This is a genomic window from Prochlorococcus marinus XMU1419, assembly GCF_017695955.1.
GTDB classification, from domain to species: domain Bacteria; phylum Cyanobacteriota; class Cyanobacteriia; order PCC-6307; family Cyanobiaceae; genus Prochlorococcus_A; species Prochlorococcus_A marinus_AD.
In genome coordinates this window covers 284,429-395,503 of the sequence record NZ_JAAORO010000002.1, presented here as the reverse complement: position 1 = coordinate 395,503, position 111,075 = coordinate 284,429, and the positions used below count along the sequence as shown (strand labels likewise).

Annotated in this window: 141 protein-coding genes and 2 tRNA genes (1 of these 143 running past the window's edge); 67 read left to right on the top strand and 76 right to left on the bottom strand. The window is 30.4% G+C overall.

From position 1 onward, the window contains the following. Nucleotides 1-58 precede the first annotated feature (58 nt). The 4 genes from HA151_RS05855 to HA151_RS05840 all read left to right on the top strand — a co-directional run bounded on the left by HA151_RS05855 (nt 59) and on the right by HA151_RS05840 (nt 5,217). Nucleotides 59-499 carry a GNAT family N-acetyltransferase gene (locus HA151_RS05855; RefSeq protein ID WP_209106549.1) on the top strand — a complete coding sequence of 147 codons (441 nt, stop codon included), beginning with the start codon at nt 59-61 and terminating at the stop codon, nt 497-499. A gap of 178 nt (nt 500-677) precedes the next feature. After that, nucleotides 678-3,206 (top strand): ATP-dependent Clp protease ATP-binding subunit, encoded by a 2,529-nt coding sequence (locus tag HA151_RS05850; protein WP_209106548.1) that lies wholly within the window; start codon nt 678-680, stop codon nt 3,204-3,206. Between the two features lie 13 nt (nt 3,207-3,219). Then, nucleotides 3,220-4,311 (top strand): iron-containing alcohol dehydrogenase, encoded by a 1,092-nt coding sequence (locus tag HA151_RS05845; protein ID WP_209106547.1) that lies wholly within the window; start codon nt 3,220-3,222, stop codon nt 4,309-4,311. 6 nt (nt 4,312-4,317) lie between these two features. Then, the gene (locus tag HA151_RS05840; RefSeq protein ID WP_209106546.1) at nt 4,318-5,217 is read left to right on the top strand and encodes an alpha/beta fold hydrolase; all 900 of its coding nucleotides are present in this window, start codon (nt 4,318-4,320) and stop codon (nt 5,215-5,217) included. A 12-nt stretch (nt 5,218-5,229) separates the two neighbouring features. On the opposite strand, the gene HA151_RS05835 is transcribed toward HA151_RS05840, so the two are convergent. After that, the gene (locus tag HA151_RS05835) at nt 5,230-6,087 is read right to left on the bottom strand and encodes a phosphatidate cytidylyltransferase (protein WP_209106545.1); all 858 of its coding nucleotides are present in this window, start codon (nt 6,085-6,087) and stop codon (nt 5,230-5,232) included. 9 nt (nt 6,088-6,096) lie between these two features. Further along, nucleotides 6,097-7,494: an aminotransferase class I/II-fold pyridoxal phosphate-dependent enzyme gene (locus HA151_RS05830; RefSeq protein ID WP_209106544.1), complete on the bottom strand. Its 1,398-nt coding sequence runs from the start codon at nt 7,492-7,494 to the stop codon at nt 6,097-6,099. A gap of 65 nt (nt 7,495-7,559) precedes the next feature. Here HA151_RS05830 and HA151_RS05825 point away from each other — a divergent pair, with 65 nt between their 5' ends. Together HA151_RS05825 and HA151_RS05820 are read left to right on the top strand one after the other, a co-directional pair. Continuing rightward, nucleotides 7,560-9,218 (top strand): ABC1 kinase family protein, encoded by a 1,659-nt coding sequence (locus tag HA151_RS05825; protein ID WP_209106543.1) that lies wholly within the window; start codon nt 7,560-7,562, stop codon nt 9,216-9,218. 113 nt (nt 9,219-9,331) lie between these two features. Then, nucleotides 9,332-9,826 (top strand): helix-turn-helix domain-containing protein, encoded by a 495-nt coding sequence (locus HA151_RS05820; protein WP_209106541.1) that lies wholly within the window; start codon nt 9,332-9,334, stop codon nt 9,824-9,826. 14 nt (nt 9,827-9,840) lie between these two features. Here HA151_RS05820 and malQ read toward each other — a convergent pair whose 3' ends face one another. Continuing rightward, a complete protein-coding gene (gene malQ / locus HA151_RS05815; protein ID WP_209106539.1) occupies nt 9,841-11,361 on the bottom strand; it encodes a 4-alpha-glucanotransferase in 1,521 nt (506 codons plus the stop codon). A gap of 250 nt (nt 11,362-11,611) precedes the next feature. Here malQ and HA151_RS05810 point away from each other — a divergent pair, with 250 nt between their 5' ends. After that, complete coding sequence (locus tag HA151_RS05810; RefSeq protein ID WP_209106537.1) at nt 11,612-12,607, top strand: ribose-phosphate pyrophosphokinase; 996 nt, start codon at nt 11,612-11,614, stop codon at nt 12,605-12,607. Nucleotides 12,608-12,615: 8 nt separating this feature from the next. Here the strand turns inward: HA151_RS05810 and HA151_RS05805 are convergent, their stop codons facing one another. Continuing rightward, entirely contained in the window at nt 12,616-13,056 is a 441-nt protein-coding gene (locus tag HA151_RS05805) for a Villin headpiece domain-containing protein (RefSeq protein ID WP_209106535.1), read from the bottom strand. A gap of 63 nt (nt 13,057-13,119) precedes the next feature. Continuing rightward, nucleotides 13,120-13,662: a hypothetical protein gene (locus tag HA151_RS05800; RefSeq protein ID WP_209106533.1), complete on the bottom strand. Its 543-nt coding sequence runs from the start codon at nt 13,660-13,662 to the stop codon at nt 13,120-13,122. Between the two features lie 106 nt (nt 13,663-13,768). Between HA151_RS05800 and HA151_RS05795 the strand changes: the two genes are divergently transcribed. Together HA151_RS05795 and HA151_RS05790 are read left to right on the top strand one after the other, a co-directional pair. Continuing rightward, a complete protein-coding gene (locus HA151_RS05795; protein WP_209106531.1) occupies nt 13,769-14,887 on the top strand; it encodes a histidine kinase in 1,119 nt (372 codons plus the stop codon). Between the two features lie 42 nt (nt 14,888-14,929). Then, a tRNA-Glu gene (locus tag HA151_RS05790) sits at nt 14,930-15,002 on the top strand. A 17-nt stretch (nt 15,003-15,019) separates the two neighbouring features. Here the strand turns inward: HA151_RS05790 and HA151_RS05785 are convergent. Then, the gene (locus HA151_RS05785) at nt 15,020-15,556 is read right to left on the bottom strand and encodes an SRPBCC family protein (protein ID WP_209106529.1); all 537 of its coding nucleotides are present in this window, start codon (nt 15,554-15,556) and stop codon (nt 15,020-15,022) included. Nucleotides 15,557-15,737: 181 nt separating this feature from the next. On the opposite strand from HA151_RS05785, the gene HA151_RS05780 reads away from it, so the two are divergent. From HA151_RS05780 to HA151_RS05765, 4 genes are all read left to right on the top strand, one after another. After that, nucleotides 15,738-16,865 carry an FAD-binding oxidoreductase gene (locus HA151_RS05780; RefSeq protein WP_209106527.1) on the top strand — a complete coding sequence of 376 codons (1,128 nt, stop codon included), beginning with the start codon at nt 15,738-15,740 and terminating at the stop codon, nt 16,863-16,865. Between the two features lie 109 nt (nt 16,866-16,974). Then, nucleotides 16,975-18,498, top strand: a complete 1,524-nt coding sequence (gene zwf / locus HA151_RS05775; RefSeq protein WP_209106525.1) for a glucose-6-phosphate dehydrogenase — start codon at nt 16,975-16,977, stop codon at nt 18,496-18,498. A gap of 2 nt (nt 18,499-18,500) precedes the next feature. Beyond that, nucleotides 18,501-19,802, top strand: coding sequence for a glucose-6-phosphate dehydrogenase assembly protein OpcA (locus tag HA151_RS05770; protein WP_209106523.1), 1,302 nt, complete (start codon nt 18,501-18,503; stop codon nt 19,800-19,802). A gap of 3 nt (nt 19,803-19,805) precedes the next feature. Next, a complete protein-coding gene (locus tag HA151_RS05765; protein ID WP_209106521.1) occupies nt 19,806-21,185 on the top strand; it encodes a cobyrinate a,c-diamide synthase in 1,380 nt (459 codons plus the stop codon). A gap of 8 nt (nt 21,186-21,193) precedes the next feature. Here the strand turns inward: HA151_RS05765 and HA151_RS05760 are convergent, their stop codons facing one another. The 4 genes from HA151_RS05760 to HA151_RS09310 all read right to left on the bottom strand — a co-directional run bounded on the left by HA151_RS05760 (nt 21,194) and on the right by HA151_RS09310 (nt 23,943). After that, nucleotides 21,194-21,673 (bottom strand): divergent PAP2 family protein, encoded by a 480-nt coding sequence (locus HA151_RS05760; protein ID WP_209106520.1) that lies wholly within the window; start codon nt 21,671-21,673, stop codon nt 21,194-21,196. Between the two features lie 12 nt (nt 21,674-21,685). Beyond that, on the bottom strand, nt 21,686-22,588 hold the full coding sequence (crtE, locus tag HA151_RS05755) for a geranylgeranyl diphosphate synthase CrtE (RefSeq protein ID WP_209106518.1): 903 nt from the start codon (nt 22,586-22,588) through the stop codon (nt 21,686-21,688). Nucleotides 22,589-22,625: 37 nt separating this feature from the next. Continuing rightward, nucleotides 22,626-23,522 carry a bifunctional methylenetetrahydrofolate dehydrogenase/methenyltetrahydrofolate cyclohydrolase FolD gene (folD, locus tag HA151_RS05750; protein WP_209106517.1) on the bottom strand — a complete coding sequence of 299 codons (897 nt, stop codon included), beginning with the start codon at nt 23,520-23,522 and terminating at the stop codon, nt 22,626-22,628. A 127-nt stretch (nt 23,523-23,649) separates the two neighbouring features. Next, complete coding sequence (locus HA151_RS09310) at nt 23,650-23,943, bottom strand: hypothetical protein (RefSeq protein ID WP_245151617.1); 294 nt, start codon at nt 23,941-23,943, stop codon at nt 23,650-23,652. On the opposite strand from HA151_RS09310, the gene HA151_RS05745 reads away from it, so the two are divergent. Beyond that, a complete protein-coding gene (locus tag HA151_RS05745; RefSeq protein ID WP_245151616.1) occupies nt 23,831-25,069 on the top strand; it encodes an HDIG domain-containing metalloprotein in 1,239 nt (412 codons plus the stop codon). The genes HA151_RS09310 and HA151_RS05745 overlap by 113 nt on opposite strands. A 13-nt stretch (nt 25,070-25,082) precedes the next feature. Here the strand turns inward: HA151_RS05745 and HA151_RS05740 are convergent, their stop codons facing one another. Together HA151_RS05740 and HA151_RS05735 are read right to left on the bottom strand one after the other, a co-directional pair. Next, nucleotides 25,083-25,475: a hypothetical protein gene (locus HA151_RS05740; RefSeq protein WP_209106515.1), complete on the bottom strand. Its 393-nt coding sequence runs from the start codon at nt 25,473-25,475 to the stop codon at nt 25,083-25,085. A gap of 94 nt (nt 25,476-25,569) precedes the next feature. Continuing rightward, the gene (locus tag HA151_RS05735) at nt 25,570-27,198 is read right to left on the bottom strand and encodes a 2-isopropylmalate synthase (RefSeq protein ID WP_209106514.1); all 1,629 of its coding nucleotides are present in this window, start codon (nt 27,196-27,198) and stop codon (nt 25,570-25,572) included. Between the two features lie 225 nt (nt 27,199-27,423). On the opposite strand from HA151_RS05735, the gene HA151_RS05730 reads away from it, so the two are divergent. Next, entirely contained in the window at nt 27,424-29,007 is a 1,584-nt protein-coding gene (locus HA151_RS05730) for a glycoside hydrolase family 57 protein (protein WP_209106513.1), read from the top strand. A 5-nt stretch (nt 29,008-29,012) separates the two neighbouring features. On the opposite strand, the gene crtL is transcribed toward HA151_RS05730, so the two are convergent. Both crtL and gyrA read right to left on the bottom strand, forming a co-directional pair. Further along, complete coding sequence (crtL, locus tag HA151_RS05725) at nt 29,013-30,224, bottom strand: lycopene beta cyclase (protein WP_209106512.1); 1,212 nt, start codon at nt 30,222-30,224, stop codon at nt 29,013-29,015. A gap of 24 nt (nt 30,225-30,248) precedes the next feature. Beyond that, complete coding sequence (gene gyrA / locus HA151_RS05720; protein ID WP_209106511.1) at nt 30,249-32,846, bottom strand: DNA gyrase subunit A; 2,598 nt, start codon at nt 32,844-32,846, stop codon at nt 30,249-30,251. A gap of 180 nt (nt 32,847-33,026) precedes the next feature. Between gyrA and HA151_RS05715 the strand changes: the two genes are divergently transcribed. The 4 genes from HA151_RS05715 to rsmD all read left to right on the top strand — a co-directional run bounded on the left by HA151_RS05715 (nt 33,027) and on the right by rsmD (nt 35,988). Next, nucleotides 33,027-34,190 carry a GuaB3 family IMP dehydrogenase-related protein gene (locus HA151_RS05715; protein WP_209106510.1) on the top strand — a complete coding sequence of 388 codons (1,164 nt, stop codon included), beginning with the start codon at nt 33,027-33,029 and terminating at the stop codon, nt 34,188-34,190. 232 nt (nt 34,191-34,422) lie between these two features. After that, nucleotides 34,423-34,746 (top strand): thioredoxin, encoded by a 324-nt coding sequence (gene trxA, locus HA151_RS05710; RefSeq protein WP_011376622.1) that lies wholly within the window; start codon nt 34,423-34,425, stop codon nt 34,744-34,746. An 11-nt stretch (nt 34,747-34,757) separates the two neighbouring features. Next, a complete protein-coding gene (gene hisH / locus HA151_RS05705) occupies nt 34,758-35,375 on the top strand; it encodes an imidazole glycerol phosphate synthase subunit HisH (RefSeq protein ID WP_209106509.1) in 618 nt (205 codons plus the stop codon). A 13-nt stretch (nt 35,376-35,388) separates the two neighbouring features. Beyond that, nucleotides 35,389-35,988 (top strand): 16S rRNA (guanine(966)-N(2))-methyltransferase RsmD, encoded by a 600-nt coding sequence (gene rsmD, locus HA151_RS05700; RefSeq protein WP_209106508.1) that lies wholly within the window; start codon nt 35,389-35,391, stop codon nt 35,986-35,988. On the opposite strand, the gene petG is transcribed toward rsmD, so the two are convergent. After that, nucleotides 35,965-36,084, bottom strand: coding sequence for a cytochrome b6-f complex subunit V (gene petG, locus HA151_RS05695; RefSeq protein WP_011376619.1), 120 nt, complete (start codon nt 36,082-36,084; stop codon nt 35,965-35,967). The genes rsmD and petG overlap by 24 nt on opposite strands. A gap of 56 nt (nt 36,085-36,140) precedes the next feature. Between petG and HA151_RS05690 the strand changes: the two genes are divergently transcribed. The 10 genes from HA151_RS05690 to HA151_RS05645 all read left to right on the top strand — a co-directional run bounded on the left by HA151_RS05690 (nt 36,141) and on the right by HA151_RS05645 (nt 44,259). After that, complete coding sequence (locus HA151_RS05690) at nt 36,141-36,527, top strand: cytochrome c (protein ID WP_348535619.1); 387 nt, start codon at nt 36,141-36,143, stop codon at nt 36,525-36,527. Then, entirely contained in the window at nt 36,524-37,276 is a 753-nt protein-coding gene (locus HA151_RS05685) for an RNA methyltransferase (RefSeq protein WP_209106507.1), read from the top strand. Before HA151_RS05690 ends, HA151_RS05685 begins: the two co-directional genes overlap by 4 nt. Nucleotides 37,277-37,393: 117 nt before the next feature. Further along, entirely contained in the window at nt 37,394-38,482 is a 1,089-nt protein-coding gene (gene bchI, locus HA151_RS05680; RefSeq protein WP_209106506.1) for a magnesium chelatase ATPase subunit I, read from the top strand. A 5-nt stretch (nt 38,483-38,487) separates the two neighbouring features. Continuing rightward, a complete protein-coding gene (ruvC, locus tag HA151_RS05675; protein ID WP_209106504.1) occupies nt 38,488-38,961 on the top strand; it encodes a crossover junction endodeoxyribonuclease RuvC in 474 nt (157 codons plus the stop codon). Nucleotides 38,962-38,970: 9 nt separating this feature from the next. Then, a complete protein-coding gene (locus HA151_RS05670) occupies nt 38,971-39,528 on the top strand; it encodes a 5-formyltetrahydrofolate cyclo-ligase (protein WP_209106503.1) in 558 nt (185 codons plus the stop codon). A gap of 39 nt (nt 39,529-39,567) precedes the next feature. Next, nucleotides 39,568-39,987 (top strand): SufE family protein, encoded by a 420-nt coding sequence (locus tag HA151_RS05665; RefSeq protein WP_209106502.1) that lies wholly within the window; start codon nt 39,568-39,570, stop codon nt 39,985-39,987. Between the two features lie 44 nt (nt 39,988-40,031). Beyond that, nucleotides 40,032-41,333: a homoserine dehydrogenase gene (locus HA151_RS05660; protein ID WP_209106501.1), complete on the top strand. Its 1,302-nt coding sequence runs from the start codon at nt 40,032-40,034 to the stop codon at nt 41,331-41,333. A gap of 70 nt (nt 41,334-41,403) precedes the next feature. Next, complete coding sequence (locus HA151_RS05655) at nt 41,404-41,676, top strand: hypothetical protein (protein WP_209106500.1); 273 nt, start codon at nt 41,404-41,406, stop codon at nt 41,674-41,676. Continuing rightward, nucleotides 41,673-43,244, top strand: a complete 1,572-nt coding sequence (locus HA151_RS05650; protein ID WP_209106499.1) for an ABC transporter substrate-binding protein — start codon at nt 41,673-41,675, stop codon at nt 43,242-43,244. The genes HA151_RS05655 and HA151_RS05650 overlap by 4 nt, the downstream gene beginning before the upstream one ends. Continuing rightward, entirely contained in the window at nt 43,237-44,259 is a 1,023-nt protein-coding gene (locus tag HA151_RS05645) for an ABC transporter permease (protein ID WP_209106498.1), read from the top strand. The genes HA151_RS05650 and HA151_RS05645 overlap by 8 nt, the downstream gene beginning before the upstream one ends. Here HA151_RS05645 and HA151_RS05640 read toward each other — a convergent pair. Then, complete coding sequence (locus HA151_RS05640) at nt 44,256-45,806, bottom strand: alpha/beta fold hydrolase (protein WP_209106497.1); 1,551 nt, start codon at nt 45,804-45,806, stop codon at nt 44,256-44,258. The two genes, HA151_RS05645 and HA151_RS05640, sit on opposite strands and share 4 nt — an antisense overlap. Nucleotides 45,807-45,808: 2 nt before the next feature. On the opposite strand from HA151_RS05640, the gene HA151_RS05635 reads away from it, so the two are divergent. Beyond that, nucleotides 45,809-47,038 carry an MFS transporter gene (locus HA151_RS05635; RefSeq protein ID WP_209106496.1) on the top strand — a complete coding sequence of 410 codons (1,230 nt, stop codon included), beginning with the start codon at nt 45,809-45,811 and terminating at the stop codon, nt 47,036-47,038. Here HA151_RS05635 and HA151_RS05630 read toward each other — a convergent pair. Beyond that, nucleotides 47,035-47,406 carry a DUF2834 domain-containing protein gene (locus HA151_RS05630; protein WP_209106495.1) on the bottom strand — a complete coding sequence of 124 codons (372 nt, stop codon included), beginning with the start codon at nt 47,404-47,406 and terminating at the stop codon, nt 47,035-47,037. The genes HA151_RS05635 and HA151_RS05630 overlap by 4 nt on opposite strands. A gap of 41 nt (nt 47,407-47,447) precedes the next feature. Between HA151_RS05630 and HA151_RS05625 the strand changes: the two genes are divergently transcribed. Next, nucleotides 47,448-48,317 carry a carbohydrate kinase family protein gene (locus HA151_RS05625; protein ID WP_209106494.1) on the top strand — a complete coding sequence of 290 codons (870 nt, stop codon included), beginning with the start codon at nt 47,448-47,450 and terminating at the stop codon, nt 48,315-48,317. Nucleotides 48,318-48,516: 199 nt separating this feature from the next. Then, entirely contained in the window at nt 48,517-48,870 is a 354-nt protein-coding gene (locus HA151_RS05620) for a hypothetical protein (protein ID WP_209106493.1), read from the top strand. Nucleotides 48,871-48,880: 10 nt separating this feature from the next. Here the strand turns inward: HA151_RS05620 and HA151_RS05615 are convergent, their stop codons facing one another. From HA151_RS05615 to HA151_RS05595, 5 genes are all read right to left on the bottom strand, one after another. After that, the gene (locus HA151_RS05615; protein WP_209106492.1) at nt 48,881-49,399 is read right to left on the bottom strand and encodes a pentapeptide repeat-containing protein; all 519 of its coding nucleotides are present in this window, start codon (nt 49,397-49,399) and stop codon (nt 48,881-48,883) included. An 82-nt stretch (nt 49,400-49,481) separates the two neighbouring features. Then, the gene (locus HA151_RS05610; RefSeq protein ID WP_209106585.1) at nt 49,482-49,955 is read right to left on the bottom strand and encodes an HNH endonuclease; all 474 of its coding nucleotides are present in this window, start codon (nt 49,953-49,955) and stop codon (nt 49,482-49,484) included. A 185-nt stretch (nt 49,956-50,140) separates the two neighbouring features. Then, nucleotides 50,141-50,998 carry a transglutaminase family protein gene (locus HA151_RS05605; protein ID WP_209106491.1) on the bottom strand — a complete coding sequence of 286 codons (858 nt, stop codon included), beginning with the start codon at nt 50,996-50,998 and terminating at the stop codon, nt 50,141-50,143. 11 nt (nt 50,999-51,009) lie between these two features. Continuing rightward, nucleotides 51,010-51,951, bottom strand: a complete 942-nt coding sequence (locus tag HA151_RS05600) for an alpha-E domain-containing protein (protein ID WP_209106490.1) — start codon at nt 51,949-51,951, stop codon at nt 51,010-51,012. Nucleotide 51,952: 1 nt separating this feature from the next. Then, nucleotides 51,953-53,386, bottom strand: coding sequence for a circularly permuted type 2 ATP-grasp protein (locus HA151_RS05595; protein WP_209106489.1), 1,434 nt, complete (start codon nt 53,384-53,386; stop codon nt 51,953-51,955). Between the two features lie 137 nt (nt 53,387-53,523). Here HA151_RS05595 and HA151_RS05590 point away from each other — a divergent pair, with 137 nt between their 5' ends. Then, complete coding sequence (locus HA151_RS05590; protein WP_011818573.1) at nt 53,524-53,760, top strand: hypothetical protein; 237 nt, start codon at nt 53,524-53,526, stop codon at nt 53,758-53,760. Between the two features lie 43 nt (nt 53,761-53,803). Continuing rightward, the gene (locus HA151_RS05585; protein WP_209106488.1) at nt 53,804-54,025 is read left to right on the top strand and encodes a hypothetical protein; all 222 of its coding nucleotides are present in this window, start codon (nt 53,804-53,806) and stop codon (nt 54,023-54,025) included. Nucleotides 54,026-54,046: 21 nt separating this feature from the next. On the opposite strand, the gene HA151_RS05580 is transcribed toward HA151_RS05585, so the two are convergent. Further along, on the bottom strand, nt 54,047-54,322 hold the full coding sequence (locus HA151_RS05580; RefSeq protein WP_209106487.1) for a DNA gyrase: 276 nt from the start codon (nt 54,320-54,322) through the stop codon (nt 54,047-54,049). 560 nt (nt 54,323-54,882) lie between these two features. Here HA151_RS05580 and HA151_RS05575 point away from each other — a divergent pair. Beyond that, nucleotides 54,883-55,038: a hypothetical protein gene (locus HA151_RS05575; RefSeq protein WP_011863096.1), complete on the top strand. Its 156-nt coding sequence runs from the start codon at nt 54,883-54,885 to the stop codon at nt 55,036-55,038. 18 nt (nt 55,039-55,056) lie between these two features. On the opposite strand, the gene HA151_RS05570 is transcribed toward HA151_RS05575, so the two are convergent. The 3 genes from HA151_RS05570 to HA151_RS05560 form a co-directional block, all read right to left on the bottom strand. After that, nucleotides 55,057-56,130 (bottom strand): WD40 repeat domain-containing protein, encoded by a 1,074-nt coding sequence (locus tag HA151_RS05570; protein WP_209106486.1) that lies wholly within the window; start codon nt 56,128-56,130, stop codon nt 55,057-55,059. Then, nucleotides 56,118-57,467 (bottom strand): CobW family GTP-binding protein, encoded by a 1,350-nt coding sequence (locus HA151_RS05565; protein ID WP_075440281.1) that lies wholly within the window; start codon nt 57,465-57,467, stop codon nt 56,118-56,120. The genes HA151_RS05570 and HA151_RS05565 overlap by 13 nt, the downstream gene beginning before the upstream one ends. 84 nt (nt 57,468-57,551) lie before the next feature. Then, a complete protein-coding gene (locus tag HA151_RS05560) occupies nt 57,552-58,649 on the bottom strand; it encodes a metal ABC transporter substrate-binding protein (RefSeq protein ID WP_209106485.1) in 1,098 nt (365 codons plus the stop codon). Between the two features lie 128 nt (nt 58,650-58,777). On the opposite strand from HA151_RS05560, the gene HA151_RS05555 reads away from it, so the two are divergent. Beyond that, nucleotides 58,778-59,548 (top strand): ABC transporter ATP-binding protein, encoded by a 771-nt coding sequence (locus tag HA151_RS05555; RefSeq protein ID WP_209106484.1) that lies wholly within the window; start codon nt 58,778-58,780, stop codon nt 59,546-59,548. Between the two features lie 14 nt (nt 59,549-59,562). Here HA151_RS05555 and HA151_RS05550 read toward each other — a convergent pair whose 3' ends face one another. After that, entirely contained in the window at nt 59,563-59,997 is a 435-nt protein-coding gene (locus HA151_RS05550) for a Fur family transcriptional regulator (RefSeq protein WP_209106483.1), read from the bottom strand. Nucleotides 59,998-60,014: 17 nt separating this feature from the next. On the opposite strand from HA151_RS05550, the gene HA151_RS05545 reads away from it, so the two are divergent. Beyond that, on the top strand, nt 60,015-60,800 hold the full coding sequence (locus HA151_RS05545) for a metal ABC transporter permease (protein ID WP_209106482.1): 786 nt from the start codon (nt 60,015-60,017) through the stop codon (nt 60,798-60,800). On the opposite strand, the gene HA151_RS05540 is transcribed toward HA151_RS05545, so the two are convergent. Both HA151_RS05540 and HA151_RS05535 read right to left on the bottom strand, forming a co-directional pair. Then, nucleotides 60,801-60,947, bottom strand: coding sequence for a hypothetical protein (locus tag HA151_RS05540; RefSeq protein ID WP_011863089.1), 147 nt, complete (start codon nt 60,945-60,947; stop codon nt 60,801-60,803). Nucleotides 60,948-61,031: 84 nt separating this feature from the next. Beyond that, on the bottom strand, nt 61,032-61,280 hold the full coding sequence (locus tag HA151_RS05535; RefSeq protein ID WP_011376589.1) for a hypothetical protein: 249 nt from the start codon (nt 61,278-61,280) through the stop codon (nt 61,032-61,034). Between the two features lie 861 nt (nt 61,281-62,141). On the opposite strand from HA151_RS05535, the gene HA151_RS05530 reads away from it, so the two are divergent. Beyond that, on the top strand, nt 62,142-62,537 hold the full coding sequence (locus tag HA151_RS05530; RefSeq protein ID WP_209106481.1) for a DUF1499 domain-containing protein: 396 nt from the start codon (nt 62,142-62,144) through the stop codon (nt 62,535-62,537). A gap of 629 nt (nt 62,538-63,166) precedes the next feature. Here the strand turns inward: HA151_RS05530 and HA151_RS05525 are convergent. The 3 genes from HA151_RS05525 to HA151_RS05515 form a co-directional block, all read right to left on the bottom strand. Continuing rightward, a complete protein-coding gene (locus tag HA151_RS05525) occupies nt 63,167-63,574 on the bottom strand; it encodes an OsmC family protein (protein ID WP_209106480.1) in 408 nt (135 codons plus the stop codon). Nucleotides 63,575-63,702: 128 nt separating this feature from the next. Beyond that, entirely contained in the window at nt 63,703-63,945 is a 243-nt protein-coding gene (locus HA151_RS05520; RefSeq protein ID WP_209106479.1) for a hypothetical protein, read from the bottom strand. A 281-nt stretch (nt 63,946-64,226) separates the two neighbouring features. Continuing rightward, nucleotides 64,227-64,433, bottom strand: a complete 207-nt coding sequence (locus tag HA151_RS05515; protein ID WP_025888502.1) for a hypothetical protein — start codon at nt 64,431-64,433, stop codon at nt 64,227-64,229. A gap of 179 nt (nt 64,434-64,612) precedes the next feature. Between HA151_RS05515 and HA151_RS05510 the strand changes: the two genes are divergently transcribed. Together HA151_RS05510 and HA151_RS05505 are read left to right on the top strand one after the other, a co-directional pair. Next, nucleotides 64,613-64,987: a hypothetical protein gene (locus tag HA151_RS05510; protein WP_209106478.1), complete on the top strand. Its 375-nt coding sequence runs from the start codon at nt 64,613-64,615 to the stop codon at nt 64,985-64,987. Between the two features lie 97 nt (nt 64,988-65,084). After that, nucleotides 65,085-65,246 carry a hypothetical protein gene (locus tag HA151_RS05505; RefSeq protein WP_011818555.1) on the top strand — a complete coding sequence of 54 codons (162 nt, stop codon included), beginning with the start codon at nt 65,085-65,087 and terminating at the stop codon, nt 65,244-65,246. 18 nt (nt 65,247-65,264) lie between these two features. On the opposite strand, the gene HA151_RS05500 is transcribed toward HA151_RS05505, so the two are convergent. From HA151_RS05500 to HA151_RS05490, 3 genes are all read right to left on the bottom strand, one after another. Next, the gene (locus HA151_RS05500) at nt 65,265-65,579 is read right to left on the bottom strand and encodes a hypothetical protein (RefSeq protein ID WP_025923302.1); all 315 of its coding nucleotides are present in this window, start codon (nt 65,577-65,579) and stop codon (nt 65,265-65,267) included. Between the two features lie 130 nt (nt 65,580-65,709). Next, nucleotides 65,710-66,480 carry a PAP/fibrillin family protein gene (locus tag HA151_RS05495; RefSeq protein ID WP_209106477.1) on the bottom strand — a complete coding sequence of 257 codons (771 nt, stop codon included), beginning with the start codon at nt 66,478-66,480 and terminating at the stop codon, nt 65,710-65,712. 85 nt (nt 66,481-66,565) lie between these two features. After that, nucleotides 66,566-66,748: a Nif11 family protein gene (locus tag HA151_RS05490; protein WP_025888496.1), complete on the bottom strand. Its 183-nt coding sequence runs from the start codon at nt 66,746-66,748 to the stop codon at nt 66,566-66,568. A 239-nt stretch (nt 66,749-66,987) separates the two neighbouring features. Between HA151_RS05490 and HA151_RS05485 the strand changes: the two genes are divergently transcribed. From HA151_RS05485 to HA151_RS05470, 4 genes are all read left to right on the top strand, one after another. Then, on the top strand, nt 66,988-67,167 hold the full coding sequence (locus HA151_RS05485) for a hypothetical protein (protein WP_025888492.1): 180 nt from the start codon (nt 66,988-66,990) through the stop codon (nt 67,165-67,167). 85 nt (nt 67,168-67,252) lie between these two features. Beyond that, nucleotides 67,253-67,438 carry a hypothetical protein gene (locus tag HA151_RS05480; protein ID WP_245151601.1) on the top strand — a complete coding sequence of 62 codons (186 nt, stop codon included), beginning with the start codon at nt 67,253-67,255 and terminating at the stop codon, nt 67,436-67,438. Next, nucleotides 67,439-67,741, top strand: a complete 303-nt coding sequence (locus tag HA151_RS05475) for a hypothetical protein (RefSeq protein ID WP_209106475.1) — start codon at nt 67,439-67,441, stop codon at nt 67,739-67,741. A 306-nt stretch (nt 67,742-68,047) separates the two neighbouring features. Further along, on the top strand, nt 68,048-68,227 hold the full coding sequence (locus HA151_RS05470) for a hypothetical protein (protein ID WP_011818547.1): 180 nt from the start codon (nt 68,048-68,050) through the stop codon (nt 68,225-68,227). Between the two features lie 4 nt (nt 68,228-68,231). Here HA151_RS05470 and HA151_RS05465 read toward each other — a convergent pair whose 3' ends face one another. Both HA151_RS05465 and HA151_RS05460 read right to left on the bottom strand, forming a co-directional pair. Further along, nucleotides 68,232-68,411 carry a hypothetical protein gene (locus HA151_RS05465; protein WP_209106474.1) on the bottom strand — a complete coding sequence of 60 codons (180 nt, stop codon included), beginning with the start codon at nt 68,409-68,411 and terminating at the stop codon, nt 68,232-68,234. Nucleotides 68,412-68,547: 136 nt separating this feature from the next. Further along, complete coding sequence (locus HA151_RS05460) at nt 68,548-68,832, bottom strand: DUF1330 domain-containing protein (RefSeq protein WP_209106473.1); 285 nt, start codon at nt 68,830-68,832, stop codon at nt 68,548-68,550. Nucleotides 68,833-68,910: 78 nt separating this feature from the next. On the opposite strand from HA151_RS05460, the gene HA151_RS05455 reads away from it, so the two are divergent. Together HA151_RS05455 and HA151_RS05450 are read left to right on the top strand one after the other, a co-directional pair. Further along, complete coding sequence (locus tag HA151_RS05455) at nt 68,911-69,453, top strand: PAP/fibrillin family protein (RefSeq protein ID WP_209106472.1); 543 nt, start codon at nt 68,911-68,913, stop codon at nt 69,451-69,453. A gap of 674 nt (nt 69,454-70,127) precedes the next feature. Further along, nucleotides 70,128-70,532: an MAPEG family protein gene (locus tag HA151_RS05450; protein WP_209106471.1), complete on the top strand. Its 405-nt coding sequence runs from the start codon at nt 70,128-70,130 to the stop codon at nt 70,530-70,532. 5 nt (nt 70,533-70,537) lie between these two features. Here the strand turns inward: HA151_RS05450 and HA151_RS05445 are convergent, their stop codons facing one another. Genes HA151_RS05445 through HA151_RS05430 form a run of 4 tightly spaced genes read right to left on the bottom strand, consistent with a single transcriptional unit; the run spans nt 70,538 to nt 72,376 of the window. Continuing rightward, complete coding sequence (locus HA151_RS05445) at nt 70,538-71,404, bottom strand: restriction endonuclease (protein ID WP_209106470.1); 867 nt, start codon at nt 71,402-71,404, stop codon at nt 70,538-70,540. 20 nt (nt 71,405-71,424) lie between these two features. After that, on the bottom strand, nt 71,425-71,676 hold the full coding sequence (locus HA151_RS05440) for a hypothetical protein (RefSeq protein ID WP_011818540.1): 252 nt from the start codon (nt 71,674-71,676) through the stop codon (nt 71,425-71,427). 40 nt (nt 71,677-71,716) lie between these two features. Continuing rightward, a complete protein-coding gene (locus HA151_RS05435) occupies nt 71,717-71,914 on the bottom strand; it encodes a hypothetical protein (protein WP_209106469.1) in 198 nt (65 codons plus the stop codon). 42 nt (nt 71,915-71,956) lie between these two features. After that, entirely contained in the window at nt 71,957-72,376 is a 420-nt protein-coding gene (locus HA151_RS05430) for an acyl-CoA thioesterase (protein ID WP_209106468.1), read from the bottom strand. A 439-nt stretch (nt 72,377-72,815) separates the two neighbouring features. Here HA151_RS05430 and HA151_RS05425 point away from each other — a divergent pair, with 439 nt between their 5' ends. Both HA151_RS05425 and HA151_RS05420 read left to right on the top strand, forming a co-directional pair. Further along, nucleotides 72,816-73,052, top strand: a complete 237-nt coding sequence (locus HA151_RS05425) for a hypothetical protein (protein ID WP_209106467.1) — start codon at nt 72,816-72,818, stop codon at nt 73,050-73,052. Nucleotides 73,053-73,097: 45 nt separating this feature from the next. Continuing rightward, nucleotides 73,098-73,262 (top strand): translation initiation factor IF-2 N-terminal domain-containing protein, encoded by a 165-nt coding sequence (locus HA151_RS05420; RefSeq protein ID WP_209106466.1) that lies wholly within the window; start codon nt 73,098-73,100, stop codon nt 73,260-73,262. A gap of 20 nt (nt 73,263-73,282) precedes the next feature. Here the strand turns inward: HA151_RS05420 and HA151_RS05415 are convergent, their stop codons facing one another. Together HA151_RS05415 and dusB are read right to left on the bottom strand one after the other, a co-directional pair. After that, the gene (locus tag HA151_RS05415; protein WP_209106465.1) at nt 73,283-73,540 is read right to left on the bottom strand and encodes a DUF2470 domain-containing protein; all 258 of its coding nucleotides are present in this window, start codon (nt 73,538-73,540) and stop codon (nt 73,283-73,285) included. A gap of 18 nt (nt 73,541-73,558) precedes the next feature. After that, nucleotides 73,559-74,566: a tRNA dihydrouridine synthase DusB gene (gene dusB, locus HA151_RS05410; protein WP_209106464.1), complete on the bottom strand. Its 1,008-nt coding sequence runs from the start codon at nt 74,564-74,566 to the stop codon at nt 73,559-73,561. A gap of 172 nt (nt 74,567-74,738) precedes the next feature. On the opposite strand from dusB, the gene HA151_RS05405 reads away from it, so the two are divergent. Together HA151_RS05405 and HA151_RS09305 are read left to right on the top strand one after the other, a co-directional pair. Continuing rightward, nucleotides 74,739-75,131 (top strand): hypothetical protein, encoded by a 393-nt coding sequence (locus tag HA151_RS05405; RefSeq protein WP_002806046.1) that lies wholly within the window; start codon nt 74,739-74,741, stop codon nt 75,129-75,131. 47 nt (nt 75,132-75,178) lie between these two features. Further along, entirely contained in the window at nt 75,179-75,475 is a 297-nt protein-coding gene (locus tag HA151_RS09305) for a hypothetical protein (RefSeq protein WP_245151599.1), read from the top strand. A gap of 351 nt (nt 75,476-75,826) precedes the next feature. On the opposite strand, the gene HA151_RS05395 is transcribed toward HA151_RS09305, so the two are convergent. After that, on the bottom strand, nt 75,827-76,306 hold the full coding sequence (locus tag HA151_RS05395) for a glutathione peroxidase (protein WP_209106463.1): 480 nt from the start codon (nt 76,304-76,306) through the stop codon (nt 75,827-75,829). Nucleotides 76,307-76,451: 145 nt separating this feature from the next. Here HA151_RS05395 and HA151_RS05390 point away from each other — a divergent pair, with 145 nt between their 5' ends. The 3 genes from HA151_RS05390 (at nt 76,452) to HA151_RS05380 (ending at nt 78,175) form a co-directional block, all read left to right on the top strand. Beyond that, on the top strand, nt 76,452-76,694 hold the full coding sequence (locus HA151_RS05390; RefSeq protein ID WP_209106584.1) for a lectin subunit alpha: 243 nt from the start codon (nt 76,452-76,454) through the stop codon (nt 76,692-76,694). Between the two features lie 11 nt (nt 76,695-76,705). Continuing rightward, a complete protein-coding gene (purT, locus tag HA151_RS05385) occupies nt 76,706-77,881 on the top strand; it encodes a formate-dependent phosphoribosylglycinamide formyltransferase (protein ID WP_209106462.1) in 1,176 nt (391 codons plus the stop codon). A 93-nt stretch (nt 77,882-77,974) separates the two neighbouring features. Next, nucleotides 77,975-78,175, top strand: a complete 201-nt coding sequence (locus HA151_RS05380) for a hypothetical protein (protein WP_209106461.1) — start codon at nt 77,975-77,977, stop codon at nt 78,173-78,175. A 14-nt stretch (nt 78,176-78,189) separates the two neighbouring features. On the opposite strand, the gene HA151_RS05375 is transcribed toward HA151_RS05380, so the two are convergent. From HA151_RS05375 to HA151_RS05345, 7 genes are all read right to left on the bottom strand, one after another. Continuing rightward, nucleotides 78,190-78,351 (bottom strand): hypothetical protein, encoded by a 162-nt coding sequence (locus HA151_RS05375; protein ID WP_011863053.1) that lies wholly within the window; start codon nt 78,349-78,351, stop codon nt 78,190-78,192. A gap of 401 nt (nt 78,352-78,752) precedes the next feature. After that, complete coding sequence (gene pepN / locus HA151_RS05370; protein ID WP_209106460.1) at nt 78,753-81,359, bottom strand: aminopeptidase N; 2,607 nt, start codon at nt 81,357-81,359, stop codon at nt 78,753-78,755. Between the two features lie 50 nt (nt 81,360-81,409). Further along, the gene (locus tag HA151_RS05365; RefSeq protein ID WP_209106459.1) at nt 81,410-81,694 is read right to left on the bottom strand and encodes a hypothetical protein; all 285 of its coding nucleotides are present in this window, start codon (nt 81,692-81,694) and stop codon (nt 81,410-81,412) included. Nucleotides 81,695-81,843: 149 nt separating this feature from the next. After that, nucleotides 81,844-82,560 carry an MBL fold metallo-hydrolase gene (locus tag HA151_RS05360; protein ID WP_209106458.1) on the bottom strand — a complete coding sequence of 239 codons (717 nt, stop codon included), beginning with the start codon at nt 82,558-82,560 and terminating at the stop codon, nt 81,844-81,846. Nucleotides 82,561-82,627: 67 nt separating this feature from the next. Beyond that, a complete protein-coding gene (locus HA151_RS05355; RefSeq protein WP_209106457.1) occupies nt 82,628-82,930 on the bottom strand; it encodes a hypothetical protein in 303 nt (100 codons plus the stop codon). A gap of 45 nt (nt 82,931-82,975) precedes the next feature. Further along, nucleotides 82,976-83,161 (bottom strand): hypothetical protein, encoded by a 186-nt coding sequence (locus HA151_RS05350; RefSeq protein WP_209106456.1) that lies wholly within the window; start codon nt 83,159-83,161, stop codon nt 82,976-82,978. Nucleotides 83,162-83,268: 107 nt separating this feature from the next. Then, a complete protein-coding gene (locus tag HA151_RS05345; RefSeq protein WP_209106455.1) occupies nt 83,269-83,649 on the bottom strand; it encodes a DCC1-like thiol-disulfide oxidoreductase family protein in 381 nt (126 codons plus the stop codon). Between the two features lie 201 nt (nt 83,650-83,850). Here HA151_RS05345 and HA151_RS05340 point away from each other — a divergent pair, with 201 nt between their 5' ends. The 3 genes from HA151_RS05340 to HA151_RS05330 all read left to right on the top strand — a co-directional run bounded on the left by HA151_RS05340 (nt 83,851) and on the right by HA151_RS05330 (nt 84,802). Then, nucleotides 83,851-83,988 carry a hypothetical protein gene (locus HA151_RS05340; RefSeq protein WP_002806597.1) on the top strand — a complete coding sequence of 46 codons (138 nt, stop codon included), beginning with the start codon at nt 83,851-83,853 and terminating at the stop codon, nt 83,986-83,988. Nucleotides 83,989-84,095: 107 nt separating this feature from the next. Then, nucleotides 84,096-84,365: a hypothetical protein gene (locus tag HA151_RS05335; RefSeq protein ID WP_209106454.1), complete on the top strand. Its 270-nt coding sequence runs from the start codon at nt 84,096-84,098 to the stop codon at nt 84,363-84,365. A 239-nt stretch (nt 84,366-84,604) separates the two neighbouring features. Next, nucleotides 84,605-84,802, top strand: a complete 198-nt coding sequence (locus HA151_RS05330; RefSeq protein WP_209106453.1) for a hypothetical protein — start codon at nt 84,605-84,607, stop codon at nt 84,800-84,802. Here HA151_RS05330 and HA151_RS05325 read toward each other — a convergent pair. The 4 genes from HA151_RS05325 to HA151_RS05310 form a co-directional block, all read right to left on the bottom strand. Beyond that, complete coding sequence (locus HA151_RS05325) at nt 84,786-85,103, bottom strand: DUF3303 domain-containing protein (RefSeq protein ID WP_209106452.1); 318 nt, start codon at nt 85,101-85,103, stop codon at nt 84,786-84,788. The genes HA151_RS05330 and HA151_RS05325 overlap by 17 nt on opposite strands. 90 nt (nt 85,104-85,193) lie before the next feature. Beyond that, on the bottom strand, nt 85,194-85,358 hold the full coding sequence (locus HA151_RS05320) for a hypothetical protein (protein ID WP_209106591.1): 165 nt from the start codon (nt 85,356-85,358) through the stop codon (nt 85,194-85,196). A 104-nt stretch (nt 85,359-85,462) separates the two neighbouring features. Further along, nucleotides 85,463-85,786 carry a hypothetical protein gene (locus tag HA151_RS05315; protein WP_209106451.1) on the bottom strand — a complete coding sequence of 108 codons (324 nt, stop codon included), beginning with the start codon at nt 85,784-85,786 and terminating at the stop codon, nt 85,463-85,465. Between the two features lie 10 nt (nt 85,787-85,796). After that, complete coding sequence (locus HA151_RS05310) at nt 85,797-86,267, bottom strand: GNAT family N-acetyltransferase (RefSeq protein WP_209106450.1); 471 nt, start codon at nt 86,265-86,267, stop codon at nt 85,797-85,799. Nucleotides 86,268-86,287: 20 nt separating this feature from the next. On the opposite strand from HA151_RS05310, the gene HA151_RS05305 reads away from it, so the two are divergent. Beyond that, a complete protein-coding gene (locus HA151_RS05305; protein ID WP_209106449.1) occupies nt 86,288-86,968 on the top strand; it encodes a peptidase E in 681 nt (226 codons plus the stop codon). A gap of 22 nt (nt 86,969-86,990) precedes the next feature. Here HA151_RS05305 and HA151_RS05300 read toward each other — a convergent pair whose 3' ends face one another. Continuing rightward, a complete protein-coding gene (locus tag HA151_RS05300; protein ID WP_209106583.1) occupies nt 86,991-87,395 on the bottom strand; it encodes a hypothetical protein in 405 nt (134 codons plus the stop codon). 415 nt (nt 87,396-87,810) lie between these two features. Here HA151_RS05300 and HA151_RS05295 point away from each other — a divergent pair, with 415 nt between their 5' ends. Continuing rightward, a complete protein-coding gene (locus tag HA151_RS05295; protein ID WP_209106448.1) occupies nt 87,811-88,614 on the top strand; it encodes a hypothetical protein in 804 nt (267 codons plus the stop codon). Between the two features lie 20 nt (nt 88,615-88,634). Next, a complete protein-coding gene (locus HA151_RS05290; RefSeq protein WP_209106447.1) occupies nt 88,635-89,801 on the top strand; it encodes an NAD(P)-binding protein in 1,167 nt (388 codons plus the stop codon). Here HA151_RS05290 and HA151_RS05285 read toward each other — a convergent pair. Further along, on the bottom strand, nt 89,794-90,387 hold the full coding sequence (locus HA151_RS05285) for a uridine kinase family protein (RefSeq protein ID WP_209106446.1): 594 nt from the start codon (nt 90,385-90,387) through the stop codon (nt 89,794-89,796). The two genes, HA151_RS05290 and HA151_RS05285, sit on opposite strands and share 8 nt — an antisense overlap. A gap of 268 nt (nt 90,388-90,655) precedes the next feature. On the opposite strand from HA151_RS05285, the gene HA151_RS05280 reads away from it, so the two are divergent. Continuing rightward, a complete protein-coding gene (locus tag HA151_RS05280; protein WP_209106445.1) occupies nt 90,656-90,994 on the top strand; it encodes a helix-hairpin-helix domain-containing protein in 339 nt (112 codons plus the stop codon). 74 nt (nt 90,995-91,068) lie between these two features. On the opposite strand, the gene rpsU is transcribed toward HA151_RS05280, so the two are convergent. From rpsU to HA151_RS05245, 7 genes are all read right to left on the bottom strand, one after another. Then, complete coding sequence (gene rpsU / locus HA151_RS05275; protein ID WP_002806486.1) at nt 91,069-91,245, bottom strand: 30S ribosomal protein S21; 177 nt, start codon at nt 91,243-91,245, stop codon at nt 91,069-91,071. A gap of 58 nt (nt 91,246-91,303) precedes the next feature. Next, nucleotides 91,304-91,789 (bottom strand): nucleoside 2-deoxyribosyltransferase, encoded by a 486-nt coding sequence (locus HA151_RS05270; RefSeq protein WP_209106444.1) that lies wholly within the window; start codon nt 91,787-91,789, stop codon nt 91,304-91,306. After that, nucleotides 91,786-92,181: a phosphoribosyltransferase gene (locus tag HA151_RS05265; protein WP_209106443.1), complete on the bottom strand. Its 396-nt coding sequence runs from the start codon at nt 92,179-92,181 to the stop codon at nt 91,786-91,788. The genes HA151_RS05270 and HA151_RS05265 overlap by 4 nt, the downstream gene beginning before the upstream one ends. Before the next feature lies 1 nt (nt 92,182). Further along, nucleotides 92,183-92,368 carry a hypothetical protein gene (locus HA151_RS05260; RefSeq protein WP_209106442.1) on the bottom strand — a complete coding sequence of 62 codons (186 nt, stop codon included), beginning with the start codon at nt 92,366-92,368 and terminating at the stop codon, nt 92,183-92,185. A 75-nt stretch (nt 92,369-92,443) separates the two neighbouring features. Continuing rightward, a complete protein-coding gene (locus HA151_RS05255) occupies nt 92,444-92,947 on the bottom strand; it encodes a josephin (protein WP_209106441.1) in 504 nt (167 codons plus the stop codon). Between the two features lie 224 nt (nt 92,948-93,171). Then, nucleotides 93,172-93,396 carry a hypothetical protein gene (locus tag HA151_RS05250; protein WP_209106440.1) on the bottom strand — a complete coding sequence of 75 codons (225 nt, stop codon included), beginning with the start codon at nt 93,394-93,396 and terminating at the stop codon, nt 93,172-93,174. Nucleotides 93,397-93,432: 36 nt separating this feature from the next. After that, nucleotides 93,433-93,642, bottom strand: coding sequence for a hypothetical protein (locus HA151_RS05245; protein ID WP_245151597.1), 210 nt, complete (start codon nt 93,640-93,642; stop codon nt 93,433-93,435). Nucleotides 93,643-93,818: 176 nt separating this feature from the next. On the opposite strand from HA151_RS05245, the gene HA151_RS05240 reads away from it, so the two are divergent. After that, nucleotides 93,819-94,220, top strand: coding sequence for a hypothetical protein (locus tag HA151_RS05240; protein WP_209106438.1), 402 nt, complete (start codon nt 93,819-93,821; stop codon nt 94,218-94,220). Nucleotides 94,221-94,511: 291 nt separating this feature from the next. On the opposite strand, the gene HA151_RS05235 is transcribed toward HA151_RS05240, so the two are convergent. Further along, on the bottom strand, nt 94,512-94,859 hold the full coding sequence (locus tag HA151_RS05235; RefSeq protein ID WP_209106437.1) for an HNH endonuclease: 348 nt from the start codon (nt 94,857-94,859) through the stop codon (nt 94,512-94,514). 134 nt (nt 94,860-94,993) lie between these two features. Here HA151_RS05235 and HA151_RS05230 point away from each other — a divergent pair, with 134 nt between their 5' ends. Then, complete coding sequence (locus HA151_RS05230) at nt 94,994-95,806, top strand: sulfite exporter TauE/SafE family protein (protein WP_209106436.1); 813 nt, start codon at nt 94,994-94,996, stop codon at nt 95,804-95,806. A 467-nt stretch (nt 95,807-96,273) separates the two neighbouring features. Further along, nucleotides 96,274-96,501 carry a hypothetical protein gene (locus tag HA151_RS05225; RefSeq protein WP_209106435.1) on the top strand — a complete coding sequence of 76 codons (228 nt, stop codon included), beginning with the start codon at nt 96,274-96,276 and terminating at the stop codon, nt 96,499-96,501. A 269-nt stretch (nt 96,502-96,770) separates the two neighbouring features. On the opposite strand, the gene HA151_RS05220 is transcribed toward HA151_RS05225, so the two are convergent. The 9 genes from HA151_RS05220 to HA151_RS05180 form a co-directional block, all read right to left on the bottom strand. Further along, the gene (locus HA151_RS05220) at nt 96,771-97,565 is read right to left on the bottom strand and encodes an ABC transporter permease (protein WP_209106434.1); all 795 of its coding nucleotides are present in this window, start codon (nt 97,563-97,565) and stop codon (nt 96,771-96,773) included. Then, the gene (locus HA151_RS05215) at nt 97,562-98,356 is read right to left on the bottom strand and encodes an ABC transporter permease (protein ID WP_209106433.1); all 795 of its coding nucleotides are present in this window, start codon (nt 98,354-98,356) and stop codon (nt 97,562-97,564) included. Before HA151_RS05215 ends, HA151_RS05220 begins: the two co-directional genes overlap by 4 nt. After that, on the bottom strand, nt 98,346-99,341 hold the full coding sequence (locus HA151_RS05210) for an ABC transporter ATP-binding protein (protein WP_209106432.1): 996 nt from the start codon (nt 99,339-99,341) through the stop codon (nt 98,346-98,348). The genes HA151_RS05215 and HA151_RS05210 overlap by 11 nt, the downstream gene beginning before the upstream one ends. Nucleotides 99,342-99,406: 65 nt before the next feature. Beyond that, entirely contained in the window at nt 99,407-99,796 is a 390-nt protein-coding gene (gene petP, locus HA151_RS05205; RefSeq protein ID WP_209106431.1) for a cytochrome b6-f complex subunit PetP, read from the bottom strand. 587 nt (nt 99,797-100,383) lie between these two features. Further along, nucleotides 100,384-100,460 (bottom strand) — tRNA-Met (locus tag HA151_RS05200). 45 nt (nt 100,461-100,505) lie between these two features. Continuing rightward, on the bottom strand, nt 100,506-101,471 hold the full coding sequence (locus HA151_RS05195) for an asparaginase (RefSeq protein WP_209106430.1): 966 nt from the start codon (nt 101,469-101,471) through the stop codon (nt 100,506-100,508). Then, nucleotides 101,472-101,966: a CGLD27 family protein gene (locus tag HA151_RS05190; protein WP_209106429.1), complete on the bottom strand. Its 495-nt coding sequence runs from the start codon at nt 101,964-101,966 to the stop codon at nt 101,472-101,474. It lies immediately after the preceding gene. A gap of 8 nt (nt 101,967-101,974) precedes the next feature. Further along, entirely contained in the window at nt 101,975-102,319 is a 345-nt protein-coding gene (rsfS, locus tag HA151_RS05185; RefSeq protein WP_209106428.1) for a ribosome silencing factor, read from the bottom strand. After that, nucleotides 102,309-102,947 (bottom strand): DUF3318 domain-containing protein, encoded by a 639-nt coding sequence (locus HA151_RS05180; protein ID WP_209106427.1) that lies wholly within the window; start codon nt 102,945-102,947, stop codon nt 102,309-102,311. Before HA151_RS05180 ends, rsfS begins: the two co-directional genes overlap by 11 nt. A gap of 107 nt (nt 102,948-103,054) precedes the next feature. On the opposite strand from HA151_RS05180, the gene carB reads away from it, so the two are divergent. Further along, entirely contained in the window at nt 103,055-106,351 is a 3,297-nt protein-coding gene (gene carB, locus HA151_RS05175) for a carbamoyl-phosphate synthase large subunit (protein WP_209106426.1), read from the top strand. Between the two features lie 251 nt (nt 106,352-106,602). Here carB and HA151_RS05170 read toward each other — a convergent pair whose 3' ends face one another. After that, the gene (locus tag HA151_RS05170) at nt 106,603-108,249 is read right to left on the bottom strand and encodes an ABC transporter ATP-binding protein (protein ID WP_245151612.1); all 1,647 of its coding nucleotides are present in this window, start codon (nt 108,247-108,249) and stop codon (nt 106,603-106,605) included. A gap of 118 nt (nt 108,250-108,367) precedes the next feature. Between HA151_RS05170 and HA151_RS05165 the strand changes: the two genes are divergently transcribed. Genes HA151_RS05165 through folP form a run of 3 tightly spaced genes read left to right on the top strand, consistent with a single transcriptional unit; the run spans nt 108,368 to nt 110,151 of the window. Then, nucleotides 108,368-108,544 (top strand): RNA-binding S4 domain-containing protein, encoded by a 177-nt coding sequence (locus tag HA151_RS05165; RefSeq protein ID WP_209106424.1) that lies wholly within the window; start codon nt 108,368-108,370, stop codon nt 108,542-108,544. A gap of 52 nt (nt 108,545-108,596) precedes the next feature. After that, nucleotides 108,597-109,322 carry a triose-phosphate isomerase gene (gene tpiA / locus HA151_RS05160; protein ID WP_209106423.1) on the top strand — a complete coding sequence of 242 codons (726 nt, stop codon included), beginning with the start codon at nt 108,597-108,599 and terminating at the stop codon, nt 109,320-109,322. Further along, complete coding sequence (gene folP / locus HA151_RS05155; RefSeq protein ID WP_209106582.1) at nt 109,306-110,151, top strand: dihydropteroate synthase; 846 nt, start codon at nt 109,306-109,308, stop codon at nt 110,149-110,151. The genes tpiA and folP overlap by 17 nt, the downstream gene beginning before the upstream one ends. An 8-nt stretch (nt 110,152-110,159) precedes the next feature. Here the strand turns inward: folP and HA151_RS05150 are convergent, their stop codons facing one another. Continuing rightward, nucleotides 110,160-111,075, bottom strand: partial view of a magnesium chelatase subunit H gene (locus HA151_RS05150; RefSeq protein WP_209106422.1) — the 3' end only. The gene runs 3,095 nt beyond the window's last position; the window shows 916 of its 4,011 coding nt (coding positions 3,096-4,011); its start codon lies beyond the right edge, outside the window; the stop codon is at nt 110,160-110,162.

The following is a 111,075-nucleotide window of genomic DNA, read 5'->3' as shown; positions in this document are numbered from 1 at the left end:
GCCATTTTTTATAATGACTTAAAATTCAAACTTTTCGATATATTTAATTTATTATAAGATGATATCAATTAGACAAATAAGTGAGAAAGATATTGATTTATGTTATGAATTGGATTCAAATACTATTTCCTTATGGAGTAAAAAGCAATGGGCTAAAGAATTCAAAAAAGAAGGGATAAATGTCTTTGGATTATTAGTTTCAAATTTAATAATAGGATTATGCGTTTTTCATGTCGTTGTTGATGAAGCACAAATAAATTATTTCGTAGTAAATCAGAAATTCAGAAAAAAAGGGTATGGATCTTTACTTATGAATCACATAATTAAAAAGTGTGAAAAATTAAATATCAATAAATTACTTCTGGAAGTTTCGCAGAAAAATGTTATCGCTGAAAAATTTTATTTTCGCTTTAATTTTTTTACTGTGGGAGTTAGGAGAAATTATTATAAGGATGGATCTGATGCTCTTTTAAAAGAAAAAAAATTAATAAGAAAATAACAAAAAAATTAATTGTTCGGATTACCAGAATGCTTTGAATTACTATAATTTATTGCTATATCACTGAAAAAGTTAATTTCAAACATGATAAAAATTACTTTTGGGTATTCACAAAAGCTCATTCTGAACACAAAATTGACATATTACTGGTAGGTTATTAATAGGATTTAATCTTGCAATGTTTGAAAGGTTTACAGAAAAGGCAATAAAAGTCATTATGCTTGCCCAAGAGGAAGCTAGAAGACTTGGTCATAATTTTGTCGGAACAGAGCAAATTTTATTAGGTTTAATTGGTGAAGGAACAGGCGTAGCAGCAAAGGTCCTCAAATCGCTTGGGGTTAATTTAAAAGACTCAAGAATAGAAGTTGAAAAGATAATTGGAAGAGGTTCTGGTTTTGTTGCTGTAGAAATACCTTTTACTCCAAGGGCGAAAAGAGTTCTTGAACTCTCTCTGGAAGAAGCCCGTCAATTAGGACATAATTATATTGGAACAGAACATTTACTTTTAGGTCTAATAAGAGAAGGTGAGGGGGTAGCTGCAAGAGTCCTAGAGAATCTAAGTATTGATCTTACAAAAGTAAGAACTCAAGTTATAAGGATGCTTGGTGAAACTGCTGAAGTAGGTTCAGGAGCTAATTCAAGTAAAAGTAATTTAAAAACAGCTACCCTTGATGAATTTGGAACAAACTTAACAAAACTTGCAAGTGAATCAAAACTTGATCCTGTTGTCGGACGTCATTCAGAAATTGACCGTGTAGTTCAAATATTAGGGAGGAGAACTAAAAATAATCCTGTTCTTATTGGAGAACCTGGTGTAGGTAAAACAGCTATTGCAGAAGGCTTAGCTCAAAGAATACAGTTAGGAAATATACCCGACATACTCGAAGACAAAAGAGTTTTAACCCTTGATATAGGTCTTTTGGTCGCTGGTACAAAATATAGAGGTGAATTTGAGGAAAGATTAAAGAAAATCATGGAAGAAATTAAATCTGCAGGCAACGTAATCCTTGTTATTGACGAAGTCCATACTTTAATTGGCGCTGGCGCTGCTGAGGGGGCTATCGACGCTGCAAATATTTTGAAACCGGCACTAGCAAGAGGAGAACTTCAATGTATCGGTGCAACAACACTCGACGAATATAGAAAACATATTGAAAGAGATGCAGCATTAGAAAGAAGATTCCAACCTGTCATGGTTGGAGAACCATCTATTGAAGATACAATCGAAATCTTAAAAGGTCTTAGAGAGCGTTATGAACAACATCATCGTTTAAAAATTACTGATGATGCTTTAGAAGCCGCAGCACATTTAGGTGATAGATATATATCGGATAGATTTTTACCTGATAAGGCAATTGACCTAATAGATGAGGCTGGAAGTAGGGTTCGTTTAATAAATTCAAAACTCCCACCTGAAGCTAAACAGATTGACAAAGAACTTAGGCAAATTCAAAAACAAAAGGAAGAATCTGTTAGAGATCAAAATTTTGATCAAGCAGGCCAATTAAGAGAAAAAGAAATGGAATTGTCTGCAAAAATTAAGGAGGTACTCGAAAACAAAAAAGACTCCACAGCTGATGACGAATCTAATATTGACACTAACTCAGTTAAAAATGACTCGAAACCAATTCAAAACCCACTTGTTAGCGAAGAGGATGTAGCACATATTGTTGCATCGTGGACCGGTGTTCCAGTTCAAAAATTAACCGAAACGGAATCAGTGAAACTTCTTAATATGGAAGAAACGCTTCACCAAAGGTTGATTGGACAAGATGAAGCTGTTAAGGCTGTTTCTAGAGCTATCAGAAGAGCAAGAGTTGGTCTGAAAAATCCCAATAGGCCAATTGCAAGCTTTATTTTTTCTGGACCTACTGGTGTAGGAAAAACTGAATTAACTAAATCATTAGCTTCATATTTTTTCGGGAGTGAAGAAGCGATGATTAGATTAGATATGTCAGAATTTATGGAAAGACATACAGTCAGTAAACTTATCGGTTCCCCGCCAGGTTATGTTGGTTTTAATGAAGGAGGTCAGCTTACTGAAGCTGTGAGAAGAAGGCCATATACAGTTGTTCTATTTGATGAAGTCGAAAAGGCTCATCCTGATGTTTTTAATTTATTGTTGCAGCTTCTAGAAGATGGTAGATTAACTGATTCCAAAGGCAGGACAGTAGATTTTAAAAATACTCTGCTAATTATGACCTCTAATATTGGTTCTAAAGTTATTGAGAAAGGCGGCGGAGGTTTAGGATTTGAGTTTTCTGGCGACTCTGTTGAAGATAGTCAATACAATAGAATAAGATCTTTAGTTAATGAAGAACTAAAGCAATATTTCAGACCTGAATTCTTAAATAGATTAGATGAAATAATTGTATTCAGGCAACTAACTAAAAACGAAGTTAAAGAAATTGCTGAAATAATGTTGAAAGAAGTTTTTGCTCGATTAAAAGATAAAGGTATCAAATTAAGTGTAACTGATGCTTTTAAAGAAAGACTTGTTGAAGAAGGCTACAATCCTTCTTATGGAGCACGACCCTTGAGAAGAGCAGTTATGAGATTACTAGAGGATAGCTTGGCGGAAGAAGTTCTTTCAGGGAGAATAAAAGATGGAGATAAGGCTATAGTTGATATTGATGATAATAAAAAAGTTACAATTAACATCACTTCTGAAGAATCTCCTCAAGAGTTAGCGAGTGCTAACTTCTAATAATTAATTAAATATGCAGTTAATCTCTCCAGAAACTATATACAGGGGGGATAGCGCTTGGGAAAAAGCTTTACCTCAAATTTCTAAATTAACTAAAATTCCATTAATTTTAGGTAGAAGCAGTCATACCCTTAAACTGAGAAATAAAATTATTAGAGATCTAAAAAATAAAAACCTCAATCCTTGCTCTGCTAATTTATATTTTGATTGTTGTTATGAAGATATTTCAAGAATTAAGAACTTGATTTTAAACAATAATCATGATTCTGTTATCGCAGCTGGAGGTGGCAAAGTTCTTGATACTGGAAAATATATTGCTGATTGTCTTAATATCCCTTGTATTACAGTTCCTCTTAGTGCCTCTACTTGTGCAGGTTGGACTGCTTTATCTAATATTTATACAAAAAATGGTCAATTCATAAAGGATGTTGCATTGAGTTCTTGTCCAAAAATCTTAGTATATGATCATGAATTTATTCAAACAGCTCCATCAAGAACACTTGCGAGTGGCATAGCAGATGCTTTGGCAAAATGGTATGAATCTTCAATAACAAGTTCGACAATAGATGATGGTCTTGTTCAACAAGCTATTCAAATATCAAGAGTTTTAAGAGATCAACTATTAATTAATGGAGAAAAAGCTTTTAAGGGTGAATTCGTAAACAATCCTTCTTGGCGAAATACTGTAGACGCTTGTGGACTTACGGCAGGATTAGTAGGCGGTATTGGAGGAGAAAAGTGTAGGACTGCTGCTGCACATGCTATTCATAATGCAATTACTCAGATAATTACTCCAAACAAATTCTTACATGGTGAAATTGTTGGGGTTGGCTTACTATTACAATTAAGACTAGAAGAAATTAAAAATAATAATAAATTAGCTGATCAATCAACTAAACAATTGTTGTTACTTATGAAACAATTGAATTTGCCAACTACTATTGCACAACTTGGAATAAATGTTTTTGAAGATAATAATTTAGAGAAAATTGCTGATTTTACTTGTCGAGATAAATCTGAGATACACTTTTTGCCTTTTGAGATTCATAAACAGGACATAGTAGAGGTCATTGCAAATTTTGAACAACAAAAAATTAAAATTTAATCATTTTTGACTAAATCCCATTTCGAACAACTTAGTGATTTAAATGTTGATTTTTTTGAGAGTGCCAAAAATTCCCTATTAGACCCTTTAGGCCTCTATTTGGCAAACGATGTGCAATGGATCAAACTCAATGAGAACTGGAACTCTTTGAAATTCCCTGTGGTTATTGGAGGAAAAGGTCAACCTATACTTCTCCTCCATGGCTTTGACAGTAGTTTTTTGGAGTTTAGGAGAATATATCAATCATTAAAAAGAAATTTTCAAGTTATAATTCCTGATTTATTAGGATTTGGTTTTAGCCCTAGGTGTGCAACAAATTCATACAATCCTAATAAGATAATTTCATTTTTAATTGATCTCATTAAGACCTTACAAATAACAAAGAATCTAAAAATTATTGGTGCCTCTATGGGAGGCTCAACAGCTTTAAAACTTTCTTTTGAAATCCCTGATTCTGTTGATAAAATTGTCCTTTTATCTCCCGCAGGATTGTTTGGAGAACCTAAGAGTATACCTTTCCCTTTTAACCAAATAGGGGCCTCATTTTTAGGATTGCAGCAGGTCAGAAAAAGTCTCTGTAGACAAGCATTTGCTTTCCCAGATGAATGTGTTGGTGAAATGGAAGAGCAAATTGCTTCAATTCATTTAGGTTGTAAAGGATGGAGGAATTCACTTGCATCATTTGCAAAAAGTGGAGGGTTCGCTGGAACACACAAATATATTCAAAATATCCCAATCAAAGCAGTATGTGGAGAAAATGATCGCATTCTTGGAAAAAAAGAGATTAAAAATATAAAAAAAATTGATAAATTAAATTTTATAGGGTTGCAAAATTGTGGTCATCTACCTCATGTCGATTTACCATTATTATCTAGTAAAATTATTCAAGATTATTTTTTGGAATAAAAAATTTCATAATTAATTTAGATACTTGAGAATTATAAAAATGTAATACAAAACAGATGGAGTAAAAATGTAGCTATCAATTCTGTCAAGAACGCCTCCATGTCCTGGCAAGAAAGTTCCAGAGTCTTTTATTTTTGCATCTCTCTTCATCATTGATTCAATTAAATCTCCAACTAATGCCATAAGAGAAATGGAAATTCCGTATAAGATTCCAACTAATAATGGATTTTCCCAATTAAGTAAAAATGCGAAAAATATTGCTAATAAAATTGAACAGGATATTCCCCCAATTAAACCTTCTATGGTTTTGCTCGGAGATATTGGAGAAAGAGATGTTTTGCCAAATGACTTTCCAATAAAATAAGAACCAATATCACTAGCTACAATTAAAAAACAAGAAGTTAAAGTTAAATGCATACCGGTAGTATTTGATAAGTTTTCAAACGAAATAAAACTTTGATTAGAATTTATTATTACTGAATCTAATCCCCTTAACTTAATCCAATAACTAGGCAAAAAACCTAAATAGAATAAACCAAAAATAGAGGCAGCAATATCTGAAATTGTTCCAGGTTTTGGTTGTAAAAGTAACCAAGTGCATATTCCAACTGAACAGATAGGTAAAATTGAATTTGAAATTTCCCCTTCAATCAAGCCAATAGTCTCAAGATAAGTAGAAATGATAATAACGAAAGATGAAAATAATGTGGTTTTAGTAGCTGGTTTTATTCCTTTAAATTCAGCCATCCTAAAAAATTCTAATAATGCTAAATAAGTAAGTAAGGCTGTTGCCAACGTAAAAAACCATCCCCCTAACAAAACAACAATTAAACCAAATATTCCTATAAGTAACCCGCTTCTCAATCTCATATCAAATTTCTATGTTTTTATGACTCTTATATTAAAATTTAACAGATCTTTGTTGCATAAACTTTGATTATTTATCCAATTAAATCTATGGATATCAATTTTTTCTCCAGGAACTACTAGAGGTATCCCAGGAGGATAAGGGCAAATAATATCTCCAGATATTTTATTTAATGATTGCGAAAAAGGAATACTGAGAGTCTCACTTCTCCAAGCAACGCCAATTTCAATTTCAGGTGCTTCAACTAAATTAAAGGGTGGTTGTAGTACTTTAAGAGTGTCTGATTTTTTTGAATTTAATAGTAATTTATTCCACAACTTTACAAATAAATTAAGAAAATCTTTTTGATTCGCAAACCCTAAGCAAAAAGTTAGAGTCATCATTTCTGGCAATTCAGCAATAAGACCATTTTTATAAAAAAATTTATCAGCAGTAAAACCATCAATTCCAACCTTAGAGGTGTTCAATACTATTTTTAATGGGTCTTGAGTTTCTATGAGAGGAATATTCTTTTGGATTAATTTTTTGAAGATACTTTTTGCCTCTAAAATTCTTTTTTGATATTTTGATAAACTTTTTTTATTAAGCCAGTCTTTAATAGATTCTTCACAAGAAGAAAGTAATAAGGAACTTGGACTTGTAGTTTGCAATAAATTGATACTCTTGATTAATTTTTGCTCATTTACTAGATTCCCTTTGTACCAGAGTGCAGCCGTTTGAGTCAAACCATTTAAGGACTTATGTAATGAGTGAACGACTAAATCAGCATTTGATATTAAAGCGGATTTTGGTAGGTTAGGGCTTTCACAAAAAAGGAAATAAGAACCATGGGCTTCATCAACCAAAACAGGTAAATTTTTTTTATGACAAAGATCTATTAAAGGCCCTAAATCTCCCGCGTAACCATGATAAGAGGGACTTACAAGAATTACACCTACAATTTTTTTCTCATATAGATTTATTTTTTTAAAAACATTTTTCATCCAGTTTTTTGTGATTGGTTTGTAATGACCATTTTCTGATGAAAAATCTAGGTCAAAGAATATTGGTTGTATATTCTGCATCGCACAGATTTTTATAACACTTATATGGACATTTCTAGGCATCAGGATAGTTTCTCCTGGATTTGCCATAGCCATTACAGCTGATTGTATTAATCCAGAGGCTCCATTGACTCCAAAAAAACAACCTTTGGCCCCAAATCTCTCGGAAAATTCTCTTTGAGTTTTTGCAATTAATCCGCTTTGGGATAAAGGTGAGCCTATCTCCGGGAGTTCCGGTAAGTCCCAATAACCAGGTTGTTTTTTTAATAATTTCACTAATTTCTTGGGTAAAGCTGCCCCTCTGTTATGAGAGGGAAAGAAAAGTGACTTTAAAAACTTTTTAGTTAGAAATGAAGAAATGCTCATAAAGTATTATTTACATATATAGAATGATTTAGTTAAGGATCCTTCTTCAATATTTTTTAACTTTAATGACAAGGTCTTATTCTCAATACTCAGCAAAAGGTGACTTAATATGGTTGATTTTAAGACCATGGATTTTTATCCCAAGAGTTTTATATATCTTATTAACTTTTATTTTTCTTTTTTTAAGAATACTTTTTCAAGGTAACAGTAAAAATAAAAATGTACAAAAAAATCTCTCAAAATATCTTTTTGACGTAATAACAGATTTAGGACCTTGTTTTATAAAATTGGGTCAAGCACTTTCAACTAGACCGGATCTTGTTAGACAAGACTGGCTGACAGAACTTACTAATTTACAGGATAATCTCCCCGCATTTGATCACAAAATTGCGTTAAAAATTATAGAAGAGGAACTTGGATCGCCACCTAATGAATTATTTGATGATTTCCCTGAGAGACCTATTGCCTCAGCAAGCTTAGGTCAGGTTTACAAAACAAAAACAAAAAACAATACCTATGTAGCCGTAAAAGTACAAAGGCCAAATTTGTACTTTCTCATAAGAAGAGATGTTGTGATATTGAGGTTTTTAGCAACTTTTTTGTCACCATTTCTACCACTAAATATTGGTGTTGGAATTGGAGAGATAATTGATGAATTCGGCAAGGCGCTTTTTGATGAAATTGACTATGAAAAAGAAGGTGAAAATGCTTTAAAGTTTGCAAATTTATTCAAAAATAACCCATATGTTTTTATACCTAAATTGGAAAAACAGTTTTCATCAAAGAGAATTATCACGACCTCTTGGATTGATGGAGTCAAGTTAAAAGATAGTGCTCTATTGGAGGAAAATAACTTAATACCTTCCTCTTTTGTGAAAACTTGTGTTATCAGTGGTCTTCAGCAACTATTTGAATATGGATATTTTCATGCTGACCCACACCCTGGGAATATGTTTGCACTTAAAGGTGGAAATGCAAATTATGGAAATTTAGCCTATGTAGATTTTGGAATGATGGATACAATTACAAATTCAGATAGACTCACACTCATTAAGGCTATTGTTCACATAATAAATGAAGAATATTATCTTCTCGCAAAAGATTTTCAAAAATTAGGTTTTTTAACTAAAGAACAAGATCTTCAAAAACTTGTTGAACCATTAAAAGAAGTTTTAGGTGGATCTTTTGGCGCTGAAGTCGGAAATTTTAATCTTAAAAATGTAACTGATAAATTCTCAAAACTAATGTATTCATATCCATTTAGAGTGCCTAGTAGGTTTGCATTAATAATAAGAGCAGTTGTTAGTCAAGAGGGTTTAGCACTAAGACTAGATCCTGAATTTAAAATTTTAAAAATCGCATATCCTTATATAGCTAAAAAATTACTTACAGATAATTCTGAGGAGATTTTAGAAATTCTTTTGGAAGTCGTTTTTGATAAAAAAGGTAGAATTCAAATAGAAAAAGTAGAAAGTTTATTAAATATCTTATTTAAAGATTCTGAAAATATTAATTCAGACCTTATACCGGTTGCGAATGCCGGATTAAAGCTAATTGTCAGTAATAAAGGATCTGAAGTTCGGAAGAATCTTCTTTTAAGCCTTATAAAAGATGATAAATTAGAATTAACTGATGCAAAAAAACTTTTAAGTTTAATTAGAGATACATTTAGTCCTTTGAATATTGCAAAAAGTGCAGTTCAAAATATTATTTCTCCAGCTTAGTTTTTATTTTTACTTCTAATAATTTTACTTATAAATCTAAAATGATTAAAATTTATATAGTAATTACTTTTGAAATTGAGTAATCAAATAATTAATGAAATTGGAGTTATGGAATGAATATTTTTAAAATTCTTTTTTCATTTAAAAAAAAATCAGTAATTAATAATGAAGTAAATCATGCATTAGTTGACCAGTATGGAGAAATCGCAAGATTAGTAAAAGAAACTAGAATTCAAAAAAATATATCAATTCAAGAACTGTCATGTATTTCAAAAATTCCTGAACAGACGATAATTTCTATTGAAAATAATTATAAAAATACTAGACCAAAGTATCCATTTATAAGATCAATATTATTTAAATTAGAGGATTGCTTAGGATTAAAAAAAAATACATTAGAAAAATTAGCAACTAGAGAAGTAGAAACTTCTAAGAAAGAAAATAATAATTTTATTATCAACAAATTCGATCTAATAAATACTTGGCAGGGAACCCTTTTGTATTTTTTTATATTAATTCTTACTGTGTTTATATTGAAGAGATATTTTATTTTGAACGTAAATGTAATAGAGATTCAAAATATTGAAAACAAAATCATTGAAAAATAAAATTTAAAAAGTCCCTATTTTGTAGTTCTCCCAGAACTATTTCCTAGATCACTAAATTTCCTAAGATTGTCTTCTATTTCTCCTAAGGGCCGATTTAACTTCCATTTCCAGTTGTTTTTTGTAGTGCCAGGTATATTTAATCTACTTGAATCATCTAAAGATAATATATCTTGTATTGGTGCGATAAAGAGATTAGCATTTGTATTCATGCCTATTTCTATTAAACTCCATGAAGGATCTTCTGAGAATTTATACTCATCTTTTATTCGTTTTTTGGAGTTTTTCTCTAGACATTCCCACCATGAAATGGAAGTTGCGTTGTCATGAGTACCTGTATAAATAACCCAATTTTCTCCTTCAATATTCTTGGGTAAATATGGGTTATCTTCGTTCCCATCAAAAGCGAATTGTAATATTTTCATGCCAGGTAGTTCAAAATATTTTCTTAATTTTTCAACATCAGGTGTTATTACTCCAAGATCCTCAGCAATAATTGGTAGACAGTCAGTACCTAAATCATTTTTAAGTTTATTTAATAATGTTCTCCCTGGAGAATTTATCCATTTGCCATTAATTGCTGTTTTAGAATTGCCATTAACTCTCCAGTAACCTGCCAGACCCCTGAAATGATCTAATCTCAACAAGTCAACAAGTTCAAATTGCCTTTTAAATCTTTTTCTCCACCAATCGAAATTAGACCTTTTGTGTTTTGACCAAAAGTAAGTTGGGGTTCCCCATAATTGTCCTGTCGATGAAAAATAATCAGGTGGCACTCCGCTTTGAAAGATCAAATCTCCATTTTTAAAAATTGAGAATAAGGATTTATTACTCCATACGTCGACACTGTCCCTGGAAACATAAAAGGGCAAATCTCCAATCAACTTAACATTATATAATTTTGCAAAGTTTTTAATTTCTTTCCATTGTGAATCTAAATGCCACTGTATTAACTTTTTGATAAGTATTTTTTCACTTTTTCCCTTAATCCATGATTTTATAAAATTCTTATTTTTTATTTTAAATTCTTTAGGCCATTGCCACCAAGGTAACATATTAAATTCTTCTCTTATAACAACAAATGTTGCATAATCTTCAACCCAAGAATTTCTACTAATCCATTTATGAAAATTGAGTTTTCTTTCTACTGATTGGGAGCTCCAACCTTGTAAAAGTAGGTAGCCTAATTTTTTTGTTAAATTATCCGCATTATTAAAATTAAAATGATTATCTTTCTGACTTGAGAATCCTAATTCTTCTTTATTAGAAATGAAGATAAAACCATTATCAATTAAATAATCTATGTCAAGAAACCATGGGTTTAGTGCAAAACTAGATGGTGAACTATATGGGGACCCTGTAGAATCAGTTGGAGTAAGAGGTAAAAATTGCCAGTATTCGATTCCATGCTTATGAAGCTTTTTAATCCACTCCTTTGCACCTCTTCCAAAAGTTCCACATACTTTTCCTCCGGGGATACATGATGGATGCATGAGTATTCCTAATGATTTTTTTGTAAGTACTGTTTGAATAGGCATTTTTAATTATATTTTGATTCTTTAAAATTAATATCAATTATCTAAATTAAACCTTAAACAAATTTTTATTAAATGACAAATCTCCATTCTGAGTAATTTTCTAATAAACAAGAGGTGAATTCTAATTTTTAATAAACTTTTTTTGCAATTTTGCTAGAAAGATGTGACTTTTGAAAACATCTAGACATTATCTTTTGCGAAATTCACATAAACGACTACGATAAGTATATAGTTTTATAGTGCTAATTTCGTGACTAGTTTTATCACGGCAGTGCAGAATAAAGAACCAAATTTTAATCTTACTAATAGTAGATTAAGGTTAGTAAGTGGAACAACAAATCCTAAATTAGCAGAAGAAATTGCATCATATTTGGGTATTGAGAATGTACCTTTAATATCTAAAAGATTTGCTGATGGAGAACTTTATGTTCAGATTCAGCAATCTATTAGGGGTTGCGATGTATTTCTAATACAACCTACATGCGCTCCTGTTAACGATAGCTTAATGGAACTTATGATTATGGTTGATGCTTGCAAGAGGGCATCTGCCAGACAAATAACAGCGGTAATACCTTATTTTGGATATGCAAGGGCAGATCGAAAGACATCTGGAAGAGAGTCTATAACAGCAAAACTCACTGCTAATTTACTTGAAAAATCAGGAGTAGATAGAGTTCTTGCAATGGATTTACATTCAGCTCAAATACAGGGTTATTTTGATATTCCATGTGATCATATTTATGGTTCACCTGTATTAATAGATTATTTAGAGACTTTAAATTTAGAGGAGGTTGTGGTTGTATCTCCTGATGTAGGCGGAGTGGCAAGAGCAAGAGCATTTGCAAAATTAATGAATGATGCGCCTTTGGCTATTATTGATAAAAGGAGGTCAGCTCATAATATTGCCGAAAGTCTAACAGTTATTGGAGAAGTTAAAGGTAAAACCGCTATTCTTATAGACGATATGATAGACACTGGCGGTACAATTTGTTCTGGAGCTAATCTATTAAAAAAAGAGGGAGCTAATAGAATATTCGCATGTGCTTCACATGCAGTATTTTCACCTCCTTCTTATGAAAGACTAAGTACTAAGGATTTGTTCGAACAAGTTATTGTGACTAACAGCATTCCAGTTCTTGTTAAAGAGGAATTTCCACAGTTAAAAGTCCTTTCAGTAGCAAATATGTTAGGTGAAGCAATTTGGAGAATACATGAAGAAAGTTCTGTTAGTTCAATGTTCAGGTAATCAAAAAATTATTTTTTGTTTTCCTTTACAAGTTTCTTCAACCTTTTTTCATAATCATTTTTGATATTTTTTGGAATGCTTTCGGGACAAATATTTAGAGCACTTCCAACAATCTGAAATGTACCAGCATTATATAACTTCTTTTCGTCAAGTTTCTTGCTTCCTAATTGTTTAATAGCCCCGCCATGCTTGCCAATTATTACATTTGCAAAAGTTGCACTTGCAATACCAAGGCCTTTATTAAAATCTACTTCAGCTTTTGAAGCTATACAAAGGTATGAGGCCCCCATCTGCCTGTATAAGAAGATGTCTTTATCAGAAGCAGCAATTAAATTTTTTTCTGCTTTAATTTGTTGAGTTATTGTATCATTTTCAAAAAATATAAAAGGTATAAAAAGACCAATACCTAAAAGTTTGAGAAATCTTTTTGAAAAAAAATTGATATCCATTAACTAATATTCATTTAGTACAAGATAACATTTTTATTTTTAACTTAAGTAGATAGTAAGAACTTACTTAATAATTTTTATTTCGTGATGATTCTCAACTATTTTTAACTTATTTTTGTTCCATGAATATATAACCCTGAATCTATAGTTATCTGAATCTACTAGTCTTGTATGTTCAAGAATATACCAATTTGCATAAGAGGATTCAAAAATCATTTCGTGTTCATCAACTTGCTTAATGTTTGAAATTCCCTCCTCATTACTTAAGTAAAAATTTTCTCTTATAAGTTGGTGTCCTCTTAAGAATGCATGCATTTCTCCACGTTCTTTATATTGGGGATTCGCCTCAAAAAAATTATATTTTTTTTCTGGATACCAGGTGAATTTATAGTGAGACTCCCATTCGGATTCATTCTCAAGAGCTTGTATATTTATATTCATGCATAGGTTATAAGTTTTTTGCTCTTCATCAAGAAAATATGTTCTATTAGATTTCCACAAACCAATATTTCTAGAAAACCATCTTTTTAAATTACTATTTAAGCTAATATCTGGGGAGTTGTTATTCCCAGAATTTAGAATTTTCTTTTGATTAATAGCAACCATATATAAATTTGTCCTATGTATTTCATAGCTTATCTGTAGAATAAATATAAATATCTTAATGTGTTTATAAGGATTAACAGCTTTTCAACACTTCAGGGGAAATCATTTGAATGATAAAAAAGAGCTAAAATTAATACTGATAGCAGCTAGAAATCAGCTTTCCAGCAATGATATTAAGTCTCTTATTGCGTATTTAGAATCTGATGATTGTGAATTTGAGATATCTCTTCAGATCTCTGAACCTACAGAACAGCCAGAATTACTCGAATTACATAGATTAGTTGCTATCCCTGCTCTTATAAAAGTCTCCCCAGCTCCAAAGCAAATATTTGCTGGAAGTAATATTTTCTCTCAGTTGCAGAAATGGTTGCCAAGGTGGAAACAAGAGGGCTTAACGAAAAATCTAGGTATTAATTTGCAGCCATCCAAAATTGATTCAATAAGAACTCAAAAAGAATTTCTTTTGGAAGACGAACTTCTTGTTTTAAGACAAGAAAATGAGACATTAACAAAAAGAATAGAATCTCAGGAAAGATTATTGAGAATGGTGGCGCATGAATTAAGGACTCCATTGACCGCAGCTACATTAGCAGTACAAAGTCAAAAACTTGGACAAATAGATATTGCAAAATTACAAGAGGTAATTAAAAGACGTCTCGAAGAGATTGAACTCTTATCTCAGGACCTTTTGGAGGTCGGAACAACAAAATGGGAAGCTTTATTTAATCCTCAGAAAATTGATTTAGGTAATATTAGTGCTGAGGTAATACTAGAATTAGAAAAATTCTGGAGATTAAGAAATATTGAAATAGATACTGATATCCCATCTGATCTCCCAAGTGTATTCGCAGATCAACGAAGAATGAGGCAAGTATTTTTAAATTTAATTGAAAATGCTGTTAAATTTTCTGAAGATTCTGGGTCTATTAAAATTACAATGATTCATAAGACAAACCAGTGGGTAGAAATAACAATTTGTGACAAAGGTGCAGGGATTCCATTGAGTGAGCAAAAAAGAATTTTTCTGGATAGAGTTAGACTCCCACAGACTTCTGAAGGGACTTCAGGCTTTGGTATAGGATTATCTGTTTGTAGGAGAATAGTACAAGTTCATGGGGGGAGAATATGGGTTGTATCTGAAGTTGGTGTCGGTTCGTGCTTTCATTTTACTGTTCCTGTGTGGCAAGGACAAGACAAAGAGCAACAATACTTGACGAAAGGCTAGCCTTACTCTTAATTTTTAAATAAGCTGTTATGCTTATTTCCTGGCCCCATCGTCTAGAGGCCTAGGACACCTCCCTTTCACGGAGGCGACAGGGGTTCGAATCCCCTTGGGGCTATTATTTTAAAATTTCAATTAATTGAAGGATAATTTTGCTTGCTTATCTACGGCAAGCAAATTTTCTGAAAGATCTTTTTTTAATCTTTTCTCTATCATTCCTATAGGCATCCACTGACATCCTTGAACAGTGAGATCGTAAATTAATGAATTTTTGGAAGTATTTTTAATATTTTGAATTTTCCAACTACCTTCAAATTTTCTGAAATCTCCTTTAATCAAATTGAATTTTAAAAGGCCAAGCTCCTTATCTTCAAATAAATCAATAGTTACTTCAGCTGAAAATTTCATACCAAGAAAATCCTGGGCACCAACTTGCTTAAGGTGAACATTGTTGTCCTTACGATATATTTTTTTGCTTGAAAGTAAATTTGGTATGTAAAGATTTAGTCGATCATAATCTGTTAAAACATTCCACAAAGAATCAAAGCTCGCAGAAGTTGTAAGTTGAGCTGCAAGTCTTCTTGTTCCGCCAGAAAGCTTTTCCATTGTTTGCTCAATTGTCCTGTAGTCATTGCTTTTAGAATGATCTACTGATTCTTGAGGATTATTCATAAATGAATTTTTTAATAAGATAAAAAATTATTTTTGTGTAACTATACCGATAAAAACAATAAATACTGAAAAATAAAAATAATTTTATTAAATTATTCCGATCTCAAAACGTAACCATTTTTGTGAAATCACTACAAATTAAACTACAAATTGATAATCTTTTATAAAAGAAATCTTAAAAATGTATTCACAAGCAAAAGTAATCGCAGGCGGATTAGCACATATACCAGTAGTAATAGCTGTTTTTTATTTTATACTCACAACTTTTAATAAGAGAGCTTTAAAATTTGTTGAAGAATCTAAAACAAAAAAACCTGAGGCAAAAGCTGTGGAACCTAATAAAGTGACTGTTTCAAAAACAGAAGCTCCAAAAACAGAAGCTACAAAAGCAGAAGCTCCGAAAGTAGTTAAGAAAAAACATGCAGATGTCCCCGTAAATATTTATAGGCCCAAAACGCCATATGAAGGAACTGTGATTGAAAACTATAGTCTTCTTAAAGAAGGAGCAATTGGTAGGGTTAATCATATAACTTTCGATCTTAAAGATAGTGATCCATTTTTAAATTACGTTGAAGGTCAAAGTATTGGTATCATGCCTGCTGGTGAAGATGCTAATGGAAAACCTCATAAGTTAAGACTTTACTCAATTGCTAGTACAAGACATGGCGATAACTTTAATGGAAATACAGTTTCTCTTTGTGTAAGACAGCTTCAGTATGAAAAAGATGGTGAAACCATTAATGGTGTCTGTTCTACATACTTATGCGATATTAAGCCTGGAGATAAAGTAAAAATAACTGGGCCTGTAGGTAAAGAAATGCTTCTCCCTGACGAAGAGGACTCAAACATTGTTATGTTGGCCACAGGAACTGGAATAGCACCAATGAGGGCTTATTTAAGAAGAATGTTTGAACCAACTGAAAAAGAAAAAAATAAATGGAATTTCAAGGGCAAAGCTTGGTTATTTATGGGTGCTCCAAAATCAGCTAATTTGTTATACGAAGAAGATCTTCAAAGATACCTTACTGATAATCCAGATAACTTTAAATATACAAAAGCTATTAGTCGTGAGCAGCAAAATACAAAAGGTGGAAGAATGTACATTCAAGACAGAGTTCTAGAGTCAGCCAACGAACTTTTCAATATGATTGAAGATGAAAAGACACATATATATCTTTGTGGATTAAAAGGTATGGAGCCTGGAATAGATGAGGCAATGACTAAAGCCGCAGAAGAAAAAGGTTTGAATTGGTCAGAATTAAGACCTCAACTAAAAAAAGCAGGAAGATGGCACGTAGAAACCTACTAAATCTTTTTAGTTAGATTTAAGTTGCATGTATTAAATACTTTTTGGTTTAGACACAATATGTAGCTAATATTAGAAAAAAAGAGGATTTTAAAAAAAGAATACGAAAAATATGCCTTCAACTTTAAGTAATCCTCTAAGATTAGGTTTACGGCAAGAAAGAGTCATATCTCCACAATGCTTAGTAATATTTGGTGCTAGTGGAGATCTTACTCATAGAAAATTAATACCAGCATTATTTGAACTCTATTTGCAAAGAAGAATTCCTAGTGAATTTGCAATAGTTGGTTGTGCGAGAAGACCTTGGACTGATTATGAGTTTAGGGACAAGATGAAAGTAAAGCTATCCAATCAAATATCTGGTAAAGAAAGGGAGTGGGAACAATTTTCTAATTATCTTTTCTACGAACCTGTTGACTTACAACAAAGTGATCATGTCGTAAGGCTTTCTAAAAGATTAAATGAAATTGATAAAAAACAAGCTACTCATGGTAATAGAACATTTTATTTATCAGTATCTCCGAATTTCTATGCAAGTGGATGTAAAGCTCTTAAAGAAGCTGGCCTTTTAGATGACCCTAAGAAAAGTCGTTTAGTGATTGAAAAACCTTTTGGGAGAGATTATTCAAGTGCAAAAAAATTGAATAAGATAGTTCAAAGTTGTGCTGAAGAAAGTCAGATTTATAGGATTGATCATTATTTAGGTAAAGAGACAGTTCAAAATATTCTTGTTTTGAGGTTTGCTAACACTATTTTTGAACCAATCTGGAATAGAAATTATATATCAAGTGTTCAAATTACTTCATCAGAAACAGTGGGTATTGAAGATAGAGCAGGTTATTACGAAAGCTCAGGTGCTTTAAGGGATATGCTTCAAAACCATATGACCCAAATGCTTGCTGTTACTGCTATGGAACCTCCTGGGAAGTTTGAGCCAGAAGCAATAAGAAATGAAAAAGCTAAGGTTCTTCAAGCTTCAAAACTTGCTGACGAAAATGAACCGTGGAATTGTTGCATAAGAGGTCAATATGGAGAGGGAGGGAATATTTCAAATCGACTCAAAGGATATAGGCATGAAGATGGTGTTAATTCCAATAGCACAACAGAAACTTATATCGCGACTAAAGTTTTTGTTGATAACTGGCGTTGGCAAGGTGTTCCATTTTATTTGAGAACAGGGAAAAGACTACCTAAAAGACTTGGAGAAATAGTCTTGACTTTTAAAGACGTTCCTGTCCATTTATTTGAATCAACAATAATAAATCCTGCCCCAAATCAACTTATTCTTAGAATTCAGCCAAATGAAGGGGCGACTTTCAAGTTTGAGGTAAAATCTCCTGGTTCTGGAATGAAATCAAGACCTGTTGAAATGGAATTTTCTTATGATGAATCATTTGGAGAACCATCAGATGAAGGCTATGTAAGATTATTAGCGGATGCAATGCTTTCTGACCCAACTTTATTTACTCGAAGCGATGAAGTAGAGGCAGCCTGGAAACTTTACACGCCATTAATAGAATTGATGGATAATTCTCCTTGGAAGTTGCCTATTTATAATTATGAATCTATGACGTGGGGACCTCCTGAATCTGATCAATTACTCTCAAAAGATAATATTTTCTGGCGTAGACCTTAAAAATGAAACCTCAACTTACACTCCAAACCCCGTTAGAGCTGCCTTATGAGGAGATTTCTAATTACCTTAATAAATTATGGGTTTCAGAAGATAATAATAATACTGGAGCTAATACTTTTACACTAATGGTCTGGCAGCCTGCCTGGCTAGAACAATGTTTGGTTCAAAAAGGATTAGTAAATGGACCAATTACTGGAAATTTAAGTCCTGAGATAATTGAAGTTGCTAAAAAGTTCATATTAGATCAGGGACTCCCAATCACTACATCCCTTAATAGTGAAGAATTGTTGAATTTATTGAAGGAAAATTTATCTAATAAAGACTTTGAAGACTTTAGAGGACAATTTTTTGAATCATCAATAAGTACATTGAATCCAAGAAGATTAATAACTCTAGCGCCAACGTTAAATAAAAATTCAGATATCAAAACTTTTGTATCCGCTTACTGTCCATTAAGTGATACTCCAGCTATGCAGCCTATCTGTGGGGATTTAGTCGTTATTAGGGGAGACTCAGCCTCAATATCCAATAAAGGATTAAAAATAATTGATGAATTATCTATTGATGAATTGCCTTCATGGTTGTGGTGGAATGGAAGCTTGGATGAATCAACTGAAATCTTCGAATATTTTACTAATTATGGTCTAAGGTTAATAATTGACACTGCTCTTGGATCGCCATACAGATGTTTAAAAGTTTTAGATCAATTAAATAATTCAGAAAAAGCTATTAATGATTTGAATTGGGTTAGGTTGAAAAATTGGAGAGAATCATTGGCAATGATTTTTGATCCGCCTTCGAGGAGACCAATCTTAGATCATATTACTGATGTTGATATTGATATCGCAGGGGATCATATGATTCAAGCTTTGTTTTTGATCTCATGGATTAGCGATAAACTTGGTTGGTCTTTTCTAAGAGTTGAAAGGGATACAGAGTCAACAAAAATAGAGTTTAAAAGAATTAATGGCGAAATAATTTCTGCGTCAATTAATCCCTTATCTTTGGGGAATCCAAGTATTCATTCAGGACAAGTTATTGGATTGAGGTTGATTTCAAGAATTAGTGAGGTTCAAAAAAATAACACTTGTGTAATACTTGGCTGTGAATCAGTGGAATGTATGAGACTTGAAGCAGGGGGAATGGCTAATATGGAATTAATTGAGCAAGTTGTTCCAAATTCTTTTTCTTCATCAGAGTATGACGTTAGTAAATTATTGGGTAGTAGTAGAGGTAATACAAGCCCTCTTTTTGAAAATTCTATTAAAATAGCACTTCAAATATTTAATGGTTTTAAAAACTAATAAATGCCTTGTGTAATATCTTCTCCTTCAACTGATAGTGGGAAAACTACATTATCCCTTTTGATATCTTGTTGGGCGTTCTCAAAAGGTATAAAAATACAAACTTTCAAGGTTGGCCCAGATTATCTTGACCAACAACAACTTAGCTCCATTGGCCAACCTATTTGTAGGAATTTAGATATTTTTTTAAATGGTGAGGAATGGGTTCAAGAAAGTTTTTTTAAACATTCTTTGAAATATGAATTCTCATTAATTGAAGGAGCAATGGGTCTATTTGATGGTTTAGGAGCAACAACCTATTCCAGCACAGCAAATATATCTAAACTTCTCAATGCTCCAGTAATTTTTATTGTTAATGCTAGAGGTCAAGTAGCTTCTCTTTTAGCGACTGTTCGAGGTTTTAAAGATTTTGATAGTGAATTGTCAATAGCTGGGATTATATTTAATAACGTTAATTCAGATAGACATAAAAAATTAATTGAAGAAGTTTTTAAAAATGAAGATATCGAAATTCTTGGTTTTTTACCCTCTGATTCAAGAATAACTTTAAACAAATCTAATTTAGGTTTGATTTCCCCATTGGATAATGGGAAACAAATTGATGTTGAATATTTTGCAAATTACGCCGAAAGAAATCTTGATTTATTTTCTCTTATTAAATTCCTGAAATCTCCTCAAAAGAAAATGTTTAATTCTGCCAGTTTTGAAGATTTTATAATTGAAAAAAGTAAACCTATTGCAATTGCAGAAGATCAAATCTTTCATTTTCAATACCCTGAAACTAAGGAGTTTTTGAGTGACGTAGGTATCCCATTGATTTCATGGAGTATTTATGATGATGAAGAAATACCTAACGAGGCTTCTTCTTTAATTATTCCTGGGGGGTTCCCTGAAAAATATGCTGAGCATATAAGTAACTCTAAAAAAAGCTTAAATTCGTTAAGGAAATTCCGCGAAAATGGATTTATATATGCTGAGTGCGGAGGGATGATGATTTTAGGAGACTTTATAAAAGATGAAAGTGGTAATAATCATAAAATGAGTGGTATCCTGCCTTTTAGATCAAAAAAAAGTAAGCTTACAGTAGGTTATAGATACATTGAAGGTCTAAAAGACACTCCGATAATTAGACAAAATCAATTAATTAGAGGACATGAATTTCATTATTGGGAAATTGAAAATAATTTATCTGAACTTGATTTAAGAAAAGCTGAGCATCAGAAAAAAATTTCTTCCCCATGGAAAATTAAATCTTGGGAAACTGAATATAAAAATGAAGGTTTTTTTGATCAAAAATTGCATGCAAGTTGGATTCACTTACATTTGCCAAGTTCTCCAAAAGTCGCAAAAAACTTTATAGATGCAACCCAAATTAGTTTCTAAAAGGATTCTTAATTTATTATCAAATCAAATATTTTTAGAGGTGAACCTAAAAAAAACATACCAGGCAAAGTAATTAATGGTCCTAAAAAACTTCCCACTATGACTTCAATTTTTGTATGGCCCAAGGTTTCTTTTAAAAGTAATTCAGATTTAGGATCTAGTTTTTTTGATAGTTTATTGATTTCTGCAGCTTGAACCCCAGCTGATTTTCGAACACCACTAGCGTCATACATAACTATTAGTGCTACAGCAACTGATAATGCAAATATTGAACTATCAAATCCCAATTCATAACCTATACCAGATGTAGCACCAGTTATTAATGCGGAATGACTTGAAGGCATACCACCAGTCTCAAACATAATCCCAAATCTTATCTCTCCATTTGATAAAAAATTGAATATGATTTTAAAAAATTGAGCAAGTAAACATGATAATAAACTCCAGAAAAGAACTGAATTGTTAAAAAAGGCAAAAAACTCAGACATAAATTAAACTATTTATCTGTCTCTATTTGTAATAAAGTCGGCTAGAGATAAAAGATATTTTGCATCTGGACCCCAGGGTTTAATTGCTTTTTTTGCTTTTTCAACCAAATCAAATGCTCTTTTCTTTGACTCCTCCATCCCAAGTAATTTAGGGTAAGTAGTTTTGTCAGCTAAAAGATCTTTGCCGGCAGTTTTACCAAGCTTTTCACTGCTGGAAGTTAAATCAAGAATATCATCTATTATTTGGAATGCTAAACCAATTCCCTCTGCATATGTTGTTAGGGCTTGTAATAGTTTTTCGTTTGCACCTGCGATCATCGCGCCTGTTCTTACGCAAGCCTTTAATAAAGCCCCAGTCTTATGAAGATGAATATATTCGAGAGTTTTAAGGTCGACTTCTTTACCTTCGCATTCTAAATCAACAACTTGTCCCCCAACCAGGCCTGGTGCACCAGCAACTAGGGATAATTCGCCAACTACATTTAATAATCTTTTTGGATCAACCCCAGGGCTTCTTAAAGAGACCATTTCAAAGGCCCTTGTTAATAAAGCATCACCTGCAAGAATAGCTATTGCATCTCCATATACTTTATGATTTGTCGGCCTACCTCTCCTCAAGTCATCATTATCCATAGCGGGCAGATCATCATGAATCAAGGACATTGTATGGATCATTTCTATCGCTACTGCAGTAGGAACAGCAAGAGAGGGATCTCCTCCAGCCAGTGAGCAAGATGCTAAACATAAAATTGGACGTATTCTTTTCCCTCCAGCTAAAAGGGAATATCTCATTGATTCTCTTAAAGTTTCTGGATTCTCAGGGCCCAATGAAAAATCAAGTGCCTCTTCTACAACTTTTTTTGTGTTTTTAAGATACTTTTCAAAATCAGAAATATTATTTATAACTTCAGTCATTTTTTATCTTTAGTAAAAATTTTTTTCATCGTAGAGTTTATGGCAAAAGGTCATTAAGATTTGATGATAAACCAAATTGTTTTTGCCAGCTAAAAATAGTATTTACAAGTAACATTGTTACTGTCATTGGTCCAACACCTCCTGGTACAGGTGTGTAAGCAAATACTTTAGAAATGACATCTTCTAATAATACATCGCCACATAATCTGGTTTGATTTTTATCGGAACTTTTTAATCTATGTATTCCAACATCAATAATTACTGCTCCTTCTTTCACAAAACTCGAATCTACAAGATTGGGTTTTCCTGCAGCCGCAATTAGGATATCGGCTTCTCTACAGACTTTATTCAAATTCAAAGTTTTTGAATGAGTCATTGTTACAGTGCCATTTAAATTTAATAACATAAGTGATAGTGGTTTCCCAACAAGCAAACTTCTCCCAATAACAACAATTTTCTTGCCTTCAATTGTAATATTTTGGGATCTTAATAAATTAATAATTCCTGCAGGTGTGCATGATCTCATCGCAGGCTCATTTTTCACTAATTTGCCTATGTTTATCTCATTTAATCCATCTACATCTTTGCTCGGATTAATATGGCTGATAAGTTTCTGCTCATCAAACTTTTTAGGGATGGGAAGTTGTAGCAACATGCCATCAATATCATTATCAGAATTAAGTTTGGTTATTAATTGTTCAACTTCTTTTTGCTCTACACTATCTCTTAGATGAAAGATAAAGCTCTTTATTCCAATCCTTGAACATGCTTTTTCCTTGTTATTAACGTAAACCCCACTTGCAGGATCATCACCTATTCTTATTACAGCTAAACCGGGAGCTCTTTTCGCAAATTTTTTATTACTAGAGATATAGTCATTTAATCTTTCTTCAATTTCAAGGGATAATTTTTTGCCGTCTAATTTTAATGACATTTAGAAAAACATCTCCTTTTTACACCTAGCATGCCTATAATTTTAAATTATTCAAATAGATTTATTTATATTCTGTGCAAAACATCACAACTACCTTAAAGAAATTATTTTATCTGTGGAGGCGAAGTCAAGTTCCATTGAAACAACCAACTAAGATTTCAAGAATAGATAATCTCATAATTTTTTTATTATGCATTTTAATTTCAATAATTTCTTCATATAAACTACTTCTTTTCTCGCCTTTAAATTTCGCAGATATTTTTTCTTGGTTTTTAACCTTTACTGAAATACTTATTAGTTCCGGAATTTTGATATTAGTTTCAAAAAAAGAGAACCCCACAATTTCTTCAAGACAGATCATCTTGATCATTACTCTTCTTTTAGCAGTACAAGTAACGAAATTTACCTTAGCTTCAACCATAAGTCCATTGTCTATGATAATTCCACCGGCGTTAATAATATCTCAAGGAATGGGAAGTATAACAGCTTTAGCTTGGGTATCAATAGCAAGCCTTAGTTGGCCAGACCCAGCAGTTGCTATAAATAATAATCTATTTTTTATTTTATTAGTATGTGCCTCAGTAGTATCTCTACTTGGAGGGAGAATAAGAAGTAGAGCTCAGTTACTTCAACTATCAATTTTTGTTCCTATCGGGTCGTTCTTGAGTCAATGGATATTGATAGGAAAAGATAAGATATCACTTATTAATAAGCAAAATTTTGTTTTTGCAAACGGGGATATATTTTCTGATTCCTTGTTATTGGCAATAGTAATGCTTTTTACTATTTTATTTATTCCTATTTTTGAATCGATATTTGGATTATTAACTAAAGCAAGATTACTTGAATTAGCAGATAAAGAGAAACCTCTAATCAGAAGATTGTCTCTTGAAGCTCCTGGTACGTTTGAGCATACTTTACTGATATGTGGTTTGGCAGAGGAAGCAACAAGAATGATTGGTGGTGACATTGATCTTATTAAAACTGGAGCTTTATATCATGATGTTGGTAAATTACATGCTCCTAATTGGTTTATTGAAAATCAGGATGGTTCAAAGAATCCACATGACGAAATAGATGATCCTGCTAAAAGTGCAGAAGTATTACAGGCCCATGTTGATGAAGGATTAAAGTTTGCAAGAAAAAATCGACTACCTATACCAATAGCCAATTTTATTCCAGAACATCAAGGCACTCTAAAAATGGGATATTTTTTTCATAAAGCTCAAGAAAAAAATCTTAAGATCAACGAAGAGGACTTTAGATACAAAGGGCCTATTCCTCAGTCAAAAGAGACAGCTATTTTAATGCTTGCTGATGGATGTGAAGCAGCACTAAGAGCTATGAATATTAATGCATCTGATAATGAAGCTTTTGAAACAATATCTAAAATTATTTACTCACGAAAAAAAGATGGCCAACTAGAGGATAGTAATTTATCGCAGGGAGAAATTTTTTTAATAAAAAGGGCGTTCTTGAATGTTTGGAAAAGAATTAGACATAGAAGAATTCAGTACCCAACAACAAAGAATAATACTTTTTCTTAATTGACTTTATTTTCTATAGTCTTATACTTCTTCGATGTTTTGGATTACACCAATATACAAGAGCTAAAGTGCTTAATAATGTTGTTAAAAGTGTAAATCCACCAATTCCAAAAATGTCTTGAAGAGTTATAAGCCTTACTATTGCATAAGGACCCATTCCTGAAATTACCATTGATAGAGATACTAAAGTTAAGGTTACTCCCCATTTCCTCTCTGCTAAAAGAGCTGCTGAAGAAACTATTCCAACTATCGCAGCAGGCCAGCCAAGGCTTATGGCAAGAGTAATGTTTGCTACTTTTAGTGGAGGTCCAAAACTTATTATTACTGCGATTATTGGAAGAGCGATTATATTGCTGATTAACCCAACCCATGAAAGTGCCCAATATCCAAGTAACCTTTCTCTCATTATTTACTGCTTTAACTATTAGATAAATCTACAGTATTACGGGGCTTATTTTAAGATCATTTAATAATCCTATGAAATAATTAAATTTAAATGATTAAATTGAAATTTCTTTCTCAGAACTTTCTAAATTATCAAACTGTGGGTGGATTGAACTTTTTTTCTCAGAAAATACAAGCCTATTTAAGGCATTAACGTAAGCATTAGCAGCCGCAACAACAACATCCGTGTCAGCAGAATGACCAGAATATATCTTATTATCCCTTCTTATTCTTATTGTTACTTCACCTAGTGCATCAATACCTTCTGTCACTGATTTTACTGAAAACTCTATTAACTCATTAGGGACCTTTGCTAGTGCATTAAGAGCCTCACACACTGCATCAACAGGTCCAGTACCAAGTGCCACGGCTGTATCCTCCGTGTTATCTTCTGTGTTTAGAAGAGTTATGGTGGCTGTAGGTTTAGATTCATTACCGCAACTTACTTGTACCAGACTTAATTGAAATTTAGCTTCTGGAAGCTGAACTTGTTCACTTACAATTGCTTCTAAATCTCTATCAGTAATTTCTCTTTTCCTGTCAGCTAAATCCTTAAAACGAGCAAAAGCATCATTTAAGTCTTCCCTACTCAAGTCATATCCCATTTCTTCTAATCTTGCTCTTACTGCACTTCTTCCACTAAGTTTTCCCAAAGATATTTTGTTATCACTCAAACCGACGGTTTTGGCATCGATAATTTCGTAAGTGAGTCTATTTTTTAATACTCCATCCTGATGAATTCCTGACTCATGGGCAAATGCGTTGGCTCCTACAATTGCTTTATTAGGTTGTACAGTCATTCCAGTTAAGTTGGAAACAAGCCTTGAGGTTTTTGTTATCTCTTCAGTTCTTATAGCCGTAAGAGGAGTTGGTGAATCGTGGTTTCTTTTGAAAAAACTATTAAAAAAACTTTTCCTAACATGCAATGCCATCACTAATTCTTCTAAAGAAGCATTTCCAGCTCTTTCTCCAATTCCATTAATAGTACATTCTAATTGTCTTGCTCCATTTTTTACTGCCTCAAGAAAATTGGCAACTGCTAAACCTAAATCATTATGACCATGAACCGAGATTACTGCTTCATCAATATTTGGAACATTTTTATTTATATCTGCAATTAGTTTGCCAAATTCACTAGGAGTTGTAAATCCAACAGTATCGGGGATATTTATTGTTGTCGCTCCTGCAGAAATTGCTAGTTGAATCACTTCGTATAAAAAATCAGGATCACTCCTCGAGGCATCTTCACAAGAAAACTCAATATCATCTACCAATGATTTTGCATAATTAACCATTGCTGGAACTATTTGAAGAACATCTTTTCTAGATTTTTTAAGTTTATGTTTAAGATGGATATCACTTGTAGCAATAAAAGTATGAATTCTTTTCTTGGGAGCTGGACTTACTGCTTCGTAACATGCTTTTATATCTCCTTTTGATGCTCTAGCTAAACCGCATATTGTTGGCCCATGTTCTTTCCCTACGGCATTGGCAATTTTATTAACAGCTTTAAAATCTCCTGGACTTGCGAAAGGGAATCCAGCCTCAATGACATCAACCCCTAATCTTGCTAATTGATGAGCTATAGCAAGTTTTTCTTCAAGATTTAAACTCGCACCAGGAGATTGCTCTCCATCTCGAAGAGTTGTATCAAATATCAAAATTCTTCCAGGATCTTTTGACATAAGATGAAATAATATAGCCTTATATTAAGCTAATTAAAAAAAATTGACTAGATATAGTTCAAAAAGATTTTGCTGCAAATTCATAACTTAAACAATATTGGTTAAAATTCTGAATAAAAAAATGAAATACTTTAATTATTAAAGTATTCTTTTAGGATAAAAGCTTCCTTTTATAAAAGGTTAAGTTTGATTTTTATAGAATTTTAGGCATAAATTATAAAAAGTATGAATGGGCGATATCCGCAAAAAAATGTTTTAGGTCAGTTAGCGATAGTTTTACATGCTCATCTACCTTATGTCAGAAAAAATGAAAAAAACTCCTTAGAAGAGGATTGGTTATTTCAGGCGATACTGGAATGTTATATACCACTACTTCAATCAATAGAATCTTCCAAAAATGAAAATTCTGAAAATACAAAACTTACTATTAGTTTGTCTCCAACATTATTATCGCTTCTAAATAATAAACAAATTCAAGAAACTTTCCCAAGCTGGATTAAAACAAGGAATGATTTCCTAAACGAACTGCCACTAGAAGAAAAAAATGCCTCTGCATTTTTAACGAAAAATCTTAATGATAAATACCTCTATTGGCAAAATTGTTCTGGAAATTTAATTGAGAAGTTTAGGGTATTTAATAACTCTGGAAATTTGGATATTCTCACTTGTGCTGCTACTCATGGATATTTGCCAATTCTAAGGGAGAATCCTGAAACTATTAAAGGACAAATTAATACAGCCATTAGGAGCCATGAAAATTTTTTTGAAACCAAGCCTTTAGGTATTTGGTTACCTGAATGTGCATATTATGAGGGTTTAGATGAAATACTATTTAATTCTGGAATTAGATATACAATCTTAGACGGACACGGGATTCTAAACTCATCGCCAAGGCCTAGGTATGGTGTATATGCTCCAATATGCTCGAAAAAAGGAGTGGCATTTTTCGGGAGAGATAGTGAGTCAACCTTACCCGTTTGGTCTGCTAAGGATGGATTCCCGGGCGACAAAGTATACAGGGAATTTCATAAAGATTTGGGGTGGGAATTACCTATCTCCAAGCTCCAAAAGAAGGGTATTTCAACAAAAAGACCTTTGGGTTTAAAGTTTCATAAGATTACAGATGAAAACATTTCTTTAGGAAAAAAAGAGTTTTACCTTGAAAATGAAGCCAAAAATAAGGCAGTAGAACATGCTGATGCCTATCTTCAAGCGAGATCCAAACAACTAGAAAAATTGACTTTATCATCTTCCTTTAAGCCTTTATTGGTAGCTCCATTTGATGCAGAGTTATTTGGTCATTGGTGGTATGAGGGACCTTTTTTTATTGAAAATATACTAAAGAACTCTAGTAAATATTCAATTAAGCTTACTAATTTAAAAGAATTCTTAATGCAAAAACCAAATCTTCAGATTTGTGATCCATCGCCATCAAGCTGGGGGCAAGGTGGTTACCATAATTACTGGATTAATGATGCAAATGCATGGATCGTTCCAGAAATTACAAAGGCAGGATCAACATTTGTAGATTTGTGCTTGGTAAATTTTAATAATGATTTATCTCTAAGGCTCTTCAAGCAAGCTGCAAGAGAACTACTTCTTTCTGAGTCTTCTGATTGGAGTTTTATCCTAAGAGCTGGAACCACAACTGAGCTCGCAAAAGAGAGAATAGAAAGACACTTATTTAGGTTCTGGAAATTGGTTGAAATGATTAAAAATCATTCTAATGTAGATCTAAGATTTCTTGAAGATATTGAGGAAGAGGATAAAGTCTTCCCAAATATAGATATTGATGATTGGCGGAAATAAAAATACTAATTTAACTTGAGCATTCCAAGTTTTACTTTTAGAGGTGAATTTATAAACATCTTACTCATCACGTAAATTAGTTTTGGAAGTGGAAGTGTATTAGTAAGAAAACCTACCCATTCATTGGTTGATAATCTAAAGAAATTTGAGAAAAAGCTTCTTAACCTACTTTCGTCAAAACTCATCAATCTTCTCAGACCGTATTGGTAAAGTTTATGCCTTTGTGTTAGTTCGTAAGGCCATAGGATTTCCCACCCTTTTGAAGCTAAATCTAGTGAACTTAGATGAGGTTCTTTTAAAAAGATTGCTAATTTTTTTGCAAGTAATGGAGCTCTTCTTAATAAAGATCCAACCATGTATCCTGATGCAGGATGAACCATACTTGCAGCCCCTCCGAAACCAAGTACAAATTGTTTTTTAAATGGGAGGGGTAAATTCATAGGGAAAAGGCAATTCTCTTCATGAAAAATTTCACTTACTTCAATACCCTTACTATTCAGTCTTTTATAAAGTCTTTTTTTAAGATTTTCTTGGGATAATGCAGGATAACTAGCTAATGAAGTTTCTTCAACAAAAAAAGTGTCGTTACCAAGATCCATCGCATAAAGAAAGGAAGGAGATGATGACTTTTCTTCATTATTTAAATGATTTGGACGAAAATCCATTAGAACGAATTGTTCTTTATTAACAGGTGGTGATGTAAATTTACCTACAATTCCGTAAGCAGCTTGTTGAGCTATTTCATTTTGAAATGGTCTTTGTACAAAATTACTTTTATGACCACTTGCGTCAATAACTAATCTCGCCTTTATTTTGAGACCTGAAAAACAAATTACCTCAGATAGTTTATTTTTTTCTTTAATATCTTTTGCTGTTTCATTCAACCATTCAATACCTTTACATTTTTTTAAAAGCTCATTTTGAAAGGCCTCTTGATTTATTAAACCATAGTCGTAGTTGTGTTTTGTTGGAGTATCCCCTTTTTTATTTTCCCCATCTCCAAAAAAACTAACTGTTTCACACCATCGGTGAGATAATAAGGACTCTAACCCTAATTCTTCTAATTCAGATGCCCAAATACCATATGTATTCTCCCATTTTTCATTTGGAGATTTTGTTGATATACCCTTAATATTTAGATTTTGCTTGGCTAATTCTGCAGCTAAACATAATGCTGCAGGACCTGAACCTAAAATTAAAATATCAATTATTTCCATATTATTTGGCTAACCATAAGGTTTTTAATTTTGTTCAACTGAGCTATGTTGGTCTTTTTCCTCTATTTGTTCATGAGGTACCAATACAACTTCAGATAAACGGTCACCGTCATCTAATCTTTGCAATTTCACTCCTGTAGCTGCTCTAGATTGCTGAGAGATTTTATCTGCGTTTGTTCTTACTATTACGCCTTTTTCGGTCACAAGTAGTAATTCTTCTCCCTCGCCAAGGACCTTCAAACAAACTAGCTGATCATCTTTAATTCTAAATTTTATTGCTCTCAAACCCATGCCTGCTCTTTTTTGTAATCTAAACTGAGCTACAGGTACTCTCTTCCCTAGTCCAAATGCACTGGCTATTAATACCCATGGACCATCTGAAGAGTTTTCCTCATTATTATCATCAAGATCCTCTGTGAGATCCTCTATTTTAGCCAATTGATCAACCAAATTAGATGTTAAAACATCCATAGAAACTAAATTGTCGCCTTCTCTCAAGTTCATTGATTTAACCCCTCTTGCTGTTCTACCAAGTGGTCTTAATTCATTGATATCTAGTCTGAAATGAATCGCCATTCCTGATTTAGATCCAATCATTACACTATCACCTTCTTTTGATAATCTGACCCAAGTTAGGGCATCTCCATCCTCAAGATTAATTGCTATTAGTCCATTTGAGCGAATTTTTGAGAAAGCGGAAAGTGCAGTTCTTTTTATAAAGCCAGCTTTAGTTAGCATTAATAAATAACGATCGTCAACAAAAGAATCCACAGCAACTAGCGAAGTTATTTTTTCTTCTCTTGGAATTGGGAGAAGTTGAACTGATGGAGTTCCTTTTGCTGTTCTGCTACTCATAGGAACTCTATATGCTGGGAGAGCATAAGCTACTCCTCTATCACTGAAAAGCAAAAGAGTATCATGATCGTTACAGCTTATAAATAATTTCACATCATCATCTTCTTTAGTTTTTGTGCCAGCTTTACCCCTTGAACCACGACTAGTAGATTCAAAATCGTTTACAGGCATTCTTTTTAAATAACCTGCTTCAGTTAATAGAACTACAGATCTGTCATTTGCTATGAGATCAATATCATCTAATCCGCCGCCTAAATCAAGTATTTCTGTTTTCCTAGGAGAAGAAAATCTTTCATCGATTTTATTAATTTCTTCAAGAATAATTTCAAAAATTCTTTCTTTACTATTCAATATCTGCTGATATTCGTTAATTTTTCGGGTTAATTCATTATGTTCTCCTTTGATTTTATCTGCTTCAAGGGCAGTTAATCTTCTTAATTGCATTTGTAGAATTGCATCAGCCTGTGTGGAAGATAACTCATGATCAGTTTGTAATTTTTCTCTAGCTGAAACTGTATCTTTTGCTGATCTTATTAGATTAATAATCTCATCCATAGAACCCAACGCTAATAAAAGACCTTGTACTATGTGATCCCTTTCTTCAGCCTTTTTTAATAAAAATCCTGTTCTTCGCCTAATTGTCTCCACTCTGAAGTCTAGAAATACATCTAACATTTTCCTGAGTGATAGTGTTGTGGGCTCTCCTTTTACTAAAGCAAGGATATTTGCACTAAAGTTATTTTGCAGAGGTGTTAACTTAAATAAATTATTTAAAACTACTTGTGGGTAGGCATCCCTTTTTAGTTCAATAACAATCCTCATTCCGTCTCTATCACTTTCATCTCTAATATCAGAAATTCCTTCTAATTTTTTTTCATTAACCAAGTCAGCAATTCTTTCTATCAATGCAGCCTTATTTGTTTGAAATGGGAGCTCTGTAATTATTACTGCATCTTTTTCTGCTCTACCACTGGATTTAATTTGCTCAATATTTGCTACACCTCTCATTGTTATTGAACCCCTCCCTGTCTTGAAAGTTTCTCTAATACCATCTCTGCCTAAGATTTGACCACCTGTGGGAAAATCAGGACCCTTAATTATTTCAAAAAGTTCTCTATCTTCAATCGAAGGGTTATTGATGATTGATTTAAGACCATTTATTAATTCCCCTAAGTTATGAGGTGGAATATTAGTTGCCATTCCTACTGCTATTCCAGATGATCCATTAAGTAGTAGTTGAGGAATCCTAGCAGGTAAAACTGTTGGTTCTTGCTGAGAACCGTCAAAATTATCGGCGAAATCTACAGTTTCAGATTCAATATCCTCTAATAAACTTTCATCTGTAAGAGACTGTAAACGAGATTCTGTATATCTCATTGCTGCTGGGGGATCGTTATCAACAGAACCAAAGTTCCCATGACCATCTATTAGTGGCATCCTCATAGAGAAATCCTGAGCCATCCTAACCAAAGCATCATAAACAGCAGTATCGCCATGAGGGTGGTATTTACCTAGTACTTCTCCGACAACTCTTGCACATTTTCTGTATGGCCTACCGCTAGTTAAACCAAGTTCATACATTGCATAAAGAATTCTTCTATGAACAGGTTTTAATCCATCTCTTGCATCTGGAAGAGCACGACCGACTATAACGCTCATTGCATACTCAAGATATGATCGAGACATCTCGTTTCTTAGGTCAGTCTGAATAATTCGGTCGTTATCTTCGCTTAATCCTGAGTCATCAGAATCTAAAATATCAGACATATAAAAATCCTTTCTTTAATAATAATCGCTGATTGTCATAATGAATAAAAAAAAATATTTATTTAACTCCCAAATACTCACATTTACACACAAATCAAAATAAAACCTTTTGTTTTTGAATAAACCTTGGCTTATTACCCCTTTAGTTGTTAATTTATTCAGAATAGAAAGAAAAATTCCGTGAATATTGAACTTGGTTTAAATAAAAAAGTCAGAAGGGCTTATGGCATTGATGAAATAGCTTTAGTCCCTGGTAAAAGAACACTTGATTACGATTTGACTGATCCTTCTTGGTCAATAGGTGATATCAAAAGAGAAGTTCCGATTCTAGCTAGTGCCATGGATAGTGTTGTCGATGTCAATACGGCTGTAGAACTCACAAAATTAGGTTCCATAGGGGTTATTAATATGGAGGGTATACAAACAAGATATGAAAATCCTGATGAAATATTGAACCAAATAGCATCAGTCGGGAAGAATGATTTCGTTCCTTTAATGCAAAAGATATATAGTGAACCCGTCAAGGAGGGATTGATTTTACAAAGAATAAATGAGGTCAAGGAAGGAGGAGGTATCGCTGCTTTTAGTGGGACTCCTCAAGCAGCTATTAAATTTAAAGAAACACTTAATAATTCCAAAATAGATTTATTTTTTCTTCAAGGAACAGTTGTTTCAACTGAACATCTTGGTATGGAAGGTAAGGAAACCCTAAATATTAAAGATCTCTGCCAGTCTATGAATGTCCCAGTTGTAGCTGGAAATTGTGTTACTTACGAAGTTGCAAAACTTCTCATGGATGCTGGAGTTGCAGGACTAATGGTTGGGATAGGACCTGGAGCGGCATGTACATCAAGAGGAGTATTGGGAATTGGAATCCCTCAAGCAACAGCAATCGCTGATTGTAGTGCGGCAAGAAATGATTACTTTAAAGAAAGTGGTCGTTACATTCCTATTATTGGTGATGGAGGGATTGTGACGGGTGGAGATATTTGTAAATGTTTAGCATGTGGAGCAGATGCTGTAATGATTGGATCCCCAATAGCTAAATCCTCAAACGCTCCAGGTAAAGGATTTCACTGGGGTATGGCTACTCCAAGTCCAGTATTGCCTAGGGGCACAAGAATTGAAGTTGGTTCAACAGGATCCTTAGAAAGAATAATTAAAGGCCCTGCCTTACTTGATGATGGGACACATAACTTATTAGGAGCCATTAGAACTTCAATGAGTACTCTTGGGGCAAAAAATATTAAAGAAATGCAAGAAGTTGAAATAGTTATTGCACCATCCCTTCTTACAGAGGGTAAGGTTTATCAAAAAGCTCAGCAGCTTGGCATGGGTAAATAGCGTTTTTGAGAGCAAAATTATTAAATCCTATAGAATTAAGCATTAAATTAAACAAATTTCACATAAGGAGTTATTATTGAATGATGGGGGCAACCCCATACTCCTCACACACTAAATCGCCCGATTATTCGGGCTTTTTTAGATGTTTTGTTACTTATATTATTTTATCTGTAATGAAATCATCACTTAAAAGAATTGCCTGCTAAATTTTTCTAAAAGGAATACTTAAATTATGTCATCAGCTCCAGCCGTAACTGATTCTTCATTTGACAAGGATGTACTGCAAAGTGATCTACCAGTATTGGTTGATTTTTGGGCACCTTGGTGCGGTCCGTGTAGAATGGTTGCACCAGTTGTAGAAGAAATCTCAAAAGACTTTGAAGGGAAAATTAAAGTTTTTAAATTAAATACAGATGAAAACCCAAATGTTGCAAGTCAATATGGTATCAGGAGTATTCCAACTTTAATGATCTTTAAAGGAGGTCAAAAAGTTGATACTGTGGTTGGAGCTGTACCAAAAGCAACACTTTCTAGCACTTTAACTAAGCATTTATAAATTTAAAAGCTTTGCATAAAATTGGACTAATAGACTATGGAATGGGTAATATTCATTCCGTAACAAAATCTCTAGAAAGTCTTGGAGAAGAAATTATATTAATCAATAACTTTAATGATTCAAAGCTTTGTAAGGCGATAATACTTCCCGGGGTTGGAGCATTTGATCCAGCGATGAATAATCTCATAAATACTGATTTGATAACTGATTTGAAAAATTGGATTAAAAGTGGTAAATCCTTTTTTGGGATTTGTTTAGGTCTTCAACTCCTTTTTGAATCTAGTGATGAAGGAAAAGTTCAAGGGCTGGGAATTTTAAAAGGAAAAATACAAAAAATACCTAATATTGTTAACCAAAGAATCCCACACATGGGTTGGTGCCAGCTTTTACCTACAAAAAAAAATACTTTATTTGGTATTGAAGAATTAAATAATTGGGTCTATTTTGTACATTCCTATCATGCAATCCCAGATGACTTAAATATTATTGCAGCTCAGGTTGATTATGGCTCTGAAAAATTAACTGCGATGATTGAGAATGATAATTTATTGGCCTGTCAATTTCATCCAGAAAAATCTGGAAAAACCGGAGAAAAACTTTTGAGAAGATGGCTGAGTAATATTCAATAACAGATGCTTAGGGATGAAGACTAACTTAAGATTAATAGGTGGTAAAAAACTCCAAAGTCCAAATAATTCTTACACCAGACCTACAACTTTGAGAGTGAGAGAGGCCATATTTAATATATTGAACAAAAGAGTTGAAAATAGTAACTGGTTAGATTTATTTAGTGGAACAGGAGCAATATCTTGTGAAGCATATAATCACGGGGCAAGCAAAATAGTTGCAATTGAAAAAAACAAAATTAACTCAAAAATTTGCTTAGAAAATTTACTCTCGTTGGAGAATATAGTGAATAGGAGAAATGATATCGAAGTTATTTGTAAAGACGTTTTGAAATGGACAAAACCTAATTATGAGAGAAACTTATCATCTAGAAATATGGATTTAAACAAATTAAAATTTGATTTTGTTTATCTTGATCCTCCATACGATGTGGATTTCCATGAATTGGTTTTAAATCAATTATTTAATTGTAATCTTTTAAAAAAAGATTCAACAATTATTTGTGAACATTCTCCAAACCTATTTATTAAAAAAAGTAATTTGTGGGAAACTATAGATGTAAGAAATTATGGGCAGTCAAGATTAACATTTTTAATCAATGTCCAGCATCCCTGAACCTCTTCTGTATTGATTCCATGCACTTACGAATAATCCAAGTAGAGTTATTGGAACTAAACCTAAAACAATTCCACATAGAAGAGGCTCGATCATTTTTTTTGCCTTTTTTGAATTTCTTACTCACAATTGTTACATAGAGACTATTTTTTGTGTCAACATCTTCATCAACTGCAGCAGAAAGAGACTTAAAGAGAGAATTCTTAAAAATTGTTTATGTTGTATTTGGAGTTTTATTGATTTGTTTTTCAATATTTTTTGTAAAACATAATGAAAATAACAAATATATTATTGAAACTCTTGGGCTTAATGGCTCTGCTGAGAAAGGAGATGCCCTTTTTAAGATAAATTGTGTTGGATGTCATGGAATTACAGCAAGAGGATTAGTGGGACCAGACTTACACTCAATAACTCAACGTTTGAATGATAAAGAGATAATAAAACAAGTTACTGGAGGCCTGACTCCTCCCATGCCAAGTTTTGAAATTGATCCTGTAAACATGTCCAATTTATTAAAATATCTTCATAGCCTTGAATGATTTTGGGTAAAAATTTTTCTAATTTAAAGGTAATTTTAGTTGAACCAAATGGCCCTCTAAATGTTGGAAGCGTTGCTAGATTATGCAGTAATTTTGAAGTAGATGAATTAAGAATTGTTTCTCCTAAATGCGACATATTTTCTTTAGAAGCAAAAAAAATGGCTCTTAAAGGTCAAAAAATTCTTAAACATTGTAAGATTTTTGATGATCTTCAAAAAGCAATTTTTGATTGTGATTTGGTTCTTGCATCTTGTGGAAGGGTTGATGTAAATAAAGATTCATTTTTTGTATCTTCTGAAGAAATATTTGATTGGATTTTATCTTTTAAAAAGATAAATAATTTAGCAATCATATTTGGCAGAGAAGATAGAGGTTTAACTAACAGTGAATTGCTTCTTGCGAATAAAACATTTAATATTCCAACTTCTCAGAATAATCCATCATTAAATCTTTCTCACGCTGTTTCAATAGTTTTGTATGAATTAAATAAATCCTCAAAAAAAAATTTTAATAAGGATTCAGAAGTTTTTAATCTCGCCTCATCAAAACAAATTCATGATTTATTTATAGAGACAGAGGAAATGCTTTTGCGAGTAGGATATCTCTTAAAACATACTTCCAAGGCAAAAATAAGCAAATTCAAGAAATACATTTTAAGGGCAAATACATCAATGCATGAAATAAATGTTTTGAGAGGAATAGTCCATCAAATAAACTGGTTTTTGAACAATTCAAAAAAAAGTAAGTAAGTATAAATTTGATTAGTTATTATGATCTTCTTGTTTTAATTTGATAGGAATATTTACTAATAACATTTTCTGAAGTAACATCTATTGATTATTTGAATATTTAAGAAAACTAAAACTGTGCCGTCAACAAAGAAAAGAAGAGTTTTTCCTTTTACAGCAGTAATTGGTCAAGAAGAAATGAAATTGGCTCTATTGTTAAATGTTATTGATCCAAGAATTGGAGGAGTGATGATAATGGGTGATAGAGGGACTGGAAAGTCTACTACAATCAGAGCCTTAGCTGATTTGTTGCCTGCAATCGATGTTGTTAAAGACGATCCATATAATAGTTCACTAGTTGATCCTGATTTGCAAAGTAAAGAAGTTTTGGAAAAAATTACTCAAGGAGAAAATCTAGAGAGTATTCAAAAACAAGTACCTATGGTTGACTTACCTTTAGGGGCTACTGAAGACAGGCTTTGTGGAACTATTGACATAGAGAAGGCTTTGAGCGAAGGTGTTAAGGCATTTGAACCAGGTCTATTAGCAAAAGCCAATAGGGGTTTACTATATGTTGATGAAGTGAATTTACTCGATGATCATTTAGTTGATGTACTTTTAGATTCGGCCGCTTCAGGATGGAATACAGTTGAAAGGGAGGGTATCTCAGTTCGACATCCTGCAAGATTTGTTCTTATTGGTTCAGGAAATCCAGAAGAAGGTGAATTAAGGCCTCAACTATTAGACAGGTTTGGAATGAGTGTTGAAGTTAAAACAGTAAGAGATGCTGAATTAAGAGTTCAAGTAGTTGATCAAAGAACTTCTTTTGATGATAATCCTGATGAGTTTTCATTGAGTGTTGAGAAACAACAGGATGAACTTCAACAAAAAGTTATTAAAGCACAAGAAATATTAAATTCTGTTCAAATGGACGATGACTTGAGATTGAATATTTCTGCAATCTGCGGAGAACTAGATGTCGATGGTTTACGTGGAGATATTGTTACAAATAGGTCTGCAAGGGCAATTGCAGCATTTGAAGGCAGAACTGAAGTGCAAGAAGATGACATAGCAAGGGTTATTTCTTGTTCTTTAAGACATAGACTAAGAAAAGATCCTTTAGAACAAGTTGATTCAGGTGAAAGAGTTATTCAAGCTTTTTGTAAAGTATTTGATTTAGATGAAAAAGAAAATCTTTCAAAATTTCAATTGTCTGCTGAAGCTTAATAACAGTGAGAATAATTGGGATTGACCCTGGATTAGCTAGAGTTGGTTATGGAATAATTGAGATAGAAAATGAAAGAAAGATATTATTAGATTGCGGCGTTATTGAGACAGGTAAAGATAAAAAAGAAGAAGATAGGCTTTATGAAATATTCCAAGATCTTAATGAATTAATAAATCATTGGAACCCCACTGCAGCGGCAGTGGAAAAATTTTTCTTTTACAGGTCCAGCACTACAATTAGTGTGGTGCAGGCCAGAGGCGTAATTATGATGGTATTGGCCTCTAAAAAAATTCATGTTAGTGAGTATTCACCTGCTCAAATAAAATTAACAATTGCTGGGTCTGGAAAGGCATCTAAGAAAGATATTCTTGATGCTGTTATGTATAACCTAGATCTTAACAAACCTCCAAAACCTGATGATTCAGCAGATGCATTGGCTATTGCACTTACAAAATTAAATGAGGATGGCTTTAACTGAAAATTTAATATGACGATCTTTGAAAATAAGAAATTGGAGAGGGATAAGTTTAGAAAACTAAGAGATGGAATTTCTCATAATCAAAGAGAAAATGTAGAAAAGAATGTAAGATTATATATTGATTCATATGTTAAGGGATATAAAAATATTGGTTATATTGCCATATATTGGCCTCTAAAAAATGAAGTTGATATAAGAAGTCTCAAGAAAAAATTTAATTTAGCTTTGCCTAGATGTAAAGATAAAAAAGAGTTGTTATTTCATCCATGGGACAAAAAACCTCTTATCAAAGATTCTGAGGGGATACTAAGTCCAAACAACTCCTCCCCATTAAGTCATTTCCAGATAAGCATGATATTTGTACCTTGTCTTTCCGTTGATAAAAATTTAACAAGATTAGGTTATGGAGGAGGTTATTTTGATAAATTAAGGAGAGATAATGATTGGAGAAATGTACCATGCATTGGAGTATTAACTTCTAATTGTGTAAGTACGATTCCATTAACTAAAGCTGAGTGGGATATCCCCTTATCGGGTTTTATCACAGAAAAAGAAATATTTGTATAATAGAAAACTAATTAAGTGATTAATTTATAGTTTTAAAAAATGGACTATCAGGAAAAATACAATAATTTATCAAAATTAGTAGAAAAGTTGAAGAAATCAGAAGATCCAAAAAGAAAATATGAATACATTTTGTGGTTAGGCAAAAAATTGAAAGAACCAGATAGTGAAATCCTTGTTGAAGAAAATAAAGTTAAGGGATGCGTTTCAGATGTTTTTGTTAAGGCAAATATTAAAGCCGGCAAATTATTTTGGGAAGGATATTCTGATGCTCTCATAACCAAGGGTTTGTTGGCTTTTCTAATAAGTGGATTAAATGAGTTAACACCAAATGAAGTTGTTGAAATAGATAAGAAATTTATAGAAGATACTGGTTTGAAAGCAAGCTTAACCCCTTCACGATCGAATGGTTTCTTAAACATTTTATTGAAAATGCAGTCTCAAGCAAATGAATTTTTGTAGGCCTAATAATATAAAATTAAATTCAAAGTTAAAAGAAATAAAAAATGAGAAAATGCAAAATTGGGATTGTAGGTTTTGGAACTGTAGGTTCAGGGATTTATAAAATATTAAGTTCTAAGGTTGATTCACATCCAATTCTAGAAGAAATAGAAATTGCAAAAATAGCAGTTAAAGATCTTAATAAAAAAAGGGATATTGAGCTAGATAATAATTTATTAACTGATGATCCATTTAAATTAATTAATGACCCTTCTATAGATGTAATTGTTGAAGTAATGGGTGGGGTTGATTTAGCGAAAGATATTATTCTGCAATCATTAAAATTAGGTAAATCTGTTATTACAGCAAATAAAGCAGTCATTGCAAGATATGGAGAAGAAATATATAAAACTGCATCTAAAGAAGGAGTTTATATATTGTCAGAGGCGGCAGTTTGCGGGGGGATTCCTATAATTGAACCCTTAAAAAGATCATTAAAAAGTAACAGCATAAAAAAAATGGTTGGGATAATAAATGGCACTACAAATTTTATACTTTCAAAGATGACAAATGAAAAAGCTGATTACAAGCAGACCTTAAAATTGGCCCAAAGTCTTGGGTATGCAGAATTTGATCCAACTGCAGATGTTGAGGGCCATGATGCTGCTGATAAGATTTCAATTCTTAGTGAACTTGCATTTGGAGGGAAAGTCAAAAGAGAGGAGATCCATACTGAGGGTATTAGTAAAATTAATTTAAAGGATATTGAATATGCTAATAAATTAGGGTTTGAAATAAAACTTTTAGCGCTCTCCGAAAGGGGACAAATTAATAGTAATGATTCACTCGCTTTGAATATTTGGGTAGGACCTTCTTTGATTCCAAAATCTCATCCATTGGCAACAGTTAAGGGAGTTAATAATGCATTATTGATAGACGCTGATCCTCTTGGAGAGATTATGTTATATGGTCCAGGTGCAGGGAGTGGCCCAACTGCTGCATCAGTAGTATCAGATATATTAAATCTGCATGCCGCCTCAGTAAAAAATAATGATTCAATGGATCCACTATTATCTTTTTATTTCTGGAGAAACTGTCATATAATCGAATCTTCACAAATAAGTAAAAAAAATTACCTTAGAATTATTTGTCTTGATAGTCCTGGTGTCATAGGAAAAATTGGAGATATTTTTGGAAAGAATAATGTATCAATCGAATCAATTGTTCAACTTGATGCAAGTGAGGACAAAGCTGAAATTGTCGTTATTACTCATGAGGTGAATAATGGAGATTTTGAGAGATCGAAAGATGAAATAAATTCGCTTAATGAAGTCAAAATTATTGCAAGTCAATTAAGTTGTATTTAAAAAAATAGTTTGCAAATTTCTTTATAGCTTGGTAAACCGAAGAAAGTAAGTGTTTGGTTCTAGCACCTTAATGATTCATTCAAAACTATTAGAAAATAATGATGAAAATAATAATTTAATTTGTTCTGAAAAACTTTATAAAGGTGCTTGTGTAAAAATCAAAAATAGTAATAAGACTTTTCAAGTAATTGGTATAAACATTGGTAAAGAAATTTGTTGGGTGAGAGAGTGGCCTTTTGCCTGTAATTATAAAAAAACATTTCCTTTAGAAATAAGTCAAATAACCTTACAAATTTTTTGCTCAAATAATTCTTCAGAAAAATTAAGTAATTATGAAATATGAAAAAAAAATTTATTTTATCAATATTTATTATTTTAATTTCTTTTTTACAGAATTCTTGCGGCTCAAAAAGAATATCTAAAAAAATCATAGTAGCAAGTTCTGGAAAAATTGAATCTTTAGATCCAGCTAGAGCAAATACTCTTAAAGCAATTCAATTAATCAGTTCTCTAGGAGACACGTTATATGAATTAAATTCTGATGGAGAATTAATCCCTGAATTGGCCTCGGGAGCGCCAATTGTTTCAAAGGATAGACTTCAAATAACTATCAATTTGAGAAAGAATGTTTTTTTTCAAGATGGAACTGCATTTAACTCAAATGCTTTAAAGTTTACCTTTGATAGATTCAAAAGAATTGGAACGATGAATTATATTTTAGGAAATAAGATTAAATCAATAGAAACACCAAGTGAATATTCAGTCATAATAAATTTGAATAAACCGTCAAGTTCTTTAAATGGTTTACTCACATCAGTCAATTTAACTCCGATATCTCCTACATTCTACAAACAATATTCAAATAAGTTTCTAAATGACAAATTCGTTGGTACTGGCAAGTATGTGCTGACCAGTTTTTCTAATGAAGTTCAATCAATTGATCCATATTTAAATTATTGGGGTGAAAAGCCTTTAAATAATGGCATTAATTTTGTGGGATATTCAAATTCATCTTCTCTTTTTGGGGCTTTAAAAAGTAAACAAATTGATGTGCTTTTATCAAATTCAATTGATGATAGCCAGAGAAAAAGTTTAAATAATTTAAGCAAAAATAAACAGTTTAACGAAGGTAAAAGCCCTTTCACTGAATTAAGTTTTATAAGTCTTAAAACTAGCTCTTATCCCTTAAGTAATCTTAATTTAAGACTTGCTTTGGCAAAAAGTCTTAATAGAGAATTGATTAGTGAGAAAGTAAGTTATGGGTTAAGGAAGCCATCTAGATCAATTATTCCTCCGATATTAAAAAAAGATAATCAAGAACTTTGGCCTAAATATGATTATTTAGAAGCGAGAAGGTTATTGCAAGAAGAAAAATATTGCAATGGAAATGTTCTAAAAATACCCCTTACTTATAGATCTAATGTACCAGCAGACAAGCTTATTGCTCTGACATGGCAAGAAGAAATTAAAAGTTCTTTGAAAGATTGTATTGATATTGAACTCAATGGGGTTGAATCTACAACAGTTTATAAGAATCTAAGTTTAGGAATTTATACGGCAGTTCTTCTCGATTGGACTGGGGCTTATTCAGATCCAGAGGCATATCTCACCCCTCTTTTAAGTTGTGATGAAATAGTTAATGGCATATGTAAAAAAGGAGAATCAGTTTATAGCGGTAGTTTTTGGGGATCTAATAAAGTGGAGAGTTTATTTCTTGAGAGTGAAAGAATAAGTGGAATTAAAAGATTAGAAAAACTTGTTGAAATTGAAAAAATAGCAGCAAGTTCAATACCTTATATTCCTATTTGGATGTCCTCTCAAAAAGCTTGGTCGCAAAATAAAATATCAAAACCTATTTTTAATGGTGCAGGAATAATTTCATTGAGTGATCTTGAGTTTATTAATGAGTAGAAATTTCAATAAACTACTAAATTATTCCTTATTAAAAATTTCATTAATACCGATAATGTTATGGATAATTTCTTCATTAGTTTTTATTTTATTAAGAGTTGCTCCCGGCGATCCTGTCGATGCCATACTTGGATCTGGTGCAGATGAGGTTTCTAGGGAATTTTTAAGAAATAAATTGGGGCTAAATGAACCTTTATTAAATCAATATTTTTCATATATTAAAAATATATTGCACTTAGATTTTGGCCAATCTCTTAGTACTCAAGAGCCAGTCCTAAATATTATTGTTAAGTCTTTGCCTGCAAGTCTTGAACTTGGATTCTTTTCAATATTATTTTCCATACTAATAGGATTCCCATTGGGATTAATTAGCTTAAGAAATAGAGGTAAAAAGACTGATTATATTGCGAGAATATTAGGAATTACTACATATGCGATCCCTCCTTTTTGGGGTGCAATGTTAGCTCAATTATTATTTTCTGTATTCTTTAATATTTCCCCAATTGGAGGTAGATTTCCAATATTTCAGCAACAACCGCAAATTACAGGTTTTCTAGTTTTAGATAGTATTCTTTCAAATAATATTATTGCTTTGAAAGATAGTCTTTATCATCTCTTACTTCCTTCGATTACCCTGGGCTTTTTATTAAGTGGCATATTCAGCCGCTCATTAAGAGTAAATCTGGATAAAACATTAAAAAGTGATTATGTAAATGCTGCTACATGTAGAGGAATATCAAGGAAAAAAATATTTTTAAACCATGCATTGCCTAATGCTCTATTGCCAATTGTCACTATTTCCGGCTTGACTATGGCCTCATTAGCAGGAGGAGCTTTATTGTTTGAGGTAACTTTTTCATGGCCAGGCATAGCTTTAAGATTACATGAAGCTATTTCTCAAAGAGATTATACCTTGGTTCAAGGAATTGTAATTTTTACCTCTATGCTCATAGTCTCTTTAAATCTCTTTGTGGATATTTTAATCGCATATTTAGATCCACGAGTAGAGTATTAATTTTCGGAAATTTCTTTTATAGTTTCAAGATCTAAAAGATGGAAATCAAGTCCCAAATCTCTTTGGTTTTTAACTAGTGGAGGTATCTTTTTGTCTTTAATATTTTTTAAAAATTCAACTATAAATTTCGTTGATAAATCTTGTACTAATATAGGCTCTGAACCAATAAAAGATTCACTTATTTTGAAAACGTCATTATTTTCTTCATCGCTTTTATTAATTCTTATTGGAGAGAAATGACTTGCCCCTTTAATAATTAGAAATCTATTAGATGGATTATTTAAAGCAGAAAAAACTCTAAATTGTTCATTCATTAATGGTGTAATAAGGTCATATGTACCACCTATTAGAAGAGTTGGTGTTTTAATGCCTGTACTAAATTCTCTTGGCCATACTAAACTGCCAAATGAATTAAAACCTATAATCGCACTGGCCTTATTAGTGTTATTTTTTTTAGGGAATGGTATTTCGCTCAGCTGACATTGAAGTAATTTAGATAAATTTGTTACCGCAAAGTCTTTTAATGCCGAATCACATTTTTCCTCTAGTTGATCAGTAGGCTTATTGCCTTCATATAAAAGTGCTATAAAAGCACCAAGTGAATGCCCCATTAAAATATAAGAATCATTAGGTAAACCAAATTCTCCTTTTTTATGAGATTTTAATACAGCATCTAAATCTTTAATTCTATATAAGAAAAAGTCTGCACTTCCTGGGATTGTTTCCTTACCTTCGAGTATATTTATAAATGAATCTAAATTACTCCCTCTATGATCTATGAATAATATTGGCCAACCTCTTTTAGCCAATTCGTTGCCGATCCATTCGAAATTATTAATTTCGCCTCCAAGTCCTGGCATAAAAATTATCAGTTCTTTATCAGGATTTGTTTTATTGCTTTTCCATATTTTAATTTCTAAAGGTTTCACTCGATGAGGAGCATAAATTTTTTTATCAATTTTTATTAGATCTTGAGTTGATATTTTTTCAGTATTTTTGAAGAAATTTTGGTTGGTTCTTTCAAGTTTATTTAATTTGGATAAAAGTTCTTGTTGTATTGATAATTCATTTTTCCAAGATGAAATTATTAAAATTAAATTATCAATATCAAGTGAAATTTCCTCTGAAGGTAATGCCTTTATGATTTCTAAAGTTGAGATTTCGTTTTTTTGATCTAATAAATTTTCTATAGTGTTATAAATTTCTGTTCCATTATTGTCATTTGGAATTTTAATGCTTTTGCTTAATTCTGTAAGAATTTTACGCCCTATCCAACTTCTTAATATTTCTCTATTTAGTCCTTCTTCCTTGAAAACTGGAAATTCTAAAAATTTTGATAATTCAAAAACTCTTATTAATCCATTTTTTTTTAACCAATCTATTAATTCTGTTGAATCATCTTTGTATTTCTCTAATTTTGATAATTGTTCTATAGTGAGGGGGATTACCATCTCTTCAAATTTAATATTTATCTTTTCAGCAGCTTTTAAACCATTATTTAAAAATAAACCGCAACAACTAAAAAAAATTATAAAAATGAATTTCACTTGTGATTAGTCCAAATAGTTTAAAAATTAGCAAAAATTGGTGGATTCAATTTCCATATCATTTGAGGTTAATAACCAAGATAAGATTTTACGCTGCCTTTGGAGCAGGTGGTGTTATTTATTTAACATCACTTATTTTTAATAACATAGGATTATCGGCAACAGATATTGGCCTGGGGTTTACCATTTCAGCAATAATTGGTACCGTAACAAGACTAGTTACAGGGAATTATCTTAATAAAACCGGTAAAATTCAATTTCCAATAGTTACTTCTTCAATACTAAGTATTGCCGCTAGTTTATGCCTCATTTTTTCAAAAGATACTTTTTTGTACATAATTGGACAAACATTTGTTGGGGCTGCTGCAGGAATATATTGGCCTGCTGCCGAGTTTGGGGTGCCCTATTTTTGCTATCCTATCGAAACACGAAAAGCATATGCTCTTGTTAGAAGTTCAGAGGCTTTAGGAATATTTCTAGGGGTATTCTTAGGGGGTTATATGACGAATTTTTTATATTCCAAATCAATTTTTATTAATGATATATTTTGCATGTTAGCCATCACATATTTAATATCTAGAAATAGTTCTTCTATTAAAAAAAACTTAGAAAATTTCCAAAAAAAATTAGTAGATCCAACTAATCAGGGACAATTGAAATGGAATAAAAATTCAAAAATAATAATTTTATCTATTTTATTAATAACTACCTCTTTAGCTTTAATTCAAGTAACTTTGCCTCTGGACCTTGTTAAAGGTGGAGTTTATCGTAATGCATTAAGCAAAGAAATTATTAGTCTTATAATCTCTATTCAGTTGATTTTATTATTGTTTTTACAATGGCCTATCGGTTCTTGGATATCTAAGAAAGGTAGATTATTTGGCTTGAAATTTAGTTTAATAAATTTCTCTTTCGCTTCATTTTTATTATTTATTTCTAGTTATTTAAATATCCCAGCATTTTATTTAATTTCTTTTTCATTGATATTAGTAAGTTTGGGGACTGCTTCATTTCTTCCAACATCAACAGATGTCGTTTTCAGAATAGCACCTTCAAACAAAAAAGGTTTTGCACTTGCTTTACTATCTCAATGTTTCGCTATGGGTTATTTTTTTGGACCACTTATTTCAGGACGCATATTAGATCTATTTGGTTATGCTTCAATAATCTGGCTTTCCATTTCTTTTTGTTGTTTTTTTGTATTTGCAATTCTATTTAATAGATTATTTTAATTAATCTTTTCTAATTCAATAATTCTTCTCTCTCTTAGAAATAAGAAAAAAGGTGTAGAGAATGCGAATGCTATAAGAAAAGTTCCAATGTATACAACCCACATATTCTTCATTTTTAGTTTTTTTGATTCATTTACTATCCATATGAAAATAGCGCTAGCTCCTATTAATAAGTCTCTAGAGATTGACTGAGCTGCAGGGTTTGCATTCGCTAAAGAAATGAAGTTATTTATATTAAAGCTGTTTCCATATTCCCTTACAAAGTCGAAATTTGCCATCATTGGCAGTACAGCACCCAGAATTGATAGAAAAAGGTAAAGATAAGATAGTATCTGTTTATTATCTTTTAAAATGTTAAATGAATTCACTTGTCAAAATTATTTCTTTTAATAATAGTATTTAAAAGCTTATGGTTGTTGAAAAGAATAATAAAGTTGAAGACTATAAATTTAAAAAAGGAAATTTAAATTTTGCTGTTGTTGGTCATGTTGAGTGGATAAATTTCTTGAAGGTCGATCAATTACCAAAACCCGGAGTCATTTCGCATTCTGAAAAGTCCCTTGAATATCCTGCTGGTGGTGGCTCTATTATCGCGAAAATACTTTCTGATTTAACTTTAAACCAAATTCATTTTTTTACGTCATTAGGTAATGATGATTATGGAGATAAGTGTTTCAAGATTCTCTCAAATATGGGAATTAAGTTGCATGTAGCTTGGCGTGATAAACCAACTAGAAGAGGATTTAGTTTAATTGACTCTCAAGGTGAAAGAGCAATAACAGTTATAGGAGAAAGGTTAGCTCCAACTCATAAAGACAAGTTGGAATGGAATATTTTAAAAAAAATGGACGGAATTTTTATTACTGCATCTGATTCAGAGATTTTTAAAATGGCTAGAGCAGCTTCAATACTTTGCACAACACCAAGGGTAGGATTAAATATAATTAATAAATCAAATGTTCTTTTAGATGGATTAATAGGCAGCAATCTTGATCCCGGAGAAGCTTTTTCTTTTTCTAAATTATTATTAAAGCCCAAATATACTATTAAAACCGAGGGAGAGAAGGGAGGCATACTATTCCCAGGAGGAAGATATAAGGCCCTTAAAAACAAAAAATTAAAGGTTGATTCTTATGGATGTGGCGATTCTTTTGCTGCTGGGATTCTTTATGGAATGGCATCTAAATGGGATATAGATAAAAGTTTAAATCTTGCTAAAGTAATGGGAAGAGAAGCCAGTGAATTTTTCGGTCCATATGAAAATAGTGCTGAAAAATAATTGATTTAAGACTTATGAGCAATTTAGATAATAAAAATCTGCTTGTAGAAAACAGCATTGTTTTCTTTTTATTTACTGTTTTTTTAGTTTTTAATTCTTTAAAAACTTTATCTAAAATTTTTACCTATGGATTTTTAAAAAAAGAAATATTAACTACTAAAAGTAACTTGGGCGTAGATATAAAAATAAAAATAAAGTAATGAATATATTTTTAGTTTTTATAATTTTCGGAGTTATTTTTTTGGGCTACAAAAAAATTAATTCTAAAAAAATAAAGAACATTAAATTAAACAAATTTAAAAATAAACTGCAGAGTACACAATCAAATATTGAAAGAATTTTTTTAAGAGAGGAAGAAAAAATTTTTTCAAACCCAAATATAAACATCTTTATTGGAATAAAGGATACAGAAGATAATATAAAAAGAAAATTAAATATTCATAGAGCAAGACTTTCGAAATTTAAGGAATCCAAATTAAATGGTGAAATGATATTTCAAGATGATCAAAAAAAAATTTATAAGTTTATTAACGGTAAAAGACTTTACTTATGATTCTAACTTTCTAACTACACTCTAGACTATCTCTTGTTGAGACACCCGTTGTTGGATTTATCCCATCAGCAATTTTACAAAGATTTCTTTGGTCTTCACTGTCAAGAATTGCAAAAGTAAAATCTGCACCTTCTATTTGAGCTCCTGCAAAACTGCTGCCTGATGCGATCATATTTACTAAAACAGCATTTCTAAGGTCTGTTTTTTGGAAATTAACTCGATCTGATAGTGTATCTGTAAGATTAATTCCATTTAAATTAGACCCTTTTAAATCGGAAAGGGTTAATGTAGTCCCATGTAGATCAACGTCACTAAAATCTGCGTCTCTTGCCACTGCTCCTGCTATGGAGGACAAATGAAGATCCTCTCCATGAAAATCATATCCCGTAATATCGGATCTTACATAACTTGGAACTTCATCTCCCTCTCCTTTTACAGCAACATTTGCCCCAGCAAAAACTGGTGAGGATAAAACAATTAAAGAAAAAGTTATAGATAAAAAATATTTTAAAAAACTAAAAAATTTCATACCAAAAATTTGAATATTTTTATTTTATAACAATTAGATAATTATTTAAATTGATGTATGAATTTGGAACCGCTTTTTAAGATTATTTAACACTATAAATTTTGAATTTAGGTTCTAAATTGGTTATACAATCATGAAGTTTTTTATTATTTTTGCTATTGGTGACTTTGAATTCTGATTCAACTGTACCGCCTTTATCTCTAATTGCTTGATTTAAAACAATAGAACCGTTTTCGTCAGATACTGATCTATGAAAAGTTCCTCTTGGTATTCTTAATATATATCCACAAGATTCTAATCTAACTTTGTAAAAAGGATAATCCCATCCAAAATTAACGAGAAAGAATGTTCTTCCGCCAGATATGGCTAGTAGATTATCTTCTTGATTATGATGTATATAAAATTGCCAATTATTAAATTCGTCATCATTTGGCGGACTGACTGCAGGACCGCTGTGTATAACAAGATCTCTGTAATTTGATTCATTAATACTAATATCAAAAAATCTTACATCTTTTGTATCACGAAATTTTTCATAACTTATCAACTCAAACATTTTTGATTTGTTTGGTTTGATAATTGGAATTTCTAAGCTAGATTTCAATTTTTCTTTAAAGATTAAACAAATGAAAACAGATATATATATCCAATAACGTATCAATTAACACTAAAAAGGAAACATTTTTCTTTTAATTATTTTTGTTTTTAAATATGAGGAATATTTAATATATATTTGGAGGTTTATTTGATTTCAATAGGTTTAATTTCCCAGGATAAGGTATTTTCTAAATTATTTTTTCCTATAAAGTTGCCTGTAATTACGGATGTTAAATTAGATTTGGAAGATGATACTAATGTTAAATATCTTTCGTCTATCAATCCTTTTCCACTTGGATCAAAACCTCTCCAACCAGCACCTGGAATATATAACTCGGCCCAAGCATGTAAATCTAACTCAGAGGGCAAAGGGTCTTCAAAATGATAACCACTCACAAACCTGCTAGGGATACCAATAGACCTACAAGCTTCAACCATTAGCATTGCTAAATCTCGGCATGATCCTATACGTTCTCTAAGTGTTCTGCTAGCCGGCCACGCTGGGCCTGTATGTCTTTTGGTATATTTAACCCGATCCTGAATTATCTCTATTAACTGGTAAGTAAATGATAATGCGTTATTAATGCTCCCTGCTAAAGCTTCTTGGGCAAGTTCTACAGCAGAGGGGTCGTGTTGTCCATTAGGCATCCATCCCTCTAATGCTCCCTGCAAATCTCTGTTAATAATGCTTCTACAAAAAGGTAATGTTAAATCTCTATTTTTAACTCCATCAATAATGTTTGGATGTTTAATAGTTTCAACTTCGCTGATTGATTCAATAATTAAATTATCTGTTAATCCATTGAATCTGATTCTATTAATCTCTTCTCCGCTGGCAGCAAGTAATGGATAAATAATTTCTGGTTTTGGGGTTATTTTTAATTCAAAATTCTTTACCTTTTGGAATCCATTTGACCTTGGCTTTATACATAATCTATGCTCGCCTAATTGAACAGGTTCTTCGTATTTATATTCAAGTTTGTGAATGTATTTAATTCTCATTAATAAATTTATTAATTAATAAAATACTTTTCTTGAATGAGATCATTTAATTTATTTAAATCCATTTGCAATGAATCGATTGCCTCATGTAGACCATCATTTATTATATCTTCAATTCTGATATAACTCCACTTTGCTTTTAGCAAACCTCTCATGCATTCTAATTCTGAAGGATTTTCAGTAGATGGAGAGGTATCTATTGTTTTAAGCGTATTGCTTATCCCATCAAGACAGTATCTCACTGATCTAGGGAAAATTGGATCAAGTAAAAGAAATCTCGCAACTGAATTAGGCTTTATAGAATTTTGCACTGCTTTCCTAAACATTTGATAAGCTCCAGCTGAACGTAAAAGTGCAATCCATTGCAGCTCATCAAGAACTCCTCCAAGTTCATCCAAGCTTGGCAGGAGTAAATAATATTTAACATCTAAAATTCTTGATGTTTTGTCAGCTCTTTCGATTAATCTTCCAAGAATGCTAAATCTCCAGGCAAGATCTTTGCTTAGAGTCGCATCTGTTATTCCATAAAAAAGCTGACATTCTCTCCTTATTTCACTTAATTGTTCTTGTCTTGGTTTATTCCATATTGACTCTCCTTCTTGCATATTCCAATATAAAATATTAATCTGTTCCCACATTTCTGTGGTCATGACATCTCTGATTTGTCTTGCATTTTCTCTCGCCATTTGAATGCATGAAATTATGCTATTTGGATTTAAACGATCTCTTATTAAAAAATTAATAACGTCATCAGGTTTTTTCTCTGGGAATCTTTTATCAAAAGATTCTCTGTCACTAGAAGCATCGATTAACGGTAGCCAAGGTTCTGCACTTCCTGGTGGACAATCTAATGACATTGCTTCGCTTACTTCCACGAAACGAGATATGTTTTCCGCACGTTCTAAATAACGATTGATCCAATAAAGAGATTCTGCCACACGACTTAAAAGCATTTTATTTACCTACAACCCATGTATCTTTGCATCCTCCTCCTTGAGAAGAATTAACTACTAATGAACCTTTTTTTAATGCTACTCTCGTAAGCCCGCCTGGGCTAACCCATGAATCTTTTCCTCTTAAGATATAAGGCCTTAAATCAACATGACATGGATATAGTTCTCCATCACATAATGAAGGCACAGTAGATAATTCTAATGTTGGTTGTGCTATGAAATTTCTAGGATTATTTTTAATTTTATTAGCGAATTCTTCAATCTCACTTGTTGTTGAGTGAGGGCCAATTAACATTCCATAACCCCCAGCTTCTGCGACAGACTTAACAACAAGTTTTGACAAATTTTCTAGAACATATTCTCTATCCTTTTCATAATGACAAATATACGTTTCTACATTTTTAATAATTATTTCTTCATCAAGATAATATTTAATCATTTTTGGAACAAAAGAATAAATCATTTTGTCATCTGCTATTCCAGTACCAGGTGCATTTGCTAAAGCAACATGACCTGCTTTAAAAACATCAAGTAATCCGCTAACACCAAGGCAGGAATCTTTTCTGAAATTAATAGGATCTAAGAAATCATCATCAATTCGTCTATAAATGACATCTACTCTTTTTAATCCAGAGGTAGTTTTTAAATATACGTAATCATCATTGCAAACCAAGTCATGTCCTTGAACTAGTTGGATGCCCATTTCTTGAGCTAAATAACTATGTTCAAAATAAGCACTATTAAAAATTCCTGGAGTTAGTAGAACTATCTTGGGAGTGTCGGTCCAAACAGCAAGCTCTTGAAGCGTTTTTAAAAGATATGATGGATACTCATCAATTGGTTTTACTATTCTTCCTGAGAAAAGATTAGGAAAAATATTTTTCATAACTAATCTATTTTCTAAAAAATAAGCAACCCCAGAAGGGCACCTTAAATTATCCTCTAAAACATGCCAATCTCCTTTTCTATCCCTTATTAAATCAAGTCCTGAAATTTGACACCATTTATTTAGTGGCGGTTTGAAACCTATCATCTGTGGTCTCCAACCTTCTGAACTTTCTATTAATTCTCTTGGAATTATTCCATCATTAATTATTTTTTGAGAATTATAAATATCATCTAGGAATAAATCAATTGCCTCAAGCCTTTGTTTTAGGCCTTTTTCTAACGTTACCCAATCATCTTTACTGATTATTCTAGGAAGTGGATCAAAAGGTAATATTCTCTCAGTACCTTTTAAACCAGTATCGTTCAATCTAAAAGTTGCACCATGTCTTAGTAATAATTTTTTTGCGGCAGAGTGATTCCTGTTTAATTCTTCAAGTCCCATATTATCTAAAGATGAAAGAAGGGGAATCAATATTTCTCTAGCAGAGTTAACATTATCTTTAAAGTATTCATCAAAACTATTTTTAGGTTGATAACTTGAAAACATATATTTTATCGTTTAGTAACTTCTACTTTAGCTTTATATCTTTATTCGTATTTATGGATACCAAAAATAATATCTCTTGACTTTATCTATATCATTATTTTGATCATTGAAGTATATTTCTTAAAAATCTAAAAGGCATGAGTTCTAGCAATTGGCAATTTGTTTTTTTTAGATATTTCGCAAGCTTTCTTTTTATCCTCTCTCACAGTTTGCTGGTTCTTGATCATCTACCAGTAGGGGCAGCACTTCACGGACTTGGAGAAGTTTTTATTGCACCTTGGGCTTTTAGGGAAAGAGCATGGGATCTTGTTGTTATTGCAGTTTTATTTTTCTTCTTCGATATCTGGGGACTTATAAACACTCCTTGGAATTAACTGATATTATTTATTTACTAATTCTGGGATAATCATAATAAAAATGAACTCTTATTTTCATCAAATTTATAAAATAATTTTTCTTTTATTACTTTCGAATATTTCCAATTTATATGCACATAATTTATTTAATGGTGGTTGCAAAGAACATTGTGGGCAAAAAGTTAAAGTAACAAATAATAAAAACATATTAAAAAATATTGATGACCAAATAAATATTGATAGTAAAAATTCTTGTTTAAATAAATCACTATGTAGAGGTTGATCCCTTAGATTTTAAAATGTTTTATGAAATTGTTGCTTTGATAATTATCATAGAAGTACTATTTGCTTGATAATTTTTGTTAGGAGGATTGATTTGATTTTTAATTAAAAAAATAAAAGTATATATTAATGGTAGAAGTAATGATAACGCAGCAACTAAAGCAATTATCTGGTTCAATCTAATAAATGGTTTTTTTACGAGATCCTCTCCACACAATCCACAAATCAAAGTACCTTGTGAGGATTGTTTTTGAAATTGATATTTTGGATTGCAATATGGGCAATAATATTGAACCATTTTTAAATTTTATTGTTTTAACTATTATCTATAAAACTAGAAGAAAGTCATCTTATTAAAAAAAGAGGGCTTATTTAAACCCTCTTTTATCTCTTACTTATATTTTTTTTCTGAAGTTAACAACGCACCTAAATCATGGATCCTTGTTGCTAACTTCTATTAAGCTAATGCTCACCAAAATTAACTAATTGTCTTTAACTGGGGCAAAAACTCTAGAATTAAGCTTGTTTCTTAAAGGGCACCTAAACGATGCAGAAGAAGGAAGCTTAGACATTAATAAAAAATAATTGGAGCAGTTAATTAAATTAGTTCGGTTTATTCCGAAATTTCAGGCAGGCTATCGATCATTTTGAAAGACCTCCTAGAACTCAACAATATAAAATTAGGAAAATATTTCTCTAAAGACAATCCGTTTTTATACGCATTGCTTTTTAATTAAAAATGTCCGAGAGTAGTAATCAATCGTGCTAATTTTTTTGAGATATTTTTAGTAAGTTTTGCTTATTTCTTTTGATATTTAATTCGTCTATCTTAATTTTAAATAATTGAGGAAATCTTTTATGAATCATTCGAAAGAAGTTAGTAAAACTGATAAATCAAATCCCATAGACGAATATTTTCAATGTCTCTCATATTGCGATATTCACCCAAAAGGGATAGATAATGACTGTGAGGTCATTTGTATGGAAAGACATTTAAAAGCTAACTATTGGTAATAAATAAATTTCTACTTTTTACTTAAATCCCTTTGAAAAAAGGTTGGTACGAACTTTAAATTTCCATACATTTACAACACCTTTTGCATTGACTGCTGCAAGTGCACAATCATCAGGTCTCCATGATATTGCCCCTACCAAATCTCCGGCGAATGCTGCCCCAACTGGGTCTCCATTGCCGTCATTTTTTAGGAAACTTGCGACAACAGAACCATCCCTAGATCCTGAGGCTACTAGCATACCTTTATTTGAAAAGGCTAAGCTCGAAATAGGTTCTGTATGGTGACATAGCTCTCCTGGCATAGTCCCTTCTGGACCATTGCCTATAAAGCTCCATACTGTAATTCTTTCACTGCCGCTAGTCGCTAATAATTTTCCGCTGTCATCAAAAGAAAGGTGACTTGGTTTTCCAGGGTATCCAGTCATTTCAGCATCCATTCCTGTTGATCTTCTCCAAAAATGAACTGAATTGTCTTGACTCCCACAGGCGACTATATCTCCATCAGGGCTTAATTCCATTGATACCAATGATCCTTGCCACTCCAGTTTTTGATTCGTTTTATTATTAACAATGTCAAAGAATGTCACTCTGCCGTAGCATGCAGTTGCGAGCTCATTTTTATTTGACCATGTTATTGCACTTACTGTGCTTGGATGGTCTTCTGAGATCCATTTCTCTTCTCCAATTTCATTAAAAACATATACTTTTTTTGAGGAAGCTATCGCTAGAAATAAACCGTCATTAGACCACTTGAGGTGTTCTACCCAACCCTTACCAAGATTAAGTGTTTTAATTGCTTTACCTTCGTGGCAATTACAAATTTGAACATTTCCATCCTGACCTGATGTTGCAAAAATCTCACCCTCTGGATGAATGGCCATTGCTAATAGACCACCGGAGTGTGTATTTTCTTTTTTCCAAATAATTTTTCCAGTATCTCCTTCAAATGCAAAAATACCACCTGCCACGTCGCCAACAATAAATTGTTTCCCTTTAAGAGCCCAACCACATGCTATGGCATAATCGCTAACTTCAGCAGTCCATCCTTCATGGAACATGCCTCTTGGGCTAAATGGTTCTATATCAGGCATTTATCAAAGCCTTCTTGCATCTCTTTCTCATTTAAATTTCTACCGATAAAAACAAGTTGATTCCTACGAGGTTCGTTACCCCATTCTTTATCAGGTTGTGCAGTAAATAACATGTGAACTCCCTGGAAAACTATTCTCCTTGGGTTACCTGAGTAACTTATGAAACCTTTAGTTCTGAATATATCCACTCCTTTTTCTGATAGAAGTCTTCCCATCCAAGTATTTAGTTTTTCTGGGTCAACATCTCCAAAACGCTCTATAGCAATTGAGCCTACTTCATCATCATGTTCGTGCTCTGCTTGCCAGAATCTTTCAGTATTAAATGGAATCTCTTTATTTTCGTCACTTTTAATGACTTTCATATTGAATTCTTCAGCAGTGTGCTGTGTAAACAAACCTATTTTTGTTGGTTTTTCTATGTTCAGGATGAAGGATTTATTTCCTTTATCCTCCAATTTGAGATTTATATGTTCTCCATATGGGATGGTATTTCCAGGATCTAAACTATTAGCTTTTTCTGCATAAAGTCTCACGGAGGATTCAGCACCATCTTTAAGTTCCTCTTCACTCTCTCCTTGGTTAGCGAGGGCTACTAAGGACATTTCTGGATCGGGTCCTTCTTCTAGCATTAATTCATATTTACCTGCATCAAGATCGTAAACACCTGTCCATTCAAAAGGATATTCTGGTTCAAGGAATGTTGGCCTGCGTTTAAGGATCTGATCAAGATCAAATGCACTTAGATTTAAGACTGTTTCAATTGGTACTTTGGCATTTTCGGCTCTAATAATTCGGGTCATTCTGTTCATATCTCTCAATCTCGATTCAAGAGTATCGAGTGCATCATCAGAGACTAAATCAGTTTTATTAAGGACAAGAACATCTGCAAATGCTACTTGTTCTGAACTTTCATCACTCCTGCCTAGCTGTTGATCAATGTGGGCAGCATCAACTAAAGTCACAATTCCATCAAGAGTGAATTCAGAACTAATCTCTTCATCCATGAAAAATGTCTGAGCAACTGGGCCTGGATCTGCTAATCCTGTCGTTTCTACTAAAACATAGTCAAACTTATCTCTTCTTTTCATAAGGTTGCCAAGGACTCTTATTAAATCGCCGCGAACAGTACAACAAATGCACCCGTTTGACATCTCAAACACTTCTTCATCGGCATTAATTACGAGCCCTTGATCTATACCCACTTCACCGTATTCATTTTCAATTACTGCTATTCTTTTCCCGTGCTCTTCACTCAATATTCTATTAAGCAAAGTAGTCTTCCCTGATCCTAAGAATCCAGTAAGTATGGTTACAGGAACCTTTTCCTTAATACTCATTTCTCTCTGTTTTTAAAATGTAATACTAACCATCAATATAATAATCAAAAAATCGAAATGAAAACCATTTTTATCTATAAAATTTTATTGATTAAGTGATCCCCAGTTACTTGCTAAATCAAAACCTGTTGTCTCATCACATGAGCCACCAAGCTCATTGACGATAGTGCACGTGTTATGAACTGCCACATTGATAGTGTTTCCTTCCATCATCAGTCCATCGACAAAAATTTGATTAGAAGAGAGTGGGATAGAACTTTGCTTGCTTAAATTATTGACTAATTTTGAAGCAGGCTCTTGCTCCTTAAATATGACTTTGACATTTTCTTCCTTTAACTCATTTAAAACTTTTGATATGTTCTGAGGCCTCAGGCTAGATGAATGACCAAAGAAATCTAATAAGCTTATCGTTTCAAAACCAAATGCATTGCCATAGTAATCCATAGCTTTGTGTTTTGAGACAATTACACGATTTGAAGAAGGGATAGTAGATACTTGTTTAACAATCCATTTATCAAGATCTTCTAGTGTTTTGTCAAAAGTTTTGAATCTATTAGAGATAGCTTTGCGTAGTTTTCTTTCAGGCACATTTTTTTTAAGACTTTTTGATACGACTTCACCCATCTTGATGATGTTATGAGGATCATGCCAGACATGTGGATCCACGCCTCCGTGATCATGATGGTCGTGGTCATCATGGTCATCATGTTTCTTTGCTGAGTGTCCATGATCGTCGAGGTCATCATGGTCGTCTTGTTTCTTTTCTGAGTGTCCATGATCGTCGTGGTTATCATGGTCACTATGATCGTCAATATCAATTGCGCTTACGCCTAAAACAACAGTGCTATCTCTCTTCACCCAATTCCTCATTGCGGGTGTCATTTCTGTCCCTAAAGTAAAAACTTTATCTGCCTTTTTTAATAATCTTGCCTGTTTTGGAGAAATTTTTAAATCATGAACATCTTGTTTTCTATCTACTAGACATATAACTTCATCGGAAGGGAGTGCTATAGATTTAACGATATCGCAGGTAAGAGGCTCAACTGCTACATAGTTTTTACTTTCAGCAAAGGCACCGTTTGTATTTATTGAGAATAATGCCGCACTAGCGATAAGTGAATTTCGGATAGATACTTTTTTATGAGATATATAGCTTGAAAAAATTCTCTTAAAAATTGACATAAAAAAATGAATGTTATTTTAAAATGATAATCATTTTCATTTTTATATGCAAGTTTAGGTATAAAATGTTTTTAAAGTAAATTATTTTCCATAATTAAAATATTATGGGGTTGTAAGTTCAAGCATTAATGTCACTACTAGTAGCTGAAAATTTATCTTATTCGTATGCAAAAAATGTAAGCCCGGCTATAAGTAAAGTTTCCATAAAAGTTGAACCAGGTACATTAACTGCTCTAGTAGGACCAAACGGAGCTGGCAAATCTACTCTTTTAAGAATATTGCAGGGACAATGTATTCCTGATAATGGCCAGATAACAATTGACGGGGAGAAGTTAATTAGACAAAGATCTCAGGTGGCACTCATGCCACAAAGAAGCTCTATGAATTGGAAATTTCCAATAACTGTAGAAAAACTAGTTTCATTAGGACAAATAAAATACTCAAAATCAAAAAGTAGTAGTCCTTTTCAAATAAAAGCTCTTCTTGCCAACCCTAATGCATGGATAAATAAATGCTGTGAATTGGAGGCCACATTGCAAAGAGTCGGCATTGCAAATATTGCTAAAAGAAGGCTTGATTCTTTATCTGGTGGACAACAACAAAGAGCTCTATTAGCCAAAACATTAATGTCTCCAGCAAAAATTTTCCTTCTTGATGAACCTTGTGCAGCCTTAGATCCACCTGCAAAGGAGGATTTTCTAAAAATTGTTCGTCAACTTGCTGATGCTGGTCTTTCTTTAATGGTGAGCAGTCATGATTGGGGTACCTCGTTAAATAGTTATGATCAAGTTATTGTTTTGGATAAAGCTGTATTGGCCTGTGGAAGCCCTGATTCCATAAAAGATAAATTAGAGGATATAAATATCAGCTCTATTGAGGATAATAATTGTTGTGATTAAAAAAATATTTAGTTTTAACTTTGTGCTTGATAGCAGTTCTGGCAAAGTCCGAAATACTCCAGGGTATGAAACAACAATTGAAATTTCTTTGGATTTGTTTTGGGTGTATGAATATCTTTTACAGGGCACCCTTCCATTTTTGAGGTCTCACCACATTGAACACATGTCAAATGATGAATGTCTCTATCTACGGGAGTGTAAAGAACCTCTCCTGTTGGGAGATGTCTAGAACGTATTAAACCATGCTTTATAAGAACTTGAAGATTCCTGTATACAGTTGTCAGTCCCATAACTTTTCCGCTTTCAATCAATTGTCTATGCAACTCTTGACCGCTCAGTTCATCTTCACATTTATTAAGTTCTTCAAGAAGTTGTTCTTGTCTTTTGGTAATGTCAGGCTTAGTTACCATTGTTTCCGAAATCTTTTTTTGTCCCGTATTTTTGATCATACCGAATCAATAGATTAATGTCTTTTATTAGTAGCAGTTGGTGGCTTGTTCCTTTAATAATAACTATTTTTTCAGGAATTCTATGTCCAGCTATGGGAACTGTATTAATAACCCATAGGAGATTACTTCAAGTAAATTTAATCTCACATTGTGTTTTGCCTGGACTTGCTTTAGCCTTAGCGCTTGGAATTCATCCTTCAATTGGTGGGGTTATCAGTGGTCTTTTAGGTTCTGTAATTGCGGAAAGTTTAACTAATAAAAAGAGTGAAAACTATGAAGCAATAATGAACACAATATTAGCCGGAATGCTTGGGTTTGGAGTCCTTATAATACCTTTACTTGGAATAAGGATCGATTTGGAGGCAGTATTATTTGGCGATTTATTGACAGCAAATTTTGGAGATTTACTTAGAACAATAATTGCTTTTTTAGTATTTATACTTTTAATGACTTTTGGATATGAAAAGGTTGTTTATGTGGGAATGGATCCAGAAGGAGCATCCGCGAGTGGTATAAACGTTTCTTTATTAAATCTTGCTTTGAGTTTTACAACAGCATTAGTAATTGTTAGTTCAATGTCAGCAGTGGGAGTAATTCTTGTTATTGCTCTTCTTTCTACCCCAACTCTGTTAGGGCTAAATAAAGCTCATAGTTTAAGAATTGCAATGATGAGGTCTTCATTTTTTGGATTATGTATCTCACTTCTGGGCTTTATTCTCTCTATAGTTTTTAATCTTTCGCCTGGTCCTGCAATTAGTGTTATTTGTGTTGCATCTCTTTTGATTCCTAAACTTCGCAAATAATTAAATCTTAAATGTCCAATCAGAGTTCAATGCTTGAGCTTCTGGATTGTTTTTTAAAGCTACTTCCATAGCCTCTTTTTTGTTATTTGCTATAACAACTTCATCAAATTCCTTTCCATTTTTTTTGAGACTTACTTTGAAACGCATAAAAATTATTCTAATTATTCAAAAGTTAACCACTAGGCAACTAGATTTAAATACTTTTAAAAGTTAATTGATGAAATAGAAACTTTAGTTATTTTGAAGTTTTTCTACTACAGATTCTTTCTCAATCTTTGCTACATCCTGTAATCCATTAGCATCAAACCAAGGAGCGTTTTCCCAATTAAATCCTTCCCCAAAAGTATTATCCGGAGCAGCTACGTACCAGTGACATGATGAATCGGGAACATCTACAGCACATTTTGACCAGTCAGCTTCCCATTGTGGAACTTGTACCCACATCACAGATGCTAATAAAAAAGAAAAAATAAAATTCATAATTATCGGTTAGCAAAATTTTGAAAGATTTTTTTCACATTCTTTCTTTCTTTTCTTCCAATAATTCTCAAGTATTTGATATTTATGCTTATTTTTGAATTGACTTAAATGAATATTATTCTGATCAAGAACTGAAGTATTTTTGATTTTCATGACTCAAGCTGTCTGTGTAGAACATATTTAAGACATTTTGTAGATTTTTTGAAGTGAATTTATACTTAATTTCTGTCTTACTTTTGTGTAGGTAAGTATTTTTCGGGATTATTTTCAATATAAGTAAGCGAATATTTAACAACACCCACTATTACTGAAAAAAGAGCAATTGCTAAAATAATAAAAATGATTTTTTTGTAAATGCTTTTCATAAATTTTTTATGTTTTTGTTTTGATTATTCTTTTCACAAATGCCCAATTTTTCTGAAAGATTTAAATAATTAGTAATTTATACTGTAGCCTTTTAAATTACCTACGGAGTAGATTAAACACATCAGAAACTCCTCACACACTTTTTTCTGATAACTTTAAAAGTACTCGACCTCCATGTTTGAGTACTTTTTGTATTTTTGCCATGTGACAGTTAAGATAGAGGCCTACAAAGCATTACATAATTTGAATTTGGGTGTGATATTAAAGTTGTGTGTAGGAGGAATTAATTTATTTCAGTGGAAACAAGGAAACACTTGATATAAATTAATTTTTAAAAGATCTCTCTTCGAGGGATCTTTTTTTTTGTGAATTATTAGAAATACATAATAAATTCTGAATATAAAAACACATATGCTTTCTTCCAAAATAATTAGGTCCTCATTACAAATTAATAATTAAATTCGTTAGATTATAAGTCATTAAATTCATCTGTTAATGCAAATACTTTTTATAGCAATTTTAATTTGTTCAAGCTTTTTATTCCCTTCTTCATCATTTGCCTCTCATATAGAACTAAAACCTTGTGTAGAGATTGCTCATTGTGTAAGAGAAGAATGGGAGGTAAACAATATTGAGAAACCTTTTGAAGAGATTAAAACATTTATCAAAAACACTCCAAGAACTGAGATTGTAGAAATCGATGGCGATTATCTTCATGCTGAGGCAACCAGTAAATGGATGAAGTATGTAGACGACTTAGAAGTATCCTTTCTACCTGAATCAAACATCTTATCAATAAGATCAGAATCAAGAGTTGGAGAAAGTGATTTGGGAGTGAATCAAAAAAGAGTTGATTTACTAAAATCGAAAATGTTTGAAGATAAAAAGTAAAAAAAAATAATTTATTTTTATTGTTTTTTGTATAACTTTTCCATTTTAAAAAAAAATTAGCAGATAAAAAAGTGATAATTGTCATCATGCCTTGATAATGGCAAATTTATTAGATTTTCTCTAAAAAGATGATCATAAATTTTATATATTTATTGTTATCTAGTTTTGTTTTTTTCTGGTTTTATATAAACATTAAAAAAAATGGACTTAAATGGATAATCAAAGGTCTTTTTCAAATTGGAATATTGGTATTATTCATTGGAGGGTTTTTCAAAATATTTCTCACCTTACCCCCTAATTTATTAATAAAAATATTTTTTCTTATTATTTATACATGGTTCACTGTTGGAATAAATGTCAATTTCATGATCCCTTTGATTAGTTTAATTGATCAAAAAATAGTGAAAAAATAAAACTAAAATATGCCTTAATTGTCAGTACAAAAATAAATATATTTCCTTAATCTACAATATTAAAATTTATAAGATTTATTTTTTTCCTTTTGAAAGTCTTTTTCTTGTATACCTAGTCTTTAAGGCCAAGTCAGTCATAATGTATATTCCAAATAAAAGAATGACTATTCCAATAAAGTATTTCATTATTTTTTATGTAATTACTATGTTTGAGATTTATTTATTATGCCAACTAATTTTAATATCTATTTCTTGAGATAAATTTCTTGTAACTGGACATTCTTTGGAAGCTTTTTTCAAAAAATTTATAGTTTCATTAGAGGTGCTCTCTGGGATAAAAATATCTATTATTAGTTCTTTTATCTTCCTCTCGCTATTTTGTGTCATTACTTTTTCAATATTCAAATATATATCTTTCAAATCAAATCCTTTCGATTTAGCTTTGATTGCCATAATGGTTAGCAGGCAAGTACCTAGAGAGGTCGCTAATAAATCAGTTGGGGAAAAACTTTCACCTTTACCGCAGTGATCTAAAGGTGCATCAGTTCTAATAAGACTTCCAGATTGTAGATGAATAGCCTCACAGTTTAAATTTCCTAAATAAGAACATTTAACTTTAGTCATATTAAAAAATTAAATTAGGAAAATATTATTAATAAAAAATTATGGAACATAACAAGATTATTGATGAGAAATTTTTTTATTTGCATATTAGTGGAGTATTAAAGAAATTCATCATGCAAGTTTTGAAATCAGTTTTTATATCCATATTCCCCTAAGCAATACTCAATTAATTCAATTGATTTATTTAGAGTTCTTTTATTTTTATTTTCTAGATCGAAGCATTCATTTAGAACACGTATAGATTCATTTAAGAATGATTCTTCTTTATTTTTTAAATCTTTAACTTGACTTATATAAATTAATTTTTTAATCCCAATAAGGGAAAATATGATTATTGATATTGTAAAAATTGCTATTTTAAATTTATTCATACAATTAGTTATTACAAATATTTTAATTTACTTAATATCTAAAAACTTTACATAGCTTATAGAACTAAGTAATTACATATGTAGCTGCTGTTATTGCTATGGCAGTAATTGAAATGAAGATGTATGGAACAACCTTTAAAGGTATATATAGATTATTTTTAGACATAACTAGAACTTTTATACAAATAATTACATTCCCTTTAAACTTTATAAGTCTTCAAATATACAAATTAATTTTCTTTGTATAAATTCAATCCTTTTAAAGATTAACAAATTTATATTCATTGAATTTTCATTAAATAAAGTATCTCTAAATCTTGTCTTGAGTCCGATATTTTTCTTTTTAAAAAGATTAATTCTTCTTGGCTCATTTTTGATTCTTTTATCATCAATTCTGCTTGTTCAATAGCATGTTCTATATTTCTAATTTTAATATCTCTTATTGAGGGATCATCTTTACATGCTTTTTTAGTATTTGCATCTAACATATGTACGAAAATATCACCTTGAATATAATCTAATTTAAAACTTCATTATGCTACAACCGCAAATTTAATTAAAATAAATTATTATATAATTAAGAACTTTAACCTTAGCTAACCCTCTCTTCAATTGATCGAGTGGGTTTTTTTTATGGTGTAATATACTCCTAGCATTTACTATTAATTTGGAAGATTCAAAACTTAATCCTGAGGAAAATAATTCAATCGAATCGTCCCCCAATTTGAATGAAGACAATAAAGATCTTAATGAGGGGAATAAAAAAGAAGAAAATGTTAGGGCATTTACAGAATTTCTAGAGAAAGCAAGTAATCAAGATTCTTTAGAAGAAAAAGTAAAACTTGATTCTGAGCAACAAAAACTAAAAATTGACAAATCACTTTTTAAAAGATTTCTTAATAATGGATTTGATGGCATTTCAACTAATCCAAACTATAAAATGTTGGCATTATTAATAGTCCTTTTAATTAATCTCTCTCTATTTTTTGTAATTGGCAATATGGGTAAAGCGTTTTTAAGAAATGCAGGAATTATGGGTTAAAAATTATTTATTTCTTTTTGGATATTCATCTTTACAATTTTGATTCTTCAAATGAAACTGTGATATTTTCTTGTCAAATTAATATTTAAAAAAAAATTTGGATAATAAAGAGCCAGAAAATCCAGTCGTTTATCTTTCTAATTTAGTCAAAAAATTAGATGTAAAAAACAGAAATGGTTTAGTAGCCTTAGCAATAGTAAACCTTTTAGTGATTCTTTTATTTAAATTTTATTTGAAAGGATCAGGATTATTATCTTGAATTTAACTACTGGTAGTATTATTCAGCATTCTCAAATTGTTTTGCTAATCTAAATGCCTTCTTAATTATTAGAAAGCCACCATATGCTCCCGCCAGTAAAGGTAATACTATTAAAGGGTTAGGGGAATAATTTGAATAATTTTTCACACCCTCAACATATTCATAACCTGAACATTTAAGAAAGATAAAGCTAAAAAATGTGATACTCCAACCAATGATTGATAAAAAGCCACCTTTTTTATCTCCTTCGTAGAATCTGTCTAGACCTAAGCCCCAACCTCCTATTAGGAATATTCCTCTAACAACTGAATTTTTTTCTTGATTTCTAAGCATAATAAAAAATGTTCATTATGAACATAACCTATTTGTATTTAAGATGTGAGATTTTTTTATTAATTAATCTTTAAAATAAATTTTTTAATGGTTTTTTCTATAAACTACAAAATTATTATTCAGTGTTTAATTAATCATTTGCGATTGTATTTGAATTCAACAAGGAAATTGAAGGCCTTATATAAATAAAAATAGACCCATACATATCCTGCATAATTCTCATTTCATCGTCTAAATATACAATTTTAACCTGGCAATTTGGCGATTCTTTATTCCAGGGTAACTTATTCCATACCTCTTTAACTGGATACCATCTATCCATAAGTAATTCACTAAATAATGGAATCTTATTAAGTCCATCAACTTTGGAAACTTTTGTCTGTTGTAAGTTCATATTAAGTAAGTTATTTCTTAAAACTAAATCACTTGCTAGGGTTATTACTCTTCCACCAAAAGTAGGCAATAGTTTGAACCAACCTAATATAGGAATAGTTGTGAGCCCAAATATTGTAGTGTCAAAAGTAGATATAAATTCTTTTTTTTCAAAATCAATATTTTGAGCAATTCTCCCAATAGTTGATATGCCAAAGGATCCTACTTGCAATTGATGTAATTTAAAAAAAAGATTACTTTTAAATTCATCATTTAATGCCTTTTCAATAGCAAGGAAGAAAGGAGAACTTCGAAATAATTCAACATTAGAAAAAATTAATTCCCACTCTCCAGACAATAATTTTTCTGATATTTCAAAACTAATGTCTTTAAGAGCATCAATCAATTCATCCATTTCATTAGCTTTTTCCTCATACATAGGAGAAATTAATTTATTTAATCTTTGCCCTCTATCTGTAACAGCAGCTATTTTATATATATTTGACTTTATCTCTCCAATTTCTTTCATAACTCCAATACAAGAAATACTAATTTATCTTAGGAATTTAATTTGATGTTGATGGCAATTTTAATAATGCTGGTAATAAAATCAATTAATATTCTCCCCACCTTTTACCAATATCAAAACCCCATTCAGTGGTTAATTTAATTACTTCATCATGATTCTTGCATTTTGAAAGGGATAATTTTTTACTAGGATTATTTTTTATTAACTCAGCAATTTGATTAAGTTGCTCTATTTTTTTTAGAAAATTACTTAGATCTTTATCTGACATTTATCTAGGAAGTAAATTTTTGATCATAAGTAAATATGTAATAAAGAACCCAGGCAACACCAATAATAAGAATTGCAATCATTATATTTACTGACCAAACTACTTCTATCATGTAATTTTTTTTTATATATTTTTAATATATCCAAAATTTAAACTAAATTAACCGTTAATAATTTAAATCTAGAACAATACACTACTACTAATAGGTATATAGAATAGTCATAAATAGTTTGAAAATCATGGGAGAAGCTAAGAGAAGGGAAGAGTTAGGCTTACCACCTAGAGAAAAGAAAAAGGAAAAACAAACATCGAAAAATCAACTAAACAAAATTTTAAATAAATATCCTTATTTACCTTTCATTTTAGGTTTTTCATTACTAGCAATATTAATTATCGATTTAGTTAACTACTACAAATAGATATATAAAAAGGGGATACTTTTAGCAGAAGAGAAGATTATCTTCGCAATTGCGAAATTATTTTTCCATAATAAAAATAAAACTCATGAAACCGATTAACACCTCATGCGCCTTGATTTTAGGGGTACTAACATTGTTTTCAATATCTAATGCAAATGCTGGTGGCTGCAGTTCTCATAATGAGAAGAAGGCAGAAATTGAATGCTTGTCTGAAGATAAAAAATGTATAGAAGCGAAAAAAAAAGAATCACTATACAAAGTTGAGGCCTAAATGTTTGATAATCTTGGAACTGCTCTAGTACAGGCATTAGGCTTCTTTGCTGTTTTTGGTTTTTTTGTATATCAAACTTTATTTGCAGATAGCAAACCCAAAAATTTAAAATCAAACCCTAAAAAAACAAAGATTTCCGACAAAAAAGAATCAATTAAAAAAGAACCTAAAAAAGGCTTATTTAACAGAAAATCTAAATCTGTTGAAGAGAATTTAACAGTCCCAAAAAAAGGATTATTTGGGAGAAAAAAAGAAGTTATTAAAGAAGAGATTAAACCAAAGAAAAAAGGTTGGTTTAAATAAGTAAAGGTACTTATACTCTTTTTTGATATCTTTTATACAAAAACTTTTTTTAGTAACTTTATAATTTAAAGAAGATAAATTTAAAAATGAACCATAGAGAAATCACAAAAAAATATAGCGAGTTACTTAACAAGGCTGAGTTTGCGACTGGCCGTAAGGAAGTTGTAGGTCTTTTAAAAAAAGCTGCCAAATTGAAATCTCAGATTGAAATAAATTATTAGATCTTAAAATTAGTTTAATTCTAAATGTAAAAAATTTTTTTAAATAAGTTTTTACATGAGATAATCTGCTTATATTATTTTTCTTATGAATAAAAAAGGTTATACAACCGAGAGCGGTGGTAGACAAAATGGTTTTGCAATTGAACCAGAAATTAACCCCATATCAGAAGGCGAATCAAAGAAATCCATATTTTTATTTATTGGAATATTATTGCCTTTTCTAATAGGCGGTTTTTATTATTTAAGGACTTTGAATATATTCTGATATTTTATAAGTCATTTTTAGCAATATATTCTTCTGAACTAATTATATCTTGCATTAAGCTGTCAGATGAAGGATTAAAGCCATTTTGCTCTAGAAAAGATTTAACCTTTTCAAATTTTTGTTGAATTTTTTTTGTATATGGAGTTGTCATCAAATAATCATCTTTTTCTGTTGAATAGTTCATTTGATTAACGGATTACTTTTACATTTAAATTTTGCAAAATATACGATTGCTAGTGAAGTTATAAATATTACATAAATAATTTAATAGTAATAAATACCTATAAGTTGTTTGTGTGAAATTGCTCTTGGTTTATTTTTTAAAGAGTACTTATAGTAACTAGCTCCATTAAATCTCTGGACTGCAGATATTTTTGAAATACTTCAGAATAAAAAACTTTTTTAGCAGCAAATTTTGATTCGAATTCTATTACTAATCCAAGCTGTCCTCCATCCCATTCATTTGAAGTTGATTCTTGTATCAAATCTCTTTTTACTATTACTCCTCCCACAGATTTAATCCAAGGCAATACTGTCCTTATATATTCCAGAAACAAATCAGCATTTGGAATTGAAATTTTCTTTAGCCAATAGCTCTTTGTCATCAAATCAACATATTCTGGGTAGAATATAGCACATGGAGTTAAGTATTTATCCTTAGCTATATACACAGCGGTTATCAAATGGAATCCGAAGACGATTTATTAAATTTACTTCTTAAATCTCCAAATTCAGAGAGTATAAAGACAGTTGCCGAAAAACTTGAAATTGATCATAATTTTTCCTTTAGCAATGATAGAAATGATTTAAAGGGTGTTTGGGAGCTTAGGTGGAGTAGTTCTAAAAGTCCTTTTTTAAAATATTCTCCTTTTATTGATAATCTTCAAATTCTTGATCCCTTTAATTTAAATGGTCTTAATTTACTTAAACCTAGAGGAATAAAATCAATAATTGGAACTGCTATTTTAATAAGACTTTATTACATAAATGAAAAAAAAATTGGGGTCAAATTTACACATGCTGGTGTTATTGGTCCTAAATTTGGAAGAAAAAATATAAAGGCTGTCAAAGAAATAAATAATGAACAATTAGGGTGGTTAGAGATAACTTATTTAAGTAATAAGCTTAGAATCTGCAGAGGTGATAAAGGAACTTTATTTGTTTTAAGAAAAATAAATTCGCCGACTTTATTCAAGAATTTTAAGGAATTTATTAAAATCTATTAAAAATTTAAATTAATTCTTTATCCAAATAGACTTTAAAACGAAATAAATTGGAAAATATTTAAAAGATTCTTTAGGTATTTCATAACTTAAAAATTTTAGTGCTTCTTCTAACCAGTAACCTATATCAAATCCTAAAAGAATTTTTTCTAAAACAAACCAAAATTCCTTATCAAATATAAATCTGAAGTTTAAGTAAATATATTCCCAATGAAAGGTATTCCAATATTGGGTTAAAAAAGAGGACAAAATAAGCCAAAATGATATAAATAAAAAACTTTTAAGAAATTTATAAATTTTTTTCATATACCAACAACTATTTATTGAATTTCAAATATCCCTTATTATTATTAGGATCAAATTTTATTTCTATGAAATATATCCAAAAAGATATAAAAATATTATGAAAATAATAAATTTTCGTGGCATTAATAATCTATTCTTCTTTTTTTAGATTCTGTGCTTTTAGATTTTTATTCTTAAGAAAAAAACCAAAAAACAGAAAAGCAGAATATATTAGTAAACTTATGCCAAAAATTAAGACTATCTTTGCAATATCCATAAATGACTTTTTAGTATAAATTACCGCATTTTTTAAGAAGTTTTATTTTCGGCAATGATTTTTTATTTATCACGATAACGAGCTTCAATTATTAAGCTGGTAATATTTAAATCATATGCAAGTAGCTTTTGCCTGGAGCCTTTGTCTATCAGTTGGTGTAGTTTTATTATCTATTATTCCACTAACTATAGGGAGGGTTAAAGCCGGATATTCTGTTGAAAATATGTCTGCCCCAAGGGCTTTATTCGATGAATTGCCTTCTTTTGGTAAAAGAGCAGTTTGGTGTCATCAAAATTGTTGGGAAAGTATTTCCCTGCATGCTCCGGCATGTCTTCTTTGTTTGGTTACTTTAACTGACTCAAATATTGCAATAACTGCAGCATTGATTCATCCTGTTTTTCGTTTCTTGTATATTGGTGCTTATGTGTTTAATATCCCAACTGCTAGAGGTTTAATGTGGGCCTTAGGGATTTTTACAACACTTTTGCTGTACAAAGAGGGTTTAACACAATTGATATAAAATATTCAAGCAATAAACTTTTCTAAATCTTTCAATTGATATTCATTGATTAGTTTCACTTTATTTGATTTTGCCAGTTGTTGGGCAGACTTTGTAAAACCAGATTTTGAGACTATTATTGCATGTGTACCCTTCCAAAATAATTTACCAGCTGAAATTTCCTGAACTGCTTTATTTCCAATAGCTTTTTCATGATCTTTGCATTGAATACATATTCTTAAATCATTTATTGACGCAATTATGTCAACACCTTGATCTCCTGTATTTGGTGTTTCTTTGACTTCCCAACCATTTTGTTTGAGAATTTCCATACAATGATTTTCAAATCTAATACCTTTTTTGTAGTTTTCCTTGTTTTTATTTGAGTAATTTCTTTCTATTAGGTTTAAGCATGATTTCTCTATTTGACTTGCGATGAAAACAAACCAATCTTCAGTTTCGAGCTTTCTAATCGATCCAATAATCTCATCATCAATAGTAGGATTTATATCACAATAAGATCTCCACTTTTCGAAAAATAATTCTATACTTCCAAATTTTTTTAAAATTACTTTTTCCCAAAAGTATGGAATTCCCTCTTTAAAACGCTTAGATCCATTTAATATATTTTTCTCTATAGCTTTTTCATCAAGAGGTGGATTGCCAATCCATTTTTTATAATCCTCGTTACCGTAGGGATCTATTTCCCTTAATCTAATCCTTTCCTCTAACAAATTGTATTTGTTTTCTTCTATTAAATAATTAATTGTTTGAATAAAGAAATTAGAATTTAAGGCTTTATTTAATTTGAACTTTTTCTTTTTAATTTGATAATTCCTTACAATTATATAAATTAAAAAAATGGTAAAAATAATTAAAATAAAAATTTTCATTAACGATTTTTATTTTCAATCTAAAAAGTTTTTGTTTTTCTAATAACAAAATTGTTTTTTGTTATTACTGAAGATTCATTTACTTCAAACCCATTAATTGCTGATATTTCTCCTTTTATGCCTTCTAATGTTAATTGCTCGATAATGCCTTTTATTACTTCATCCTCGACTAATTTCCTATCAATCCTTTCGGGTGTAATATCAGTAAGCCATTTTGAGGTCTTTTTTTTTACAACTTCTGTAGGGTTAGTTATTTTTAAGTAGATAGCCATTTTTTTAGTTATTCAGTTGAATTATAAGCATTAAATCTTCTTAACTATTATTATTGTCATTACTTTCCCATTCAAGAAATTGAAAAACAAAAATTGCAAAGATAGAGAAAAATACTATAAACAACCCTAACCATCCTAAGAATTTGTGCTCTGTAAAAAGATTTGTAAGCATTGATTTTTCTTGATATCTTGATTCCATTTCATATTGGTAAGAGTCAATAACTTGAAATATATTCATGATTAAAAATTTAATAAGTCTCTCAATTAATGGATAATAATTTCAACCGTTTAATTTAACAAATGCTTCCGATAGGAAAACTGGTCTTTTTCTTATTATAGAAAAATTTAGTTTATTTATTAAGACTAAATTGACTTCAGCAATTGTTAAGATTTCTTTTTTCTTGTTAATAAATTTTGAAATTACATTAATCCGTGGACTTTTTTCAATATTGAATTCGCTTTCTATTGTTATTTTTTCACCAAGTAATAAAGGGGATTTATATTTTATTGAAGTATTGACTAAAGGTAAATCGAAGCCTTTTTCAGTTAGTTCAAAATAACTTATACCTACTTCTAAGAGTGCATTTATTCGGCTTTCTTCAAGCCAATTAAAATATGTACCGTGCCACATTACCCCTGCATGATCAGCATGTTGAGGTAAAACAATTTTTTCTATTTTCCAAACTGGTTTTGAATTCATCTTTTATTTAAAAATATTTTTATTCAATAAAAAAAAATTTATTTTGATATTTTAGATTAATTTTGTTTATTAACATAAGAATCATTAATACTATATTTATAATTTTATGTTTAATCGTAAAAATAGAAGTAGAAAAATGAAGAAGATTTTTCAATGGGAAGAATATTTAAATTGGAAAAATATGTCAAAAGAACAGAAATTAAATTTCAAGAGGGCATGCTTATTCCCATTTCTCGTATATATAGTTTATGTTTTTCTTAATCAGTATGCTTTGCCAATTCTTTTGTTAATAGGCCTTTATTTTTTAATTAGATTTAAAAATAGAAATAAGTTGGGAAGATGAATAATTTTTTAATTTATTTAGATTTGTTTTAAAAATATCAAGTTTTCCTAAATAACCTTATTGCTATATGACAATAGTATTAGATAAATTATTTTTATGAAAAGAATTATTTTGTTTTTATGTGTATTAGTTTTTTCAATATTTTCTAATACGAATAATTTATTAGCAAAAGAAATTGAAAATAACATTAAAGATAATACTTCTAATGAAATTAAGGAAATTAAACCTAATTATAAAAAAACTAAAATTTCTAATTCTTTGGCAGAAGATATATTTGGTGATGAACAAACTTTCCCTTTCGTTGCAGGTTTAGGGAAAAATGCAGCTCATTGATTTCAAGGTTCTTGATAATTTAGAAAAAGATTATTTTTTATACTAATGAAAGGTCTTAGGGTCCTAGAGCTTTCTGAAGCACTTAATGTTGATAGCTCAGATTTATTAGCTCTTTGTGCAATTCTAAAAATTAAAGCGACATCTAGATTAAGTATGCTTTCATTTGAAGAATGTAAAAAGATAACTGATTACTATGAAAATAAAAATTAGATTTTTTTATATAAATTATTTTATAACTTAATCTCTTTGATCATTGTTACTAAAGTAGAATGAATTTCTTCTTCAGATATTTCATTTTTAAAATTTATAATGGCTGAACGACCATCATAATTTATTTTTATATAACTGTTATTAATTTCTTCCATATAAGCATTATCAAATCTTGATATCTTTCCATAATGAATAAGATATTTGTGAACAGAATCAATGTGATCATTGTTCATATGATCACAAACTCGTTTACTTGTTTCTTGACTAATAATTTTCATTTATAGAGTAAATTTGTTTTAAGATAATGTATTTTTTTCATTATTCAAAGTTTTAATCATTTTATTTATTAAATTTTTAACTTCATTTTTATCAACAGCTCTAACCAAGTTATTTCTCAAATTTGATGCTCCTTTAAAGTCTTTGCATGTCCATGAGATATGTTTCCTGGCAATTAGCAAGCCATGATCCCCTTTTTCTTTTATTAATTCATCAAGATGCTCAATAATTAAATATAGTTTTTCTTCTATGTTTGGTTCTTTAAAATTTTTATTTTCCTTAATAGCATAATCTATTTCTCCTATTTTCCATGGGGATCCTAAAATTCCTCGTCCAATCATTACACCATCTGCATTTGTTTTTTTTAAACAATCAAGAGCGTCATCTGGATTTTTGATATCTCCATTAGCAATTACTGGAATTTCCAACAACTTTTTAAGTCTCCCGATCATTTCCCAATCTGATTTACCTGAAAAACCCTGTTTTCTAGTTCTTCCATGAAGTGTGATCATTGTTGCTCCCGCATCTTGAAGTTTAAATAAGAAATCCTCTATATTTTCTTCTTTACTATCCCATCCGAGTCGTGTTTTTACTGTTACTGGAACCCTAACAGCTTTTACAACATTTTTAACTAATTCTATAGCAAGTTTTCGGTCTTTAATTAAGGCACTGCCTCCACCTTTCTTTGCAATTTTTTTCACTGGACATCCCATATTTATATCAATTAAGAAAGCTCCAGAGTCCTCAGCTTGTTTCGCGGCTTCAGAAACAGCATATGGCCTATTATCAAATATTTGTACTCCAATTGGACCTTCTTCTAGATATATTTGATTGATTTTTTGTGTTCCAAATCCTTTTTTAAGACTTGTTGCATTTATCATTTCTGTAAAAAGTAAAGAGTTTGGAGCCCATTTACGGACAAGTCGCCTAAAAATGTTGTCAGTAACTCCTGCTAATGGCGATAGCATGACCTTACTCGTAATTATCCTGTTAACTCCCCTACCTTTTAGCTTTATATTTGAAGACATATAATTTTAAGTAAATTTAATCTTTTTTTATTATAAATTCAGATATGGAGCTGATTTTATGTTTTTTTTTAATTTCTTAATTTATAATAAGTGCTTTTACTTAAATAGGCCTAATTGATAACTTTTTTTGCTAACTTATATTGAGTTAAAATTTAAAAGGGAAAAATCTTTGTTGTTTATATTAGTATCTATTTTTCTTCCAATAATTATTTTTATTGCACCAATAAATGTAAAAGCTATCCAAGGTAATTTAGATTTATCCAGTGCTCAAACTTCTGTAGGCAAAAGATTTGCTAAAGTCTTTTGTGATGCTAAGAGGGAAGGATTAGATTCTGATTTTGCTAGTGAATATGCTTTGAATAATACATATTTAAAATTTGTAGCATTTCCCGACGATGATGAATATTTGGATAATTTATGGAATTTCACTCATAATAATATATTAGATAATTGTGGTGAATTTGTAGATATAAATGATCTAAAAGACCTAGAGATTTTTTTTAAAGAAGAAGGATTAATTGCATCCAATAGGGAACTCTATTTACCAACTTTTGAGAATAATTAGATTAAATTTTTAGCATGTACTAAAATATAAATAGAATATGAAAATTTATGAAACTATTAGGTTTAAATTCACCTGAAATATTCATAATATTAGTAATTTTGCTTTCAATTTTAGGTCCAAAAAGAATTGAAAAAGGTTTCTTATTATTTAAAAAACTATTAAAATTCCTTTTAAGTAAAGATGAAGATCAAAGACTAGCAAATTCAAAAGTAAAATCAGAGGAATCAGAAGAAAGTGAAGTTAAAGAAGAGATAGTAGAGCCAGAAGTAAAGGCAGAGGAATCAGAAGAAAGTGAAGTTAAAGAAGAGATAGTAGAGCCAAGCAGAGGAATCAGAAGAAAGTGAAGTTAAAGAAGAGATAGTAGAGCCAGAAGTAAAGGCAGAGGAATCAGAAGAAAGTGAAGTTAAAGAAGAGATAGTAGAGCCAGAAGTAAAGGCAGAGGAATCAGAAGAAAGTGAAGTTAAAGAAGAGATAGTAGAGCCAGAATTAAAATCAATTACCCCAAAAAAAAGAAATGTTAAAGATGAAATAATAGACTTAGAAGTTGATTCTGATAAAAAATAATATTAAAAATAAAATTAGGTTAGTCCAGACAGCTTTGAACTCTAAAAAAAGGATATTTTTTTAGAATGAATTGGTTATTTTTTTTTGATTAAAGGGTTTTTTAATATTTTAATTACCTTATAAGAAGATTGTTATGAATCTAAAGCCACTTCGATAGCGGCTATTAAGTTCTCGTCAAACGGTTTAACATCTGGTTTGAATCTTGCAATTACTTTACTGTCTTTTCCTATCAGAAACTTCTCGAAATTCCATTCAACATCTCCTTCAGGTTCAACTTTTTTGAGGGTTGTGTATGGTTCTGTTGTGTTGCCTTTGGCATGAACTTTTTCATAGATTTCAAATTTAACACCATATTTTGTTGTACAAAAATCTTTTATTTCTGAAATAGAGTCGGGTTCTTGTTTTCCGAAATCATTACAAGGGAATGCTAGTATTCTTAGGCCTTTGCTTGAGTATAAATCATGTAGCTTTTGAAGATCCTCATACTGTGCAGTATTTCCGCAATAACTAGCTACATTAACCACTAAAATTACTTCCCCTGAGTATTCACCAAGTTTTATAGATGACCCGTTTGCGGAAATAACAGTAGTATTTTGTACGTCAACTTGCATGTCAAAAAAAAATCACCTCTTGAAGATAGCATTGTATAGACTTTTTTGTGTTTAGATTATCTGATGTTTTTGGTTATTTCTTTTATAAGTTTTAATATTTCATTTCTTTAAAGCTATATAATTAATATCATTGGCCAGTTTAAATTTGGACCCTTTAGACCCACTTACTGAAATTATTAATTCCGGTCAAGGTTTTTCACCTGCAATTGCTTTAGAAAGAATTATTTGGATAATGATTGGAGTCTTTTTTTTTGGAGCAATTTCGAGATCAATAACTACTAGCATGCGAAGTCAAAATTGGTTTGGAAGAAACTTTTTATTTACTTATTTTAAAGATAAAAAAATTACAGATGATAGAACTTCAAAACCTTCTGGTGATGAGGAATAAATTTTATAAATATGGAAGATTCAATATTTTCGAAAAAAAGAATTTTATTGCTTGGTAGTGGCGAGCTTGGAAAAGAATTAGCAATAGAATCTAAAAGATTAGGGTTAGAAGTTGTTGCAATTGATCGATATGAACAAGCACCTGCAATGCAAGTCGCTGATTATTCAAGGGTAATTGATATGGGAGATAAAAACATTTTAAAAAATGTAATAAAAGAATTTAATCCTGACTATGTTGTCCCAGAAATAGAGGCACTTTCAATTGAGGCCCTTAAAGAACTAGAGGATGAAGGATTCAATATTGTTCCAAATGCCAGAACTGTAGAAATAACAATGAATAGAGATAAAATTAGAGACTTAGCATCTAGAGATTTAAAACTAAAAACTGCAAAATTTGATTATATTTTTGAATTTGATCATTTAGAAAAAAAAGCAGATGAAATTGGATTCCCACTTTTACTAAAGCCTTTAATGAGCTCATCAGGAAAGGGACAGAGTTTGGTTGAGACAAAAAATGATTTAAAAAATGCCTGGCAAAAGGCGCAAGCAAATTCCAGAGGAAAGGTTAAAGGTGTAATTATTGAAGAATTTATTAATTTTGATTTTGAGTTTACCCTCTTAACTGTAAGAAAAGAAAGTGGTGAAAATATTTTTTGTTTACCAATTGGACATCTGCAATCTAATGGAGACTATCAATGTAGTTGGCAACCTATAGAGATCAAGGAGTCCTTAATTATTGAAGCTAAGAGAATGACAAGTAGAATATTAAATAATCTTAATGGAGCTGGATTATACGGAGTAGAGTTTTTTATTAAAGGAAGTGAGGTTATATTTTCAGAATTATCTCCAAGACCACACGACACCGGTATGGTTACATTAGTTAGTCAAAATATTAATGAATTCGAATTACATTTAAGGGCTTTTTTAAATTTACCAATACCGTATATAGATCTAATAGAACCCTCTGCAACAAGAGTTATTCTCTCTAACCAAGAGTGTATAAATCCTATTTATGAGGGCCTTAATGAAGCATTAGAATTTGAAAAGACTAAAGTGCTGATATTTGGCAAACCAGTTTCCAGAAAAGGCAGAAGAATGGGTGTTGTTCTCTCATCAAATTCTGACATTAATTTGGCTAGAAAAAATGCAGATCAAGCTGCTCTTAAAATAAAAGTCAGTACTAAATAAATATTAAATAAAAATAACGAAAAAAATACTTATTTCCTTTGTTTTTGTTCTTTGTTTCTCTGGGTATTATTTGAGTATGTTCTCTCTTTCTCAATGATAGAAAATTATAAAGGTTGGGCTATAACTTTAAATTTGGATTCTAAAGATTATCTCTTTAGGGATTCTACTAAAGGTAATTTTTTTAATCAAAAGGAAAAATGGATTGGTGTTCATTTAAATGGTGAAAAAATCTATGGTTCTTCTCTAAAAGAAATTAGGCATATTATTGATTATCCTAGTTTGCATACAAAGTAGGTTAAAAAGATTTTTTAATTATCCTGATTATTTTCATTATCTTCAATCAGTTCATTAGCAAGTTTTCTTAAATCTCCTTTAATTGAGACCCATGTGAAAGCGATTATAAAAATTGAAGCAGATATTGCAACAGTGATTTTTTCGATAGGGGACATTCCAAGTGCAATAGCAAACATTTCAAACTAAATACTAATTTTTAATTATATTGAATTTTATTAGATAGTTTGAATCAAATTTGTTTTTGCAATGATATTTAATTATTCAAAATAAAATAAATTAAATTTAAATTAATTATTATATGAATTTTTTCTGATTTCAGATTTATTCAGTAAGATTAAATTATGGAAAAAAAAAAGTGCCCCCAATGTAAAAATTTAATTTTAAAAACTTCTCCAATATGTTTATATTGCGGTAGACCTAATAAATTTATAACTAAGGAATACGTCAATAAAAAGTGGAATAAAGATAATAATGAAAATGTATTTGATTATATTTTTATTAATAAGTATCTTGTATGTATTTTATTATTAACATTTACAATTTTAATTATTATATTTAGTTAAATATCATCAATAAATTATTCTATAATTGCATCTAATACTTCTTTAGTATTTGTTGATAGTTTATTTTTTTTAATCTGTTTTATTGTTTCTTGCATATTACTTTTGTAAGGATCTGAATAATAATTGTATCTACTAAATACTTTCACAAAACGTGAAATTATGATTGGATTTAATTTATCAAAGTCAATTATCTTTTTTGCAATATATTTATAACCAGAGCCATCGATGGCATGAAAAGTACTATTTCTTGTTACGAAAGTATTTAATATAGCTCTTAAAGTGTTTGGTGATTTTGAATCAAAAAACTTATTTTCAAACAATTTTTCAATGCTGTTTGTTTTTTCATTTATTTCTATAGATGCATTGAATGAGAACCAACTATCTAAAACGACACTATTATTTTTCCATTTGTTGAAGAATATATTTGAAATAATTTTTCTTTCAGGACAATTTATCCTACTGAAAGAATTCAAAGCAGCTTTAGCTAGCGTCATCGAATTACTGTGGACATAATTAATTATTTTGCTTTTAATTTCTTCATCACCACTATGTAAGAGTAGTTTCCAAATAGTTTCGATTAGTTTTCTTTCGTTTTTACCTTCTGGCCAAACTTTATCTAGATTTTTCTCTATTTCTTGGAGCTTAAAATATAATTCTTTTTTTAATTTGGTACCGAATAAATAATTTAATTCGTCAATGGTTTTATATATTTTTAAAGGGTCTAAATTTTCCATCTCTGATTCAATTTCAGCAAATGTTGGAATACTTAGTAATTCTGATAAAAGGGATAAATTAATATCTTCATTTTTTATAAATGATATTAAGGTGCTTATTAATTTATTTTCAATTTTATGATTTGGGTTTTCATCTAATCTGCATAAAATAATTTTTTTATAAAATACGTTTACAGTATTAGCTAGTGTAAAAAAATCTTTTTCATATTTTAAGATTAAAAATTTCTCATCCAATGAAGTGTCTGATTCCCACTCAACTGGTGAAGAGAATTCGCGAAAATAAGTTACTAAAGGGATTTGGAGATTAGATCTTATATTCCTAAAAATAAATTCTTGTTTTTTTGTTTTTAAAACAACTGTTTTTTCTATTGCGTTATTTTCATCGCAAAATATAGAAAGATTTATAGGAATTATTAGAGGTAAATCATTATATAGGTTCTTCTTTATTGGATTACTTTGAGAGGCTTGAATTGTAAGTTTTTTGTCTGTGCGATCCCAGATTCTCTTGAGTTTAACTTTAGGCGTGCCATTTTGCTTGTACCAGACTTTAAATTCTTCAGGATCGATTTCCTTATTGTTCTCTAAAATCTTATCGACAAATTGGTCTATTGTTGCCGCCTTCCCATCATATGTTGAGATGTAATTACTAAATCCTTTATAGAAATTTTCATCTTTTACGAGCTTATTAAGCATTCTAATTATTTCTGATCCTTTTTCGTATATCGTTGTCGTATAAAAATTATCTATCTCTTGATATTTTTCTGGCATTACAGGGTGCGATGTTGGACCAGAATCCTCTCTAAATTGATTTCTTCTAAGAAATTTTGCATCCTCAAGCCTCTTGATTTCATGATTATGAAGGTCTGCTGTGAATTGTTGATCTCTGAATACTGTTAAACCCTCTTTTAGAGATAATTGAAACCAATCCCTACAAGTTACTCTATTACCCGTCCAATTATGGAAGTATTCATGGGCGATAACACCCTCTATTCTCTCTAATTCCTCATCAGTTGTTGTTTCAGAATTAGCGAGTATTAGCTTTGAGTTAAAAATATTGAGACTTTTATTTTCCATTGCTCCCATATTAAAGTGTCTGATTGCAACTATATTGAACAATGACAAATCGTATTCAAGGTTATATTTATCCTCGTCCCATTTCATAGATTTCTGTAAGGAACTTATTGCATGTTGAACATATTTTTCATCGCCATACTCAACATAAATATTTATTTTTACTTTTTTATTTGATTTTGTTATGAAATTGTCTTTTACACAATTAAGTTTCCCTGCTACCAATGCAAATAGATATGAGGGTTTCGGATATGGGTCTTCCCAAATTATTTCATGTCGATTATTTGTAAGATTATTTTCTTTAACTACGTTACCATTTGAAAGTAAGACAGGATATTCATTCTTGTCTGCCTCAATTCTCACGGTGTATTTGCTTAGGATATCAGGTCTATCAGAGTGAAAACTTATCCTTCTAAATCCCTCTGCCTCGCATTGCGTAGTTATAATTCCATTGCTCTCATACATTCCTAAAAGGGATGTATTTTCCTTCGGTTTAATTATTCCTTCTATTTTTAATAAAAAATTATCTTTATTTATATTTTTAATTTTTAAGTTATTTTTTTGCTGTTTGTAGCATCCCTCCTCTAGTAGTGAGTCATCTATAAATATTTTTTTTATTAATATATCTGTACCATCAAGAATAATGTCTCTGGTGTTTTTATTTGTTTTTATTAATTTTAGTTTCGTCGTAACATTAACAGCATTTTTCTGAATTACGAAGTCCAAAAATATTTCTGGTATTTCATAATCAAAAACTTTGTAATCTTCAAGGTTCACATATCTTGAAATACTCTTTTGATTTTTTGGATTGTTCATCTTTACAAATAACTCCAGAACTTAAATAATCTAGAATGCTAATTTTAAAATTATAAGTTAGAACTTTTATCTTCTGATTGACAAAAATGTGCTTTAACTTCTCCAGAGGGAAGTAGTTCGTATAAATAAGGATTATTAATATCAGGCGATCCGTCCTTATTTAATTGGTACCTCCAGTCCCATTTATTATCTGTAAAGGAAATATAGTCTTTTCTAAGAGAGTAAGGAAGCATAAGCTTTTTTTTATTCCAATTAATATTTATAAATGCCCCAGGCTTTAACTCAGATATCTTTTTTATAATTGAAAAATCACCATTAATATTATTTCTAATCACAATATTAAGCTTAGAATTTTCGCATACATAGTTACTATTTAAAGCTAATAAAAGTATTGAGATAATAAAAAATGAATGAATTTTTTGAACTCCTTTTAAAATAGATTTAGTTTCAAGATTTTATTAAAGAAAAGATCTTTTTGAATCAATTAAATCATAATAGATTGCATACTCTTTAGATCTACAAGATTACAATTTAATTTCTCTTCGTAATTTTGAACTGAAATAAAATTATTTAGAAAACCTGAATATTTTGCATCTCCACCCACGGTACTTGAAAGTATAAATTTTGGGTTGAATTTGTTAATCAATTTAGGTATAACATCAGCCCCTTTTACAAAAGAACCTACTAGGGGTAAGTCTAAATTTTTTGTAGGAGTAATAACAGCATCAAGATTTTGTTTGTTTAAATTTTCATCAAGATAGCCATGGGGTTCTATATAAAACCCATTATCTTGATCGTCTTTAACAATATATCCGTTTTCTATTTGCGGAACTGGAGCCCCAGCAGTGGCTTCGAAACTTAAATTAAATTGATTAGTCTTTTCAGTTGGCTTAAGCATTTTAATTGAACTAAAACCAATTTTTTCTAATGTTTCAACTGCACTTTTAGGGCAAATTATAGGAATATCCTTTCTGAACATTTCTAATGTTGGAACATGACAGTGATCAGGTAAACCTTGTGTTAATAAAATAATATCTACTTTTTTATCTATTGAAATTTCTTTTTCTAATGATCCTTTAAAAAACCATTCACCTGGTGGGAATATTAAATCTCCCTTGAGCCAAGGATCGATAATTAAATTAGTTTTTTTAAATTTTATAAACCAACCATTTGATCCAAGGTAAGTCGCTTCAAAAGTCATTATCATTAGATTGTCTTATTTAGACTATAAAGTAATTTTGGCTTTATCGAGAAATTACTAATTTAGATTAGTGTGCTTCATTTAAAATTTGAAATGACTTTCTTTTTAGATTAAATATTAAAACTTGGTTATCTTTAAAACTAATTTTAAAGTTTTCTTTTTCTAGAATTTGTATAGGGATTAGAGCTAATCCTCCTGTTCCTGAAAATATGATTGGCATAGTATTATTTTTTGTTCCATTCATTTTTTGTAAGTCAATAGCTTGAGAAACTATTTTTCTGGCTTTGTCAAATCCGTAATCTTCTATTAATTCAGACCATAAAAAGTTTACTAATTCATATTTCGAAAACTCAATTTGTACTGTTTTCATTAAAAAGTATTTGATATATAGCTATTAATGGATAAAAATATAAACTTAATTACTATCTTTAAACCTATCCATGACTAGTTGTAACATATCTACTACATCTCCATCGGTTAAATTTAAATCCTTCTTTAAATCGTTGCATGTTAAATTCATTTCAAGTGCTGCTTCAGCCATATGATTAACTTTTTGGTTATCACCGCCCAATGAAATAAAGGGATTGAAGTTTTCTATCATTTACTATTTGTTGTTACCTCCTAGTTCTAGCTAAGAAATAATAAATTATCATTTATTGATACAGAAGCTTATAAATATGTTATTTATTATTTATAAAGTTTTTATTTTTAAACTAGAGATATTGAGATACCTTTTGATATCAATGCGAATCTTCTGGCTCTGACTAGTAAAGGAAATATCACATTTGTTCGTTTATTTGATTTAAACACTCTAGAAAGTAACAAAAGTAAACTACTCGAGGGATTGTTTATCTGTTTGCAAATAGTATTAATTGCATCTGCCCCATGAAAGATATCTTCATCTTTTAGGAGAATAGCTCCATTATCTAGGTCATAACCTTTATCTAAAAGAGATTTTATTAGAGTTAAATTTTTGCGACCATCAAGAATTTTTATTTTAGTTATGTTGCTTTTGATTTCTAGTAGCTCAGCAAAATGATTGCAGAATGGGCATTCTCCATCATAAATAAAAGTGTAGTCGGAGGTCATTAGAAAAAAACAGTTTTATTCGTCTTAAAGTAGGCCAATAAAAAGGGAATTCTTTTGATAATAAAACAAAAAATAAAAATTTTGTGGATTTCAATTAAAGAGATAGCTAAAAGATTCTCATAATTACGAAGAAATGTCTCAATATAGGTATATTTTTCATAAAAATCTGTATGCTTACTCGGAGATATTATGTTTTAAATCATGAATTTATTAGCTTCTTTTGCTTTAGGTGGTTTCAATCCTTGGGCAGCAGGCTTTGGAATTGGTTCTTTAGTCCTTTTTGGTCTTGTTGGTCTAGTTGCTGGTCCTAACCTAAAGAATTTTGACCCTGATGCATAAATCATCAAAATTAATTTAGATTTTATAAAGACTCATTTGAGTCTTTTTTTTATGCGGTTTTTAAAATTTATTTTTAGTATGTATTGAGATTATATTCTGCTAAAAAAATGTTGTTTAATCCTTTTTACCCATTTACTTTTTTGAAAATCTCTTCTCTAAAAGCTACTATTGTTATTTTATCAATACTTTTAATTAAATCAAATTTGATGAGATTAAAAGGTGGACTAATAGGAGGTCTTTTTGCCTTGATACTCATATCAGGAATTTTTGTCTCTAGTACCATAGCTTTTGGAACTTTATTTTATGCCTATCGTTTAAAAAATAATTCTAATCTTGATGATAACCAAATGCAGGATTTAGAAACTGTTAATGTTTAAGAGATTTAGTAAATTATATTCAGTTGGATAACCCCTAAAAAGGTGTTCCAGGGACAAAATGCAAGACTAAAAATCCAAACCCTGCAGCAAAAACTATTGATACTGCGATAATAAGAAGACCTGAAGCCATTCCACCTTCATTAAATGCCATATAGTAATTATTTTTAAATTAATAATAGAACATATTTGTTCCCAGGTAATAGTCCTAATTACTCATATATCATCCAAATTTATTATTAATGGTAAATAAAAGTAAAAATATGGATGTTAAAGAGATTACAAAACCAAATATTATTAATGGTTTAGATTTAACTTTTTCATCTTCTTTGGGACTATTTTTAGAAGATAATAAGTTGCTATTTCTTTTAGAGAGGAGATTAGGAAAAGGTTTAATCACGATAATTTTGAGATCTAAGCTAATTACCCTAAAGTTTTAAATAAATCTTTATGGTAATCAACAACATTTTGACAACTTATTACAGGCGTAAATTCCATATGAATGCCAAATTTCGCTCTCCATGGAGCAAAATGCGCAAATATTTCTTTATCACTATGTGCCTTACATAAACAAACTACTCTACCTTCCCCTGGAGCATGCACTCTAAATAACATCTCAAAGTTGTCTGTTTTATCTGATTTAGCAATTTCACCGTTTTCCCAGGCCTCCACAAATAATTGATAAGCTTTTACTTGATTCTCAATGTCTGGGAATTGGCAGTCAGCAAGAAATAATTGCATTGGAGTATTCTTAAAATTTTACCTATTATCGCTCAAATTGTTATTTATTAATAGTACTGTTTGAATTTGAAGATTAGAAAAAATATTTTTCTAAATAAAGTGAGAGGAGAGGGTCTCAAGAAATTTCCCAATATCCTTTTTATATAAACTATCTGTGATTTTTAAAGAGAATAATTCATGATCATTTATATCCTTTTTTTTGTTAAAACCAATATTTTCCTTTAATGAAATATTTTTCATGATTGTATTGATCACTATTTAAAATTTAAACAAATATATGTAAAAGGCAAATTTCTTTACATTATGTTTTTTATGAGAGAAATTTCTAATGCAATTAGGAAATGATCAATTTATTTTATTTAAGAATTAATTAATTTTTCTAGAATATACAGAAAAGCATTAGTTAAAGAAAAAATTACAGTTAATAGAGATGCAATAACGGGTAATAAATTAAACCATAACTGAGAAGTTGTCATTTTTGAATCAATAGGTAGAAAATTAGTTCTTTTTTTAATTCTTATTTGCAACCAAAAAACAGATAATGGATAAATAATTCTTGAAAAAGTAATTATCGCAGAAGGTAAAATACCTTTTTTAAAATAAAGTATAAATCCTGAAAAAAAGTATAGCGTCCAAATTAGAACTCTTTGAATTAGGATAAATCTTTTACTTTTGTTAGACACTATTAATTAATTAATTAACTTTTATAATTTTTATCATTTTATATCTTTCAAAAAAAATGTTATTTATAATTACTTTTTCTTTACGTATAATTTTCCATTCATTTTTAAGAAATAATTCATAACTTATTAAGCTTGCTTCAGTTGAAAGGGAATCTATACCTTCTTTTTTAGCATCATCTTCTAATCTATGAAGTAACTTAGAGCCGCAACCTTTTCTTTGGAATTTACCTTTACAGTAAAATAATGCAATTCTATCCTTGGGATATCTTGTGGCAAAAGCTATAATTATTCCTTGTTTACTTAGAAGCCATCCTTTCCCTTTAGTTATTGACTTATCAAAATTTGGATTATTCCAAGCTTGGCTTGACCAGGCCCTTTTTTGCTCTTTACTATAAATTTTTTCATCTAAGGATTGAATTGAATCAAAATAAACCTTCTTTAATTCCAGTTGATCTTTAATGGTAATTTGTCTTAAATTCATAAGTAAATATTCTATTTAATATGCATAGTAAAAATATAGTCGCAATTGGTGGAGGAGGGTTTGGACGTTCATTAGGCTCTCTTGAAATTGAAAAATATATAATTTCATTAATTAATAAAAAAAGACCAAAAATTTGCTTTATTCCGACAGCATCTGGTGATAGTAGTTTGTACAAACTAAATTTTTATAGAGCATTTTCCAAACTTGATTGTATAACAAGTCATATTGATTTTTTCTCTAGAACAGAAAACTTAGAAGATAAAGTTTTAACGCAAGACATCATTTATGTTGGAGGAGGCAATACAAAAAGTATGTTAGCTGTCTGGAAAGAATGGAATTTACATGAAATTTTGCGAAATGCTTATGAAAAAGGAATTGTAATGAGTGGTGTAAGTGCTGGTGCTATTTGTTGGTTTGATAAAGGTATAACTGATTCTTATGCTGAAGAATTATCTATAATAGATTGCTTAGGAATAGTTGAAGGCATTGCCTGCCCACATTTTGATGAAGAAAAAGAGAGGGAACCTTATGTTAATGATGTTATAAATAGAGAAATTATTAAATCTTGTATTTGTATTGAGGGCAATTGTGCCTTGCACCTAAAAAATAATATTGAATATTCCTCAATAGATTTTGGTAATGGTAAAAATTGTTTTAGAGTCTATAAGGAAAATAATACTTTAAATAAAGAAATCCTATAAAAAAATTACCATTTTATATATTTTAGATTTCTTCATTTTTTGAGATTGAAGTAAACTCAATACCTTTGTATTTTACAAATGATGCAGTCCATACTTCCTTGGAGAGATTGCCAAGGTATTTTAAAAATTGTTGTGTATCTCCGTCTCTTATCCATTCAGATTTAATGAATGGAAGCTCTTTCTGCATTCTCTTAGGATGCATATGAACCAGAAGCAAACCTTTTTCTTCAGAAGACCTTTTTAAAGCACCTTCATCACTTCTTTGAAAAACCCTCATTAGTAGATTTAAAATAACTTCTTCTCCAAGTTTCTTTAAATTTTCTGATTCCTCTATATTATCTTTAATTTCTTTACCTCCAAGAGGCATTGCTCTAACAAGGTTTTGCTCTATTAAAGCTATTGCAATTAGATAATTCTGGCTTGCCATATTCTTAAATAATTCTTTTTGATATTCTAACCTCTCGAGTTCATGAAAATCTTTTTTGGATATATCAATTGCCAAAAAAGGAAATAATTAATTATTTGCCTATATACATGAAACTTATTTTTATTTTTATTAATAAGTAAAATAATTATTTTTGATACGAGATTATTTTTCTATTTTTTAGTATTTTTGCAGGTCTTTGTTTATCTTTGCCCGTTTATTAATAGCAGAAAATTAGATATGTTTTACTGTTATTATTTCAAAATCTGCAGAAGATAAAATTTCCTTAAAAGCTGAATTGTCGATTTTCCTAGTTATTTGCTAAGGGTTAAGAATAATAAAACGGCTCTAAAATAAGAACCGTATCAGATGCGTGTTTTCGTTAATATGATTAATGATGAAATTCAAAAACTAAATAATGAACAATAATATACGGTTTGAATTGTCATTTAAAGATATTTCTCAATTAGAAAATAAACTTAATTTCTGCAAATTTAATAATATTAAAAATATAAATATTCCATGTAAAGGACTTATAAAGAAGGAATTATTTAATTCAACCATTAATTGCATATCTAAAAAATACCATGAATTCAATGTGACTTATCATTATAGTCTTTATCATCAATATTCAAAGAATAAAAAAAAATCATATGAAGATTTTTTAGATTTTATTAAAAATTCTCACAACAATAGAAATTATGAAATTCTGCTTTTATCAGGATCAAAAAAGAAAAAAAACTTTGATTCAATTGATGTATTAGGTTATTTAAAAAAAGAAAAAAATTTAAATGTTAAATTAGGTATAGCTTACAATCCATATCTAAAAAAATATTATGAGATCTCTTCAGAAAGGGAAAGGTTTGAAAGGAAAATTTCGACAGGATTAATAAATTCAATTTGGTTTCAATATGGCACAGATATTAAAGTTATTCAGAATGAGATGACTTATCTTAAGAAAGTTGCAAAAGATGAAAAATTAAATCTATTTGGAAGTTTATTTATTCCTTCTAAACAATTTATAGCGCGGTTTAAATTTCGTCCTTGGAAAGAGGTATATATTTCAGAAAAGTGTTTATATTCATTAGAAAATTTTTTTGAGTTTACCAGCGATTTAGTTAGTTTTTATAAAAAAAATAATATCACTCCTGTAATTGAATCTGATTTTTCATCATCAAAGAAACTTGATGTTGTTCATGATTTTTTAGAAAATGAAAGATAATTTCTGTCAATATTATAATTATGAAAAGTAATTTTACATATGACTTATTAATAATAGGTGGAGGAATATCTGCATGTGTTTTTGCTTCGAAATATCTTAAAAGTAATAATACAAAAAAAGTTGCATTAATTGAGATTGGTCGTGGACTAGGAGGGAGATCAAGTACAAGAATAAGTAATAGATTTAAAGGATGGAAACTAAACCATGGTGCCCCAAATTTTAATATATCTAACAGTAAAAATAATCTTCTATTAAAAAGTTATATTGATGAATTATTGGCAAATAAATTTATTAAAATTGACGACTCAGATTTATTTTTTCTAAATGATGATTCTAATTCAGAAAGCCAAAAAAAATCCGAATTTTCATGTGGGGTTAATTATCTTTCTTTAGATTCCATGAGTCAATTATCTCAAAAGATAATTGAATCTAATGATTTAAAGAAGAAAATAAATTTTTACTTTGAAACTTTAATAGTTGATTTAAAGTTTAACGATAAGGAATGGGTACTTACATCAAAAAATGGCGACAAATTTAAATCTAAATATCTTGTCCTATCAACTAATTTGTTGTTACATAAAAGGTCATTGGATATATTAAATGTTAATCAAATTCCATTAAGAAAAGCTATCCCTTTAAATTGCGATAAAAAAATAGACTTACTATTAAATTTTTTAGAAGAACAATCATTTATTCCTAGGTTAACTTTTTTAATTTATACAAATGAAAATTATAGTTATAAAGATTTTTATTCTAAAAAACAAAGGTATTTTTATTTAAAAAATAATTTAGAAAATAAATATAAATTTGAAAGAATTATTTTTCAAATGCAGGATAATAATAAATTAGGAATTGTAGTACATACAAAAAATTTAGAGTTAATTAATTCCTATATAAATGCAAAAGATGAAGAAGTTTTTAAACATAAAATAATTACTAATTTCAATAAACTGTTTGAAGGGAATTCTGTAGTAAATAAATTAACTTTTGATGAAAAAATCTCTATTATGAAATGGAGAGCTTCACAGCCTTCTGGCATTGCCGTCCCATTATCTTTTCAATTGATTAGAAAATATAGAATTGGATTTTGCGGAGACTGGTTTGAAGGAGAAGGATTTGGCAGGATTGAAGGCTCAATTTTAAGCGCTTTAATCTTAGAGAAAAAATTTAGTGATTTTATTAAATAATATTTTTCAGAATTTTATCTATATTAGTGTCTTTTTCAATAATGAATTTATTTGTACTATTTTTTATGCTATTAGGTTTGAATTTATCGTAATAAATGTCCCATGATCTTAAAAAATCATTTTCAGCTTGTTTTTTATCCTTCCCCCTTTCTTTTATATCTCTTTTGACAACTCTTTTCATGCACTCATTTTTTTTAGTTTTTATTTCTAATAAATAATAATCTTTTTTATTTAAAGTGTTTGAGAATTCTTTGGAAAAAATACCTTCAACAATTAAAAAACTAATATTATTTGTTTCTTTTGAGATATTTTTAATTGTCTTCTTTTCGAAATTATAATAACGATCACTTACTGAAATTCCATTCTTATAGATAAAATCAAAGTCTTTTTTGAATAGTTTGTTATTAAAACTAATACTTCTATCAAAAAAACCTTCTACAAATTTTGATAGTAATTTACTTATTAAACCTGTCTTATAGTAATTGTCGGTTCTTAAAATAATACCATTTTTATTTTTTTTAATTATTTGATTTGATAAAGTTGTTTTACCGCTTCCAGAAGGGCCACTTATAAATAAAAGTTTCATTTTTATGATCTGATCTTTATTAAAACTTTTAATTTACTATTAATATATGCTTTTAATTTTTGAAAGAACATTATTTTTTAAAGTTATTAGACTAATATTAAACATACTGCTATAGCTCGTAAGCTTGCATAAGTATTAAATGTATGTCTTTATATAATTGTAAATAAATTATTTCTATTCAATTATCTATTGTTTTGTTATTAATTCCACTTGGAATTTGATAAAGTATTAGAATGAAGGGCTAATTTTATTACTCATATACGTTGCAATGATTTCAAAATTTCTAAGCAAACTAAAATCAATTCTATTTAAAAGTGCAGTAACGCCTGAAGCACCTTTAAAGAAAGAAAAAAAAGCATCTAAGTCTGCAAAAACCTCAAAAGCCAAAACCAAAACCAAAACCAAAACCAAAACCAAAACGGTTAACTCTAAGAAAAATATTGAAACTTTAACAACACTTCCAGGTGTTGGAGCAAAAAGCGCTAAAGCTTTATATGAGGCTGGATTTAAAACTACAAAAGCAGTTATAGCTGCTGATGAAAAAGATTTGCTTGCTGTATCAGGAGTTGGAGTAAATCTAGTTAAGAAGCTAAAAAAGCTTAAATAGTTAAATTTTCTATTTTAAACCTTTAAAAATTTTATAATATTAAAGATTTCAAAAAAGTTATGAGCTTTAGCAGATTATCTTCGTCTTGCTTTTCTTCTCTGCTGCAACTTTCTTTTGTATTTTTCAATAGGTGTTTCGTGATGTCTAAGTCTTTTTAAATCTGCGAAGATTCCCGATTTAGATACTTGTCTCTTAAATCTTCTAAGGGCAGACTCAATTCCCTCATTCTCTCCGACTGTAACTTGTGTCAAAATTTTCTAAATAAATATTATTCTAGCACCTTAATAGATATATTTAAAATTAAAACTTCTACTTAATGGTTGATGTTTTATTTGGTTGATTTATTGCCCACTCCACAAATCTTTTTTTATTACTTTTTATATCTTCTAATGATTCAAAATAATATTTTTCCCAATTATCTTTAGGCAGTCCAAGAAATAACATGAGATTTAATGGATATTGATCGCTATCAGAACAACTTCTAAAATCATCTCTAAATAAAAAGATATCCTTCTTGAGAGCAATTGCGATACCTAGTTCAATCATGACACCTTCATCTGGAGGTGTTCCATTAACGATCGCAAAAACGCAATCACATTTTTTTAAATCATTTAAATTACTTTTTGCTAATTCATAAGCCCAGGCGCCTTCTTTTTTTAATATATGTTTTGTTCTTTCAAATGGTTCAAAAACTTCAATATTTAAATCATTGAAAATTTTAATAAATTCAGATAAGAGTTTCTTCGTTTGTTTTGAAAATCCATATGGATTTGCGAGATATAATTTCTTTTTCAACTTAAACCTCTTTTATTGATATATTCATTACGATCACTATGAACATTTAAAGTGTTTTCCCAGGGGAAAACTATCCATTCATTTTTTTCAGAAATATGTACAGTATTCCACCACGTAGGCTTGATCTTGCTGAACAATACAAAAAAAGTTGCACCCTCTATATTTTTTAAGCTGCTTAATGTGATTCCAGTTTCATAAATATCATCCACTATTAATGAATTTTTTTTTGGTTCTGAAATTAAGTTTAGTTTTAATTTATGGCTTAGTGCCACGGCAAGGCATAAACCACCACGAGGAATCCCATATATTCCAGAAAACTCTAAAAACTTGCATTCTTTAGATATGTGATCTACGCTTTTATCAAATTCGCTCCAGGTAAAAAAACTTATCATCTCAATTGTCTTTTTTTTCAGCTGCCGTTGCAAAATTAGAAGCTATTACACTTAAAAGTGCTACCACCTGCTCGTTTGGACAATTAGTATTTTTTTTTAAGTTTTCACATTCTTTTATGATCTTACTATAAGTGTCTTCGACTATTCCATTCATTTGATCATTACTAAAAGAATATGGCTTATTCATTTTTAATCAATAGATAACTTTATTTTTACTTAAATACTCCAAGAAGTAAATATTCAATCTTATTTAAAAATAGTATTATTTCCACATAGGTTCATTTTGCTTTTCACTGTTAACTATGTTTGGGATATAGGAATGTAGATTTTCAACTTTTACAGCCCACTTTTTTGTGTCTCCCTTTAAGCTTTTGCTTTTAATTAAGTTAATAAGGGAAATTCTTTTTCTGACTTTAAGAAGACCTATACAAGTTTCCCAAGCTTCTTGATTTTTATATATATCTACCCAAAAATCAAAAATACTTTCCAAGAGATTAAGTGGGAAATCAAAAGAAATCCCTATTGAAGGTCTTTCGAGTAAATAATTTTTATTTATTAATTCGTTGAATAAATTATTTATGTTTAAATTAATAGCAAAAAGAATATCTTTAGCTGATTCATTTCCTATTAATTCTTTTCTATAGCAATCTAAAAGGTTTTTATCGTCGAGGATACTTTCATCACAATTTTTGACTCCTACAATCCAAAAACCTTTTTCATCCTTTACTCCACTAGCAAGAAATAGATATTGAGGTATATGCTCCAAAACTTAAAAAGATATTTCCCATTTTTAACATTTTTTGCTGGCTGTGGAAATGTTTACCTAAATAAATCAAAATATTTATATCTAGTAAAATGAATTTAGTTGTTAGTATAAAAAAATGGAAAAAATGTTTAATTTAAATGAGCTAAAACTAATGTTTTTAGATCCAACTGATCTACTGATTAATAACATAAATAGATTTTTAAATAATAATAAAACAATTAAATTTATTTTTTCTTAGGAAATAATTTTCCTATTTTCTCTTGCTGCAAAGATTCTCTTTTTGTTCTTATTTTTTTATCTTCGAGAGATTCTTGATTTGTGCTTACAGCGTAGATAATATAAAAAATCATCCCAGTAAATATTAACCCTAAAAGAAGTATTAATAAACCTATAGGTTCTCTAGGACTTAAAATTTTTAAATCTAAAGATGAATTTAGGGAAATTATCATTAATTAAGTAATTTCTTTAAGTACTTTTAGAGAAATCTAATTGATTTCTTCGTAACCAAAAAATGTGGTGTTGTCTGAATTCTTATAACCATTAGCTGCCTCCTCAGGGTTTTGACTATCAATTTTCCTTGCTTTAGCATGAATCATATTGAATGGAAAAATCACTGCCCCAACGAAAAAATGAAGTATTAAAAAGTCTGAGGGAAGACCGTTTGTCCAATCAGGGAAAAATAACAATGTCAACATTGTTTCGTACATAATTAGTAGTCTGATAAACCTCTGACTATTATTACTGAACTTATTGCATTACTATTAATTTTTAATAAATTGAAATTTAATAATTCCAAAAATAATTATGAGACTTGATTTAAAGGATAATAAGAAAAACTGTTATATTACTAATAAGCATTGATTTATATCTATTGTTGAAATTCTTTTTTGGTTTATTTTTTTTTATAGTTTTTACATTAAATCCTATAGTTGGATTTGCTTTTGACACATCAGACCCTAGTGTTAGTTTACTTCAAAATAGGATTTCTAATAATTTTTCAAGAAAATATTGTAAGGCTATTCAAAATGGTTTTTCTAAAGATGAAGCAATGAAATCCGCTATTGTAAAAACAGAAAATATTATCTCATTTTCTTATAATCCACAAAAAAAATGGATTGAGAAGGGTGATTTGGCTAATCAAATTTCACTGAAAGTTGTAAATGATTGTGGACGTTCATTTGGCTTGATTGGGAAGGAAGGTGTTAACTACTTTAAATCATACTTTTTAGAAATATATGAAAAAACTACTCCAGACAAAAATTTTACTAAATAGATTAAGCAAATGAATAATATTCCAGATAAATTAGTAATGACTATAATCTTGATAACTATTTTTTTTGTATTTGGCTTAATTTTTTCAGTAAAATCTCCTGAGAGGAAGGTTATAGACTCACCAATAATTTGGAAAGATGACTATTCTAATATTAAGATTTTTAGGAGCAATAAAATAAATATAGAGGGAAGTAGAATCATTTGAACTATATTTAATATGCTTTGCCAAAATTGGAAGTAATATTAAGTTTTCATTCTAAATATTTTCTATTTGTTTAATAAATTCATATAATCATTTTTTATTTAAGTAATTCAAAAGAACCGAAGCAAGTCTTAAATCATCTTTAATCCATGCTCTTATTGCCATAGCCCTTCTTGGATCATAGTAATTTTGCTTTCTGTACCAGCTAAGAACTTCCGAATCTGATTTCTTGCCATTACAGTTCAAACAACATGGTACGCAATTACTTGTACTGCTAATACCTCCTTTTGACATGGGATGAAGGTGATCAAGTGATTCTGATGGGTTGCCGCAATAAATGCATTTATATGCAGTGATTTTATGAAGAGACTCTCTCCAGGTTTTATTATTTATTTTGGGACATAGCTGATCAAGGTGAATTGCATCTTGCTTATGCATGATTTCTTGATGATTTTTTTGATAATAACAGTTTTTATTTAATTATGATTTAAAAAAGAGAAGATAAAATTTTAAGATATAAGTTTATTTTTAGAATAACAATATTTATTTATACAACTTAGTGTTTAGATTTTATGCTTTATTTATTAACAAACTTTATTGATAGCCTTGAATATTCTTTTTTTAGGAGTATTTCAATATTTTTTATATCTTTTTTTTCTAATACTTTTTCAGCAATTTCTGGAGGTGGAGCAGGCTTACTTCAATTGCCTGCATTGATTTTATTTGGTGTTCCATATTATCAGGCTTTAGCAAGTCATAAATTAGCAACAGTAGCATTGGGACTTGGTGGTTCATTAAGAAATTACAAATCTCTAAAAAATTATATTAATGTTGTATTGCAAATTTTGATTTTTGGACTCCCAGGAGTATTTTTTGGAGCTTCTATCGTTGAATTTATATCAGAAAAGTATTTATATTTATTTTTAGGGGTGATTTCAATATTTCTCTCAATTTACTCATTTTTAAAATCAGATTTAGGTTTGTCATCTAGGGAAAATGGACTTAATTTGAATCAAAAAATTAGATTTTTAATTTTTATTTTCATAATAGGTATTCTAAATGGTTCTATTTCTTCAGGGACGGGATTGCTCGTAACGATACTTTTAATAAAAACCTATGGAATGGATTTTCTTAGTGCAATAAGTGTAACTTTTTTTACAGTTGGAATTTTTTGGAATTTCATAGGAGCTATTTTTTTGAGTAAAATAGGTACAGTATCTTTAAATTTACTTCTAATATTGATAGTTGGCTCTTTTACAGGAGGATATTTAGGAGCTCATCTATCAAAGTTAAAGGGAAACAAATTAATTAAAAAAACTTTTATAATCGTCTGTTTTTTTGTTGGGATTAGTTTACTTATGAAATCCCTAATCAGTTTTTTTTAGATTAATTACTTTTGAATATTAATGAGGTTAATGTCGATATAAAGGCTAAGGATAGCTATTAAAGTTATTAAAGTTTAGTTCATTTTGAATTTATTCATGATCCTAACTTTTAATAACTTATTTGTTGCATCAAATTATTTTTTTAAGTTAAAGCCTTTTTTAAAGGAGGGAAAAAAAAAAGGCCTCACATAAGTGTGGCCAGGTGATGGGGAACCTTATTTTTAAACCAATTTCTTAAAAAATGCAACCCCCTATCGGTAGTGCGTTAAAGATTACTGGTGCACACTACGGATAGTGCTTTAATGTTTTTCATTTATATTTTTGCGCAATTCAGAAATAATCTTGAAATAATACAATCCATAAGTGACCTTTTAAATTCCAGATTTAAAGTGTTTTTAGCGATTAAACTTGTTAAAAAAATTATGCATTGTATTATTCATATGAACTTTGTAAGTTAAAAAGCTTTAATGATTGAATTAACATTAATAACCCTTTTGAACTATGTTGGAGATAATTTCTGTGAATATAGAAATTTAGGTCATGATAATTATAAGTCTTTACTTCTTTCTTATAGTGATGCTAGTCACAAATTTGGTCCATTAGAAGTTAAAAAGGTTATTGAGAAGTCAGAAAATTTTAAAGTTACAGCTGTTGCTATTGCTGCAATTAAGTGTCCTCAACATATTGTTAAATAATGAAGTTTGAATTAAAAACTGAAAAGGAGAATTATTCTCAGTCTTTTTCAAATTTATTAAAAATTTTTTTAATATTCGGAATTTTCATTATCTTTTGCGATTTTGCTTTTAAATTAGGAATTATTTCAAGGCATTATCAAATTAAATATAACTGTAGACTTTTATCTGTTGAAAAAACTAAAACTAATTTTGAGAAATTATCGAGGCTTTCTAGTCTGAAAAGTAAACAAAGAATTTGGGAATTTTGTAGGGATATTGTTAAATAATATTTAACTTGAGGCAGATGTATAGAACTTTAAGGCATATAACCAAAACTTCCTAGATGTGAGGAAAAATACCATGGCAACAATAACTTCAAGCATTATTTTCCATAATTGAGAAGAACCAAGGAAAACCTCAGAGGGGATTGTAGTTATAAATGCAATAGGAATGAACACACTAAAAAATATTCTTAGAGACAAAGAAAATGAATTCAAAGGAAATCTTCCAATATAAAGGAATGATCTCAATACTTCAGTCGCGTTCCATGTTTTAACAAACCAAATAGTAGTTGTAGAGATAAAAAACCATAAGCTATATAAAATACTAATCGAACAAATTATTGTAATAAAAGATAAAGAAAAGAAACTTAAATTTAAATTTATTTGATTAATCCTGACGCAATATAATAATAAAAAAAATCCTAGTGTTATTTCTAAAATCCCAGAAGGATTTATTTTTTTTAATGAGATAAAAAATTGACTATCAATAGGTTTTAAGAGTACGAAATCTAATGTCCCTTCTCTTATATGTTTAACTATTTCTGTAAGATTGGGATTGAACCATGTACTAGTTATTCCATTCAAAATTGTATAAATACCTTGAATTATTAATGCTTGTTCAAATTCCCAACCTCCTATACTTTTATTGTTTTGAAAGAAAATAGATAATAAAAAAATACTCCCTATTAAACTTAAAATAGCAGAAATCAAATCAATTAATATATTTGTTTTGTACTCCAATTCAGAGGCTAAAGATGTATACAAAAATTTTGTATAAACTTTTAAATATTTTTTAAGGTTCATGACCCCATAGCAGTATATCTTTTCGTTCCTTCTAACCATATTTTTTTAAAGACTGGAAAAAACAATAGAATCCATAGAATTTGAATACTTAATCCTCTAAAAACATTTGTTGTATTTCCTGATAGTAGATTTGCAGGGAAATCGATTAGATAAGGAAAAGGAGTTAAATAAATCCATGATTTAACATATTCAGGAAATGAGGCTATTGGAGCTAATAGACCTGAGAGAAATAAAGTTGGGATAAATAATAATCTTTCGATTGAGGATGCTTTTTCTGTCCAAAAACATAAACATGCAACTATTGACTGAATTAAAAATTGAATTAAGAATGATAGGAAAATCGATATTATAGATAAGATTAAAATGCCCAAATTTGGTATCCATATACTTTCTGGATTGAAAATAAAAAATAAAAATGCGATTATTAGCGCGAAAGGAAATCTTGTGATTTGTTCTGCAAGATGTTGTGCAAAATATCTAAAAAATGGATTTAATGGTTGAATTAGGTACGGAGATACTTTACCCATAAGCGAATCTTCTTCAAAGCTAAATACAACCCAAACTACTGAAAACTGTCTAACAAAAAAAGCACACAAGAAATACCTGGAAAGCATAACATCACTAATGTTTATTGATTCATTAAGGTTATTGTTTGTCCATATGTTTAACATGAAAAATGGAATAATTCCAGAAATCGCCCATAATGCGATTTCCACCCTATATTCCAACATGTTTGAATATTGGACTTTTAATAAAGTGAAAAACTTATTCTTAATCAAATTAGATATCATAATCTTTTTTAATTAAAATTTTCCCAATTATTTCATCTACTGGTGGCTCATTTATATATAGGTCTTCAATATCAAAATTATTTAGGATAGTTCTCAATGAAGAGGTAATAGATTTATTTTCAACTTTTATTGTGATCTCATTCTTCGTTTTATTTTTAACAGTAAAACTTGAATTAACCAACTTAAATGCATCTTCTTCAGAGCGACAAACTATTAATATTTCCTTAACAGGAGAAAGTTTTTTTAATAATTGGTCGAGCTTCCCATCATATGAGATAGATCCATTATGAACACATATAACTCTTTTGCATAGCGATGTAATATCTTTCATGTAATGACTCGTTAAGCATATCGTTGCATTAGTTTCGTCATTATATTTTTGAAGAAATTTTCTTAAATTTCTTTGTGCATTAATATCTAAACCAAGTGTTGGCTCATCTAAAAATAAAATATTTGGTTCATGTATCAAAGCAGCTAGTAATTCTGACTTCATTCGCTGACCTAGGGATAACTTTCTAACAGGTATATATAGCTCGTCATCTATCTCAAGCATATCTGATAATTTTTTTATTCTTCTTTTTGCCTCGTACTTATCTAGGTCATATATTGATGCATTTAAATAAAATGACTCTATTGGTGGAAGATCCCAAATAAGTTGTTGTTTTTGCCCCATTATTAAGGTAATGATCTTCAGAAAATTTTCTTTTCTTCTGAAAGGTAAGTGGCCTGAAACTGAAATTGAACCATCACTTGGATAAATTAAGCCACAAAGCATTTTTAAGATTGTTGTTTTCCCAGCTCCATTAGCTCCAAGAAAACCTACTATTTCTCCCTGTTTAATTTCAAAACTTATATTTTTTATTACTTCTAAACTTTTTGTCTGTCTTCTAAAGAAATGTTTAAAGGTTCCTTTTAGGCCTGGTTCTTTAGAAGAGATATAAAATGACTTAGATAAATTCCTGACTTCAATAATATTTTTTGACATTTCTATTTTTAAAATTTCCTAGTGTTTTACTTAAATTTTTTATATCTTAAAAAAATTTTGATTGTTTAAAAAATATCTTTCATCGATACAATTAGCCAGAGAAAAAAGTTAATTGGATTAAGTAACTCACTAACCTTATTTTTATTCTCATACTTTAATTTAAATAAGATTCCTGATATTAAATTATTTTCCTGTTCTTTATCAATATTTTTTTTAATTACATTACCATTTTCGTCAAGAAGGTCTATTTCATTTTCAAAGAACCATTGTTCTTTTCCATTAGATAATCGCAAGATAACTCCTATGCCTTTACCATCAGTTATTCTAAAATCACTTATTTTACCCAAGGGAGAAATACTTAGAGCATCAATGATTTCTTTATTAAGTCTATCTTTAGATAGTTCTAAATTTACACGAACATTATTTCCTATTTTAGTTTTATCTAAAATTGACATTTTTTTAGGTTATTATACTTACTCTAAAAAGAATAATGTGATTTTCCTGCAAAATTGATTCTTTTCAAAATTTATGATTTTTTAAATATCGCTTCAAGAATTCTTTTTATCAAGATTGTTAATAATCGCAAAAAGACAAAAAATAAACCTAACCATCCTAATATTATTGCTATTGATAGCAAGTTTGAGCCTAGATCACGCTGAAGTAAATTCTGCACAAATTTTTAAATTATGTGATTTTAACTCTACATTAATTATTTTATTTAAAAAATAAAAGGATCAAATTTTAGATTTTTTTTAATTCTTTGTTATTGACTATTTTATGAAAAGATTTATGAGCTAAAGTTATAATTAGAATCTTTATTAAAATTTTGGATTTATCATTGAACTCTTATGTGGGAATTTTTTTAATAATTATTGGACTAATAGTTAGAGTTGACTTAAAATTTTCAATCCAAAGGGATCTATGAAGAGTTTTTAAAGCGCTTTTTTGTTTGATATAAAACCTTGCAGTTTTTCGGCAACCTAAATTAAATACCAAAATTAATTGGAAATACTAAAAAAGCAGCCATTAGGCTGCTTTTACATGGTGGCGGGGGGGAGATTTGAACTTCCGACCTTCGGGTTATGAGCCCGACGAGCTACCAGACTGCTCTACCCCGCGGCATATACATAGCATACATCTGAAAGGGTTGTTTTTTTTATTTCTTTATGATTCTTGGAATTTTAATTGACCATTAACTTCAATTCTCACTCCTTGAGACAAATTAAAAACCTTTTCTTCAATGTCTTGAATTCTTAAGTCAGATATCCACTCTAATTGTTTTAGTAAGTGAAGACTAACAGCATGTTTAGCTCTTTTTGAACCATCTTCTACTTTTAAAGCCAGTCCTATTCCTTCATTAACCTTACAAAGGCACTGTATCCCTTCTGCTCCACCTTTACTTATGACATGTCCGTGAGAGGACTTAATTATTTCCGTATCAAATTTATTATTGTCACTTATCATTAATGGATTTGTTGTCATAGCTCTACTTATTTGCTCTAATTCAGCATTTTCGGAACTGCTTAGAAGTGAATATAACTTTGACATTTGTATTAGCTTTAAATAGAGAGTTGGGGCGCCACAGTCATCACGTTCTGCATTTATTTCAGATAATGGGATTTCAAGTAATTCGGAAACAATTCTGAATATTTCAACCTGAAGTGGATGATTCCCTTTTAAGTAACTATCTAATGGCCAATTTAGTTTTTTACATGTAGCTAAAAAAGCAGCATGCTTACCTGAACAATTATGCTCTAATGGGCTTGTTTTTAATAAAGGACATTTCAAATTATTAATGTCTATATCGTGTTCCCATAAAATTTTGAAGGCTTCCCGCGAATGAAGTTTTGATCCACTATGTGAACCGCATGCTAATGCTATCGATTTTGAAGCATTGTTAATTTTTGATGCGGCTCCACTGCTAACAAAAGGTATTGCTTGGAATGGTTTTAATGCTGATCTTATAAAACTTTTATATTCTGGATTCCCAGCACACATTAGAACCCTGCCCTTTTTGTCGCTAATAACAGCATGAATTTTATGAATTGACTCAATCTTTGAACCTCTAATTAAGGTTGCTTGTAAAGGGGGGTTGTTAGATGTGTAAAGGTTTTTAAAGTTTGAACTCATTTAGAAATTGTTATATTGAAAAAGCAGAATTCCTGACAAAGCTAAAACTGAGATGATAGAAAGAATTTGAATTAAATTTCTTAAGATAGGTTTTACCTCAATTGAGGCAATAAGTGATTCCTTTTCTTTTAAAACTAATGGCTTTATCCATACTTGACCGTCATACCAACCGGACTCTTCGTATTCAACTTTTTCAGAGGTTAGTCTTTTAAATATGTGATTCCAACCAATATATAATCTTAAAGTAACTAAAAGAGGTATTGATAAGCTGCTAAAGAGGCTTATTAGAATATATTTTAGAGTGGACTTTTCGAAATATATACTTCCTGAGGAAATAACGAGAAATATAAAAAAAGAAACTACCCAAAATTTAATCAATACAAGAATTAATGAGATTTTTGTTTTAGGCCAAGAAAAAATGACTGATTTTGATAATTCAATAAATTCATTTGTGGGTTGTTGTTCCTTAGGGACAGGACATTTAGATTCGCTCATAATATAAATTATGGAAAAGTAAGACCGTCTCCATTACTCCAAAAAGATTCAAGATCATAATATTTTCTTACTTCCGGCTGAAAAATATTTACTATTAAATCACCATAGTCAAGTAAAGCCCATTTTGCCTCGTTAACTCCTTCCTTTCTTATTGGTTCAATCTTAGCTTTATCTCTCAATTCTCCTTCTACAGAGTTAGTAATGGATCTAACCTGGACATCAGACAATCCCTCTGCAATTAATATCCATTCGCTTATGAAAGATACCTTATCAATTTTTATAAGTTTTATATCTTTAGCCTTTTTTTCATCACAAGCTTTGGCTGCCATGTATACTAAATTCTTATTGTCCATATACATTTTCGCTTGAAACTGACTTTTCTGATCCTTCTTGCTGAGATAATTCAGATCTAGCTTTTTCAGCACTTTTTCTTAAGGCATCTAATCTATCCTCAAAGAAACTTCTTTTTTTCTTTTTTCTAGTGTTCTCAATTAATTCTTTTAATGCTCCTCCGAGGCTTTTATAAGCATTTGGAATACTATAACCAAATCTGCAAGCAAGATCTATCGCTCTTTCGTCTGCAAGAATAGCGTCCTGAAGTTTTTTTTCAGAATTATTTTTAATATATAATCTATAACCTGCAAAACTTGATAACCCAAGAGCTAGTAATAGTAGTAAACCATCTTGTACCCACAATTCCCCTATAGCTCCTCCAAGCCCTATAGCAAGAGCAGCCATTTCCCAACCGTCTCTTGGTATTGTGTCGTTTTGAATTTTGCCTACTTCATGCCAAAACAATAAATTTCTGTGGTCAATTGCAAAGTTATCCCAAGTATCTAGGTCTATTTGAATTTCTACTTCGTCGCGACCGATTTCCTCAAGTGTAATTAAAGGTGGGTCTATAGCAGCAGCAGCTTCAACAAATACCCAACTTTCATTTTCCGGAGGCAACAAACTTTTAAGTCGCTGAAGTTCGCTCATAAAAAATTAATTTCTACCAATACTATAGAAACAAATGTTGCTTTTCAAGTAACTTGATTAACATCTGATGATTTATAAGTAGCATGAAATAAATGTAGTTTTAAATTATGCCTCAAAGAGGTGATCTTAAAAGAATTCTTATTCTAGGTTCAGGCCCGATCGTTATAGGTCAAGCTTGTGAATTTGATTACTCTGGTACTCAAGCCTGTAAAGCTTTAAGAAAAGCTGGTTATGAAATTATTTTAATAAATTCAAATCCGGCATCAATAATGACTGATCCTGAGATAGCAAATAAAACATATATAGAACCATTAACTCCTGAAATAGTTTCTCAGATCATTTTAAGAGAAAAACCTGATGCAATTCTTCCCACCATGGGTGGTCAAACTGCTTTGAATCTTGCAGTTAAATTATCTGAGTCAGATTTTTTAAAAAAAAATAATGTTGAATTAATTGGAGCTAATTTAGAAGCTATTAATAAAGCTGAAGATAGAAAACTGTTTAAAGAATCGATGGAAAAAATAAATGTAAATGTATGCCCTTCTGGAATAGCTTCAGATCTAACTGAGGCAAAAGATGTATTAAAAAAAATCGATTCCTACCCTCTTATAATAAGACCTGCATTTACTCTAGGTGGTGTAGGAGGTGGAATTGCATATAACCTTGAGGAATTTGTTGAATTCTGTAAAACAGGATTGGATGAAAGTCCAAGTAACCAAATATTAATCGAAAAATCACTTATTGGATGGAAAGAGTTTGAATTAGAGGTAATGAGGGATACTGCAGATAACGTAGTAATAGTTTGCAGTATTGAGAATTTAGATCCAATGGGTGTGCACACTGGAGATTCTATTACTGTAGCTCCCGCACAGACTTTAACTGATAAAGAATATCAAAGACTTAGAGATTTATCATTGAAAATAATTAGAGAGGTTGGTGTTGAGACTGGGGGGAGTAATATCCAGTTCGCAATAAATCCCTCTAATGGAGAGGTAATTGTCATCGAAATGAATCCACGTGTGAGTAGATCCTCTGCTTTGGCAAGTAAAGCTACTGGATTCCCCATAGCTAAAATTGCAGCTTTATTATCTGTTGGCTATACACTTGATGAAATTATTAATGACATTACAAAAAAAACACCTGCTTGTTTTGAACCTTCAATCGATTATGTCGTTACAAAAATTCCGAGATTTGCATTCGAAAAGTTTAAAGGCTCGTCAAATACTTTAAGTACATCTATGAAATCAGTTGGTGAGTCAATGGCAATTGGTCGCTCTTTTGAAGAATCATTTCAAAAAGCGTTAAGGTCCTTAGAACTAGATATTTGTGGATGGGAATGTGATTCACTTGATCCAATTAATAACGAGAATGACTTAAAGAATAGCTTAAGAACTCCTACATCTGAAAGGATTCTCATATTAAAAAAAGCTATGGAACTTGGAAAAACCAATTCTTATATTCAAGAAATTACGAATATTGATTTATGGTTTATCGAAAAATTACACAATATTTTTGATTTTGAACAAAACTTTTTGAAAGATAAAGAACTTTATGATCTAGATAGAGATTTGATGTTACATGCTAAACAATTAGGCTTTTCAGATCAACAGATTGCAAATTTGACTCATTCTGAGTTCTTTGAAGTAAGAAAATATAGAAAAGATTTGAACATAATCCCAATTTATAAAACTGTTGATACTTGTTCAGCAGAATTCTCATCATCTACTCCCTATCATTACTCAACATACGAGGATTATTTTATTAATTTAAAATCTCAAGTTTTTGAAAGCGAGATTTCAACAAATAATAAATCAAAAAAAATTATGATTCTTGGTGGGGGTCCAAACAGAATTGGTCAGGGAATTGAATTTGATTACTGTTGTTGCCATGCTTCATATCAGGCTTCCACCAATGGTTATAAAACAATTATGGTTAATAGTAACCCTGAGACTGTATCAACAGATTACGATACTAGTGATATTTTATATTTTGAACCTGTAACTTTGGAGGATGTACTAAATATATTAGAAGCTGAAAATCCTGATGGTTTGATTGTTCAATTTGGAGGCCAAACTCCCTTGAAATTATCAATGCCCTTATTTGATTGGCTTAAATCAAGTGATGGTGCCAGAACTGGATCAAAAATACTTGGTACTTCACCAATTTCAATAAATCTAGCAGAAGATAGAGAGGAATTTACAAAAATACTTGAAGAATTAAATATCAGGCAACCTTTAAACGGATTAGCTCGCACTAAAGAAGAGGCGCAAATTGTAGCAAAAAATATAGGTTTTCCTCTAGTTGTAAGACCCTCTTATGTTCTGGGAGGAAGGGCAATGGAAATTGTTAAGAATGAGAATGAACTATCAAGATATATCTCTGAGGCAGTGAAGGTATCACCTGATCATCCAATACTTCTCGATCAATATTTGAATAATGCAATTGAGATAGATGTTGATGCTTTATGTGATTTAGAAGGTTCGGTTGTAATTGCTGGACTAATGGAGCATGTTGAACCTGCAGGAATACATTCTGGTGATTCTGCATGCTGTTTACCATCAATATCTCTTTCATCTTCCACTTTAGAAACCGTTAGGAATTGGACCAAATTAATAGCAAAAAGACTAAATGTTGTTGGCTTAATTAATTTGCAATTTGCGGTAACTAATTTAAATAACAATGAAGATCAAGTATTTATTCTTGAAGCTAATCCAAGAGCTTCAAGGACAGTCCCATTTGTTTCAAAAGCTATAGGTAAACCAGTAGCTAAACTAGCTACCCAATTAATGCAGGGACTTACATTAGAAAATATTAATTTTACTAAAGAATATTATCCAAAGTATCAGGCAGTAAAGGAAGCTGTTTTGCCTTTCAAAAGATTTCCAGGATCCGATACACTTCTTGGTCCAGAAATGCGATCTACTGGAGAAGTAATGGGTTTAGCAAAAGATTTTGGAATTGCTTATGCAAAGTCAGAATTGGCAGCAGGAAATGGAGTCCCTTCTGAAGGCGTAGCTTTTTTGTCTACTAATAATTTGGATAAAAAATATCTTGAAGAAATTTCTAAGGAATTGTTGATTTTAGGGTTTAAATTAGTTGCAACAAAGGGTACAGCATCATACTTACTTGATCTAGGTATTCAAGTTGAAGAAGTCCTAAAAGTACATGAAGGTAGACCAAATATTGAAGATTTAATACGCTCTGGACTTATTCAATTAATAATTAATACTCCAATTGGTTCTCAGGCTCTGCATGACGATGCATATTTAAGAAGGGCTGCAATAGAATATAATATTCCGACTTTTACAACAATTCCAGGAGCCAAGGCAGCTTTAAAAGCAATTAAATCTCTTCGAAGTAATAAAATCGATACTTACTCTCTACAAGAAATTCATAATTATTAAAACTCTACCCTAAGTTTTTAACTTTTCTCATAATTGATTTGCTTAGGAGTTTCGGCTAATTGATAGTAATTTCAATGTTTCTTTGTTCAACTTAATTTATATTTCTGCTATTTTTAATCCTTTTATTGATTCTTCTATATCTTTAGAGAGTTCATTTATTATATTTCTTACCTTCAATGGTTAAAACTTGATTTGAAGAATTACTTGAGTTTTGCTTAATGGATTCAACTTTTAAAAAATTTAGATAAAAATTATATGCTTTTAATTAATTGTTTTTCACATAATTCTTTATAAATTCCTTTTTTATTAAGTAAATCAAGATGTTTCCCAATCTCAACAATTTTACCCTTATCAAAGACAATAATTTTATCCGCTTCTTGAGTAGTGGCTAATCTATGAGCAATTACAATTACAGTTCTACCCTTCATGGCTCTATTAAGACCTTCTTGTACCTCTGATTCTGATTCTGCATCTAATGCACTTGTTGCCTCATCTAAAAGAAGAATTGATGGATTTCCTAGAATTGCTCTTGCAATTGCTAACCGTTGAATCTGACCTCCTGAGAAATTTGATCCTCTTTCAGTAATCCTTGTCTCATATTTATCTGGTAGGGTTCTAATAAAGTTGTGAGCATTTGCCTTTTTTGCTGACTCTATAACTTCTTCTTTTGAAAATTTTCTACCCATCCTTATTACATCAATAATTTTCCCTGAAAATAAAAAAGGCTGTTGTTGAACAAGTGCAATATTATTTCTTATGTCTTTTGTATTTAATGATTTTAGATTTTTACCATCAATATAAATATCTCCATTATTTGGCGTTATAAATTTTAATATTAATGCCATCATCGTGCTTTTCCCAGCACCTGAAGCTCCCACGAAAGCTGTAACTTCTCCTTTTTTGATTTCTAGATTTATATCTTTAAGAACATTATTATCTTTTTTGTATTCAAAATTTACTTTTTTGAAACAGATTTCACCTTCAATATTTAATATCCTTGTTAAATTTTTTTTGTTGTCTTCGATAGGTGCTTGATTTATGTTTTTCAACCTTTTTATAGATGCTTCTGCTTGTTTGTAATCATTAAAATTTGTACTTACATGGCTTATTGGATCAATAAGCATTAATATTGCAGCGAAAAAACTGCTAAATTCTTGACTCGTTAGAAGGCCTAGGTTAATTCTTGCTGCTCCTAAACCTAATACTGCTAGTATTCCAAATGCTTCTAAAAAGCCAACAATCGGATGCTGAAATGCAAGTAATTTTAATGTTTTATATTTTGCTTTTTTATTTGCACCTAATCTCTTTTGAAATCTGTTCTCAATCCAGTTTTCGGCGGCAAAAGCTCTTATTGTTGACATCCCATTAATTGATTCACCAATTAATCCTGCTAGGTCACTAGTTGATTCTTGACTCTTCTCAGATGCTAATAAAACTCTTCTTCCAAAACTATTAACAGAAAGAATAATCATTGGTGCTAATACAAAAGTTGATAATGTCAGTGACCAATCTAAATAAATCATATAAATTATTACGGCTAATAATTGTAAGGTACATGGAATAGTATCCTGAGCTGTTTTATAAATAACTTCGCTTACTCTATCTGCGTCTTCCGTAAGTCTATATGTTATGTCTCCGGCGGAAATCTTTTCAATAGAATTCAAATTTATTTTTTGTATTTTACTAAATAAATTTCCTCTCATTATTTCACTAATTTCCAGGGATGGTTTCGCAATAAAAACATCTTGTCCAAATTGGGCAGTTTTTTGTATCAAAAATATTAATAAAGACTTAACTATTATGTTAAAAACTCTTACAAGGTCGCCAGTTCCAATTGCCGGAATTAAGTTTCCCGCTAAATAAGCTAATAAAGGCCAACAACCTACATAGATAAGCATGCATACAAAACCCTTAATAAACTTAGTTGAATATGGTCTGATTGATGGGATTAATCGCAAGATATTATATATTTTATTGTTTATCCTATTTTATCAATATCTTTGATTTTACAAAACAATGAAATTAGATCAATTCTTAAAATGGCAAAATTTGGTCTCTTCTGGCGGAGAGGCTAAATTATTCATTAAATCAGGTTCAGTTAAAGTAAATGGTGAAATTGAAACTAGAAGAGGGAGGAAACTAAATAGAGGAGATAAAGTTATGTTTCTAAAAAATGAATTAATTTTTGAATAGTTGGCTTATTCAGCTCGGTTTATATTAATATGTTTTTCTTGGAGATAGTATTTTGAGAAAATCTGTAATTGCCGGTAATTGGAAAATGAATATGACTTGTGCTGAGTCTAAATCCTATTTAGAGGAGTTTTTACCCTTAATAAAAAGTATTAAGAATGATCGTAAAGTAGTTATTGCTCCCCCATTTACTGCTATTTCAACCTTTTCTAATCACACTAATTTTGATTATTTAGATATTTCAAGTCAAAATATTCATTGGGAAGATGAAGGAGCATTTACAGCCGAAATATCACCTAAAATGCTTCTTGAACATAGAGTCTCATATGCAATAGTCGGTCACAGTGAACCAAGGAAATACTTTAGTGAAAGTGATGAACAAATTAATAAAAGAGCAGTTTTTGCTCAATCCAATGGACTCACTCCAATAGTTTGTGTAGGTGAAACATTGGAACAAAGAGAGAGAGGTGAAGCTGATAGAGTTATTACTAGACAGGTTGAACAGGGACTAGAAAATACAGATCCAGCTAATCTCATAGTCGCCTATGAGCCAATTTGGGCTATTGGGACTGGTAAAACATGTGAAGCTAAAGACGCAAATAAGATATGTTCTTTGATTAGAAAATTAATAGGTTTTGAAGATGTGATTATTCAATATGGAGGATCAGTTAAACCTAATAATATTGACGAAATTATGTCAATGAGCGATATAGATGGAGTTTTGGTTGGAGGAGCTTCATTAGATCCTAAGAGTTTTGCAAGAATTGCAAATTATCAATAATAAAAACCCATGGCCAGAAGGCTGGGGCCAAAAAACTTCAATTATGGGTGTTATTAATTTAACACCTGATTCATTTAGTGATGGAGGCGATTTAAATTCTTCAAAGAAAGTACTAAATCAAGTTAAAAATTTCTTATATAATGGAGTTGATATTATTGATCTCGGAGCTCAGAGTACTAGGCCTGGGGCCCAGGAAGTTGGATCTAATGAAGAAATTAAAAGGTTGATTCCTTATTTGAAATTAATAAAATCTGAATACCCTGAGATCTTAATTTCTATTGATACATTTCATTCTGACGTTGCTCACGAAGCTCTTATAAATGGTGCAAATTGGATTAATGATGTTACGGGAGGAAGAAGAGATAAGGAGATTTTAGATGTTGTTGCAAAATTTAACTGCCCTTTTGTAATAACTCATAGTCGTGGAAATAGTAAAAATATGAATGATCTTTCAAAATACGATAATTTATTGAGTGAAGTTAAGTGCTCGCTTGATAAGTTGATAAAGAATGCTTTAGAAAAAAATATATCTGAAAGAAATATAATAGTGGATCCTGGAATTGGTTTTTCAAAGGATATCATTCATAATTTGGAAATTTTGAGAAACTTAGATGTATTTAAAAAATGGAATTTACCAATTTTGATTGGTGCATCAAGAAAAAGATTTATAGGCGAAATTTTGAATGAGAAAAATCCAAAAGAAAGGGATATAGGAACACTTGCAATAAGTTGTCTTTGTTCTCAATACAATATTGATATTGTAAGAGTTCACAACGTAAAACTAAATTATCAAATTCTGAAAGTAGCTGATAAGATCTACCGAAAATAATAAATTTATTATTCTTTAACTCCTTCGATTTTATCCTCTACCTCTTGGTATAGTTCTTTCAACTGTTCTATATTTTCATCTGAAGTTTCCCAATATCCCCTACCATTTACTTCTAGCAAAGTTCCAACAATTCTTCTGAAACTATTAGGATTAAGATCCATTAATCTTTTCCTCATCTCTTCGTCATTTATAAATGTTTCATTAGTTTCTTCATATACAAAATTATCTACTTGGCCACTTGTAGCACTCCAACCAAGAGTGTAATTAAGTCTGTTAGAAAGTTCTCTAACTCCTTCATAACCGGATTTGAGCATACCTTCATACCACTTAGGATTTAAAAGTTTTGTTCTTGAGTCTAATCTGATAGTTTCTCCAAGTGTTCTGACTTGAGCATTAGAAGTTGTAGTGTCCGCTATATAGCTATTAGGTTCTTTTCCATCATCTCTTAATGTCTTAATCAATTTTGTTGGATCTGAATCAAAATAATGACTTACATCTGTTAATGAAATCTCTGAGGAATCAAGGTTTTGAAATGTAACATCTGCTGTTTTCATTACTGATTCAAATACCTCTCTTTTTTGGTTCATCTCACCTGGATTATCAGCATTAAAAGCATATGTTTTACGTGATAAATACATTTCTTGTAGTTCATTTTCTTCTTCCCAAGTTGAATTTTCTACGGCTAAATTAACATTTGAACTGTAGCTTCCACTTGCATTAGAGAAAACTCTCGCTGAAGCTTCTCTGATAGAGGTGCCTTCTTTTTCTGCTTGTTCTAGTGAATGTTTCCTTACAAAATTAAATTCCAATGGTTCATCAGCCTCTGCAGCTAATTTGACTGCCTGATCTATTAATGCCATTTGATTGATAAATAGATCTCTAAATACCCCTGAACAGTTAACCACTACGTCTATTCTTGGCCTA

Excerpts from the sequence above, each read along its gene's own strand:
- HA151_RS05855 (WP_209106549.1), top strand. The coding sequence starts at position 59 with ATGATATCAATTAGACAAATAAGTGAGAAAGATATTGATTTATGTTAT.
- HA151_RS05850 (WP_209106548.1), top strand. The coding sequence starts at position 678 with ATGTTTGAAAGGTTTACAGAAAAGGCAATAAAAGTCATTATGCTTGCC.
- HA151_RS05845 (WP_209106547.1), top strand. The coding sequence starts at position 3,220 with ATGCAGTTAATCTCTCCAGAAACTATATACAGGGGGGATAGCGCTTGG.
- HA151_RS05835 (WP_209106545.1), bottom strand. The coding sequence starts at position 6,087 with ATGAGATTGAGAAGCGGGTTACTTATAGGAATATTTGGTTTAATTGTT.
- HA151_RS05830 (WP_209106544.1), bottom strand. The coding sequence starts at position 7,494 with ATGAGCATTTCTTCATTTCTAACTAAAAAGTTTTTAAAGTCACTTTTC.
- HA151_RS05825 (WP_209106543.1), top strand. The coding sequence starts at position 7,560 with ATGACAAGGTCTTATTCTCAATACTCAGCAAAAGGTGACTTAATATGG.
- HA151_RS05820 (WP_209106541.1), top strand. The coding sequence starts at position 9,332 with ATGAATATTTTTAAAATTCTTTTTTCATTTAAAAAAAAATCAGTAATT.
- malQ (WP_209106539.1), bottom strand. The coding sequence starts at position 11,361 with ATGCCTATTCAAACAGTACTTACAAAAAAATCATTAGGAATACTCATG.
- HA151_RS05805 (WP_209106535.1), bottom strand. The coding sequence starts at position 13,056 with ATGGATATCAATTTTTTTTCAAAAAGATTTCTCAAACTTTTAGGTATT.
- HA151_RS05800 (WP_209106533.1), bottom strand. The coding sequence starts at position 13,662 with ATGGTTGCTATTAATCAAAAGAAAATTCTAAATTCTGGGAATAACAAC.
- HA151_RS05785 (WP_209106529.1), bottom strand. The coding sequence starts at position 15,556 with ATGAATAATCCTCAAGAATCAGTAGATCATTCTAAAAGCAATGACTAC.
- HA151_RS05780 (WP_209106527.1), top strand. The coding sequence starts at position 15,738 with ATGTATTCACAAGCAAAAGTAATCGCAGGCGGATTAGCACATATACCA.
- zwf (WP_209106525.1), top strand. The coding sequence starts at position 16,975 with ATGCCTTCAACTTTAAGTAATCCTCTAAGATTAGGTTTACGGCAAGAA.
- HA151_RS05770 (WP_209106523.1), top strand. The coding sequence starts at position 18,501 with ATGAAACCTCAACTTACACTCCAAACCCCGTTAGAGCTGCCTTATGAG.
- HA151_RS05765 (WP_209106521.1), top strand. The coding sequence starts at position 19,806 with ATGCCTTGTGTAATATCTTCTCCTTCAACTGATAGTGGGAAAACTACA.
- HA151_RS05760 (WP_209106520.1), bottom strand. The coding sequence starts at position 21,673 with ATGTCTGAGTTTTTTGCCTTTTTTAACAATTCAGTTCTTTTCTGGAGT.
- crtE (WP_209106518.1), bottom strand. The coding sequence starts at position 22,588 with ATGACTGAAGTTATAAATAATATTTCTGATTTTGAAAAGTATCTTAAA.
- folD (WP_209106517.1), bottom strand. The coding sequence starts at position 23,522 with ATGTCATTAAAATTAGACGGCAAAAAATTATCCCTTGAAATTGAAGAA.
- HA151_RS09310 (WP_245151617.1), bottom strand. The coding sequence starts at position 23,943 with ATGGTTGAAGCTAAGGTAAATTTCGTTACTTGTACTGCTAAAAGAAGA.
- HA151_RS05740 (WP_209106515.1), bottom strand. The coding sequence starts at position 25,475 with ATGAGAGAAAGGTTACTTGGATATTGGGCACTTTCATGGGTTGGGTTA.
- HA151_RS05735 (WP_209106514.1), bottom strand. The coding sequence starts at position 27,198 with ATGTCAAAAGATCCTGGAAGAATTTTGATATTTGATACAACTCTTCGA.
- HA151_RS05730 (WP_209106513.1), top strand. The coding sequence starts at position 27,424 with ATGAATGGGCGATATCCGCAAAAAAATGTTTTAGGTCAGTTAGCGATA.
- crtL (WP_209106512.1), bottom strand. The coding sequence starts at position 30,224 with ATGGAAATAATTGATATTTTAATTTTAGGTTCAGGTCCTGCAGCATTA.
- gyrA (WP_209106511.1), bottom strand. The coding sequence starts at position 32,846 with ATGTCTGATATTTTAGATTCTGATGACTCAGGATTAAGCGAAGATAAC.
- trxA (WP_011376622.1), top strand. The coding sequence starts at position 34,423 with ATGTCATCAGCTCCAGCCGTAACTGATTCTTCATTTGACAAGGATGTA.
- rsmD (WP_209106508.1), top strand. The coding sequence starts at position 35,389 with ATGAAGACTAACTTAAGATTAATAGGTGGTAAAAAACTCCAAAGTCCA.
- petG (WP_011376619.1), bottom strand. The coding sequence starts at position 36,084 with ATGATCGAGCCTCTTCTATGTGGAATTGTTTTAGGTTTAGTTCCAATA.
- HA151_RS05685 (WP_209106507.1), top strand. The coding sequence starts at position 36,524 with ATGATTTTGGGTAAAAATTTTTCTAATTTAAAGGTAATTTTAGTTGAA.
- HA151_RS05670 (WP_209106503.1), top strand. The coding sequence starts at position 38,971 with ATGACGATCTTTGAAAATAAGAAATTGGAGAGGGATAAGTTTAGAAAA.
- HA151_RS05665 (WP_209106502.1), top strand. The coding sequence starts at position 39,568 with ATGGACTATCAGGAAAAATACAATAATTTATCAAAATTAGTAGAAAAG.
- HA151_RS05660 (WP_209106501.1), top strand. The coding sequence starts at position 40,032 with ATGAGAAAATGCAAAATTGGGATTGTAGGTTTTGGAACTGTAGGTTCA.
- HA151_RS05655 (WP_209106500.1), top strand. The coding sequence starts at position 41,404 with ATGATTCATTCAAAACTATTAGAAAATAATGATGAAAATAATAATTTA.
- HA151_RS05650 (WP_209106499.1), top strand. The coding sequence starts at position 41,673 with ATGAAAAAAAAATTTATTTTATCAATATTTATTATTTTAATTTCTTTT.
- HA151_RS05645 (WP_209106498.1), top strand. The coding sequence starts at position 43,237 with ATGAGTAGAAATTTCAATAAACTACTAAATTATTCCTTATTAAAAATT.
- HA151_RS05625 (WP_209106494.1), top strand. The coding sequence starts at position 47,448 with ATGGTTGTTGAAAAGAATAATAAAGTTGAAGACTATAAATTTAAAAAA.
- HA151_RS05620 (WP_209106493.1), top strand. The coding sequence starts at position 48,517 with ATGAATATATTTTTAGTTTTTATAATTTTCGGAGTTATTTTTTTGGGC.
- HA151_RS05615 (WP_209106492.1), bottom strand. The coding sequence starts at position 49,399 with ATGAAATTTTTTAGTTTTTTAAAATATTTTTTATCTATAACTTTTTCT.
- HA151_RS05610 (WP_209106585.1), bottom strand. The coding sequence starts at position 49,955 with ATGTTTGAGTTGATAAGTTATGAAAAATTTCGTGATACAAAAGATGTA.
- HA151_RS05605 (WP_209106491.1), bottom strand. The coding sequence starts at position 50,998 with ATGAGAATTAAATACATTCACAAACTTGAATATAAATACGAAGAACCT.
- HA151_RS05600 (WP_209106490.1), bottom strand. The coding sequence starts at position 51,951 with ATGCTTTTAAGTCGTGTGGCAGAATCTCTTTATTGGATCAATCGTTAT.
- HA151_RS05595 (WP_209106489.1), bottom strand. The coding sequence starts at position 53,386 with ATGTTTTCAAGTTATCAACCTAAAAATAGTTTTGATGAATACTTTAAA.
- HA151_RS05590 (WP_011818573.1), top strand. The coding sequence starts at position 53,524 with ATGAGTTCTAGCAATTGGCAATTTGTTTTTTTTAGATATTTCGCAAGC.
- HA151_RS05585 (WP_209106488.1), top strand. The coding sequence starts at position 53,804 with ATGAACTCTTATTTTCATCAAATTTATAAAATAATTTTTCTTTTATTA.
- HA151_RS05580 (WP_209106487.1), bottom strand. The coding sequence starts at position 54,322 with ATGGTTCAATATTATTGCCCATATTGCAATCCAAAATATCAATTTCAA.
- HA151_RS05575 (WP_011863096.1), top strand. The coding sequence starts at position 54,883 with ATGAATCATTCGAAAGAAGTTAGTAAAACTGATAAATCAAATCCCATA.
- HA151_RS05570 (WP_209106486.1), bottom strand. The coding sequence starts at position 56,130 with ATGCCTGATATAGAACCATTTAGCCCAAGAGGCATGTTCCATGAAGGA.
- HA151_RS05565 (WP_075440281.1), bottom strand. The coding sequence starts at position 57,467 with ATGAGTATTAAGGAAAAGGTTCCTGTAACCATACTTACTGGATTCTTA.
- HA151_RS05560 (WP_209106485.1), bottom strand. The coding sequence starts at position 58,649 with ATGTCAATTTTTAAGAGAATTTTTTCAAGCTATATATCTCATAAAAAA.
- HA151_RS05555 (WP_209106484.1), top strand. The coding sequence starts at position 58,778 with ATGTCACTACTAGTAGCTGAAAATTTATCTTATTCGTATGCAAAAAAT.
- HA151_RS05550 (WP_209106483.1), bottom strand. The coding sequence starts at position 59,997 with ATGATCAAAAATACGGGACAAAAAAAGATTTCGGAAACAATGGTAACT.
- HA151_RS05545 (WP_209106482.1), top strand. The coding sequence starts at position 60,015 with ATGTCTTTTATTAGTAGCAGTTGGTGGCTTGTTCCTTTAATAATAACT.
- HA151_RS05540 (WP_011863089.1), bottom strand. The coding sequence starts at position 60,947 with ATGCGTTTCAAAGTAAGTCTCAAAAAAAATGGAAAGGAATTTGATGAA.
- HA151_RS05535 (WP_011376589.1), bottom strand. The coding sequence starts at position 61,280 with ATGAATTTTATTTTTTCTTTTTTATTAGCATCTGTGATGTGGGTACAA.
- HA151_RS05530 (WP_209106481.1), top strand. The coding sequence starts at position 62,142 with ATGCAAATACTTTTTATAGCAATTTTAATTTGTTCAAGCTTTTTATTC.
- HA151_RS05525 (WP_209106480.1), bottom strand. The coding sequence starts at position 63,574 with ATGACTAAAGTTAAATGTTCTTATTTAGGAAATTTAAACTGTGAGGCT.
- HA151_RS05520 (WP_209106479.1), bottom strand. The coding sequence starts at position 63,945 with ATGAATAAATTTAAAATAGCAATTTTTACAATATCAATAATCATATTT.
- HA151_RS05515 (WP_025888502.1), bottom strand. The coding sequence starts at position 64,433 with ATGTTAGATGCAAATACTAAAAAAGCATGTAAAGATGATCCCTCAATA.
- HA151_RS05500 (WP_025923302.1), bottom strand. The coding sequence starts at position 65,579 with ATGCTTAGAAATCAAGAAAAAAATTCAGTTGTTAGAGGAATATTCCTA.
- HA151_RS05495 (WP_209106477.1), bottom strand. The coding sequence starts at position 66,480 with ATGAAAGAAATTGGAGAGATAAAGTCAAATATATATAAAATAGCTGCT.
- HA151_RS05490 (WP_025888496.1), bottom strand. The coding sequence starts at position 66,748 with ATGTCAGATAAAGATCTAAGTAATTTTCTAAAAAAAATAGAGCAACTT.
- HA151_RS05485 (WP_025888492.1), top strand. The coding sequence starts at position 66,988 with ATGGGAGAAGCTAAGAGAAGGGAAGAGTTAGGCTTACCACCTAGAGAA.
- HA151_RS05480 (WP_245151601.1), top strand. The coding sequence starts at position 67,253 with ATGAAACCGATTAACACCTCATGCGCCTTGATTTTAGGGGTACTAACA.
- HA151_RS05475 (WP_209106475.1), top strand. The coding sequence starts at position 67,439 with ATGTTTGATAATCTTGGAACTGCTCTAGTACAGGCATTAGGCTTCTTT.
- HA151_RS05470 (WP_011818547.1), top strand. The coding sequence starts at position 68,048 with ATGAATAAAAAAGGTTATACAACCGAGAGCGGTGGTAGACAAAATGGT.
- HA151_RS05465 (WP_209106474.1), bottom strand. The coding sequence starts at position 68,411 with ATGAACTATTCAACAGAAAAAGATGATTATTTGATGACAACTCCATAT.
- HA151_RS05460 (WP_209106473.1), bottom strand. The coding sequence starts at position 68,832 with ATGACAAAGAGCTATTGGCTAAAGAAAATTTCAATTCCAAATGCTGAT.
- HA151_RS05455 (WP_209106472.1), top strand. The coding sequence starts at position 68,911 with ATGGAATCCGAAGACGATTTATTAAATTTACTTCTTAAATCTCCAAAT.
- HA151_RS05450 (WP_209106471.1), top strand. The coding sequence starts at position 70,128 with ATGCAAGTAGCTTTTGCCTGGAGCCTTTGTCTATCAGTTGGTGTAGTT.
- HA151_RS05445 (WP_209106470.1), bottom strand. The coding sequence starts at position 71,404 with ATGAAAATTTTTATTTTAATTATTTTTACCATTTTTTTAATTTATATA.
- HA151_RS05440 (WP_011818540.1), bottom strand. The coding sequence starts at position 71,676 with ATGGCTATCTACTTAAAAATAACTAACCCTACAGAAGTTGTAAAAAAA.
- HA151_RS05435 (WP_209106469.1), bottom strand. The coding sequence starts at position 71,914 with ATGAATATATTTCAAGTTATTGACTCTTACCAATATGAAATGGAATCA.
- HA151_RS05430 (WP_209106468.1), bottom strand. The coding sequence starts at position 72,376 with ATGAATTCAAAACCAGTTTGGAAAATAGAAAAAATTGTTTTACCTCAA.
- HA151_RS05425 (WP_209106467.1), top strand. The coding sequence starts at position 72,816 with ATGAAAAGAATTATTTTGTTTTTATGTGTATTAGTTTTTTCAATATTT.
- HA151_RS05420 (WP_209106466.1), top strand. The coding sequence starts at position 73,098 with ATGAAAGGTCTTAGGGTCCTAGAGCTTTCTGAAGCACTTAATGTTGAT.
- HA151_RS05415 (WP_209106465.1), bottom strand. The coding sequence starts at position 73,540 with ATGAAAATTATTAGTCAAGAAACAAGTAAACGAGTTTGTGATCATATG.
- dusB (WP_209106464.1), bottom strand. The coding sequence starts at position 74,566 with ATGTCTTCAAATATAAAGCTAAAAGGTAGGGGAGTTAACAGGATAATT.
- HA151_RS09305 (WP_245151599.1), top strand. The coding sequence starts at position 75,179 with ATGAAACTATTAGGTTTAAATTCACCTGAAATATTCATAATATTAGTA.
- HA151_RS05395 (WP_209106463.1), bottom strand. The coding sequence starts at position 76,306 with ATGCAAGTTGACGTACAAAATACTACTGTTATTTCCGCAAACGGGTCA.
- purT (WP_209106462.1), top strand. The coding sequence starts at position 76,706 with ATGGAAGATTCAATATTTTCGAAAAAAAGAATTTTATTGCTTGGTAGT.
- HA151_RS05380 (WP_209106461.1), top strand. The coding sequence starts at position 77,975 with ATGATAGAAAATTATAAAGGTTGGGCTATAACTTTAAATTTGGATTCT.
- HA151_RS05375 (WP_011863053.1), bottom strand. The coding sequence starts at position 78,351 with ATGTTTGCTATTGCACTTGGAATGTCCCCTATCGAAAAAATCACTGTT.
- pepN (WP_209106460.1), bottom strand. The coding sequence starts at position 81,359 with ATGAACAATCCAAAAAATCAAAAGAGTATTTCAAGATATGTGAACCTT.
- HA151_RS05360 (WP_209106458.1), bottom strand. The coding sequence starts at position 82,560 with ATGACTTTTGAAGCGACTTACCTTGGATCAAATGGTTGGTTTATAAAA.
- HA151_RS05355 (WP_209106457.1), bottom strand. The coding sequence starts at position 82,930 with ATGAAAACAGTACAAATTGAGTTTTCGAAATATGAATTAGTAAACTTT.
- HA151_RS05350 (WP_209106456.1), bottom strand. The coding sequence starts at position 83,161 with ATGATAGAAAACTTCAATCCCTTTATTTCATTGGGCGGTGATAACCAA.
- HA151_RS05345 (WP_209106455.1), bottom strand. The coding sequence starts at position 83,649 with ATGACCTCCGACTACACTTTTATTTATGATGGAGAATGCCCATTCTGC.
- HA151_RS05340 (WP_002806597.1), top strand. The coding sequence starts at position 83,851 with ATGAATTTATTAGCTTCTTTTGCTTTAGGTGGTTTCAATCCTTGGGCA.
- HA151_RS05335 (WP_209106454.1), top strand. The coding sequence starts at position 84,096 with ATGTTGTTTAATCCTTTTTACCCATTTACTTTTTTGAAAATCTCTTCT.
- HA151_RS05330 (WP_209106453.1), top strand. The coding sequence starts at position 84,605 with ATGGTAAATAAAAGTAAAAATATGGATGTTAAAGAGATTACAAAACCA.
- HA151_RS05325 (WP_209106452.1), bottom strand. The coding sequence starts at position 85,103 with ATGCAATTATTTCTTGCTGACTGCCAATTCCCAGACATTGAGAATCAA.
- HA151_RS05310 (WP_209106450.1), bottom strand. The coding sequence starts at position 86,267 with ATGAATTTAAGACAAATTACCATTAAAGATCAACTGGAATTAAAGAAG.
- HA151_RS05305 (WP_209106449.1), top strand. The coding sequence starts at position 86,288 with ATGCATAGTAAAAATATAGTCGCAATTGGTGGAGGAGGGTTTGGACGT.
- HA151_RS05300 (WP_209106583.1), bottom strand. The coding sequence starts at position 87,395 with ATGGCAAGCCAGAATTATCTAATTGCAATAGCTTTAATAGAGCAAAAC.
- HA151_RS05295 (WP_209106448.1), top strand. The coding sequence starts at position 87,811 with ATGAACAATAATATACGGTTTGAATTGTCATTTAAAGATATTTCTCAA.
- HA151_RS05290 (WP_209106447.1), top strand. The coding sequence starts at position 88,635 with ATGAAAAGTAATTTTACATATGACTTATTAATAATAGGTGGAGGAATA.
- HA151_RS05285 (WP_209106446.1), bottom strand. The coding sequence starts at position 90,387 with ATGAAACTTTTATTTATAAGTGGCCCTTCTGGAAGCGGTAAAACAACT.
- HA151_RS05280 (WP_209106445.1), top strand. The coding sequence starts at position 90,656 with ATGATTTCAAAATTTCTAAGCAAACTAAAATCAATTCTATTTAAAAGT.
- HA151_RS05265 (WP_209106443.1), bottom strand. The coding sequence starts at position 92,181 with ATGATAAGTTTTTTTACCTGGAGCGAATTTGATAAAAGCGTAGATCAC.
- HA151_RS05260 (WP_209106442.1), bottom strand. The coding sequence starts at position 92,368 with ATGAATAAGCCATATTCTTTTAGTAATGATCAAATGAATGGAATAGTC.
- HA151_RS05250 (WP_209106440.1), bottom strand. The coding sequence starts at position 93,396 with ATGATAATTTCCCTAAATTCATCTTTAGATTTAAAAATTTTAAGTCCT.
- HA151_RS05245 (WP_245151597.1), bottom strand. The coding sequence starts at position 93,642 with ATGTTGACATTGTTATTTTTCCCTGATTGGACAAACGGTCTTCCCTCA.
- HA151_RS05235 (WP_209106437.1), bottom strand. The coding sequence starts at position 94,859 with ATGCATAAGCAAGATGCAATTCACCTTGATCAGCTATGTCCCAAAATA.
- HA151_RS05230 (WP_209106436.1), top strand. The coding sequence starts at position 94,994 with ATGCTTTATTTATTAACAAACTTTATTGATAGCCTTGAATATTCTTTT.
- HA151_RS05225 (WP_209106435.1), top strand. The coding sequence starts at position 96,274 with ATGATTGAATTAACATTAATAACCCTTTTGAACTATGTTGGAGATAAT.
- HA151_RS05220 (WP_209106434.1), bottom strand. The coding sequence starts at position 97,565 with ATGAACCTTAAAAAATATTTAAAAGTTTATACAAAATTTTTGTATACA.
- HA151_RS05215 (WP_209106433.1), bottom strand. The coding sequence starts at position 98,356 with ATGATATCTAATTTGATTAAGAATAAGTTTTTCACTTTATTAAAAGTC.
- HA151_RS05210 (WP_209106432.1), bottom strand. The coding sequence starts at position 99,341 with ATGTCAAAAAATATTATTGAAGTCAGGAATTTATCTAAGTCATTTTAT.
- petP (WP_209106431.1), bottom strand. The coding sequence starts at position 99,796 with ATGTCAATTTTAGATAAAACTAAAATAGGAAATAATGTTCGTGTAAAT.
- HA151_RS05195 (WP_209106430.1), bottom strand. The coding sequence starts at position 101,471 with ATGAGTTCAAACTTTAAAAACCTTTACACATCTAACAACCCCCCTTTA.
- HA151_RS05190 (WP_209106429.1), bottom strand. The coding sequence starts at position 101,966 with ATGAGCGAATCTAAATGTCCTGTCCCTAAGGAACAACAACCCACAAAT.
- rsfS (WP_209106428.1), bottom strand. The coding sequence starts at position 102,319 with ATGGACAATAAGAATTTAGTATACATGGCAGCCAAAGCTTGTGATGAA.
- HA151_RS05180 (WP_209106427.1), bottom strand. The coding sequence starts at position 102,947 with ATGAGCGAACTTCAGCGACTTAAAAGTTTGTTGCCTCCGGAAAATGAA.
- carB (WP_209106426.1), top strand. The coding sequence starts at position 103,055 with ATGCCTCAAAGAGGTGATCTTAAAAGAATTCTTATTCTAGGTTCAGGC.
- HA151_RS05170 (WP_245151612.1), bottom strand. The coding sequence starts at position 108,249 with ATGCTTATCTATGTAGGTTGTTGGCCTTTATTAGCTTATTTAGCGGGA.
- HA151_RS05165 (WP_209106424.1), top strand. The coding sequence starts at position 108,368 with ATGAAATTAGATCAATTCTTAAAATGGCAAAATTTGGTCTCTTCTGGC.